Source organism: Paraburkholderia sediminicola, assembly GCF_046026895.1.
Lineage (GTDB): Bacteria > Pseudomonadota > Gammaproteobacteria > Burkholderiales > Burkholderiaceae > Paraburkholderia > Paraburkholderia sediminicola_C.
Map to the genome: position 1 here is coordinate 1 of NZ_JAQQEU010000002.1, position 115343 is coordinate 115343.

At 62.0% G+C, this 115343-nt stretch carries 91 protein-coding genes, 11 pseudogenes and 1 riboswitch (1 of these 103 running past the window's edge); of the genes and pseudogenes, 63 read left to right on the top strand and 39 right to left on the bottom strand.

Translation table 11 applies throughout. The annotated features are described in order from the left end of the window. The coding region (locus PQR02_RS01980; RefSeq protein ID WP_408224685.1) for a hypothetical protein at positions 1–183 on the top strand (183 nt) is incomplete at its 5' end. Between the two features lie 16 nt (positions 184–199). Then, entirely contained in the window at positions 200–628 is a 429-nt protein-coding gene (locus tag PQR02_RS01985; protein ID WP_408224688.1) for a YybH family protein, read from the top strand. A gap of 124 nt (positions 629–752) precedes the next feature. Here PQR02_RS01985 and arsH read toward each other — a convergent pair whose 3' ends face one another. The 7 genes from arsH to PQR02_RS02020 all read right to left on the bottom strand — a co-directional run bounded on the left by arsH (position 753) and on the right by PQR02_RS02020 (position 6563). After that, positions 753–1517, bottom strand: a complete 765-nt coding sequence (arsH, locus tag PQR02_RS01990) for an arsenical resistance protein ArsH (protein ID WP_408224691.1) — start codon at positions 1515–1517, stop codon at positions 753–755. Further along, complete coding sequence (gene arsC / locus PQR02_RS01995; protein WP_408224694.1) at positions 1514–1939, bottom strand: arsenate reductase (glutaredoxin); 426 nt, start codon at positions 1937–1939, stop codon at positions 1514–1516. Before arsC ends, arsH begins: the two co-directional genes overlap by 4 nt. Beyond that, a complete protein-coding gene (gene arsB / locus PQR02_RS02000; RefSeq protein WP_408224697.1) occupies positions 1936–3021 on the bottom strand; it encodes an ACR3 family arsenite efflux transporter in 1086 nt (361 codons plus the stop codon). Before arsB ends, arsC begins: the two co-directional genes overlap by 4 nt. A 162-nt stretch (positions 3022–3183) precedes the next feature. Beyond that, on the bottom strand, positions 3184–3516 hold the full coding sequence (locus PQR02_RS02005; RefSeq protein WP_408224700.1) for an ArsR/SmtB family transcription factor: 333 nt from the start codon (positions 3514–3516) through the stop codon (positions 3184–3186). Positions 3517–4192: 676 nt separating this feature from the next. Continuing rightward, entirely contained in the window at positions 4193–4867 is a 675-nt protein-coding gene (locus PQR02_RS02010; protein WP_408224703.1) for a hypothetical protein, read from the bottom strand. A 904-nt stretch (positions 4868–5771) separates the two neighbouring features. After that, a complete protein-coding gene (locus PQR02_RS02015) occupies positions 5772–6023 on the bottom strand; it encodes a hypothetical protein (RefSeq protein ID WP_408224706.1) in 252 nt (83 codons plus the stop codon). Positions 6024–6116: 93 nt separating this feature from the next. Next, entirely contained in the window at positions 6117–6563 is a 447-nt protein-coding gene (locus PQR02_RS02020) for a hypothetical protein (protein WP_408224709.1), read from the bottom strand. A gap of 362 nt (positions 6564–6925) precedes the next feature. On the opposite strand from PQR02_RS02020, the gene PQR02_RS02025 reads away from it, so the two are divergent. After that, positions 6926–8428: a methyl-accepting chemotaxis protein gene (locus PQR02_RS02025; protein ID WP_408225190.1), complete on the top strand. Its 1503-nt coding sequence runs from the start codon at positions 6926–6928 to the stop codon at positions 8426–8428. Between the two features lie 58 nt (positions 8429–8486). Here the strand turns inward: PQR02_RS02025 and PQR02_RS02030 are convergent, their stop codons facing one another. Continuing rightward, positions 8487–9620 carry an AraC family transcriptional regulator gene (locus tag PQR02_RS02030; RefSeq protein WP_408224712.1) on the bottom strand — a complete coding sequence of 378 codons (1134 nt, stop codon included), beginning with the start codon at positions 9618–9620 and terminating at the stop codon, positions 8487–8489. A 28-nt stretch (positions 9621–9648) separates the two neighbouring features. Between PQR02_RS02030 and PQR02_RS02035 the strand changes: the two genes are divergently transcribed. From PQR02_RS02035 to PQR02_RS02045, 3 genes are all read left to right on the top strand, one after another. Beyond that, complete coding sequence (locus PQR02_RS02035) at positions 9649–10065, top strand: carboxymuconolactone decarboxylase family protein (RefSeq protein ID WP_408224715.1); 417 nt, start codon at positions 9649–9651, stop codon at positions 10063–10065. 370 nt (positions 10066–10435) lie between these two features. Next, on the top strand, positions 10436–11494 hold the full coding sequence (locus PQR02_RS02040) for a beta-keto acid cleavage family enzyme (RefSeq protein ID WP_408225193.1): 1059 nt from the start codon (positions 10436–10438) through the stop codon (positions 11492–11494). 1133 nt (positions 11495–12627) lie between these two features. Further along, positions 12628–16140: a pyruvate carboxylase gene (locus PQR02_RS02045; protein ID WP_408224718.1), complete on the top strand. Its 3513-nt coding sequence runs from the start codon at positions 12628–12630 to the stop codon at positions 16138–16140. A 213-nt stretch (positions 16141–16353) separates the two neighbouring features. Here the strand turns inward: PQR02_RS02045 and PQR02_RS02050 are convergent, their stop codons facing one another. Both PQR02_RS02050 and bktB read right to left on the bottom strand, forming a co-directional pair. Continuing rightward, entirely contained in the window at positions 16354–17217 is an 864-nt protein-coding gene (locus PQR02_RS02050; RefSeq protein ID WP_494478093.1) for a 3-hydroxybutyryl-CoA dehydrogenase, read from the bottom strand. Positions 17218–17221: 4 nt separating this feature from the next. Further along, complete coding sequence (gene bktB, locus PQR02_RS02055; protein ID WP_408225195.1) at positions 17222–18409, bottom strand: beta-ketothiolase BktB; 1188 nt, start codon at positions 18407–18409, stop codon at positions 17222–17224. A gap of 648 nt (positions 18410–19057) precedes the next feature. Between bktB and PQR02_RS02060 the strand changes: the two genes are divergently transcribed. Continuing rightward, positions 19058–19633 (top strand): H-NS histone family protein, encoded by a 576-nt coding sequence (locus PQR02_RS02060; protein ID WP_408224724.1) that lies wholly within the window; start codon positions 19058–19060, stop codon positions 19631–19633. 65 nt (positions 19634–19698) lie between these two features. Here PQR02_RS02060 and PQR02_RS02065 read toward each other — a convergent pair whose 3' ends face one another. Continuing rightward, positions 19699–20700, bottom strand: coding sequence for an AraC family transcriptional regulator (locus PQR02_RS02065; protein WP_408225198.1), 1002 nt, complete (start codon positions 20698–20700; stop codon positions 19699–19701). A gap of 390 nt (positions 20701–21090) precedes the next feature. Between PQR02_RS02065 and PQR02_RS02070 the strand changes: the two genes are divergently transcribed. The 8 genes from PQR02_RS02070 (at position 21091) to PQR02_RS02105 (ending at position 29443) form a co-directional block, all read left to right on the top strand. Then, positions 21091–22413 (top strand): MFS transporter, encoded by a 1323-nt coding sequence (locus tag PQR02_RS02070; RefSeq protein ID WP_408224727.1) that lies wholly within the window; start codon positions 21091–21093, stop codon positions 22411–22413. A 376-nt stretch (positions 22414–22789) separates the two neighbouring features. Continuing rightward, positions 22790–23770, top strand: coding sequence for a quinone oxidoreductase family protein (locus PQR02_RS02075; RefSeq protein WP_408224730.1), 981 nt, complete (start codon positions 22790–22792; stop codon positions 23768–23770). A gap of 10 nt (positions 23771–23780) precedes the next feature. Continuing rightward, complete coding sequence (locus tag PQR02_RS02080; RefSeq protein ID WP_408224733.1) at positions 23781–24629, top strand: TauD/TfdA dioxygenase family protein; 849 nt, start codon at positions 23781–23783, stop codon at positions 24627–24629. An 18-nt stretch (positions 24630–24647) separates the two neighbouring features. Continuing rightward, positions 24648–25208 (top strand): RBBP9/YdeN family alpha/beta hydrolase, encoded by a 561-nt coding sequence (locus PQR02_RS02085; protein WP_408224736.1) that lies wholly within the window; start codon positions 24648–24650, stop codon positions 25206–25208. Further along, entirely contained in the window at positions 25195–25911 is a 717-nt protein-coding gene (locus tag PQR02_RS02090; RefSeq protein ID WP_408224739.1) for a DsbA family oxidoreductase, read from the top strand. The genes PQR02_RS02085 and PQR02_RS02090 overlap by 14 nt, the downstream gene beginning before the upstream one ends. A gap of 255 nt (positions 25912–26166) precedes the next feature. After that, positions 26167–27795: a 3-(methylthio)propionyl-CoA ligase gene (locus PQR02_RS02095; protein ID WP_408224742.1), complete on the top strand. Its 1629-nt coding sequence runs from the start codon at positions 26167–26169 to the stop codon at positions 27793–27795. An 89-nt stretch (positions 27796–27884) separates the two neighbouring features. Continuing rightward, on the top strand, positions 27885–29030 hold the full coding sequence (locus tag PQR02_RS02100; RefSeq protein WP_408224745.1) for a porin: 1146 nt from the start codon (positions 27885–27887) through the stop codon (positions 29028–29030). 35 nt (positions 29031–29065) lie between these two features. Then, positions 29066–29443, top strand: a complete 378-nt coding sequence (locus PQR02_RS02105; RefSeq protein ID WP_408224748.1) for a BON domain-containing protein — start codon at positions 29066–29068, stop codon at positions 29441–29443. A 288-nt stretch (positions 29444–29731) separates the two neighbouring features. Here PQR02_RS02105 and PQR02_RS02110 read toward each other — a convergent pair whose 3' ends face one another. The 3 genes from PQR02_RS02110 to PQR02_RS02120 form a co-directional block, all read right to left on the bottom strand. Next, positions 29732–30181, bottom strand: a complete 450-nt coding sequence (locus tag PQR02_RS02110; RefSeq protein WP_408224751.1) for a MarR family winged helix-turn-helix transcriptional regulator — start codon at positions 30179–30181, stop codon at positions 29732–29734. Positions 30182–30561: 380 nt separating this feature from the next. After that, positions 30562–31749, bottom strand: coding sequence for a porin (locus PQR02_RS02115; protein ID WP_408224754.1), 1188 nt, complete (start codon positions 31747–31749; stop codon positions 30562–30564). Between the two features lie 413 nt (positions 31750–32162). Then, complete coding sequence (locus PQR02_RS02120) at positions 32163–34859, bottom strand: winged helix-turn-helix domain-containing protein (RefSeq protein WP_408224757.1); 2697 nt, start codon at positions 34857–34859, stop codon at positions 32163–32165. A 197-nt stretch (positions 34860–35056) separates the two neighbouring features. Between PQR02_RS02120 and PQR02_RS02125 the strand changes: the two genes are divergently transcribed. The 3 genes from PQR02_RS02125 (at position 35057) to hmpA (ending at position 38561) form a co-directional block, all read left to right on the top strand. Next, entirely contained in the window at positions 35057–35968 is a 912-nt protein-coding gene (locus PQR02_RS02125; protein ID WP_408224760.1) for a universal stress protein, read from the top strand. A 39-nt stretch (positions 35969–36007) separates the two neighbouring features. After that, a complete protein-coding gene (locus PQR02_RS02130) occupies positions 36008–37192 on the top strand; it encodes a multidrug effflux MFS transporter (RefSeq protein WP_408224763.1) in 1185 nt (394 codons plus the stop codon). Positions 37193–37352: 160 nt separating this feature from the next. Further along, complete coding sequence (gene hmpA, locus PQR02_RS02135) at positions 37353–38561, top strand: NO-inducible flavohemoprotein (RefSeq protein ID WP_408224766.1); 1209 nt, start codon at positions 37353–37355, stop codon at positions 38559–38561. A gap of 486 nt (positions 38562–39047) precedes the next feature. Here hmpA and PQR02_RS02140 read toward each other — a convergent pair whose 3' ends face one another. After that, a complete protein-coding gene (locus PQR02_RS02140; RefSeq protein ID WP_408224769.1) occupies positions 39048–39767 on the bottom strand; it encodes an SDR family oxidoreductase in 720 nt (239 codons plus the stop codon). A gap of 122 nt (positions 39768–39889) precedes the next feature. Between PQR02_RS02140 and PQR02_RS02145 the strand changes: the two genes are divergently transcribed. Then, positions 39890–40837: a LysR family transcriptional regulator gene (locus PQR02_RS02145; RefSeq protein WP_408224772.1), complete on the top strand. Its 948-nt coding sequence runs from the start codon at positions 39890–39892 to the stop codon at positions 40835–40837. 172 nt (positions 40838–41009) lie between these two features. Here the strand turns inward: PQR02_RS02145 and fusA are convergent, their stop codons facing one another. Next, entirely contained in the window at positions 41010–43061 is a 2052-nt protein-coding gene (fusA, locus tag PQR02_RS02150) for an elongation factor G (protein WP_408224775.1), read from the bottom strand. Positions 43062–43260: 199 nt separating this feature from the next. Here fusA and PQR02_RS02155 point away from each other — a divergent pair, with 199 nt between their 5' ends. The 9 genes and pseudogenes from PQR02_RS02155 to PQR02_RS02195 all read left to right on the top strand — a co-directional run bounded on the left by PQR02_RS02155 (position 43261) and on the right by PQR02_RS02195 (position 53321). Further along, the gene (locus tag PQR02_RS02155) at positions 43261–43746 is read left to right on the top strand and encodes an aminoacyl-tRNA deacylase (protein ID WP_408224778.1); all 486 of its coding nucleotides are present in this window, start codon (positions 43261–43263) and stop codon (positions 43744–43746) included. Positions 43747–43828: 82 nt separating this feature from the next. Beyond that, positions 43829–44566 (top strand): BON domain-containing protein, encoded by a 738-nt coding sequence (locus PQR02_RS02160; protein ID WP_408224781.1) that lies wholly within the window; start codon positions 43829–43831, stop codon positions 44564–44566. Between the two features lie 22 nt (positions 44567–44588). Further along, a complete protein-coding gene (locus PQR02_RS02165) occupies positions 44589–46328 on the top strand; it encodes a tetratricopeptide repeat protein (RefSeq protein WP_408224784.1) in 1740 nt (579 codons plus the stop codon). 582 nt (positions 46329–46910) lie between these two features. Beyond that, complete coding sequence (locus PQR02_RS02170; RefSeq protein WP_408224787.1) at positions 46911–47951, top strand: ABC transporter substrate-binding protein; 1041 nt, start codon at positions 46911–46913, stop codon at positions 47949–47951. 25 nt (positions 47952–47976) lie between these two features. Next, a pseudogene (locus PQR02_RS02175) lies at positions 47977–48681 on the top strand (sensor histidine kinase N-terminal domain-containing protein); the annotation flags it as partial. Positions 48682–48867: 186 nt separating this feature from the next. Continuing rightward, positions 48868–48987, top strand: a pseudogene (locus PQR02_RS02180) (porin); the annotation flags it as partial. A 1192-nt stretch (positions 48988–50179) separates the two neighbouring features. Further along, positions 50180–50929 (top strand): annotated as a pseudogene (locus tag PQR02_RS02185) (diguanylate cyclase domain-containing protein); the annotation flags it as partial. A 1-nt stretch (position 50930) separates the two neighbouring features. Beyond that, on the top strand, positions 50931–51794 hold the full coding sequence (locus tag PQR02_RS02190) for a putative bifunctional diguanylate cyclase/phosphodiesterase (protein WP_408224790.1): 864 nt from the start codon (positions 50931–50933) through the stop codon (positions 51792–51794). Positions 51795–52397: 603 nt separating this feature from the next. After that, positions 52398–53321, top strand: coding sequence for a DUF1571 domain-containing protein (locus tag PQR02_RS02195; RefSeq protein ID WP_408224793.1), 924 nt, complete (start codon positions 52398–52400; stop codon positions 53319–53321). 91 nt (positions 53322–53412) lie between these two features. On the opposite strand, the gene PQR02_RS02200 is transcribed toward PQR02_RS02195, so the two are convergent. Further along, positions 53413–53583: a hypothetical protein gene (locus tag PQR02_RS02200; protein WP_408224796.1), complete on the bottom strand. Its 171-nt coding sequence runs from the start codon at positions 53581–53583 to the stop codon at positions 53413–53415. A 141-nt stretch (positions 53584–53724) separates the two neighbouring features. On the opposite strand from PQR02_RS02200, the gene PQR02_RS02205 reads away from it, so the two are divergent. Then, the gene (locus tag PQR02_RS02205) at positions 53725–53964 is read left to right on the top strand and encodes a hypothetical protein (RefSeq protein WP_408225228.1); all 240 of its coding nucleotides are present in this window, start codon (positions 53725–53727) and stop codon (positions 53962–53964) included. Here PQR02_RS02205 and PQR02_RS02210 read toward each other — a convergent pair. Both PQR02_RS02210 and PQR02_RS02215 read right to left on the bottom strand, forming a co-directional pair. Next, positions 53928–54801 (bottom strand): annotated as a pseudogene (locus PQR02_RS02210) (MFS transporter); the annotation flags it as partial. The gene PQR02_RS02205 and the pseudogene PQR02_RS02210 overlap by 37 nt on opposite strands. 189 nt (positions 54802–54990) lie before the next feature. Continuing rightward, a complete protein-coding gene (locus PQR02_RS02215) occupies positions 54991–56319 on the bottom strand; it encodes an MFS transporter (protein ID WP_408224799.1) in 1329 nt (442 codons plus the stop codon). A 154-nt stretch (positions 56320–56473) separates the two neighbouring features. Between PQR02_RS02215 and PQR02_RS02220 the strand changes: the two are divergent. Further along, positions 56474–57176, top strand: a pseudogene (locus PQR02_RS02220) (GntR family transcriptional regulator). Between the two features lie 71 nt (positions 57177–57247). Here PQR02_RS02220 and PQR02_RS02225 read toward each other — a convergent pair. Then, positions 57248–57664 (bottom strand): annotated as a pseudogene (locus tag PQR02_RS02225) (LysR family substrate-binding domain-containing protein); the annotation flags it as partial. Positions 57665–57700: 36 nt separating this feature from the next. On the opposite strand from PQR02_RS02225, the gene PQR02_RS02230 reads away from it, so the two are divergent. After that, positions 57701–57847, top strand: a complete 147-nt coding sequence (locus PQR02_RS02230) for a hypothetical protein (protein ID WP_408225201.1) — start codon at positions 57701–57703, stop codon at positions 57845–57847. Here PQR02_RS02230 and PQR02_RS02235 read toward each other — a convergent pair. Beyond that, positions 57814–57978: pseudogene (locus PQR02_RS02235) on the bottom strand (GDP-mannose pyrophosphatase); the annotation flags it as partial. The gene PQR02_RS02230 and the pseudogene PQR02_RS02235 overlap by 34 nt on opposite strands. Before the next feature lie 80 nt (positions 57979–58058). On the opposite strand from PQR02_RS02235, the pseudogene PQR02_RS02240 reads away from it, so the two are divergent. Beyond that, a pseudogene (locus PQR02_RS02240) lies at positions 58059–58773 on the top strand (DeoR/GlpR family DNA-binding transcription regulator). Between the two features lie 424 nt (positions 58774–59197). Continuing rightward, entirely contained in the window at positions 59198–59575 is a 378-nt protein-coding gene (locus PQR02_RS02245) for a BON domain-containing protein (RefSeq protein ID WP_408224802.1), read from the top strand. Between the two features lie 226 nt (positions 59576–59801). On the opposite strand, the gene PQR02_RS02250 is transcribed toward PQR02_RS02245, so the two are convergent. The 3 genes from PQR02_RS02250 to PQR02_RS02260 form a co-directional block, all read right to left on the bottom strand. Beyond that, positions 59802–60461, bottom strand: a complete 660-nt coding sequence (locus tag PQR02_RS02250) for a trimeric intracellular cation channel family protein (protein ID WP_408224805.1) — start codon at positions 60459–60461, stop codon at positions 59802–59804. Next, a complete protein-coding gene (locus tag PQR02_RS02255; RefSeq protein ID WP_408224808.1) occupies positions 60458–61726 on the bottom strand; it encodes a M20 family metallopeptidase in 1269 nt (422 codons plus the stop codon). Before PQR02_RS02255 ends, PQR02_RS02250 begins: the two co-directional genes overlap by 4 nt. A gap of 329 nt (positions 61727–62055) precedes the next feature. Further along, positions 62056–62865 carry an SDR family oxidoreductase gene (locus PQR02_RS02260; protein ID WP_408224811.1) on the bottom strand — a complete coding sequence of 270 codons (810 nt, stop codon included), beginning with the start codon at positions 62863–62865 and terminating at the stop codon, positions 62056–62058. A gap of 428 nt (positions 62866–63293) precedes the next feature. Here PQR02_RS02260 and PQR02_RS02265 point away from each other — a divergent pair, with 428 nt between their 5' ends. Beyond that, a complete protein-coding gene (locus PQR02_RS02265; protein WP_408224814.1) occupies positions 63294–64331 on the top strand; it encodes a LacI family DNA-binding transcriptional regulator in 1038 nt (345 codons plus the stop codon). A 62-nt stretch (positions 64332–64393) separates the two neighbouring features. On the opposite strand, the gene PQR02_RS02270 is transcribed toward PQR02_RS02265, so the two are convergent. Together PQR02_RS02270 and PQR02_RS02275 are read right to left on the bottom strand one after the other, a co-directional pair. Then, the gene (locus PQR02_RS02270; protein WP_408224817.1) at positions 64394–64738 is read right to left on the bottom strand and encodes a Rieske 2Fe-2S domain-containing protein; all 345 of its coding nucleotides are present in this window, start codon (positions 64736–64738) and stop codon (positions 64394–64396) included. Positions 64739–64763: 25 nt separating this feature from the next. Then, on the bottom strand, positions 64764–65834 hold the full coding sequence (locus PQR02_RS02275; protein WP_408224820.1) for a fatty acid desaturase: 1071 nt from the start codon (positions 65832–65834) through the stop codon (positions 64764–64766). Between the two features lie 524 nt (positions 65835–66358). Here PQR02_RS02275 and PQR02_RS02280 point away from each other — a divergent pair. From PQR02_RS02280 to PQR02_RS02290, 3 genes are all read left to right on the top strand, one after another. Beyond that, positions 66359–66874: a hypothetical protein gene (locus PQR02_RS02280; RefSeq protein WP_408224823.1), complete on the top strand. Its 516-nt coding sequence runs from the start codon at positions 66359–66361 to the stop codon at positions 66872–66874. 520 nt (positions 66875–67394) lie between these two features. Continuing rightward, positions 67395–67553, top strand: a complete 159-nt coding sequence (locus PQR02_RS02285; protein ID WP_408224826.1) for a hypothetical protein — start codon at positions 67395–67397, stop codon at positions 67551–67553. Positions 67554–67630: 77 nt separating this feature from the next. Continuing rightward, entirely contained in the window at positions 67631–68824 is a 1194-nt protein-coding gene (locus tag PQR02_RS02290) for a phytanoyl-CoA dioxygenase family protein (RefSeq protein WP_408224829.1), read from the top strand. A gap of 201 nt (positions 68825–69025) precedes the next feature. Here PQR02_RS02290 and PQR02_RS02295 read toward each other — a convergent pair whose 3' ends face one another. Then, entirely contained in the window at positions 69026–69829 is an 804-nt protein-coding gene (locus PQR02_RS02295; protein ID WP_408224832.1) for a transporter substrate-binding domain-containing protein, read from the bottom strand. A gap of 351 nt (positions 69830–70180) precedes the next feature. Here PQR02_RS02295 and PQR02_RS02300 point away from each other — a divergent pair, with 351 nt between their 5' ends. From PQR02_RS02300 to PQR02_RS02320, 5 genes are all read left to right on the top strand, one after another. After that, complete coding sequence (locus PQR02_RS02300) at positions 70181–70426, top strand: hypothetical protein (protein ID WP_408224835.1); 246 nt, start codon at positions 70181–70183, stop codon at positions 70424–70426. A gap of 127 nt (positions 70427–70553) precedes the next feature. After that, the gene (locus tag PQR02_RS02305) at positions 70554–71309 is read left to right on the top strand and encodes an SDR family NAD(P)-dependent oxidoreductase (RefSeq protein ID WP_408224838.1); all 756 of its coding nucleotides are present in this window, start codon (positions 70554–70556) and stop codon (positions 71307–71309) included. A gap of 18 nt (positions 71310–71327) precedes the next feature. Beyond that, complete coding sequence (locus PQR02_RS02310) at positions 71328–72167, top strand: CmcJ/NvfI family oxidoreductase (protein ID WP_408224841.1); 840 nt, start codon at positions 71328–71330, stop codon at positions 72165–72167. 156 nt (positions 72168–72323) lie between these two features. Beyond that, positions 72324–73307, top strand: a complete 984-nt coding sequence (locus tag PQR02_RS02315; protein WP_408225204.1) for an aliphatic sulfonate ABC transporter substrate-binding protein — start codon at positions 72324–72326, stop codon at positions 73305–73307. Between the two features lie 107 nt (positions 73308–73414). Continuing rightward, on the top strand, positions 73415–73843 hold the full coding sequence (locus PQR02_RS02320) for a low affinity iron permease family protein (RefSeq protein WP_408225210.1): 429 nt from the start codon (positions 73415–73417) through the stop codon (positions 73841–73843). A 184-nt stretch (positions 73844–74027) separates the two neighbouring features. Here the strand turns inward: PQR02_RS02320 and PQR02_RS02325 are convergent, their stop codons facing one another. Together PQR02_RS02325 and PQR02_RS02330 are read right to left on the bottom strand one after the other, a co-directional pair. Beyond that, positions 74028–75734, bottom strand: coding sequence for a ShlB/FhaC/HecB family hemolysin secretion/activation protein (locus PQR02_RS02325; protein WP_408224844.1), 1707 nt, complete (start codon positions 75732–75734; stop codon positions 74028–74030). Positions 75735–75819: 85 nt separating this feature from the next. Then, entirely contained in the window at positions 75820–78072 is a 2253-nt protein-coding gene (locus PQR02_RS02330) for a two-partner secretion domain-containing protein (RefSeq protein ID WP_408224847.1), read from the bottom strand. Positions 78073–78542: 470 nt separating this feature from the next. Between PQR02_RS02330 and PQR02_RS02335 the strand changes: the two genes are divergently transcribed. Further along, positions 78543–80243, top strand: a complete 1701-nt coding sequence (locus PQR02_RS02335) for a 3-(methylthio)propionyl-CoA ligase (protein ID WP_408224850.1) — start codon at positions 78543–78545, stop codon at positions 80241–80243. Between the two features lie 126 nt (positions 80244–80369). On the opposite strand, the pseudogene PQR02_RS02340 reads toward PQR02_RS02335, so the two are convergent. Next, positions 80370–81217, bottom strand: a pseudogene (locus tag PQR02_RS02340) (alpha/beta fold hydrolase). Positions 81218–81251: 34 nt separating this feature from the next. Between PQR02_RS02340 and PQR02_RS02345 the strand changes: the two are divergent. Genes PQR02_RS02345 through PQR02_RS02355 form a run of 3 tightly spaced genes read left to right on the top strand, consistent with a single transcriptional unit; the run spans position 81252 to position 81932 of the window. Continuing rightward, positions 81252–81470 carry a DJ-1/PfpI family protein gene (locus PQR02_RS02345; protein ID WP_408225213.1) on the top strand — a complete coding sequence of 73 codons (219 nt, stop codon included), beginning with the start codon at positions 81252–81254 and terminating at the stop codon, positions 81468–81470. Positions 81471–81492: 22 nt separating this feature from the next. Next, positions 81493–81879: a helix-turn-helix domain-containing protein gene (locus tag PQR02_RS02350; protein ID WP_408225231.1), complete on the top strand. Its 387-nt coding sequence runs from the start codon at positions 81493–81495 to the stop codon at positions 81877–81879. Next, positions 81837–81932 carry a hypothetical protein gene (locus PQR02_RS02355; protein WP_408224853.1) on the top strand — a complete coding sequence of 32 codons (96 nt, stop codon included), beginning with the start codon at positions 81837–81839 and terminating at the stop codon, positions 81930–81932. The genes PQR02_RS02350 and PQR02_RS02355 overlap by 43 nt, the downstream gene beginning before the upstream one ends. A gap of 131 nt (positions 81933–82063) precedes the next feature. Here the strand turns inward: PQR02_RS02355 and PQR02_RS02360 are convergent, their stop codons facing one another. Then, positions 82064–82228, bottom strand: coding sequence for a hypothetical protein (locus PQR02_RS02360; RefSeq protein ID WP_408224856.1), 165 nt, complete (start codon positions 82226–82228; stop codon positions 82064–82066). A 551-nt stretch (positions 82229–82779) separates the two neighbouring features. On the opposite strand from PQR02_RS02360, the gene PQR02_RS02365 reads away from it, so the two are divergent. The 6 genes from PQR02_RS02365 to PQR02_RS02390 all read left to right on the top strand — a co-directional run bounded on the left by PQR02_RS02365 (position 82780) and on the right by PQR02_RS02390 (position 89680). After that, positions 82780–83823: an AraC family transcriptional regulator gene (locus tag PQR02_RS02365; protein WP_408224859.1), complete on the top strand. Its 1044-nt coding sequence runs from the start codon at positions 82780–82782 to the stop codon at positions 83821–83823. A gap of 311 nt (positions 83824–84134) precedes the next feature. Then, a complete protein-coding gene (locus tag PQR02_RS02370) occupies positions 84135–85067 on the top strand; it encodes a hypothetical protein (RefSeq protein ID WP_408224862.1) in 933 nt (310 codons plus the stop codon). A gap of 327 nt (positions 85068–85394) precedes the next feature. Continuing rightward, positions 85395–86114 carry a FadR/GntR family transcriptional regulator gene (locus PQR02_RS02375; protein WP_408224865.1) on the top strand — a complete coding sequence of 240 codons (720 nt, stop codon included), beginning with the start codon at positions 85395–85397 and terminating at the stop codon, positions 86112–86114. 109 nt (positions 86115–86223) lie between these two features. Beyond that, complete coding sequence (locus tag PQR02_RS02380; protein WP_408224868.1) at positions 86224–86991, top strand: SDR family oxidoreductase; 768 nt, start codon at positions 86224–86226, stop codon at positions 86989–86991. Between the two features lie 96 nt (positions 86992–87087). Beyond that, entirely contained in the window at positions 87088–88380 is a 1293-nt protein-coding gene (locus PQR02_RS02385; protein ID WP_408224871.1) for an MFS transporter, read from the top strand. Between the two features lie 52 nt (positions 88381–88432). Beyond that, on the top strand, positions 88433–89680 hold the full coding sequence (locus tag PQR02_RS02390; protein ID WP_408224874.1) for an enolase C-terminal domain-like protein: 1248 nt from the start codon (positions 88433–88435) through the stop codon (positions 89678–89680). 10 nt (positions 89681–89690) lie between these two features. Here the strand turns inward: PQR02_RS02390 and PQR02_RS02395 are convergent. Both PQR02_RS02395 and PQR02_RS02400 read right to left on the bottom strand, forming a co-directional pair. Continuing rightward, positions 89691–90853, bottom strand: a pseudogene (locus PQR02_RS02395) (multidrug effflux MFS transporter). A 250-nt stretch (positions 90854–91103) separates the two neighbouring features. Continuing rightward, positions 91104–91808: pseudogene (locus PQR02_RS02400) on the bottom strand (aldo/keto reductase); the annotation flags it as partial. Positions 91809–91959: 151 nt separating this feature from the next. Between PQR02_RS02400 and PQR02_RS02405 the strand changes: the two are divergent. Together PQR02_RS02405 and PQR02_RS02410 are read left to right on the top strand one after the other, a co-directional pair. Next, positions 91960–92706, top strand: coding sequence for an SDR family oxidoreductase (locus PQR02_RS02405; protein WP_408224880.1), 747 nt, complete (start codon positions 91960–91962; stop codon positions 92704–92706). A 387-nt stretch (positions 92707–93093) separates the two neighbouring features. Then, a complete protein-coding gene (locus PQR02_RS02410; protein ID WP_408224883.1) occupies positions 93094–93927 on the top strand; it encodes a class I SAM-dependent methyltransferase in 834 nt (277 codons plus the stop codon). Positions 93928–94232: 305 nt separating this feature from the next. Here the strand turns inward: PQR02_RS02410 and PQR02_RS02415 are convergent, their stop codons facing one another. Both PQR02_RS02415 and PQR02_RS02420 read right to left on the bottom strand, forming a co-directional pair. Next, positions 94233–95840, bottom strand: coding sequence for a rhodanese homology domain-containing protein (locus PQR02_RS02415; RefSeq protein ID WP_408224886.1), 1608 nt, complete (start codon positions 95838–95840; stop codon positions 94233–94235). 177 nt (positions 95841–96017) lie between these two features. Then, positions 96018–97094 (bottom strand): LLM class flavin-dependent oxidoreductase, encoded by a 1077-nt coding sequence (locus PQR02_RS02420; protein ID WP_408224889.1) that lies wholly within the window; start codon positions 97092–97094, stop codon positions 96018–96020. Positions 97095–97383: 289 nt separating this feature from the next. On the opposite strand from PQR02_RS02420, the gene PQR02_RS02425 reads away from it, so the two are divergent. Further along, complete coding sequence (locus tag PQR02_RS02425; protein ID WP_408224892.1) at positions 97384–97740, top strand: cupin domain-containing protein; 357 nt, start codon at positions 97384–97386, stop codon at positions 97738–97740. A 511-nt stretch (positions 97741–98251) separates the two neighbouring features. Here PQR02_RS02425 and PQR02_RS02430 read toward each other — a convergent pair. Next, positions 98252–99103 (bottom strand): alpha/beta fold hydrolase, encoded by an 852-nt coding sequence (locus PQR02_RS02430; RefSeq protein WP_408224895.1) that lies wholly within the window; start codon positions 99101–99103, stop codon positions 98252–98254. A gap of 124 nt (positions 99104–99227) precedes the next feature. Between PQR02_RS02430 and PQR02_RS02435 the strand changes: the two genes are divergently transcribed. From PQR02_RS02435 to atzF, 8 genes are all read left to right on the top strand, one after another. Then, entirely contained in the window at positions 99228–100049 is an 822-nt protein-coding gene (locus PQR02_RS02435) for a LysR substrate-binding domain-containing protein (RefSeq protein WP_408225216.1), read from the top strand. A gap of 229 nt (positions 100050–100278) precedes the next feature. After that, a riboswitch (guanidine-I (ykkC/yxkD leader) is annotated at positions 100279–100378 on the top strand. Between the two features lie 58 nt (positions 100379–100436). Next, the gene (locus PQR02_RS02440) at positions 100437–101507 is read left to right on the top strand and encodes a putative urea ABC transporter substrate-binding protein (RefSeq protein WP_408224898.1); all 1071 of its coding nucleotides are present in this window, start codon (positions 100437–100439) and stop codon (positions 101505–101507) included. A gap of 36 nt (positions 101508–101543) precedes the next feature. Continuing rightward, positions 101544–102356: an ABC transporter permease gene (locus PQR02_RS02445; protein WP_408224901.1), complete on the top strand. Its 813-nt coding sequence runs from the start codon at positions 101544–101546 to the stop codon at positions 102354–102356. Then, positions 102353–103144: an ABC transporter ATP-binding protein gene (locus PQR02_RS02450; RefSeq protein WP_408224904.1), complete on the top strand. Its 792-nt coding sequence runs from the start codon at positions 102353–102355 to the stop codon at positions 103142–103144. Before PQR02_RS02445 ends, PQR02_RS02450 begins: the two co-directional genes overlap by 4 nt. Positions 103145–103160: 16 nt before the next feature. Next, positions 103161–103865 carry an urea amidolyase associated protein UAAP1 gene (locus PQR02_RS02455; RefSeq protein ID WP_408224907.1) on the top strand — a complete coding sequence of 235 codons (705 nt, stop codon included), beginning with the start codon at positions 103161–103163 and terminating at the stop codon, positions 103863–103865. Positions 103866–103880: 15 nt separating this feature from the next. Further along, positions 103881–104522 carry an urea amidolyase associated protein UAAP2 gene (locus PQR02_RS02460; RefSeq protein ID WP_408224910.1) on the top strand — a complete coding sequence of 214 codons (642 nt, stop codon included), beginning with the start codon at positions 103881–103883 and terminating at the stop codon, positions 104520–104522. A 175-nt stretch (positions 104523–104697) separates the two neighbouring features. Further along, complete coding sequence (gene uca, locus PQR02_RS02465; protein ID WP_408224913.1) at positions 104698–108297, top strand: urea carboxylase; 3600 nt, start codon at positions 104698–104700, stop codon at positions 108295–108297. Positions 108298–108315: 18 nt separating this feature from the next. Next, entirely contained in the window at positions 108316–110121 is a 1806-nt protein-coding gene (gene atzF / locus PQR02_RS02470; RefSeq protein WP_408224916.1) for an allophanate hydrolase, read from the top strand. Between the two features lie 83 nt (positions 110122–110204). Here the strand turns inward: atzF and PQR02_RS02475 are convergent, their stop codons facing one another. The 3 genes from PQR02_RS02475 to PQR02_RS02485 all read right to left on the bottom strand — a co-directional run. Further along, a complete protein-coding gene (locus PQR02_RS02475) occupies positions 110205–111503 on the bottom strand; it encodes a hypothetical protein (protein WP_408224919.1) in 1299 nt (432 codons plus the stop codon). Positions 111504–111916: 413 nt separating this feature from the next. Then, positions 111917–113344: a cytochrome P450 gene (locus tag PQR02_RS02480; protein ID WP_408224922.1), complete on the bottom strand. Its 1428-nt coding sequence runs from the start codon at positions 113342–113344 to the stop codon at positions 111917–111919. 320 nt (positions 113345–113664) lie between these two features. Then, positions 113665–115343 carry the 3' portion of an alpha amylase C-terminal domain-containing protein gene (locus PQR02_RS02485; protein ID WP_408224925.1) on the bottom strand. It continues 292 nt past the right edge of the window, so only the last 1679 of its 1971 coding nucleotides appear in the window; its start codon lies beyond the right edge, outside the window; it ends in the stop codon at positions 113665–113667.

A 115343-nucleotide genomic window follows, 5' to 3' on the forward strand; every position in this document is an offset into this window, starting at 1 on the left:
TTTCGTCAATTCCCACTGACCAGCCGTTTTGACACAGTCTGGGCCGACCTCAATCTCATAGGCAGATTTATTCCTGTTGGATGTCGATGCGGCGGCTTGTCGATCGTCGTTGCTTTGAAATCACCGGTCAAGAGCCTCGGATTTGCTGCTCGCGCCAGGGTTCTAGCCGCCATCGCCATCTGATTCAGGAGAAAACACAGTGGACAAACTCGACAATCCGATCCTGCGAGTCCTGAACGGCTACCAAGCTGCCGTATTCGCAAAAGACGTCGACTCGTTCGTCGCGCTGTACGACGCGGACGTGTTGGTCTTCGACATGTGGCGTGTCTGGTCGTACAACGGCATTGCGTCCTGGCGGGAAATGGCGGTGGGGTGGTTCGGCTCGCTGGGCACGGAACGCGTTATCGTGGATTTCTTCGACCTGCAAACGGCCGTCACCCAGGACCTCGCGGTTGTTCACGCCTTCGTGACATACAAAGCCGTTACTGCGGATGGCGTGGAGCTGCGCTCGATGGACAATCGGCTGACTGCGACGCTCAGGCAAAACCGCGACGGGTGGAAGATTGTCCACCAACATACATCCTCTCCGATCGACCTCGCTACAGCGACGGTCATCTTCAAGCGTTGATAGGGATACCGAAACCGAAAGCGATCAACGCCTGTAGCACAAGCAGCATCGCGACAGAGTGCCCGGAGAAGAGATGTCCGTGGCTGCGAGCCTCTGCCGGGATGCCGCCCCGGACCTGTCGCGGTCACTCCGTCTCGCTGTCATCCGTGTCCGAATTCGCACTCATCGCTTCCTGATGCATGGCGGCGGCCGCCAGGGTGCTGGCGTGTTCCGGATGCGCCTCTTTTCGCTCGCTGTAGCGATCGGTCAGGTAGTCCGAGCGGTCGCGCACCAGTAGCGTGAACTTGTACAACTCCTCCATCACGTCGACGACGCGGTCGTAGTAAGCCGAAGGTTTCATCCGGCCAGCGGCGTCGAATTCCTGATAGGCCTTCGCCACCGACGACTGATTGGGGATGGTCACCATCCGCATCCAGCGGCCGAGCACCCGCAGCGCGTTGACCGCGTTGAACGATTGCGATCCGCCGCACACCTGCATCACCGCGAGCGTGCGGCCTTGTGTCGGACGAACGCCGCCACTTTCGAGCGGCAGCCAGTCGATCTGGTTCTTGAAGACAGCCGTTAGCGTGCCGTGACGCTCCGGGCTGCACCATACGTGTCCTTCCGACCACTCCGACAGTTTGCGCAGTTCGACTACTTTCGGATGATCGGCCGCGACGCTGTCAGCCAGCGGCAGGGCGTGTGGATCGAAGACCCGCGTTTCGGCGCCGAAATGCCGCAGGATGCGTTCGGCCTCCAACGTGAGAAGGCGGCTATACGACGTTGGACGTAACGAGCCGTAGAGCAGCAGGATCCGCGGAGCGTGTTGGGAAACCGCACGCGGTTCGAGTTTGTGCAGATCGGGCGTGTCGAGGTGCGGACCGCTGACGTTGGGTAGATCCTGCGTCATTCGCTGACCTTCCGTCCTTTGCTGTCGACAACCCGTTCGCCATCCTCCTTCGCAAATGCACCCTTCTGCGCGGCGGGCAGAATGTCGAGCACGCTCTCGGAAGGCCGGCAAAGCCGGACGCCCAGTGGCGTGACAACGAACGGGCGATTGATGAGGATCGGGTGTTGCAGCATCGCATCGAGCAACTGTTCATCGCTCAGCGAGGGGTCGGCCAGACCGAGTTCGGCGAAAGGCGTGCCCTTTTCACGCAGCGCGGCGCGCACCGTGAGGCCGGCGCGGGAGATCAGATCCTTTAACGTGTCCCGACGCGGCGGCGTTTTCAGGTATTCGATGACCTCCGGCTCGATGCCGGCATTGCGGATCATGGCCAACGTGTTGCGCGACGTGCCGCAATCCGGGTTGTGATAGATCGTAACGCTCATATCTGTTGTCCTTTGACACTATGCTTTGCTTCGTACCAGTGCTGCGAGCGATTGACGACGCCGACCACGAGCAGCATCACCGGCACTTCGATCAGCACGCCGACCACCGTGGCCAACGCCGCGCCTGAATGGAAGCCGAACAGGCTGATTGCGGTGGCGACTGCAAGCTCGAAGAAATTGCTCGCGCCGATCAGACTCGATGGACCCGCGACGCAATGTGCGACGCCGAGCCGCCGATTCAACAGGTACGCGAGTCCGGAGTTGAAGAACACCTGAAGCAGGATCGGCACCGCGAGCATGCCAATGACGAGCGGCTCCTTGACGATTGCCTGCCCCTGAAACGCAAAGAGCAGCACGAGCGTCGCGAGGAGCGCGCTGATCGAATACGGGGCGAGGCGTGCGATGGTCCGGTGAAAATGCGTCTCGCCCTTCACCATCAGCGAGCGGCGCAGCAGTTGCGCGAGTACGACCGGGATGATGATGTAGAGACCCACTGAGATAATCAGCGTATCCCACGGCACCGTGATGGCCGACAGCCCGAGCAGCAGCGCGACGAGCGGCGCGAAGGCGACGATCATGATGGTGTCGTTCAGCGCAACTTGCGATAGCGTGAAATACGGATCGCCTTTGCAGAGCTGCGACCACACGAACACCATTGCGGTGCACGGGGCAGCGGCCAGCAAGATCAGGCCGGCGATATAGCTGTCGACCTGACCGGCCGGAAGCCACGGCGCGAAAACATGCCGGATGAAGATCCAGCCAAGCATGGCCATCGAAAAAGGTTTGACGAGCCAGTTCACGAACAGCGTGACGCCGATGCCGCGCCACTGGCTTCTGACCTGGGTCATGGCGGCAAAATCCACCTTGACCAGCATAGGGATGATCATCACCCAGATCAGTACGCCGACCGGGAGATTGACCTGCGCCACTTCCATGCGACCGATCGCCTGAAAGAGCGGGGCAAGGACCTGCCCCAGCAGGATGCCGCCGACGATGCAAAGGCCAACCCAGACGGTCAGGTAGCGCTCAAAAAAACCGATCGCCGGGCGCGTGCCGCTGCGGACCGTATCAATGCTGCTCATGGGATCGCTCTGCAGGCTTTTCACCGATGAAGCGCATTTTTGGCCCAGCGGCTATCGAAGCATATTCACGATCGCCCGCCACGCTGCATGCGGCCGACGATCGAGCTCGCAGTGGCCATTGTTCGCCCAGATTTTCAAATGCGAGGCGGATAGCCCTGCGCTTCATGGTGCGTTTCCGCAGCAGTCGGAGAGGTTGCTCGCGGCACAGGTTGCGCCGGCGCAGCAGTTCTCCGTCAAGAAACCAATCAGCCCAGTCATCGCATCGAAATTGGCGGTGTAGATGACGAACCGTCCGTCCTGTCGCGGCTTCACCAAGTCCGCGTGCGACAGATCCTTCAGGTGGAAGGACAGGCTTGAGGGGGAAAGCCCAACCTGCTGCGCGATTTCACCGGCAGCCATACCGTCCGGGCCGGCGACGACCAGGAGCCGAAAAATCGCGAGGCGCGATTCATGGGCGAGCGCGCTCAGTGCGCGTACAACGAGGTTTGAGTCCATGGACGGAAACGATAGCCCATTCGTTTCGATATTTCAAGGAGTATTGAATTGATGGATGCATGCGGGTTGATGGTCTTTCAACTTGAGATATACGTTTCAACTACGAATGCTGCTGCGGTTACGCCTGTTGGTCGACAATCTGTCTGGTGCAACAGCGATCTTTTGTTGCTTATCTACTTCACCGCGTGTGTCAGTCCGGGACACACCCACGGCCCCATACTGGGGCGAATACGGCACAATTATTAGACCCACGGGTGCCTGCATGCAGGTGTGAAGGTGCGCATCACTCGCCAGCGTATGGTCGGAAAAATCGCCCGACACAGTGGTGCGGACATAGCAGCCGGAGTAACGCTCGGTCGCCCGTGGCCTTCGACTCTACGACCGATGGAAACTGAGTGGCCATTTCGCGCGGCGGGCGGTTTCTCGATACGTGCTTAAGGCCCGATTCCAGTCATGCGGCGCCGTCATAGGTGGGAACGGCTCGAACGAAGAAGCGTGCATTGCAAGGCGGTTAGGAGACTGTTTCTCAGCCACGAATTTTTCGCCACTTTGATCGGCATAGCCAATCCACGCGCCCGCTACTGAAAAAAGTGGCGCCGCTCAACGGCAGAACTGGAAAGGCCGTTTCGGATTGCGAGGCGCCTGACAGGTCGGTCTCACCAGTTTCGTCCAGATTTCAGGCGCTTAACGGTTGTTTGAACGGCTGTGCGTCCGCTCGCCGACCCACCGTGGACTCCGTTAGTAGATCGAGAGACGCTTTGCGCTTTTCTTCGGCGGTTTTGATGAAGTCGGACAGTTCGCGCTCCATCGATGAATCTTTGGCACCCGGTTTCCACTTCGCGGCCCCGTGCCGGCGGCGCGTGGCCCGAGCCAGCTCCAAAGCACACTTCGCTGCCTTCGCACATTCGTATTCAACCTGACCGCAAAGGTCTATTGGCTCACCGAACTCCCGAAATGCGTCCACATACTCGCGGGCCGAGTGAACCGTAGCGGGATACTCACGCAGATCGGAGATGACTCTGCGGCTCAGGACGCGCCACTGCAGCTTGTCCGGATAGGCAAAGGCGGGGAGGCACACGCCCTTGCTGGCTTCGCGGCGGATGGGGCCGCCCGGCTCCGCGGCTGCCCAAGCGGCCTTGTGCATCATCGTGCGACAGGTTCGAGCGTAGCTTTCCAGCGATAACGCGAGTTCCAACGCGGTTTCGCGTCGCTGACGCCTGCGCTCCCTGGCATCCCTTGCAGAGATCCACGCGAGCGTAATGACCGAGCCGATTGCCCCTGACGCCAGCGCCAAAGTAATCGGAGTGTTCCAGCTAAGTCGCTGGAGATATTCAAGCCATTCTTGCGGCATACGAAGCGCCTCGAAGAAGAGGTGCGTAGAGTATAAGCAATCGTTTGGGCGGAGTAGTCGGCGCAAAAAATGCAATGTGCGTTTTTGCCACAAGCGCTTCGATCGGGCGAGGCGCATCTTGACAGCGAGGGCCGAACCGTGGCTCTCCTTCCGCCCGGCCCACAGGGAGGGGCGTGACGGTCTAAGTCCGGCTTCGCTTCTTACGCGGATAGGGTGGCGACGTCGCTCCGCGAGGCGCGATGAGTACGCGTGCTGCCGACTATGACAAGCATCGTTCAGTCGCTAGACGATCGCTACAGTCGGTGCCTGGTTTCGTCGGCAAAAAAAAGCCGCAGGCGATCCTGCGGCTAACAAACACACACGCCAATCGTTGGGGACGCTGACGTGTTTCATCATGCTATCCAGGCTCGTTTCGGATGAAAACCCAGGTGTTCCGTATGATGATTTTTCGTTTCCGCGCCAAGGCCTTCAGGATCTGCCTGTTGCCCCTACCTGCCCGGTGGGGCAGTCGCAAAAAAACCACACCGGACCGCTCGCGACGCTAAGGGAAAGGAGTCGAGTCGGCTAGACGATGGTCGGGCGATGCCAAATGGTCCGCCGTCCCGGCTGAAATGAAGCGCTTCTGCAGTCGAGTGGCTGCTGTTCGTCGCGGCCAGCCAAACCCGGTCTCTGTCCCTGCCGCCAAGGATGGAGCGCCCACCGGATACCTGGCGGCGGCGTTGCCTCCTGAAACGATCTGACTTTTCAGTCATGTGACGTGCGGGCTGCTGACGCTACGGCTGCAATCTGATGCGCGCGCTTTCGTCTTTGCGCGTGAAAAGGGCCTCTACATCGAGCGCTGAATCTCACCGCGATTCATGCATAAGTAACGCACTTTGCGCCGACGTTGTCCCGTGCGCCAGCTTCAGCGAATAGCGGTGTGGTCCGTGCTCGCAGGCTCGACGCTCATCATCCCGTGCGCGTATGCGAGACGTGCGTCCTCGTCGTCGCGGAAGCGTTGTTCGAACGTGAGGCGCGCATCCGCGCTGCCCATGCCGACCTCCTGGCCAAGGTAGTAAGCGGCCTGAATCGCTGTATCGCGATTGGGATATGCGACGTACCGGTAACCCGCGATACTGGTTGTCAGCGTTGCGGCAATTAGCAGGATAAAAATCATTTTTCGTTCTCTCAATGCGATCTCAACGCAGTGCACGCGAAACCGTCCGAACGTAGAAAGAAGAATTATCAATCGATGTGGTTGATGTATCAACTAGAACAAACCCGGCTCACGGCTCCGAGCGTCTGGTGAGGGCCGGCCAGCCGGCGTGGCCGTCCACCCAACTGTACGGTGCGAAGCCGGATGGGATGCGGCAAATTCGACGACCGTCTTGCGCCACCGTTTGCCGGATGCGAACACTGCACCGACACTTGCGCCTGTTGGTGACACCACCCTGCGCGTGAGCAGGCGGCCGCTCACAGTAAAGCGCATGGCATCAAACAGGGTCTTGGCGTGCTGGTCCTGTGCAAGCGGGTTAAACCACGACAAGGTACCGGCGCTGTCGGCGAGAAACATGTAGCCCTGAACGTCGACGACTCTCAATCCGGCGCGGTCGCTCGCCCGGCGAATCAGGGTGGCGGCACCGGCGCGGTCACGATCGACACGCATGCCGTCGGTGGTCTGAAGGGTCGATTGGAGGTCAAACAGATGGATAAGCATATTGGGTCTACCAGAGTGCATCACGCCTCTCACGGCGGCGCGCAGCGTCGGCTCATCCGGGCGCGATTGCGTCAACGCGACGCAGCCCAAGGATTGGGTTCCACGAATCGTAAGAGCGGAATCTGGAAGATATCACAAATATCAAGTTGTGAAATCAACAATATCCGATTACTATTTTTCGGGTTGATTCAGTCATGGCCAGGGTTGACCCGGACATGTTTTGGCATGCGTGATTCCGTACGCGGGGCTGCTTGCCGAGCGCTGGTTCTTCTTCGCCCAGGTTCACCATCCGCAAAGTCTGTACTACCAGCGCGCTGCTTGAAATTACATCGAACAGTCAGAACCAAAGGAGTAGATACGTGATGTCCACCAGACTCTTGGGCGGCACTGCCGCAGCGTCGAACAGCCATGCCAGCGCAAAGCGTGGCCAACGGACGCCGCAGCGTACGGCGTCGGTGATTGAATCTCCACTGAGCGCCGCTCGCGTGCGCGCCGACCGCGCGTGCGCGGCGGTCAACTGGATCCTGCTGGCGGCGTCGCTCGGTATCGGCCTGTATTTTGGAAATGGGCTGCGTGTGCTCGTGGGCGGGCTGCCGCTTGCGATTGTGTCGACCCTCATGGCGTTCGCGATGCCGGGGCATCTGACGACCCGGCTTGTCTCGGCGATTACATTCATGGGCGGTGCCGCGCTGATGATCGACCTCGGGCACGGCCAGGACAAGTTTCACTTCGTAGTGTTCATTCTGCTGTCGCTGCTTCTGGCTTACCGTGACGTTCGGGTCATTCTGTTGGCCACTGCAGTCGCGTCGCTCCAGCAACTGGCCTTTAACTATTTCCAGGAGTGGGGCTGGGGCGTCATCGCATTCACCCAGACTGGACTTGACGTGGTGGCACAGCATTGGGCATTTCTGTGGCTGCAGGCGTTGTTCCTCGCGGCAATCTCGATTCGTCAGGAGCGTGACGCCCGCGAGGCGGGCGAGCTGGCTGCAATGGCTCACGGCATCGGTCGGGAGTCCGGGTACATTACATTGAGTGACAAGACAGCACGGCCGGATGGCGAAGTGGCGGGATCTTTCCACGCCGCCCTCGGGGCCGTGCGCAAAACGCTGCTGCAGGTGCGCGACAGCGTGGGAGAAGTCGCCGGGTCCGTCGCCGGCATCAGTGAGCGCAACCTCGTTCTGTCGGATCGCACTGAGCAGCAGCGACGGTCTCTTGAGGGCGTCGTGGCGGCGATGGAGCAACTCAAGCAAAGCGTGCACGAAAACGCAGATCACGCGACGGCGGCCAGTACGCTGGCGGCTTCGGCGAGCGACATTGCCACTCAAGGGCGCGCGGCGATAACTGCTGTGATCGATACGATGGGTGAAATCTACAGTTCGTGCGAGCGCGTTACCGACATCATCGGGGTGATCGACAGCATTGCCTTCCAGACGAACATTCTCGCGCTCAATGCGTCTGTCGAGGCAGCAAGGGCAGGCGACCAGGGGCGTGGGTTCGCGGTGGTGGCCGCGGAAGTGCGCACCCTTGCACAGCGAAGCGCGACGGCGTCGAAGGAGATTCGGGCTCTTATCGGTGAGTCGGTCGATCGCGCTCGCACCGGCAATGGGCTCGTTGAACGCGCAGGCAATACCATGAGCGAAGTGCTGGAGAGCGTCACGCGGCTTTCCGCCATCGTTCATGAAATGGCGACGGCCACGGGAGCCCAGCGCAAGGGCATCGATCAGGTGGGGGACAACATCGCAGGCATCGACGAGGCGATCCGGGAAAATGCGGCCCATGTGGCCGACACCGTGGAACAGGTCGGGCACCAACACGGACAGACCGACCTGCTGGCGCGGGCGGTCGATGTGTTCCGGCTGGATTAGGCGCGAGCGCGCTGCGCACAGGCGCGTCGCCAATGCCGGCGTTTAGCCGATATCGGTGTTACCGCGCTTTGTTTTCACGATATTCGGTAGGGGAGCAACCGAACTTCGACCGAAACCATCGCGTGAAGGCACTCGGCTCGGAAAAGCCAAGCAGGCTCGATATCTCGGAGAGCGGCCGTTCCCGGCGCTCCAGATATCGCGGCACGAGTTCACCCCGTACCGCGTCGAGAATCGACATATAGCTCATCCCTTCCTTGGCCAGATGGCGGTGCATCGTTCGACGGCTCATCGCGAGCTGTCCCGCGACAGTGTCGTTCGAGCTGCGGCCGGATGGCAGCAGCAGGAACACCAGTTTGCGCACCTCGTCCGACAATGGGGCATCAGCCGCGGTATCGACACTGCCAAGAAGTCGCCGGACGTATCGGCCCATCACCGGGTCGGCCGCGGGAAAGGGCAGGTCGAGATCGTGGACGTCACACACGATGCCCGAAAACGATTGGCCAAACTTGAGGCTACTGCGTAGAACGCGGACATGGGCGGCGCGATCGCGTGGTGCGTCGTGCGTAAAGCAGATAGCCCTCGGTTTCCAGTCATCGCCGAGAAAGAACCGCAGCAGGCGGACCATTACGGCCACGGCCACTTCTGTCACCTGCCTGACCGGCACGACGCTGCCGCCTAGCAACTCCTCGCGGATGATTGCGACGTCACCTTCTTCCTCAAGCGCGAGAAACAACGCCTCGTTATGAAGATGGCGAAAACGCGCGGCAGCGTTGAGTGCGCGGCGCAGCGTGGGCTCGTCGCGTACGTAGAGCGCAAGCAGGCCCAGATTGGACGCGCGCCGCGACTCGGCCATGGTCAGCCCGAACGCCTCAACGCCGCTTCGCTGAGCCGACATTTCGAGCAGCAGCGCGACCTTGTCGGCTGGAATCTTCAGATCGGACTCGGCAAGGCTGGCAGCAGGCAATCCCACTTCGGCAATCAGGCGATACGGATCAAGGCCCGCCGCCCGAGCGGTTTCAGCGTAGTGAGTCAGGCTGGCACTGCGAACGAGTCTCGGCATCAGGGTCTTTCCGGGTGTGGCCAATAAGGATAAGCAACTGTCCCAGTATGTCAAGCGGAGAGGCGGGCGGCTTTCTAGACTGAGGCCATAGCGCTGCACGACGCCCGCGCGAAATCCGGCGGCATGCGACACATGTTGATCCCCTACTGGAGGCATGCAAATGACAATCAAGGACGCAATTGCCACACCTGTTTGTGACGCGCTACGCGTAAGCGGCAACTGGAACGCGCAGTGGCAGCCCTTTGCGGAACTTGATCCTGCCTGGACTGAAAAATTCATGGCTATGGCGATGGCGCCGATGACTTCGGGGGTGCTGGACCCGAAGACGGTCGAATTCCTCGCCATTGCCGTCGACGCCTCCTGTACGCACATGTATGGACCAGGCGTGCGACGTCATATACGGAAGGCGCTCGAATTGGGGGCGACCCGGGAAGAGATCACAGCGGTACTGCAGTGCGTTTCCGTGCTTGGCATTCATGCGATGAGTCTTGCGGCTCCCATCCTGCTCGAAGAGGCGGCCGTACACGAGCGAAGCCTGGTGGAGAAATCAACAATTCCGGTTGGCGTGACTACCTGAATTTCGTGCAACGCATGCGCGAGACACTGAGGGTTGCATTCGACCTTCTTTTTTCCGGTTCGCAACCCATGCGCGGAGCCAGTGTTAACGCTTAGTGGCGCCAATTCATAAAACAATGTCACCAAAAACGTAAACCGCATTGGTGGATTGCCGTATTGTCGCTGCAGTGTTTCATCGCCCGTTGCGTCTACGTCTGTCTGACACGCAGCGGGCGGGACGCGTAGATCGCCAAACAACCTGGAAAACGAATCGTGATGCAGCGACGCTCTTGTCGCGTCCGAATTTTCGACGACATGCGCTGAGCGCCGGGTTCATCAGACACAGCCCGCGATTTCCTTCGTTCCCCCTAACCTGCCTCTGGAGACATACAATGAACTTTCTCGACGGCTCTCTCTATACCGAGAACCAGCAGCCCCTCATCATCACGGCCGCGCCCTATGCGCCGTCGTGGGTGCCGTCCGACTTTCCCGAAGACATCCCTGTCACGATGGAGCAGCAGATCCAGAAGGCGGTGGATTGCTACAACGCCGGCGCTACCGTGCTGCACCTGCATGTGCGCGAACTCGACGGCAAGGGCAGCAAGCGCTTGTCGAAGTTCAACGAACTGATCGCGGGCGTGCGCAATGCGGTGCCCGAGATGATCATCCAGGTGGGCGGCTCGATCAGCTTCGCGCCGGAGAACGAAGGTGCCGCGGCCAAATGGCTGAGCGACGATACGCGCCACATGCTGGCCGAGCTCGATCCCAAGCCCGACCAGGTCACGGTGACGATCAACACCTCGCAGATGAACGTGGTTGAACACTGGGAGGATGACGACGTCAAGGGAACTTCGATGGCGGACCCTGAGGTCTACAACGCCTACAAAGAGATGACGGTGCCGGCGCAGCCCGGTTGGGCCGAGGAGCACATCCGCCGCCTGAACGAGGCCGGCATCCAGAGCGCCTTCCAGTGCTACAACATCAACAGTTTCGAATCGGTTGAGCGCCTGATCCGGCGCGGCGTCTACAAGGGCCCGCTGGTCATGAACTGGGTGGCCATCGGCGGCGGCATGGACGCACCGAACATCTACAGCCTGGCCAACTTCGTACGTGCCACGCCTGATGGCGCGGTGCTGACGGTGGAGAGCTCGATGCGCAACGTGTTGCCAGTCAACATGATGGGCATTGCGATGGGCCTGCACGTGCGCTGCGGCATCGAGGACAACATCTGGAACCAGTCGCGCACGAATAAGATGAGCACGGTTGAGCAGATCGAGCAACTGGTGCGCATCTCGCGCGAGTTCGGCCGCAAGGTCGCCACCGCCCAGGAGGCACGCGAGATCAGCAAGATCGGCGTGTTCTACGACACAGTGGAAGAGACGCTGCTGGCCAACGGCTTCGCGCCCAACCGCAAGGGCGCTACGCAGGGCTTCCTGCGCAAGGCCGTCTAAACGAGAGCGGAAGCGATCGCGGCAACGGCTCTATTTCTGTGCCGGCCGTTCCTCGAGGGAATCTCCGGCGAGGCACTTTCAGTATGCCGACCCGGCTGATGCGGTGCTGATCTCGACGAGTCGGTGGTTATTGGTCGCAGCTATGTCGAAGGGGGCTTGATCGGACAGGAAGACCCGATCAGCTCTCCTATGCCGTCGTATATCCAGAGCGGCGCCGCTCGCGATAGTTGCTAATACCGCGCCATTTGCAATGCGCGCGGCTTTGCCTTTGGGCGGGATAGTTCGCGCTGGGCAATAGGCGCCATGCGACCGAAAACGGGGTTCCGCCGCCACGTATCGCACAGCGCCCGGTAGATTCCGGGTAGCGATGATGCGCAAGCTGAAATTGATTGACCTTGGTCGGCGGGCACCGTGCGGTGCGTTCGTTGGATGCCGACGCGCATCGGCCTTTCAACCCTGTGCAACCTCGACGGTGCCAGCACCGATACTCATAGTCTTTCGGCTTTCGAGTAAAACCAAAACTGAACTCCAGAATTCAGTTCTGAAACGCAGCGTTCGTTGCTGCGTTTGACAAATGTTGAATAATCAACGACATAGCGACCTGAGCCAGACTTGGTCCATTCCTTGCCCATGTGAAGGATTCTCGCCGCATAGTGGCGTGCGTTTGACTTTTGTGCCACAGCCCGTTTATGGAGATGACCGGGCGGGCAGTGCATCATCTTAAACAGGACAGACCAGAATGACTGCTGAAACGAACGGTAGATCAACCGCAACACGCCCCTCACGAGATGAAGAGCGTTTGAAAGAAGACCCCTCGTGCGTCGAGAGTCGCAAAGAGGCGACACATGCCGTGTCCCAATGGGCTTGGGCGAGTGCGCGTGGTCACTACGACTGGATGGATTCGCACGCGCCGTTTTCTCATCTTGACTAGTAACTGATCCCGGCAACGAATCGTTGCTGAAAACCGCCCTCTGCGTCGGAGTTCACATCAATCGCTCGCAAGCCGCGGTTCCGGCTCTCAGTGAGTACCGTCAAGCGGATTACGTCTGCGCGTCTGAACTTACGAGCTTCTGTCGATTTGCGATGCGCCGGTTAGCCGGCGCGTCGCGCCCATGTACGAGTCCCTGCCTGTCATGAACTACGCCCCGATCAGATCGCTGCTGATTGCTAACCGCTCCGAGATCGCGATTCGCGTGATGCGCGCCGCCGCCGAGATGGACATACGCACGGTGGCCATCTATTCAAACGAAGACCGGCTCGCGTTGCATCGCTTCAAGGCTGACGAGAGCTACTTGGTGGGCGAGGGAAAGAAGCCTCTCGCCGCCTACCTCGATATCGACGACATCCTCCGGATCGCCCGGCAGGCGAAGGTCGACGCGATCCATCCCGGTTACGGTTTTCTCTCCGAGAACCCCGACTTCGCTCAGGCTGTCATCGACGCTGGCATACGCTGGGTCGGCCCGTCGCCGGAAGTCATGCGCATGCTCGGCAACAAGGTCGCGGCGCGCAACGCGGCAATCGCCGCCGGTGTGCCGGTGATGCCTGCCACAGATCCATTGCCGCGCGAGATCGACGAATGCAAACGTGCAGCGGCGGGAGTCGGCTATCCGCTGATGCTCAAGGCAAGCTGGGGCGGTGGCGGCCGAGGCATGCGGGTGCTCGAAAGCGAGCAGGATCTGGAAAGCGCGCTCGCCGCGGCCCGGCGGGAAGCGCTTGCTGCGTTTGGCAACGACGAAGTCTATGTTGAGAAACTGGTGCGTAACGCGCGCCATGTCGAAGTACAGGTGCTCGGTGACGCACACGGCAACCTCGTGCATCTCTACGAACGCGACTGCACGGTGCAGCGTCGCAACCAGAAGGTCGTGGAGCGCGCCCCTGCGCCGTATCTCGATCCTGCGGGCCGCGCTGCGCTCTGCGGATCGGCACTTCGGCTGATGCGAGCGGTCGGCTATACGCATGCCGGCACGGTGGAGTTTCTGATGGATGCGGACTCGGGGAAGTTCTACTTCATCGAGGTCAACCCGCGCATCCAGGTAGAGCATACGGTCACCGAGATGATCACCGGGGTCGACATCGTCAAGGCGCAGATCCGCGTCACTGAAGGCGGCAGAATCGGACTCACCGAAGACGCGCTGAATCGGGACGGCGGCCTCAGCAACCGCGCCGCCGGAGTGCCGGCGCAAGCGGAGATTCCGCTGAACGGGCATGCGCTTCAATGCCGGATCACGACCGAGGATCCCGACAATGGCTTCCTGCCCGACTACGGGCGGCTTACCGCTTATCGCAGCGCGGCCGGATTCGGTGTGCGGCTCGACGCCGGAACGGCCTATGGCGGCGCGGTGATCACCCCGTACTACGATTCGCTTCTGGTCAAGGTGACCACCTGGGCGCCGACTGCCGCAGAATCGATCCGGCGGATGGACCGCGCGCTGCGCGAATTCCGCATCCGCGGCGTCGCGTCGAACCTGCAGTTCCTCGAGAACGTCATCAATCATCCCGCCTTTGGATCAGGCGACGTCACCACGCGCTTCATCGATCTGACGCCCGAACTGCTTGCTTTTACGAAACGCCGTGATCGAGCGACGAAGCTGCTGCGCTACCTCGGGGAGGTCAGCGTCAACGGACATCCGGAAATGACGGGCCGCGCGATGCCCGCGTTGCCCCTGTCGAAGCCCGTGATGCCGGCATTAGACACTGTGGACTCGGTGCCTCTGGGCACACGGGATCGTCTGCGTGAGTTGGGCGCCGAAAAATTCGCGCACTGGATGCTGAACCAGAAGCAGGTGTTGTTGACTGACACGACGATGCGCGATGCGCACCAGTCTCTGTTCGCCACGCGCATGCGTACCGCCGACATGCTGCCCATCGCGCCGTTCTATGCCCGCGAGCTCGCGCAGCTTTTTTCGATGGAGTGCTGGGGTGGCGCGACCTTCGATGTGGCTCTGCGCTTTCTCAAGGAAGATCCGTGGGAACGTCTTGTGCAGTTGCGCGAAAGGGTACCTAACATTCTTTTCCAGATGCTCCTGCGCGGCTCGAATGCGGTGGGTTATACGAACTACGCGGACAATGTCGTTCGTTTTTTCGTGCAGCAGGCGGCTGGCAACGGCGTCGACCTGTTTCGCGTGTTTGACTCCCTGAACTGGGTGCGCAACATGCGGGTCGCGATCGACGCGGTACGTGAAAGCGGAGCGCTGTGTGAAGGCGCGATCTGCTACACGGGCGATCTGTTCGACTCTTCGCGCTCCAAGTACGACCTCAAGTATTACGTCGGAATCGCACGCGAACTCCAGCGTGCCGGCGTGCACATTCTGGGCATCAAGGACATGGCGGGCATCTGCCGTCCAAACGCCGCCGCAGCGCTCGTGAAGGCGCTCAAGGAAGAGACGGGCTTGCCCATTCACTTCCATACACACGACACCAGCGGTATTTCGGCCGCTTCGGCACTCGCCGCGATCAATGCCGGCTGCGATGCCGTCGACGGTGCACTCGATGCGATGAGCGGCCTTACGTCGCAGCCGAACCTGTCGAGCATTGCCGCCGCACTGGCGGCCAGCGAGCGCGATCCCGGGCTCAGTCTCGAGCGGCTGCACGAGGCGTCGATGTACTGGGAAGGCGTGCGTCGCCACTATGCACCGTTCGAATCGGAGATCCGGGCAGGCACGGCCGACGTCTACCGTCACGAAATGCCTGGTGGCCAGTACACGAACCTGCGGGAGCAGGCACGCGCGCTCGGAATCGAACATCGTTGGACGGAGGTATCGCGCGCATACGCGGACGTCAACCGGATGTTCGGCGACATCGTCAAGGTAACGCCCACCTCGAAAGTGGTCGGCGACATGGCATTGATGATGGTGGCCAACGATCTGAGCGCGGCCGATGTGTGCAACCCGGCGAGGGATATCGCTTTTCCTGAATCGGTCGTATCGTTGTTCAAAGGCGAACTTGGCTTCCCGCCTGACGGGTTTCCAGCGGAGCTGTCGCGCAAGGTCTTGCGGGGAGAGCCGCCTGCGCCATACCGGCCCGGTGACCAGGTTTCTGCCGTAGATCTGGGCACGGCGCGCGCGCAGGGCGGGGCGGCCTGCGAACACCCGCTCGATGACAGGCAGCTCGCATCGTACCTGATGTATCCAAAGCAGACGGCCGAGTACCACGCGCACTTGCGCACATACAGCGACACGTCGGTGTTGCCCACGTCTGCGTTCCTGTATGGCCTGCAGCCGCAGGAAGAAGTCGCCGTCGATATCGATGCAGGCAAGACGCTTCTCGTGTCGCTGCAGGGGCAGCACGCCGACGTCGACGAGGGGACGATGAAGGTCCAGTTCGAGCTGAATGGGCAGTCGCGCACCGTTGTCATCGAGCGGCGCAGTACCGTGCTGGCGGGGCCCGCACGCAAAGGCCGAGCGGTTGCAGATGCGGAAAATCCGCTGCATATCGCCGCGCCGATGCCGGGCTCGATCGTGACGGTCCAGGTTCAACCCGGGCAGCGCGTGCCGGCAGGCAGCACGCTGGTCGCGCTCGAGGCGATGAAAATGGAGACACACATCGCGGCTGAGCGAGATTGTGAGATCGCTGCGGTGCATGTGCAACCGGGTGACCGCGTGGCAGCGAAGGATCTGCTCATCGAGTTGAAAGCGCTGGCCGATTGAGGCGAATGGCGAGAGACGTCACTGCCTCCTCACGGCCCTCGTGAGGAGGCAGTGCACTTGGGCTACGCAGTCGCTAACGAAGGGATGCGGCGAGAACACGGGGTTGAGCCGCGCTCAACGGAATGGTCGCGCCGGCCCATAACTCGATGTCAGGTTCCGCGCTCCGCCGTCGAGCAGGAGCGGGCGCGGAAACCGGTGATCTGCCGTGATCGCCTATGCGTAGCTGAAGACGCCGTGACCGGTCTTCCGGCCGAGGCGGCCGGCCGCTACCAGCTCGCGCAACAGCGGACAGGGCCGGTACTTCGGGTCACCGAAATCCTTCTGAAACACTTCGAGCACCGACAGGACGACATCGAGTCCAACGAGGTCGGCCAGGGCGAGCGGGCCGATCGGGTGATTGGCCCCAAGCTTCATGCCGGCGTCGATTTCGTCGGGGGTGGCGATGCCTTCGGCCAACACGAAGAAGGCTTCATTGATCATCGGCACGAGAATACGGTTGACCACGAATCCCGGCGAGTTCTTGACGCCGACAGGCGACTTGTCGAAGCGCTTCGTCAACTCGCGGATCGCGTCTTCCGTCTGCGGGCTCGTGCGCACACCGCGGATGATCTCGACGAGCGGCATCATCGGCACCGGATTGAAGAAGTGCATGCCGATAAAGCGTGACGAATCAGCGAGTGCCGCGCCCAACGCCGTGATGGAGATCGACGAGGTATTCGAGGCGATGATGGCGTCGGGGCGTGCCACGGACTCGATCTGTTTGAGAATTCGGACCTTCAGGTCGTTGTTTTCGGTTGCGGCCTCGATCACGATGTCGGCGTCACAAAGCCGCTGGTAGTCGGTCGAAGTCTCGATCCGGGCGAGCGCGTCCGCGCGCGCGTCGGCGTCCAGTTTGCCCTTCGAGATCAAACGTTCGAGGCTGCTACTCAGGGCTGCCACGCCCTTGGACAGGGCAGCCTCCGTAACATCGATCATGACGACCTTCATGCCGGCCACAGCAGCGGTCTGGGCGATACCGTTGCCCATCGTGCCCGCGCCGACAATACCTACAGTTTCAATTTCCATTTGCCTGCAAATCCGCTTACTGGAGATTTTCGAAGATGGCCGCGATTCCCTGGCCGCCGCCGATGCACATCGTGACAAGCGCGTAACGGCCACCCGTGCGCTTCAGCTCATAGAGAGCCTTGACGGTGATCAGTGCGCCCGTCGCACCGATTGGATGTCCGAGGGAGATTCCGGAGCCATTGGGATTGACCTTGGCGGGGTCGAGTTGCAGCTCCTGCGTGACGGCGCACGCCTGCGCGGCAAATGCCTCGTTTGCCTCGATGACCTCAATGTCGCCAATGCGCAAGCCCGCACGCTCGTGCGCGATTCGGGTCGCCGGCACCGGACCGATACCCATGTAGCGCGGATCGACACCAGCGTGCGCGTATGACACGAGCCGAGCCATCGGCTTGATGCCGTGGCGCTCGGCGGCTTGCCGGTCCATCATCAGGACTGCGGCTGCGGCGTCGTTGATACCCGATGAGTTGCCCGCGGTAACCGTTCCGTTTTCCTTTTTGAAAACCGGACGCATGGCGGCGAGCTCAGCGGCATCGACTTCCGTGCGCACGTGCTCGTCGGTATCGAACACCACTTCCTTGCCCTTCACCTTGCGCTTGATCGAGAGGATCTGTTCCTTGAAACGGCCCTCGGCGATCGCTCGCGCCGCCCGGCGATGGGATTCCACTGCCAGTTCGTCTTGCTGCTCGCGTGTGATGCCAAATTTCTGCGCGACGTTTTCGGCAGTGACGCCCATCGGGACCGTTTCGAATGGATCGTTCAGTGCGCCAAGCATCATGTCGATCAGCCGGCTGTCACCCATACGGGAGCCACAGCGTGCGTCCGTTGATAGATAGGGTGCACGGCTCATGTTCTCGGCGCCGCCGCCAATGGCGACTTCAGCATCGCCGAGCAGAATGGTTTGTGCCGCGGAGATGATTGCCTGCAGACCCGACCCGCATAGGCGATTGACATTGAATGCCGGGGCCGATTCGGCAATGCCACTGTTCATGGCTGCGACGCGCGAGAGATAGAGATCCTTGGGCTCGGTCGGGATCACATTGCCAAACACAACGTGGCCGACCTGCTGGCCGGCAACGCCAGCCCGCGCGAGCACCTCGCGCACGACGAGCGCGCCGAGTTCCGTCGTCGGGACGTCTTTCAGGCTGCCGCCAAATTTACCGATGGCGGTGCGCACACCGCTGACAACCACTACTTCTCTTTGCATTGACAAAAAACTCCTTGGCTCGGTGCTCACGGGAACCTTAACGGGATCGGCTGACCGATGAGTCTGCCGTTCACTGTTTGATCCAGATAGACGGGGGTTTTTGGGAATAAAACAACCCGGCGATCGGATCCACGGTCAAGTTGACACCACAACTAGACGAAAGGCTATAAGTGAAATCTATGCTGCTGCGGCGCGCTCATCCGAATTGGGGGGCGGGCTACGCAGCCGGGAAATGTCCCCAACCCAGCGGGCTTGGGGTGATTATGCAACAGCTTGGATGCCGTGTCAGGTCGATGAGTGCCTAAAAGGTAAAGTGCGGTGTCCGACATGAATTTTCGCTGGAATTATTGCTGATAAGTTGATAATGCAACGAATAAGGTTGTGATGGCAGATTGAAAGGAGGAGGCTATCTTGACCCCGGCTGTCGTCCCGATTGTCGGGAAAATCTCCCACTAGGCACGCCATTCCCGCTTGCGGGAGATCCGCTGCTTTTTTGGGTGCGGGTGCTGGCTGGGCTGGTCAGTCAGCCCCTTTTGGAAGCCCACACTTCGCGGAGCTCTCGCACGGTTCTGCGAACCAGGCCTCGCGCGCCCGGCCGGCACCTGAGGCTTATAATTCGGCCACATAAAACCAACGAGGAGTAGCGTGATGGCAAGGTCTTATGATGTGATTCAGGCGGAGATCCTGAAACTGCAGCGGGAAGCAGAAGAAGCCCTCAGTGATGCGCGCAATGAAGCCATCAAAAGGATCCGCGCGGAGATGGCGCAATTTGGCATTGCTGCCGACGAGTTGCGAGAATCCGCGCCAGTTGGGCACGGTGCTGTTCGGGCAAAGAAGCGTGCCGCGGCAACAGCCCCAAAGGGGGCTTCGGCGGTCATGGCCGCGTCCGACGAGTCTCCGGCAGTCAGACTGCTTGAGGATGCCGGCATCGATTTCCGGCGCAAGGCCCCGGCACCCGCGGCGTCGGCAACGCCGGCAAAGCCGGCGCCTAAGTACCGTGATCCCAAGACTGGTGCCACCTGGAGCGGCCATGCGCGTCCTCCGGCCTGGATCAGGGACGCCAAGGACCGCTCGGTATTTCTGATCGAAAGAAGTGCGGCCCCTGCAACCAGGCCTGCGAAGAAGGCCGCGACCAGGACCGATCGCTCGGCCCTCAAAAAGGCGCCGTTGCCGAAAGTGGCGGCCAAGGGCAGCAACAAGGCAAAGGATTCGACTTCCCGCTAGGTCGCCACGCATTCTCGCGCGCCGCTGCTGCCTCAAGCACGCTTAAGCGGTGCAACAGGCACCCTTCATTTCGATTTGCTGTTACGCCAATCACGCGGCGTCATGCCGAACCGCGAGGCAAACCAGTTCGTAAAGGAACCCTGCTGATTGTAGCCGAGCAGTAGCGCGACTCGACCAATCGGATAACGCGGGTTGCTCATATAGCGCACGGCAAGTTCGCGCCGGACTTCTTCGATCAGTGCCGAAAAGCTGGTGTCGGCCGATCCAAGCTGCCGCTGCATGGTGCGTACGCTTAGACGTAAATGACGGGCAACCAGATCGACTGTAGCCTGCTCGACGGGCAGCAACAGGTAGATCGCCTTGCGCACCTCCAGCGCGATCGAATCTGCACCCGTTACGTTAAGTGGGGTGGCGAGGCTTTCGGCATATCGGACCAGTTCTGGATCAGCGGCCGGATTCGGGTAGTCGAGGTCGGCAGCTGCGCAAACGACCCCGTTGAAGTCGCTGCCGAACTCCAGCGGACAGCCGAAGAAGCGGCGATGAAACGTCTGGTCAGCGGGCCCCGGGTGAGCGAAATGGACGGCGCGCGGTTTCCAGTGATTGCCGAGCAGTGCACTGGAGTGGCGCGCGAGAACACCTACTGCAAGCTCGATCGCCTGCCTGGCCGGTGTACCCGGATCGAGGACGAGTTCCTCCCGGATGGTGACCGTTTCTCCAGCGTCCTCGACGTAGACGGCCAAGGCTTCGTTGAGCAGATGCCGGAATTCGGCTGCCGCCAGCAAAACCTCGCGTAGCGTGCGTTTATGCGCGAGCAGGACATTGACCACGCCGGTCCCGAATTTCTGCCGGGTTTCAGCCATCTGCAGCGCGAAAGTCGGACATGACGCCTTCTCAGCCGTGAGCTCCAGTAGCCGGGAGCAGGCGGCGGCCGAAATCCGCTCCTCCGGACTCGCCAGCGCCGCCGGGTCGATTCCGACCTGCTGCGCGAGCTCGACAGGATTCAGTCCCAACCGCCGCGTCACATCGAAATACCCGCTCATCGCAACCGAGCGTAGCATCGTTTCCATCTCAATCTCTCCGCAGGCTCGATACGGGCTGCGCCAACCTTGTAGCAATGAAGTGCCTGCTGGCCTGGATACCCGGTGTTTACGCGCACTGGCATCAATCGCTAAAAGGATGGCGTCTATACATAAAAGTGTAACGCGCGATTGCCCTATTGTGCGAGCACTAGGTCCTATTCCACAGGGTGGCGCGGAACTGTCAGAGCAGGCGTCAGGAACGCGACGCTGCGCTCGGCTTAAGGGGCGCAGCCCGCTCGACGCGTTAATTGATGTCGGGTTTCAAGGATGGGACACCCCGGCGCCCGCCGGGGGGTGTAACGGATATCCATAATCGGCCGTGTTTGTCCTGAATGGCAAATGCTGTCGCTAACGAACTAGACGCGAAGGAGACAAACCATGCTCATGCAGCACGCTGAGCCCAACACGGGCGATGTTTCGACAACACGAACGGACGTGCACGCTTATGCCTGGGTGGTATTTGCCTTGACGGTTGGATTGCTGCTCTCCGACTACATGTCGCGGCAGGTGTTGAACGCGGTGTTTCCGCTGCTTAAGGCCACGTGGAACCTTTCCGACACACGGCTGGGTTCGCTCAGCAGTGTGGTCGCATTGATGGTTGGGGTACTTACCTTTCCGCTGTCGGTACTCGCCGACCGGTGGGGCCGCGTGAAGAGCATCGTCCTGATGGCGGCAATGTGGAGTCTCGCGACACTGGGCTGCGCGATCTCGACAACCTATGGCGAAATGCTGATCGCACGAGCCTTCGTCGGCATCGGCGAGGCCGCCTACGGCAGCGTGGGCATTGCGGTTGTTCTGAGCATCTTTCCGGCGCGACTGCGCGCCACGCTCACCGGCGCGTTCATGGCGGGCGGGGCGTTTGGCTCGGTGCTGGGCATGGCGCTCGGCGGTGCGGTTGCAGCTCATATGGGCTGGCGCATGGCGTTCGGCGCGATGGCGGCGGTGGGCATCGTGCTGGTCATTTTCTACTGGTTCATCGTCACCGAAAAACGTCTCGCGCCGTTGCAGCCGGCAAGCCTGAACCGGCAGGTGCAAGGGCTCGGCGTGCGCATGAGCTTCCGCGCGCTGATGAAGGGTCTCTTCTCGACGAAGTCCGTCGTGTGCGCCTATGTCGGCAGCGGCATTCATCTGATGGTTCCCGCCGCCGTCTGGGCGTGGATGCCGAGCTTCCTGAACCGCTACTACGGGATGGCTACCGGCAAGGCAGCCATGAGCGCGGCGGTGTTCGTGCTGGTGACGGGCCTTGGCATGGTGGTGTGCGGCAATCTGGCCGACCGGCTCAGCAAGAATGCACGCGAAAAGAAGTGGGCCGCCGCGATCGCGTTCTGCCTGACGTCCTTCATTCTGCTCGCGATCGGCTTCCGCATGCCTGCGGGTCAGTTGCAGCTCGTTGTGATCGGCGTCGGGATGTTCTTCTGCGCAGGCGCGAGCGGCCCCTCGGGTGCGATGGTGGCGAACCTCACCCCGCCGTCCATTCATGCATCGGCGTTCGCAACACTGACGCTGGCGAATAATCTGCTGGGGCTGGCCCCCGCCGCGATACTCACAGGTCTCGTCGCCGACCGCATTGGCCTGCTCGGTGCGTTGCAAATCGTTCCGTTCGCGGCACTCATCGGGGCGATCGCATTTTTCATTGGCAAGCGCAACTACGCCGACGATCTGGACCGCCTGGACGCCCTGCGCGAGCATGCTGGCCGCTGAGCGGGATTTCCCCGGCGGTGCCGTCGCCCGGTCACGACGCGACGGGCCGGACCGGGCACGGGCGGGACACTGGCGTGCCGGATTTTTACGGCTTTGCGCAGGCAACTAGAGTAGACGTTCAACATGCGACGATGCGTCGCCATGTGGCGGCCGTCCATTGAGATATGCTTGAATTTGCAACGGATTTAGATTACATAGCAACTGACAAAAAGCGCTTGGATGCTTTTTCATTACTTCCTCGCGGTCTGCGCGAGCCTCGCGGCACTCACCGCCGCAACACAACACCGATCTGACAATAGACGGCCGGGGTAAGACGAGCAGTTCCGCGGCAGGCAGAAATCTATTTGCAGTTTGAGTAACGGATAGGAGATTGAACATGGCGAAAGCAATCCGCTTTCATGAAACAGGTGGTCCCGAAGTCTTGCGCTACGAGGACGTTGAAGTGGGCGAACCGGGCCCCGGGCAGGTCCGCCTGCGCCATGAGGCCGTCGGTCTGAATTTCGCCGACACGTACTTTCGCAGCGGTCTGTACCCGGTCCCGATGCCTGCCGGTATGGGCGTCGAGGCCGCGGGCGTGATCGAGGCCGTCGGCCCGGATGTGACGAACGTCGCGGTCGGCGATCGTGTGACCTACACCGGTTTTATCAACACGCTGGGTGCCTACAGCACCGAACGCCTGATCCCGGCCGCGCCGCTCATCAAGCTGCCGGATGGGATTACCTGCGAAACGGCTGCCGGTATGACCATGCGCGGCCTGACCTCGTCCTACCTGATGCGCCGCATCCACGACTTCAAGGCCGGCGACACCATCCTGCTGCACGCGGCCGCCGGCGGTGTCGGCCTGATCGTATCGCAATGGGCGAAGCTGCTGGGTCTTAACGTCATCGGCACGGTTTCGACGGAAGCCAAGGGCGAAGTGGCCCGCGCACATGGTTGCGACCACATCGTCTACTACAGCCGGGAAGACGTTGCGAAGCGCGTGCGCGAACTGACCAATGGCGTCGGCGTAAACGTGGTCTTTGACAGCGTCGGCAAGGATACCTTCGAGGCCTCGCTTGACTCGCTCAAGCGGCGCGGTCTGATGGTCTGCGTCGGCACGGCATCCGGCCCGATTCCGCCGTTCAATCCGCAGATTCTCGCAATGAAGGGCTCGCTCTACCTGACCCGCCCGGCACTTGCCGACTATATCGGCGACCCCGCCGAGAAGAACGAACTTGCCGGCGAAATCTTCGGGCATATCGCCGCGGGCCGCATCAAGATCGAATTGAACCAGCGTTACGCGCTTGAGGATGCCGCGCAAGCCCACCGGGACCTGGAATCGCGCAAGACGACCGGCTCGTCGGTCTTTGTTATCTGAGGGACAAGCCATGCGAATCGAACAACTTACCAACGCCATTGGGGCCGAAATGGTGGGCATCCAGCTCACCGACGCGATCCACGACGACGGCCTTTTTGCCGAGATCCGGGCGAACCTGCTCAAACACCGGGTGCTGTTCTTGCGTGATCAGGACATCACGTCCTCCGAGCATGTTGCTTTCGCGCGCCGCTTCGGCGAGCTGGAAGACCACCCGGTCGCGGGCAGCGATCCCGAGCATCCGGGCCTTGTGCGGATTTACAAGACGCCGGACCGGCCCAACGACCGCTACGAAAATTCGTGGCATTCGGATGCCACCTGGCGTGAAGCGCCCCCTTTCGGCGCCGTGCTGCGATGCGTGGAATGCCCCCCCGTCGGCGGCGACACGATGTGGGCAAACATGGTGCTCGCCTATGAACATCTGCCCCCTCATGTGAAGGAGCAGATCGCCGACCTGCGCGCCCGCCACAGCATCGAGGCGAGCTTCGGTGCGGCGATGCCGATCGAGAAGCGACATGCTTTGAAAGCCCAATATCCTGACGCGGAGCATCCGGTCGTGCGCACACACCCCGAGACGGGCGAGAAAGTGCTGTTTGTCAATGCGTTCACGACGCACTTCTCGAACTATCACACGCCGGCACGGGTGCGCTTCGGGCAGGACGCCAATCCGGGCGCGGGCGACCTGCTGCGCTATCTCATCAGCCAGGCCTACATCCCGGAGTATCAGGTGCGCTGGCGCTGGACGCCGAACAGCATCGCGATCTGGGACAACCGTAGCACGCAGCACTATGCGGTGATGGACTACGCGCCGTGCCATCGGAAGATGGAGCGCGCCGGGATTATCGGCGACAGGCCGTACTAACCTGAAGGAATCAGCATAGTGACTCTCGATACAGCACCTACGATACTTTTCGTACCCGGCCTGCGTGACCATGTGGCCGAGCACTGGCAGACGCTGCTGCAGGCTCGCCTCCCCAAAGCGGCTTCGGTGCCGCCGCTGGAGCACGACAAGCTCAGCTGTGCGGCGCGCGTCGCGGCACTGGACGAGGCCATCGCCAGAATCGATGGCCCGATCGTACTGGTGGCTCACAGCGCCGGCGTCATGATTACCGTGCACTGGGCGCAGCGCCACCATCGGCCTATCCAGGGCGCGCTGCTCGCCACGCCGGCGGATCTGGAGACACCCATGCCCGCCGGTTATCCAATGCTCGATGCGCTCGAGAAAAATGGCTGGCTGCCGTGCCCGCGTACGCCGTTACCGTTCCCGAGCATTCTCGGCGCCAGCCGCAACGATCCGCTGGCAGCGTTTGATCGCGCTGCGGCGATGGCTGCGGACTGGGGCAGCCGTCTCGTCGATCTCGGCGAAGTTGGGCACCTGAACCCCGCAGCCGGCTATGGCGAGTGGCCGCAGGCGGAGACTCTGATCCGTGAGCTTCTCTGACATGGTCGGCGTAACGAAGCAGGGTAGCGCAGTAGAAAAGGCGTCCGTGACGGTCGATGTCCATTTCGACTTCGTCTGCCCGTGGTGTCTGATCGGCAAGCGCAATCTCGATACCGCCATCAATCGCGTTGCCAGCTTGCGTCCGGACGTCAGCGTCAAGGCACGGTGGCACTCGCACCAGTTGTTGCCCGATATTCCCGTTGGTGGCGTCCCGTATCAGGCGTTCTATGTGGCTCGTTTGGGCAGTGCGAACGCGGTCGCGGCACGGCGCGCACAGGTTCAGGAGGCCGCTCGCGCAGCCGGCGTCCAGCTGGCGTTCGACAGGATCGAGGTGATGCCGAATACGCGGGCGGCGCACAGCCTCGTGTCGTGGGCCGTAACCACAAGCGCGGGATTCCAGCCTGCTTCGCTGATCGACCGGCTGTTCACCGCCTATTTCATGGACGGCGAAGACATTGGCGACCCGGATGTGCTCCAGCGCATTGGGCTCGCGTGCGGTCTTGACGCAGCGGCCCTCGCTGAACATCTGGCGGCGTCGCGGCGCGATCACAACATGGCTATCCCGCGTTCGCTTCAGGCCGAGGGCGTCACAGGCGTGCCGCATTTCGTGATCAATTCGTCCCTGTCGCTGTCCGGGGCGTACTCGCCCGGCGCCATTGTCGATGCCGTGCTGCGCTCGGCTGGCGATCAGGAAAACCGATGACATCACGCCAGAAACCGGTTGGCACGGTCGATGAACTCGCAACTGCCGGCCGCAGGGCGTGCACTTCGACCCGCGTACCGGGCGCACGCCGCGAACAGGCGGCCCGGGTCTGACGACTTTCCCGGTCCAGACCGTAGACGGGAAGCTGTTCGTCGGTCTTGATGGACCCGGTTCGACTGCCTTGTATGCGTCAGCGGGTAGTGCGACGACGTGATTCAGGGCGCGAGACTCTACAAACAATCAGGAGAAGCAAGAATGCAAGGTTTGATGATGCAGCAACCGCTGCTGGTGGCTTCGCTGCTCATGCACGCCGAACGCCATCATGGCGCGCAGGAGATCGTGTCGCGACGGGTCGAAGGGGACATTCACCGTTATACGTATCGGGATCTCGCACAGCGTGCGCGGCGCATGGCAAACGCCCTGGCAGGCCTCGGCATCCAACCGGGGGAGCGGGTAGGAACGCTTGCGTGGAACGGCTACCGGCATATGGAGTTGTACTTCGCAGCGTCGGGGGCCGGGTCCGTGTTGCATACGCTCAACCCGCGGCTTCACGTCGACCAACTGGCGTACATCATCGAGCACGCGCAGGATCGCGTCGTGTTCTTCGACCTGACGTTTCTGCCCCTGATCGAGAGCGTCGCGCCGCGCGTAAAAAGCCCGAAGGTCTTCGTGGCGATGACCGACCGCGCGCACATGCCGCAAGCGCATGGCCTGTCCAGCATGCTGATGTGCTACGAGGACCTCATCGACCTTCACAACGATGCGTACGAGTGGCCGCTGCTGGACGAAAACAGTGCATCGTCGCTGTGTTACACGTCCGGCACCACGGGCAATCCGAAGGGCGTGCTGTACAGCCATCGCTCGACCCTGCTGCACACCTACGCGGCGGCGCTGCCGGATTCGCTGAACTGCTCGGCGCGCGATGCGATCCTGCCCGTCGTGCCGATGTTCCATGTCAACGCGTGGGGATTGCCGTACATCGCCTGCATGGTCGGTGCGAAGCTGGTGTTTCCGGGTCCGGCACTCGACGGCAAGTCGCTCTACGAGCTGATTGAAACAGAACAGGTCACGCTGTCGGCCGGAGTGCCGACTGTCTGGCAGGGACTGCTGTCACATGCCGACGCGATCAACGGTTCGTTCTCGGCGATGAGGCGCACGATTATCGGCGGCGCTCCCTGTCCGACGGCCATGACGGCCACGTTCCAGGAGCGCCATCGCGTCGACGTACTGCACGCCTGGGGCATGACGGAACTGAGTCCGGTCGGCACGGTGTGCAGTTTCAAAACGCATCAGCTTTCTCTGCCGGTGAACGAGCGTTATACGGTGCAGGCGAAGCAGGGGCGGTCCGTATTTGGCATCGACATGAAGATCGTTGGCCCCGATGGCGCAGAGTTGCCGTGGGACGGCAACGCGGCCGGCGACCTGCTTGTGCGGGGGCCGTGGGTCACGCGGCAATACTTTGGCAATGACGACGCATCGCCGCTGCGCGACGGCTGGTTCCCGACCGGCGACGTGGCCAAGATCGATCCCGACGGCTTCATGCAGATTACCGATCGCAGCAAGGACGTCATCAAGTCCGGCGGCGAATGGATCAGTTCGGCCGACATCGAGAACGTCGCGTACCTGCACGCCGACGTTGCCAGTGCGGTCTGCATTGCCGCGCGGCATCCGAAGTGGGACGAACGGCCGCTGCTGTTGATCGTCAAAAAGCCGGACAGCGCACTCACCGAGGACGAACTGCTGGCCTTCTTCGACGGCCGGGTTGCGAAGTGGTGGAAGCCCGACGCCGTGGTCTTCGTCGAATCGGTTCCACTCGGCGCGACCGGCAAGGTGCTCAAGCACCAGTTGCGGGAACAGTACGGAGACTACTATTTGTCGGCCTGATACGCCGAAGCGGCTGCATTGCCGTTTTATTCGATCAACAACAAAATAGCGCCGGGGCCCACCCGGCGCCCCCAAATGGAGGAGACACAATGAAATTAAAGCTGAGCAGCGCCGCGGCGCTGGTGATGTTCGCCACCGCCGCCCATGCGCAATCGTCGGTCACGCTCTACGGTGTACTCGACACTGGACTGCTGTATCAAAGCACCTCGGCGGCAACGTTCCAGCCGCACGCGCCTAACCTCGGGCACCTCTATCAACTCAAGGACGGCGGCATCTATGCCAGCTACTGGGGACTGAAGGGAAGCGAAGACATCGGCGGCGGCTACAAGATCAACTTCAAGCTGCAGGGTACATTCAATACCGCGAACGGCAAGTTTGGCCTCGCCGACACACCGGGCACGACCGCAATCTTCAACCAGTTCGCGACGATCGGCGCATCCGGCCCGTTCGGTACGATCGACGCCGGCCGGCAGATCATCCCGATGATCTACGCGATGGCCGAAACCGACGTCCGCGGCGCGCAGTATTTCGGCAGTATCCTGACGGCGTGGCTGGGCGTGAATCAGGCGGCCGGCTGGCCCGGCACCAGCACGAACGCCCCGATTGGCGCCCTGTATGACAGTAACGCGCTGGTCTACAATTCGCCGAAATTCTATGGCGCGTCACTCGCGCTCGAATACGCGCCGGGCGGTGTTGCCGGCCATTTCCAGGGCGGCACGCGCGAGTCGGCAGTGCTCAAGTATTCGAACTACGGGCTGAATCTGTCCGCCGTGTACTACAACGGACACGACACCAATCCGTTCCCGCTGACCTATCCGGCAGCGCCGGCTGTGCCGGCGACGGGGCTGGCGAACAACCGCTTCTACTATTTCGGTGCGATGTATACGATCGCCGGATTTTCGATATCCGGCTCGTATGGCATCGGTAAGAACCCGGCAAACAGCAACACCGCGGACTTCGAGATGGCATCAGGTGGGCTCGGCTATCAGTTCAACTCGCGCTTCAAGATCACGTCGGGCTACTACTACCTGAAGGACCGGAACCATTCGGCGAACCACTCGAGCGAATTCGCCGTGGGTGCTGAATACAACCTGTCCCAGAGGACCAAGGCGTACGCGCAAGTCGGGTATGTCGACAACAAGGGGACCATGAACCAGACGATCATCTACGGGGCCCCGGTTGCGCCGGGGGTGTCCACCACGGCGGCAATGATCGGCATCCGTCATACGTTCTGATTTCTCAACTGCTTAACTGGCAACCGGAGTATTCAATGAAGAACATCGGGACATTCAGGCTGGCTGTCGCAGCCGTAATCGTTGCAACGTCCATGACCGCATGGTCGCAGACCCGCGAAGCGGCCAGTGTGCCGGGCGCATCCGCCATGGCGGCATCGGGTTCGGCGGCACCGGCCACGGGAAGAAAGGCGAATCGTGCGCTGCGCCGGCAAGTTTATAACGCCATCGTGAAGCACAAGGAGATCAGTGCCGGAAATATCAGCGTTATCGCAAAAGACGGCGCGGTGACGCTCAATGGCACGGTCACGGACGCTTCCCAGGTGGGCAAGGTCGCGGAAATTGCCCAGAGCGTTCCCGGAGTGACTTCGGTCACCAACAAGCTGACCGTGCAAAAACCATTTGGCGGCATGTAAGGCGCCGTACCCGGTACGGTAGTGCGGCGGGGCCGACCAATGTATCGGTCCCGTTAGCGTCCGCCGGCAGTATCGGCTTGCCTGGGGCAACAGGTCATCGGTGACCCGCTCCTTGAATTTGCGCTTCTGTTTGCGCCCCGCGTTTGAATCCTTGCCGGTCCTCGAATTCCTGCACGCGTAACCGGCTGAACGGGGCGCCCGGCCCTGCCAGGATCGCTGGGTCGGTAATTTGTTGATTAGTAAAGTACACGGGGAGCGGGCGCGCACAAGCGGTGCGCCGTTCAAAGCTCAGATGGCCTCCCAACCGTGGGACGCGAGAATCTTGTCCAGCAGGTAGCGAAGCGCTTCGCTTTCCGGCTCACTAAGACACTGGTAAAGCTCCCTGTCTCGCAGGTTCATCGTTGGGCCAACCTTCCTGAAAATCTTGCGTCCTTCGGCTGACAGCGAAATGATCACGCTGCGTCCGTCCTGCTCATTGCCCATGCGCCCAAGGATCCCTTTGGCCAGCAAAGCATCCACAGTGCGACTCGCCTGACTCTTGTCGAGATTGGCGCGGCGGGAAATGTCCATGATGGTCTGCGGTCCGAACGTGCCAATTACTCCAATAATGCTTGCTTCCGGAAAAGGCAGCCCAAGTTTCTCCCGGGATAGTTCGGCGCTCATGCGGTCGGCGATTTTGGCCAACGCTTTCAGCCGATAGGTCAGCGATTCGTCAGGTCTGGACTCGATGGTCGACATAGGGTCACTCGGAAAATGCAGTTCAAAATTACAGGTATAGCCCGCATATGTTGCCCGGCCAGAGTGGGGCGGTCAACTTTTCCGAATAAGGATACGCAACTTGACTGCACAAACAAACCGTGAATTGTTCGCGATTGCGGGCAGTGGGCGCGAGGTTGGTCGTTTTTACGCGCAGTACTTCGCAGGCCAGTGCAGTTGTGTTTTCAATCAGCGACACGTCGATTCACATGCGTCGGCATTGCGTTTCGACAGGCGAGGGAAGATTCAGACGCGGACGGTCCAGAAAGAAGAAAGCCGCCTCGAACCAAACGGGCGGCTTCCGGTTGACGCGAGAAACTGCACCGGGTTAGCCAGCTGCGCTGGCTAACCCGGTTCCGATATCAGAACGAGTGGCGGATGCCCACCATGCCTGCGGCGGTATTCTTGCCCACCGCGACCGGCTGGCCGTACACGAGTGTCTGGTTCATCGTGCCACGGTTCGAGACATACCCGCCCTGAGCATACAGCGTCGTGGCCTTGGACAGGTTGTAATCGGCACCCAGCACATAGGAGGTCGACTGGTTCTGATTGTGCTTCTCGTCCTTCACGTAGTAGACGCCCGACGTGACTTCGAACGCCGGCGTGAAGCGATAGCCGAGGCCACCCGTCCACATGTCGAAATCACCCGAGGCGATGCCGGCGGCGAGGTTCCCGTTCGGATTCGCCGGATTGCGCCCGTTGCTGAACGAACCGGATACGGAGAGGCCGCGCCACGTGTACTTGCCGCCGAAGTAGACGAAACGGTTGTTGTTCAGACCGGTCGCCGGGATGGGCGTCGCAGTCGGGTTCGCCGCGGTAGGGTACGGGTACGGGCTGGCGTCATGTCCGTTGTAGTAGACGGCTGCGAGATTCAGGCCGTAGTTCGAATACTTGAGCACCGCCGACTCGCGCGTACCGCCCTGGAAATGGCCCGCCACGCCGCCCGGCGCAAACTCCAGCGCGACCGATACGCCATAGAAGGACGGCGAGTTGTAGACCAGCGCATTGCTGTCATAGAGTGCGCCGATGCTGCCGTTCGTGCTGCTGCCCGTCCAGCCCGATTGCTGGTTCATCGTGAGCCATGCGGTCAGTACACTGCCGAAGAACCACGCGTTGCGCACGTCCGTGTCTGCAAGTGCGTAGGCCATCGGCGCAAGCTGGCGACCGGCGTCGAACTTGCCGAACGCTCCCGACACGCCGACCGTCGCGATCTGGTTGAACATGGCCGGTGTATTCGGCGTGTCGCTCAGCGCGAACTTGCCCGTGCCGCTGTCGAACGAGCCCTGGAGCCGGAAGTTGATCTTGTAGCCGCCGCCGATGTCCTCGGAGCCTTTCATCCCGAAGATGCTCGAGTAGATGCCGCCGTCCTTGAAGCGGAAGACGTGTCCGAGATTGGGGTTTCTCGATGCGATCGGCAGGAAATTCGCGGCTGCGGTGTTTTGCCACAGCAGGCCCGAATCCACCGCGCCATAAAGGGTTACCGACGACTGCGCGTGTGCGGATACTGCGAATGCGAGAAGCGCTGCGGCTCCTATGGTCCTCAACTTCATGTGGTCTCCAGCGTTACGGTTGTTTGACACTTGGTACAGAGTCCTCGTACGCCGCAGAAGCTCTATATCCTTGCTGGAGAATACTTATAGTTGACGCCATCCACTCCCCCCCAATCACGGGGGGAGGGTTATCCGTAATATCAGGCCGCGGCGAATGCCATCCAGCCTTATGCGACAAGGCTTTCAAGCGAAGATCAAGGCAACTTCACACTCCACGGAGGCCCGGCAATGCCTACTCCTGTTGCAAAGTGATAACAAATTGTCGCGAAGTGTCTAATGCGATAGTTGCTCAGTAACCTATATATAGTTGATTTCGCACCGACACGAATCATGTGATTGCCGACACCCCACGGGCAACCTCCGGCCGACGCCGTAACTACCGTACGAGGAGCAGGCCAGCTTGCCGCCCACATTCAGACCGGTTCCTGCAGCAGGCCCATCAGCTGCGCGCGGCGCACGATCTGCCGGCGCGAAGACGCGTCAAGTTTGGTGAACAGGTTTTTCATATGCCACTTCACCGTCTCCTGGCCAACCCCCATCGCGAGCGCGATCTCCTTGTTGGTGAGATTCCGACTGGCTAACTCCAGTACGAAGCGCTCCTTCGGGGTCAGCACCGCACTGGAGATCACACGCGGGCCAGCATTCGGGGCGGACTCCGGTGAACCAGCGCCGGTCGCCGGCGGCTGTTTAACGCTAGCGGCGACGCCCGGCGCGCCGTCCGCCCCCCGTTCGTGCAACCATTCCGCGAACGCAGGATGAAGGTCGGGCGCCGTGAGACTCATCCCGTATGCCGCGCCCAGATCCATCGCCTCCCGAAGCAGGGCGGTGCTGTTTTCGCCGAGGCGGTCTTGCACGAACGCGCGCAATGCCATCAGATCGACGCCCACGGCGCCGAGCTTCATCACCTCGGTGCCTTCCTGGGCGAACGCCAGCGCATGGTTGGCCGCGCGCCAGTCCTGCTCGGCAATTGCCGCGAACGCCCGGGCAATGTGCTGATGCAGGAGCAGCGCTCGACGCTTGAGGGGAGAATCCGGCGTCGCGTGCTCAGCGACAATCTGATCCAGTCGGCGGGCGAGCGAGCGGCAGGACGCCGCGCGGAAGCGGCCACTGTGAAGTCTGATCTGCTCGGTCAGGCTTGCCACGCACAACCTTGGCATGCGGCGCGCGGCGCCGATTGCATGGAGATTCTCAAGCAGGTCGAAAGCCCGGTGCTCCGCGCCGGAGGCGGCTGCGACTCGCGCGGCCGTACGATGGGCGAAAATCACCGCGTCGGGTGTTCCGGTGCGCTCTAGCACATCCAGCCGGTTTGCCAGCAAAGCGGCCGCTTCGTCGAAATCGCCGCGTTTGAACCGGGTCGTAGCAAGCAGCGCGGCGAGCATGCAGGAAAACGGGTGCCGGCGGCCCAGACTGTCATCCGCCTGCACCACCGCCGGGCGCAGCGTGCGCTCGGCCAGCAACATTTGTCCCTGAAGCAGGTAGCTGAGGCCGACCATGTAGGCGCGCCAGCGAACCACATAGGTATAGGCGGCGCTGTCGACCCCGCGCGGCGTGTGCCGCCCGAACTGGCGGGCCGTCGCGTACTCGCCGTCCATGATTGCGCGCGCGGCGAGCCGATTGGCATGCACCTGCTGAAGCCACGATTCACTGACAGGCGACGTATCGCCCCACCGATCGAGCAATCGCGCGGCACGATCAGGCTCATCCGCGAAATAGGCTGCGGCGCTCATGATCAGATCGATCTCATAGCGCATGGCCTCGTCGGGCTCGGCAGCGCGCAAAATCGCGTCGGCCTGCACCTCGGCCAGCTGCTGGCGCTCGCTCAACGCAAGCGCCCACGCCATGGCGAGCCGCAAGCGCGGATGGCGGTCCAGCACGGCTTCCGGTAGCCATTCGAGCCATTCCAGCACAGCGACGAGGTGGCCTTGCGTCACCGCTTCGTGCAAAGACTTCTGCGCGAGCGTGTAGGCGGTTTCCTCCTGTCCGCAGGCCAGCGCGTGGCGCGCCGCGAGCTCGGTCATGCCATGGTCGGCCAGCCAGTGCATGGCGCGATTGTGCAGTTCCCCCTGCGCAGATGCCGGTATGAGCGCCAGACGCTTCCGAAGTGCGTCGCGTGCCATCGAGTGCATGCGAAACCACTTTCCCCGTCCCTGGGCACCGAAAAAGAGGGGTGTTTCGCGCACGAGGCGCATGAGCCGTTGTTTCGCATCGTGGGCGCCGGTGAGCGCTTCGCACAGATCTTCGTTCAGCACGTCGACAATCGAAATACGGGTAAGGTACTGAGTGTCTTCGCTGCTTAGCCGTTCAAGCAGCGCCGTAACGAACTGTTCACGAACGCCGGCGGTGCTGCTGGCGAAGGCGTCGATGCTCGCGACCGGATCATCGCTGTCCGCAACCGCAGCCAGGGCAACCTGCAAGCCGAGCGGCCAGCCTTCCGTGATGTCGTGCAATCGGGCGCTCGCATCAGCATCGACCCGGGCGTCCAAACGGCTGGCAATCAAACCGACTGTCTCGTCCAGACGAAAGCGAAGCGCTGCGGCATCCACCGTTGCGCACTGGCCGTAGGAGCCCAGGCGCGCAATAACCTTGTCGAATCCGGCGCGCGAGGCGATCACGATGCGCAGATTGGACGGAGGGTTCTCAAGCAGATAGATGAGCGCATCCAGACTTGCCTGTGGCAACAGCTCCGCCTCGTCGAGTATCACCACGACATCGAGCGCTGCGCGAGCGACTTCGGCAAGCCATGCCGTAACCCCGTCGAGTGGTGAGTCTGGGAAGGCTCCCCCCTCCAGCAGGCGCTTGCCGAAGGTTGCCCGCCCGGACCCGGCACGGACCGCGAGCGTCAGGCCCGTGAGCAGGCGCCGCGGGTCGTCGTGTCCGTCAAGGCTAAGCCATGCGACCGCGCTCCCGCGCATCAGATATTCCTGGCGCCACTGGATCAAAAGAGATGTCTTGCCGAACCCCGACGGCGCCTGCACTATGGTCACGACACGATCGCGGAAACGCTCGCAATCCGAACTCAGGCGCGTGCGGGCAAGCATATGCCGCGGCGCGCGGGGCGGGCTGATCTTCAGCGTAGTTTCCGGCTGCCAGACAGATTGTTGATTTGTCATCGGATTGGGGCCGAATGGCTGTGTCGCGACTGCTGTGCATAGGGCAGCGCTGGAAGGAATCTTCAAAGTATAACGGACCCGGTTCCGCATTTATCGACACTTTGACCAGCAACCGCGTTGCGCCCCCCTAAAGATGGGGGGAGCTTTGACAGGCGTTTCTTCCTACCATGGTGGCCTCCCGGCAACCACCAATCTCCATGTTTCGTCATCTCGGTGTATCCATTGATTCGAGCGACCACTGCTCGGATGCGGCCGTACGGGCACTTGAATTTGCCGTGGAAAAGGGCGCGCGCGTCAGCCTCTGGTATGGACAACCCGTGCCGGATGATCCGCTCGTCAAGGCGTATTGCGATCAAAGGGCGAGCGAAGCGCTAACCCGGATCGAGGCTGCCGCGCAGGCAATGGGGATACCGTGCGGGGCGGCGGCGCTCTTTGCCGAGCGGCCTGCGCGGGGAATCCTGGATGCAGCAAAGATCGCCGGGTGCGACGTCGTTGTGATGGCTCATGACCCAGGCGAGCTTGCTATACGAGGATCTGTGGCAAGCAATCTGCTCTCGCTCGCACACGTTCCGGTATTGACTCCCGGACGGCCGGCAGGCATCGCCGCTCTGGAGCTGCTGCGCGCCGAATATCGGCGATTCGCGGGGCTGTTACAACAGGGGCTGTCCCTGGGCAGTTCGCGTGCGCGAGGAGAATCAAACCTGAGCGCACATCGGCTGAGCATGCTGGCGGCAGTCCAACATATCCGCCGCACTGTACATCCGCTGCAACGCTGCAAGGAAGTCTCGCTGTGCGGCCCGCTGCGCCGTCGCGTAGACAGTTTGCGCGCTGAAATCGATGAACTGCTCCTTCTGGCTCAACGCGAACGCGAACTACTGGTCGAGATCGAGTTGAAGTTGGCCCAGCCGCTGGAAAACGAATCCGCTTTGGCCGATCTCTCTGCTGCGCTAAAGCGCTACACGCACCTTGTCTGGACCGCCCGTGGACGGGAAGAAGGGATCGTCCTGCCAGCGGCGCGTCGCCATCTGACGACGCTCGACTGGGACCGGCTGCATGCCAGATTCATCATTGCGCTGCACTCTGGCGACGGCGCGACGCGAGGAATGTAAATGTCAACGAGCAACCCGATAGCAGAATCGGCAGACCAGGTGTTCAACACGCGGACGATCGTCATACTCGTGGCTGGGCTATCCATGCTTGGACAGTTCGCGATCGCCACGTACCTGCCCGCATTTACCGCCATGACGCAGGCGCTGCATGCCAGCCCAACGCAAGTCCAGCAGTCCTTATCAGCCTACCTGTTGCCATTCGCATTGATGATTCCGTGGCATGGCGCGATCTCCGACGCAATCGGTCGCCGTCGGATGATTCTGGTCGGTAATGCGCTGTTCACGGTCGGATCGCTGATGTGCGCGGTGGCGCCCAGCATGACGCTGCTCTACGCCGGACGGGCAATACAAGGCATAAGCGCCGGGGCTGGCGTCATCATTGGTCGGGCGATGGTGCGCGACGTTTTTCATGGCTCGGACGCACAGAAAATCATGGCGCTGGTAGCGATGATCTTTGCGCTGTCGCCCGCACTTGCGCCCGTCTGTGGCGGCTGGCTGCTTCTGTGGGCCGGATGGCGCAGCATCTTCATCTTCCTGGCGGTCCTTTCGGCTTCGCTGGTGGTGATTACCTGGATTTTCGTGCCGGAGACCCTGGCGCCGGCCAGCCGGCATCCGCTGCATCCGGTTGCGCTCGCGCGGGCCTATGTCGCCCTGTTCACGAAGCCGCGTTTCCTGGCGCTCGCGCTCGCCAACGCGGCCGTCAATCTGGGCATCTACCTCTATGTTCTGGCCGCGCCAACCTTCGTCGTGAAGCATCTTGGCCTCGGCGAGCAGTCATTCGGCTACCTTTTTGTGCCGATCGTGGTGGGCCTGATCGCCGGCGCGGCAGTCGCTCATCGCGCGGCCGGTCGAGGCAGTCCAGCGAGCAGTGTGATCCTCGGGCATCTGGTCATGATCGTGGCCGGCGTGATCAATATCGGCGTGAACGCCATGCACGCCACGCCGATGCCATGGGATCTGGTGGCGCTGCCCATCTTCGCGCTCGGCATGATGATGACGCAGCCCAGTCTGCAAGTGATGGCTCTCGACTGTTTTCCGGAGCGGCGCGGGCTGGCGTCCAGTTGTTATGTCACCGTCCAGCAATTCGGTAACTTCCTGTCCTCCGCATTGCTGGTGCCACTCCTGTTAGGCAACACGCTCAACATGGCTTTCGGTATGGCAATCCTGCAATGCCTCGGGCTGCTGGTGTTCTGCATCGCAATGCGCGGTGGGGCAGCGGATTAGGCGCGCGGAAGTCGGCCGCCCACGCCCTACATCGGCTTTGCGGCGTCGACCGCAAGCCTCAAATTCGTCGAATCCGGATTTATCGCGCCGCGACAATTTGCCCGAGTCAATGGCTGATCTTTAAGATGTATTGTGTTTGCATGTTTAACGGAGAACAAATATGTCGCAGATCAACGCCGAACAAATGGCCCGCGTGAAGGCCACGGCCCCCGTCCTGGCCGAGCATGGCCCAACGATCACGAGGCATTTCTACAGGCGCATGTTCGCGCGCCACCCCGAACTGAAGAACCTGTTCAATCAGACCCACCAGACGACCGGCAGCCAGCCCGAGACGCTTGCGCGCGCCGTCTACGCCTACGCAGCAAACATCGACAATCTCGGCGCGCTCGGCGGCGCGGTGTCGCGGATCGCGCACAAGCATGCGAGCCTGAACATTCGCCCCGAACATTACCCGATCGTCGGCGAGAACCTGCTCGCGTCGATCGTCGAGGTACTCGGCGACGCGGTCGATACAGACACGCTCGAAGCGTGGCGCGCCGCCTACGGCCAGCTTGCGCAGATCCTGATTGGTGTCGAGGCGAACCTGTACATGGGCGCGGCGTGGACCGGCTTCCGTCCGTTCAAGGTCGCGCGGAAGGTGAGTGAGAGCGACGAAATCACGTCGTTCTATCTGACGCCTGCGGACGGGGGCGCCGCGCCGTCGTTCGAGCCGGGCCAGTACGTGACGGTGAAGCGCTTCGTCGGCGATCTCGGCGTCGATCAGCCACGCCAGTACAGCCTGTCGGACGCTCCTCACGGCAAGTGGCTGCGCATTTCGGTCAAGCGCGAGGCGGGCAAGCCCGAGGCGATCCCGGCCGGCAAAGTCTCAACGCTGATGCATGACGGCGTCGAGGAGGGCGCGATCGTCGAGGTGGCGGCACCGATGGGCGACTTCTCACTGAAGCGCGGCGGCGAGACGCCGGTCGTGTTGCTATCCGGCGGCGTTGGCCTTACGCCGATGGTGTCGATGGCGTCGACGCTGATTGCCGACGGCAGCATGCGCGAAGTGCGCTTCGTGCACGCATGCCGGGAGCGCGCGGTGCATGCGTTTCGCGACTGGCTCAACGACGTCGCGCATCACAATGCGAACGTGACGCGCACGGTGCTGTACGAACGGGTTGGTTCGAACGACCGCCAGGGTATCGACCACGATCTCGAAGGGCGGCTGACTCCGGCACGCATCGAGCGCTATGTCCTCGTGCCGGATGCCGATTACTACATCTGCGGCCCGATCGCGTTCATGAAAGCGCAGCGCGATTCGCTTGTTGCTCTCGGCGTAGCGCCGGAGCGTGTGCATACGGAAATCTTCGGTTCCGGCGCGCTCGAATGAAGCGCTACGGTTGCCGATCGGCTTGTACATGAAGACGGCGTTTGCGCCAGGCTGCGAATGCCACTGACCTTGATGCCGTCCGATGAGAACTGGTCGCGGGTCGGCTGAACTCGCCCGCGACTAGCCCTCACTTGGGAAAGCGCCGGCTCACTAAGCCGCAACCAGTCCAAAGTAAAGCTTGTATAACACGCCCCGGCGAATCAACGCCGCAGTGTGACTCTCGCCGGCGTCGACGTCCAGGTTATCTGCGTGCGCACGGTGTGCTCATACCCGGAGTAGGTTCGCCATGAGCAGTCACGTTTTGCGAACGCCAATCGCGGTGGTTTGTTACCGCTGGAAGGCGATCCGAAGCGCTGTGACTCGCCAATGCTTACAGTCATCAAACAAGTTCGATACTCCCAATTGGGAGGGAGACGGCGATGTCGCGCACCGCGATGGGTTATTCGTTGTCATCGCGGCGGGGTACACGGCGCCAAACGCGTTTCTTCACAGCAGCCTCAACCCCCCGTCGCACTCGATCACTGCGCCCGTCATGAAAGCGTTCTCCATCAAAAACTGGAGCGCCTGCGCAACATCCGTTGCTTGACCCACACGCTGCACCGGCAAGGTTTCAGCCTGCTGTTGGAACAGCTCCGCCTTCACGCTGGCGGGGAACCTGTCCCACCACGGCGTATCGACCACGCCGGGCGAGACGGCGTTGACGCGAAGCGGCGCCAGTTCGCGCGCGAGCGTGCCGATCATGCTTTCGAGCGCGCCATTGATCGCGCCCAAACCCGCTGTACCGGGATTGGCGATGCGCGCGGATATCGCGGTGAGGAACGTCAAGCTGCCGTCGCGGCGCAGCTGAGGCAGCGCGGCTTGCGCCGCTTCGAGTTGCGGCCAGAACTTGGCCTCGAAGCCGCGACGCAGCGCGGCCAGATCGAGCTCGGCGAATTTGCCGCCGCCTTCGCCGCCAGAGAGCGTCAGCACCAGATGGTCGATGCCGCCCACGCGAGCAAAGAAGTGTTCGAGCGCGGCACGGTCGGAGCAGTCGAGCGCTTCGCCCGCGACGCGTCCGTCGAGGCCGGCGAGCGCCAACTCCAGTTTGCCCTGGTCGCGGCCGACCGCCACGACGTTCGCGCCGGCTGACGCCAGTCGCGTCACCGTCGCGAGCCCGATACCTGACGAGCCACCCAGCACCACGACTTTCTGATTTTGCCAGTTCATGTGATTGCTCCTGTGGACGCACGGAAGAGAGCGCTCGCCAACGTGCTGTTTGTCACGCTTCGCATCGCACCCATGGCGGTAGAATGCGCGTTCGGTTCATATCACTCAAATCGTTTGATGCCATGAGCAACATCATTGAGAATGATTTTCGGCATTTCGACCTGAACCTGCTTTTAACCTTCCGCGCGCTGTTCGAGGAGCGCAGTGTCACGCGAGCCGCACAGCGGCTTTTTCTCGGCCAGCCGGCGGTGAGCGGGGCGCTCAAGCGGTTGCGGGAGACTTTCGCCGACGAACTTTTCGTGCGTACTCCGCATGGCATGATGCCGACGCCACGCGCGCTCGAACTGGCGCGGCAAATCGAACCGTTCCTCCAGTCACTGCATCAGGCGCTCACGCAGCCTTCCGTATTCGATCCGGCAAGCGCGCAGAGGGTGTTTCGCATTGGTTTGAGCGACTCTCTGGAGGTTGTGTTGACGCCAGAAATCATGGGCCGTCTGGCCGCCAAAGCACCGGGCGTCAAGCTGATCTCGCTTCCCACCGACTCGACGCGCGCGGCGGCGATGCTCGACGAAGGCGCCATCGAGCTTGCGGTCGGTGTATTTCGCGAATGCGGGGCGTGGCAGCGGCGTACGCCGCTATTTCAGTGGCGCTTCGTGAGCGTCTACAATCCGCGCCTCATCAAGACGCGCCGCAAGCGTCTGTCGATGGAAGAGTTCTTGCGCAACCGCCACATACTGACCTCGTTCAGTGGGGGCCTGCACGGCTTTATCGACGAGCGACTGGAAATGCAGGGGCTCAAGCGCGACGTCGTGTTCTCCAGTGCGAATTTCGCCACCAGTCCGTTTATCGTGCAGCGCACCCCGGCGATTGCAACGATTCCCGACTTCATCGGCCGTATGTGGCGCGACACGCTGGATCTGGCATTGAGTCCTCTGCCGTTCGACGCGCCGGGTTATGAAGTTTCGCTGATGTGGGCTGCGGCCCACGACCAGGATGCGGGGCTCGGATGGTTGATGGCTGAAATCGTGGACGCGTTCGGTGCGGCCGCAGGCGGGCACGCGAAGCACTGAGGCTCGTGGTCTTCAGCGTCGCGTGGCTCAGATTGCCGCGCACGAGCCGCAGGTTCACCTGCCGATGCCAATTCCGGACCAACTGCATGAATCGTGACGGCGTCGGATGTTCAGGGCGAAAAAGGCGCAAGAGCGGATAAACAGCAGTCCTGACGAAGCGCCGCCATGCCACTCACGGCGCCGTGCCGTCGCCCTGTTTCTTGTGCTGCGACGCCATCCGCTCCTGCTGAGCGGGGGGCGCCGGATCATAGTGACTGAGCTGGATGCTGTAATTACCGTGCCCGCCAGCAATGGCGTTCAGACGCAACTGATAGTCGTTGAGTTCGGACAATGGCACCTGCCCCGCAATGACCACCGCGTTGCCGGCGGCCACGCGTGTGCCGTGAACCTGCCCGCGCTTGGCGGACAGGTCGCCGATGATGTCACCCATCGCGACTTCCGGCGTCATCACCTCGATGTTCACAATGGGTTCGAGCAGGATGGGCCGGGCCTTCAGCACCGCATCGATGAAGGCCTTGCGCCCGGCGGATACGAATGCCACTTCCTTGGAGTCGACCGAATGGCTCTTGCCGTCGTAGACGGTGACTCGGACGTCCTGCATCGGGAAACCGGCAAGCGGCCCGCTGTCGATGACCTGGAGGATGCCCTTTTCCACCGCGGGCATGAACTGGCCGGGAATGGCGCCGCCCTTCACGGCGTCGACGAACTCGAAACCCGTGCCTCGCGGCAGGGGCTCCACGCGCAGCATGACTTCGCCGAATTGCCCGGCGCCCCCGGTCTGCTTCTTGTGGCGATGATGGCCCTCGGCCGTGGCGCCGATGGTTTCCCGGTACGCGATCTTCGGTGGCCGCGTCACGACTTCGAGCTTGTACTGCTCGGATAGCCGTTCCAGCATGAGGCGCAGGTGCAACTCGCCCAGACCTCGTACCACCGTCTCGTTGGTGCCGACCGGGTGTTCGATGCGCAGGCACGGGTCTTCCGCACTCAGCTTTTGCAGCATCTCCCAGAGGCGCTGCTCGTTGCCCGGCCGCGCGGGCTCGATTGCCAAGCCATAGATGGGCGTGGGAAAGTCGAGCGGCTTGAGGTGGATGTTGCCGTCCTCGGGGGCGTCATGCAGCACGGCATCGAAGCCGATCTCGTCGACTTTGGCCGTGGCGCAGATATCGCCTGGCCCGGCTTGCGGGACATCCACGTGCTCCTTGCCCTTCAGCATCATCAGATGGGCGATCCTGACTGGCTGGCGCCCGTCACCGATATACAGTTGGCTGTCCCGCCTGATCGTGCCCTGATGGATGCGAAACACGGCCATCTTGCCGATGTAAGGGTCCATGACGATCTTGAAGACGTGGGCCAGTACGTGCTTGTCGGGAACCGGTTCGGCGCGCACGACTTCCTGGCGGCCTCCGGCATCGCGGTAGAAGAGCGGCGGGTTGCCTTCCATGGGATTGGGCAGGAGCCGGACGAACACGTCGAGCAATTCCGCGATGCCGACGCCGTTGGCCGCCGACGTGAAGCAGATCGGCACCAGATGACCTTCGCGCAGCGCTCGCTCGAAGGGTTCGTGCAGCTGCTCCGGGCTGATGGCCTGGCCTTGCTCCAGGTAACGCTCCATCAGGGCGGGATCGAGCTCGACCACCTGATCGACCAGCGCATCGTGCGCCGCCGCAACTGACCGGAAATCGGCGTCGCCGGCAGGCTCGAAAAAGCAATCCACCACCGCGTGGCCGCCCTTAGCCGGCAGGTTGATGGGCAGGCATTTCGTGCCGAAGCTCTCCTGAATTTGCGTCAGAAGCCCCTCGAGGTCGACCTTTTCCCCATCGATACCGTTCACGATGATCATTCTGCAGAGCTTGCGTTCTTCCGCCCACGCCATCATGCGCCGGGTGGTCATTTCGATGCCGGTCTGCGCATTGATGACGATGGCAGCCGTCTCGACAGCGGGCAACGCGCTGATCGCCTGCCCCGAAAAGTCCGGGTAGCCGGGCGTATCCAGCAGATAGATGCGCGTATCCTGGTAGTGCAGGTGGGCGACGGCAGAGCTCAGCGAGTGATGATATTTGCGCTCGAGCGGGTCGAAATCACAGACCGTGGTGCCGCGCTCGACGCTGCCGGGCGCGTGTAACGCGCCACCCTGATGCAGCAGTGCTTCGACGAGAGAAGTCTTGCCGCACCCGGCATGTCCGACCAGGCCGATAGTACGTATGGAACCGGGGCCGTAACGCATGGCTGCCCTCCTCCAGCAGTGGGTCTGGGGGCCATTATTGGCGAAAACGGATTCGTGTGCCATACGGGGTCCTCGTCCCGTTCGTTGTCGCGCCCCAGTCACGGCGCCGTCCGCATGTTTTTCACACGCGAGCGAAAGCGAACTATTCTTAAAGGATCTCGCGAAGTAATCTCCTGTTTCCTTCTAGCGGAGGTGCGTCATGTCAATGTCAGCCACACTCCAGGACTGCTTGCGCAGCAAGGGCTTGCAGTACGAAATCGTGCATCACCCGTATAGCCATTCCAGCGTCGAAACCGCGGCGGCGGCGCATATTCCCGGCGATCGCCTCGCCAAGACCGTGCTTTTTGAAGACGAGCACGGCTATGTGGCGACGGTGCTGCCGTCGACCTACGCCGTGCGATTGTCCGAGCTTTGGGCAAAGACCGGACGCCGTCTCCTTCTGGCCAAAGAGGCCGATCTGCGCGAGTTGTTCAAGGATTGCGACGCGGGAGCGCTTCCGCCGGTATGTACGGCCTATGGCATGCGAACCTATCTTGACGAGAGCCTCGCCTTGCAGCCAGACGTTTATTTCGAGGCTGGCGATCATCAAGAGCTCATTCACATGGGCACGGATCAATTCCTGGATCTGATGGAGCGAGCCGAGCGGACACGCTTCGCCCGGCGCATGCAGGGTCTGCCAATGTGACCGGCGCACGCCTGGTGCGGCCGGGTTTGCGCAGCGCGGCATAAAGCGCGCTGCTTCGCCCAACCTTTGCGCGAGGCAGATCATGCAACGCAGCGATACGGTCTTGAAGCAGGTGATGGCAGCCTTCGAACGCGAATCACACCTGAAGCTGCACCATCATCCCATTCATATGAATTTCGACGGCGATGCCCTGATCGTGGCAGGCGAGGTGCCGGACGTCGCCTCCAAGAAGCGCCTTCTTCAGTTGACCCAGATGCACAGCGACGGCAAGCGCCTCGTCGACCAGCTACGTGTCACCGCCAACCCGCCGGTCGCTGATGGCGAGTTGCGCACACATCTCTGCGAACGGCTGGCGCAGTCCGTGGATTTCCGCAACTGCGTGATCTGTGCACGGGTCAAGGGCCAGTGCGAAGTGCTGCGTGGCACCATGGACGAGGCGGGCAACGTCGGCAGCGGCGTGATCGAGGTGACGGTCGAGGACGGTGTGGTTACCTTGACGGGGCAAGTGATCAGCCTGTCTCACAGGCGCCTCGCGAGTGTGATTGCCTGGTGGGTCGGCGGCTGCCGCGACGTGGTGAACCTGCTGGAGCTGGTGCCCGCCGAAGCGGACGGCGACGAAGAAATTTCGGATGTCCTGCACCTGGTGCTCGAAACCGATTCGCGCGTTCGCGCCGAGCAGATCACCATCACCGTGGAAAACCACCGGATCACGCTAGCAGGGTGGGTGGCGACCGAAGCCGAAAGACGGCAGGCGGAACAGGACGCGTGGTGTCTGGATGCTGTCGGGGGCGTCGTCAATCGTATCCAGGTGCGCGCCTGATCGCACTCCAGGTCCGCGGGCGATGAGTGCGCGCAAGCTGCTGTCGGGCGTGGCGATGGCCGTATTGTTCGTGGGATGCAGCGCTGCGAACGCTAGCTCGTGTTCTCCGGCGTTGTCCGACGCCGATGTCAAAGACGGCTTCAAGGTGCAGGCCGATTGTGGTTTCCCCGACCGGACCCTCGACCGCATGACCACCAGGTTGAGCCGCGCGGCGCAAGCCGCCGGGCTCTCCAATGCCCAGATGGTCTCGCTCGCGAGGGCGGCCAACGTGATGCTGAGTAGCGTATATGGGCGGTCGGGCCACATAGACCGCAAGACGGATACCGCGGTCACCCACATCGAACCGCTAATCGAGCACCTGGCCGAGCAACTCAGGGCGCAGCCCGACGCAGATGTGGTAGCTGAAGCCCAACAATGGGCTGCACGTTACGAGGATCTGCTGCGCCGAGCGTCGATCGCACGGAGTTCCGATCCCCTCGAAGTACAAGTCAACGAAGCGCTTGAGCGCGTCGATCTGGACGGGGCATCAAAACGGCTTGGCACGCTGCATGCCAAAAAACAGGAGACTCCGCAGATGTTCGCGGCACGTTGTTATGAAGCTGGCGAAATCGAGTTGCTGCGCTTTTCGCCGCTGAATGCATTGCCGTCTCTGGAAAAGGCCTACGCATTGCAACCGGAAGACGCCGACATTGCGACGGCGTTTGCCGACACTTTGCGAGAGCAACGCGAGTTTGAACGCGCGGAACCGATTTACCACACGCTGCTGTCGCGTTACCAGGCGCTTGCGCAGGAGAAGCCTGCCGCCTACCAACCCCGGATTGCACGTACGCAGGAGAAGCTCGGCAATCTCTACGTTGGGATGCAACGGCCAAAGGAGGCGGAGGCCGCTTATCTGCGGGCGCTGGAGATCTATTGGGCACTGGCGCGCCAGGACCCTGTGGCCTACGGAACCGCTGTGGCAGAAACTTTCGACAGCCTCGGCGTCCTGTATCGCGATACACAGCGCCTGCAGGAGGCTGCGGATGCCTACCACGAAGCGCTGAGCATCGATCGCGCATTGGCTGATCGCGACCCCAAGACCTACAAGCCTGATATCGCGACGACGCTTAACGACCTCGCCATCCTAGACGACGCCGCACATCGAACGAGCGATGCTGAGAAGGCGTATCGCGAGGCGCTGAACATCCAGCGGGCGCTCGTGCGCGGTAACCCCGCGGCCTATCGCCCCGCACTCGCGCGTACGCTCAACAATCTCGGGAACCTCTATAGCGCGATGCAGCGACACCAGGAAGCAGAGCATGCGTACAAGGAAGCGCTAACGATCCGGCAGCAGCTTGCCCGTGAGAGTCCAGCACTCTATCGGCCCGACGTGGCACGCACGCTCACTAACCTTGGCGCGCTCTATCGTGCCACGCAACGGCCGGCTGCGGCAAAGCAGGCGTACCAGGATGCGTTGCAAATCTATCGTGCGCTCGCGCGAGACAACCCTACTGCCTACCAGCCGGACGAAGCGCGGGCGCTGAACAATCTAGGTGTCCTTTTCAGTCACACGGGGCGCCCACGCGAGGCGGAAGACGCCTACCGGAACGCGTTGGACCTTTACCGGACGCTGTCGCGCGACGATCCCGTGGCCTACCGCCAGGATGAAGCGCGGACACTCGGCAACCTGGGTGCACTCTTCAGCCAGATCCAACGACCTCGCGAGGCCGAGCAGGCGAGGCGTGAAGCCGCCCGTCTTCTCGACCCGACGCAAGCGCCGTAGGTCGCTCGGCCAACCGCCTTTGCGCTACGCGATCATGCAATCGGTCAGCTCGGCTATCTTCCCGGCAGAAAGCGATTGGGGCAGGCGGTCCCAACGGCAGTGAAATTCTTCGGACTGGTTTTCTGTTCTACGCGTCGCCGAGCCACGAGGAACTGGCGGCGACGATCGCACGCGGCTTCAAAGCGGCGTGGCGCGATGGATCGTATCTGAAACTGTTCAACTCGCATCCATCTATCCAGAACGGGTTGAAGCGCGCGAACCTGAGCAGCAGAAAGGTAATCTGGATCGACAATCCGTTTCTATCCGATGAAGACCGGGCCATTCCTGAGATGTACTGGATGCGGCTGGCGGGCGTGTGAGCACACGTTCCCGGGCCGAAAGTACGCCTCCCCATACAGCGGAGAGCGCGGCGGCACAGGATGGCCTGACGCTGCCGCGTCGGACTCACTCGGGATAAACCCGCAATCCAGATAGAATCCGCATCTGCGAAAGCTTCGAGAAGGATTTGCGTCCATACAATTTCCGGTGGCCGGCCTATCACGCGCCCATTGCCGACAGGGCATATAACGGAGACACCCACCAATGAATCGTCGTTTGGCGCGGCTCTCGCGCGTCGCCCCTGCTGCCGCCGCGGCGTCGCTTACATTCTGTCTACTGGTCAAGCCGGCCGCGTTTGCACAGGCGGGCGCGCCAGAAAAAATCGTGATCATGGTGGGCGGCATCACCAAGCTCATTTATCTGCCGGTACGTTTGACCGAGCAGCTAGGCTACTTCAAGGCTGAAGGGCTGGATGTCGAACTGCTGTCGCAACCGGCGGGTGTCGATGCAGAGACCGAACTGCTCACGGGCGCCGTGCAAGGTGTGGTGGGCTTCTACGATCACACGATCTATCTGCAAGCCAAGGGCATGGAAGTGAAGACCATCGTTGTGTTCGGTCAGGTGCCGGGGGAAGTCGCAGTGGTGGCGAGCAGTGCCGCCGGCTCAATCAAAAGCATGGCTGACGTGAAGGGTAAAACGCTCGGCGTCACCGGGCTCGGTTCCTCGACCCACTTCCTGACGCAGTATCTGGCGTATCTGAATGGCGTGCCGGCTTCGCAGTACACCGTGCTGCCGGTCGGCGCGGACAGCAGCTTCATTGCCGCAATCCGGCAAGGTCGCATCGACGTCGGCATGACGACTGAGCCGACCGTGTCGCAGTTGCTGAAAAGTGGCGAGGCCAGGGTACTCGTGGACATGCGCAACGTCGAAGGCACGCGCGCGGCACTCGGCGGCACCTATCCAGCATCGAGCCTGTACATGCAAACCGCGTGGCTCGATGCGAATCCCAAGGAAGCCGCCGGCCTCGCGCGCGCTTTCGTGAAGACGCTCCAATACCTGCATACGCACAGCGCCGAAGAGATCGCTGCGCGGATGCCGAAAGACTATGCCGGTAGCGACAAGGCGCTGTACGTGAGCGCGTTGAAGGCCTCGCTGCCGATGTACACCGCGGACGGCAAGATGCCGGCCGACGGGCCGCCAACGGTGCTCAAGGTGCTGTCGGGATTCAGCCCGTCGGTAAAGGGTCGTCATATCGATCTGTCGCGCACCTTTACCAATCGGTTCGTCGACGGCGTGAAGCCATGACGCTGTCTTGAAGGGGCGACACATCGTGTTTGCAGGCAGATTGCGCGGACGCTTGCTGTGGTGGCTCTTGCTGCCTCTGGCCGCGTTCGTTTCCATTTCCGGCGTGATCTCGTACCGCTTTGCCCAGACCACGGCCGACCTGGTGCAGGACAACGCATTGCTTTCGTCGATGCGTATCATTGGCGAGGATATCGATTGGGATAACGGCACGGTCTCGATCCAGATTCCGCCGGCCGCGCTTGAACTCTTCGAGTCGCCCGAGCAGGACAGTGTCTTCTATCGTGTCGAGGCGAGCGGCGGCCGCCTGCTGGCAGGGACTCTTGAGTTGCCGCTTCCGCCGCACGCGGGGGACCGCCCGACGCGTTACTCCACACGTCTCGACGATGGCCGCGTGGTGCGCGCGGTCGCCTATGTGCGCCAGTTGTACGATTGCGGGCGCACCGAGGAAGTCGTCGTGGCGGTCGCGAAGACCGAAGGCTCGCGGGATGCCATGGTGTGGCGCCTGTTGCGTCCACAGTTGTTCGGCGAATTGCTGACATTGTTGCTCGCGATGGTTTTTGTCTACCTCGGGCTGACCTTCGAATTGCTGCCTCTGATGAAGGTGAAAGGTGACGTCGCCAATCGCAACCCATCGCAACTCCAACCGATTCGCGCCGCGCGCCTGCACGTCGAACTGAGGCCCATCGTCGAGGCCATCAATCAGTGCATCGCACGCATGGCCGATCGTACGGGAGATTGCGCACCGGCAAGGCGGCACCGTCACGCTCGAATCGAATGAGGACGGTGTCGGCCTGGTTGCCACCGTCGAGATGCGCTTATGGGCTGGCGCGGCGTGATGCGCGTCGGGACGTGCTCGCGCGTCTACGCCGCAAACGCGATCACGTGCCGGTTCTCATGCTCACCGCGAACGGTTCGACTGATGACACGCACTGAGGTCTACGTGGCCGGCGACTACATGAAGCTGCACGATGGTTATGTGGTAGCCACGACATTCGGCGCGAAGGATCAGTTGGAGTTGACGACGGGTTTCATCACTTTCACCACTTCGATCACTTCCATCAGATGGATCACGGCCATTCGGCGGCCCAAACGGAGCGGGATTTCATCGTGGCCCGTTCCCCCCATTCCTGCATGCACCCCCGTGCACTCTCCAGATTTGCCAGAGCGTGCCGTAAACATGCGGTGGACCGACAAAGCAGGGCCCGGGACCAGAATCGTCCCTGGTTTCCGCGGTTCGGAGATCAGCTCGATCGATAGATCGCGCTAAAGGCTCCGACTCGGGGCGCGCGCATCGTCGGCCACACGACTGAAGCATCAGATGAAGATCCGTCCGATCCGCTCGAACGGATCAAACCGTCGACGTGCCGTTTCACATCGGAGCAACCGTGACAGGACAGAAAAATACGGAAAGGCGTGGTCACTTGTGGCGAGGCGGAGCAACAGCAAACCCGCTCGAGCAGTCGTCGCTAAGTGTTCCCCCCGCACGGCGCACGGCTGTATTGGGACTCGTGCTCGTTCTGTTGAGCGTGCCGCTTCTGGCTTTTTGGGGAGCGTATGAAAGCCTGAGCGCGGGGTTCGCCGCGCAAGCTGCCAATGAGGCGGATAAGGCCTTCGAGGAAGCCCGCTACAGCGTTGCATGGGAGGAGTCGGCCGAACGCAAGTACTTCCTGGACCCGCGTCCGGAGGTTTTACGCGAACATGGCGAGGCCGGCGAAGCACTGGACGCTTCGCTGAAGAAAGCGATGGCACTCGAACCTGGCAGCAGCGCAATGCTGACCGGGTTGCTGGAGAAGCACGCCAAGTATCGGGCGTTCGCGAAGCCGATGTTCAAGGCCGTCGATGACCACGACATACCGAGAGCCAACGAGATCGACGAGAATTCGGCTGATCCGCTCTTCGAGGTTATCGAACAGCAGGTCTTCGCAGCGGCGGCGCGGCACCGTGACGATGCGACGACGCAACTCAACCGCCTCGTTGCCGTGCAACGGATCGTCCTGATATCCACCCCCGTGGTTCTGGCGATCGGCGTCGGGCTTGCACTCCTGTTTCTGCAGATGCTGCGGCGTATTCGCAAGAATATCGATGCGGCGGCCCAAGGTGCGCTGCGCACGAGCGAGCAGAGGCTGCAGGCGCTCGTGGCGAACACGTCGGATGCCATCCTCGTTTCCGACGTCGACGGAAATGTCATTTACGAAGCACCCACTCGAAGACCGGACCCGTTGAAGAACATGGGTCAGCTGGTCGGCACCAGTCTGCTCGATCCCATTCATCCCGCTGACCGTCCCACGCTCCAAGGCCTGTTGCAGACCGTGTCGTCGGCGGGTGGATCCACGAAATCCATCGAGATTCGCACGCGGGGTGAGGACGATGCGTGGCGCTACATTCAGCTCACGCTGACGAACCTGCTCGACGAACCGGCTGTCGGTGCGATCGTCGCGACAGCGAGCGACACGACCGAAAGAAAGAACTTCGAGGTGCAACTGGCCCGAAAGGCGTTCTACGATACCTTGACCTCGTTGCCAAACCGCGCACTCCTGCTCGATCGTATCAGCCAGGCCGAAGCTCGCGCGCGTCGGCGCAATGCGGTAATCGGAGTGGTTTTCATCGACCTGGACAACTTCAAACGGGTCAACGACAGTCTTGGACATCATGTGGGAGACCGACTGCTGATCGCAGCGGCCAAACGCCTCGAAGCGTGCGTGCGCCCCGCCGACACTGTCGCGCGACTAGGCGGAGATGAATTTGTCATCTTGCTGGAACATCTGGGGAGTGAAGCGACGAGTGAAGGGATGCTGGTCGCGGAGAATATCCTTGGGCATTTCAGTCAACCGTTCGATCTCGACGGCAAGCAGTACATCGTTAGCGCAAGCGTAGGGTTGGCATTCGCGCACGCAGGCAGCGGCCGCGGAGATGCCGACACGTTGTTGCGCGACGCCGATGTTGCGATGTACCGCGCCAAGAATGACGGAAAGGGCCGTTATGTGGTTTTCGAAGAGAACATGCACGCGGAGGCGGTCAAAAAGCTGGAGATTGAAACCGATCTGCGCTCTGCGATCGAGCGTCGCGAACTCCGCGTGTATTTCCAGCCCATCATGCAGCTTCAGGGGGAGGGGTTCCGTGAGATGGAGTCTCGTGAGGTGGCAGCACCCCACGAGAGGTCTATTGCCGCCGTCCGAGTTCATTGCGATTGCAGAAGAAAGCGGCCTGATCATTCCGCTCGGACGATACGTATTGGAAGAAGCCTGCCAGCAAGTCGCCCGCTGGCAGCGGGAGTTCCCAACCAAGCCGCCACTGCAGGTCATTGTCAATCTCTCTCCGAGGCAGTTCGATGATCCCAACCTCGTTGCCGACGTGGCCGCGGCGCTGTCCGGTGCCCAGATCGGCGCGGCCCTGCTGAAACTGGAGGTCACGGAAGGCCTGATCATGCGGGATACAGCGAAGAGTATCGAGACCCTCAAAAGCCTGAAAGATTTTGGAGTAACCATCGCAATCGATGACTTTGGCACGGGTTACTCATCGCTGAGTTATCTTCGCAAGCTGCCGCTGGATGTCCTGAAGATCGACCGGTCATTCGTTCAGGGCATTGGAACGAGTGCCGAGGACGATGCAATCGTTCGAGCCGTCATTTCAGTAGCGCAGTCACTGGGCTTGACCGTTACAGCCGAAGGGATTGAAACCGATGAGCAGGCAAGACTCCTTCGCGACTGGTCTTGTCAGGCTGGCCAGGGTTATCTTTTTTCACGGCCTCTGCCTGCGGAAGAGTTCACCGCACTGTTTTGCGCGCACGCTCCCGGGTTGCACCGCAGCCATTCGCCGGGAGATTTCGCCACAGAGCGCCTTTAATCCCGGGCATGATGTGCGTTGTCGTTTCACATCATGCCGACGGGCCCGCCAGTACTGCCCGTCCCGGCGCCACCGGTCCCATCTGTGCTGGTGCCCGGCGATGTCGTCGCGTTCGCAAATGCTTGGCCGGTTGCCGCCGTCGTGACTGCAAGCAAGACGTAGGGTTGGTGTCAGAAATATTCGCGGCCTCGCGAGTGCAACCCTTTAGTTCGAGCGATTGGAATATGAGGCTTACGCCATTCGTTTATTCACGGGTTGACCTTTGAAGTTCCGAGCCCATTGCGTGCCGGAATGCCGTTGCCCGACGCAAAAGAAGGCCGCGTTGACAGTACCCGCGTTGACAGTACTATAGTGAGCCCGCGAGCGACGCTCGTCGTGCGGTCGCGCGCGGGCTGCTTGCCGGGGTGACGGCAGGTACGCCTCGCAGCCTCCCGCATGACTATGGCGTGCTTGGTCGTTCGCATGCAGCACGCTCGGGCGGCCATTCAGACGCCAGAGAGCAAGCGCCGGTTTGAACCTATGATTACTTGTCGATATCGCAATTCCGGTCGTCGAGCACGCCGGTGCGTGCCGCCTGATGCGCAACGGTGGCCAACCTGGCGGATGTTGCTAGCCGTGCTCGCGTTGACGTGCCTGATTGCTCCCGTGGGCGCCGTCGGTCAATCGACCAACCCGGCGGAGCCGGCTTCATCCGCGATATCCGCGGGATGCGCGGAGCCCGGCACGTCGGATGCCGTGAGCGCGGACGTCGAGCAGTTCCGGTGTCTCACGGCCCACGAACAGGCGGCGTCGTTGCGAACGCGGTTCGAAGACCGCTCACTGCTGGCCGTGACCGACGCTCAGATCCTTTCTCTGATGGAAGCGATGAAACCGGATGCCTTCGTCGAGTACGCGAAGTCCGACATGGTGCCGGACGACGCGTACGAATACAGGATGCTCCGGCAGGAGCGCATATCCGGACGATGGCCGGACCGGCCCGATCACATTGATATTCGGTATCAGGACGCGCCTCGACGTGTCTACGCAAAATGGCTGCCTGATGGCGCACATGCGGGACAGGAGATTCTTTACGACGAAACCCGGGACCCGGTTAGCATCTTCGGCCATCTGGGCGGTCGACTGCGTATCGTGTCAGGCAAGGTCGCGATCGACGGCACGTTCGCGCACGCTCAGTCCCACCATAGCGTTCGGGATTTCGGCCTGCAATTCATCACGCGCACCATTGAGCACGATGCGCACAGCTTTCATGAAGAGGGCCTGACCGAAAAGCCTACCCGCATCGAGCTCGTGAACGTGCAAGGCGTTCGGTTGCTTGCGTGGACCTGGATCGCACCGGCGGGGCCACCTGCGCACTACGCGCGCCGTGTGACGCTGCTGTTTGATCTTGAGCATACGTGGCCCTGGGGCGAAGACTCGTGGGACGAACGCGGCGACATACTGGAGATGATCCGTTTCGAAGACGTCGTGCCTCACCGCTGGAGCGAGGCTGCTTTCGACCGGCATAACCCCGACTACGGTTTTCACTGACGCAGTGGACTGTAAACGGTTCATGGGACGATCTATCAACTCGAAACATACGAATGCTTCGTAAGCCCGCTCGCGTCTTTGCCGACTGGGCTTACAGCCGCGACAGATAACGCCGGCCGTTGCTTGCAGCCGGACTCCCGACCTCGAATGCCGGGCGTGGTGAATCGCATGGCAGCGGGCTTGGCATGGTGCGCTCGGCGGCCGAGCGCACCCACGTGTTCCGCCGCACCCACACCGGTTTGAGCGTCGTGCTGACATTCATGAAGGGCTCTTCAAATTCGGCCGTTGTCTCATCTGCTGGCGAATTTCTCAACGATCCGCGGAGCCTTTTCGAAATGCGATTTTTCCTCTCTACATTCGCCCCAAGAGTTCCCTCAAGGACAGCGCAACGCCTGCCGAACGCATGCAGCCGGTAATCGACAAGTTCTGCTGGCTGTTAAGGGCTGCCGTTCTGCTTCTCAACGCTGTCGATGCGACCACTCGTGCGTTCTATCAAAAGGGCATTCCCGGTCTGACGCGCGACGAGTACAGTTTTCCCGGCGGTCATTGGAGATTTACCGAACTGGATATCTATTCGCTCACGTTTGGCGTGGCCGCGATTTTTGCGCCTCCAGCCACACTGCCGACGGACGCCATCGTGTAGATGACAATCAGCGGCAGACCCAGATTGCCGATGTCGATGTGCCTCGACTCATTGAGCCATTTGGGCAGCCAGAACAGATAGAACCACCACACTGGACGGTCAGCAGTTTGCCAATAATGAACGCCCACGTTTCGCGGTACTTCAGCACTGAAAGCCAGCTCACGGATTGCTCGACGCTTTCGTCCCGGTCCGAATTGATGTGATCCAGCTCGCGCTTCGGTACCGACGCGTGCTCCGTGGGAGGACGGTACACCAGCAGCCACACCGCCAGCCACACGAAACCGGCTGCCCCTCCGACAAGGAACGTCGCACGCCAGCCCCACATGACAGCGGCGATCGATACGAATGCGGGCGCGACGATCCCGCCAACGGTTGCGCCCATGTTCCACAGGCCCGTCGCCAACGCGCGCTCCTTCTTCGGAAACCATGTGGCCGTGGTGCGGATAGCGACAGGGAAATTGGCCGCTTCGCCGAAGCCGAGCAAACCGCGCACGGCCGCGAAGCCGGGGAGGGTGGCCGCCAGCGCGTGCAGCATGGCGGCCAGGCTCCACATCGCCATGGCACTGCCGTAGACCACTTTGGTGCTGATCCGATCCGCGATTCGACCGAATATCGCGAGACCCACTGCATAGGCGACCGTGAACACCATCACGGTCTGCGCATACTGAACCTGATTCCAGCCAATGTCTTTTTGCAGCAGCGGCGCGAGCAGCCCAAGCATCTGACGATCCATGTAGTTGATCGTCGTTGCAAAAAAAAGATGAGCGCGCAGATGGTCCATCTGTATCGTCCGACGGCCGTTTGATCGGCGGCGGAACGGATATCTATCATTTTCATTGTGTCTCCGCAAAGTTTGTAATTAATGGTACCGCTAACATTTCAGATCGATGAATCAGGGAATTCAGTGCGCAGTGCGCCCCCGAGCGAAAGATTTCGTCGGTCGGCGCACGCGATCAATCGCCGCTCATCAGCACGATCGACTGTCAGCGGACCGGCTCAACGACTCGTCAACCGGTCCGCTCAGCCCTATACCGCAAGCGCAGCCCGCCCAGCCCGAGGCGTCATCCGCGCAAAGAAAACAACGCCGGCGGCCACCACCGACATCACCGCCAACCCCGTCAGCCCGCCTTCAATCGACCCCGTCTTCTGCTCCAGGAAGCCAAATGTCGCCGGCGCAACGAAGCCGCCGAGATTGCCGATCGAATTGATCAGCGCCAGCACCGCCGCGGTAATCCGCGCGTCCAGGTAGCCCTGCGGAAGCGGCCAGAACAATGCCGACGCTGCTTTGAAACCGATCGCCGCAAAGCAGATCGCGACGAATGAGAACATCGGGCTGCCCTGGCCGGCCGCATACATGCCGAGCGCGGCGATCAGCAGCACGCACGCAACCCATGCCTGCTGGAACTTGAAGCGCGCCGCGAGCATCGCGAAGAAGTACATCGCCACGATCGAGATCAGCCACGGGATCGAATTGAAGAGCCCGACCTGGAAATCGTTGAAATGGCCCATCTTGCGAATGATGCTGGGCAGCCAGAAGGTCGCGCCGTAGATCGTCAGCGAAACCGAGAAATAGATCAGGCAGAAGATCAGGATCTGCGGGTCGCGCAACAGAGTCCAGACCGACGGCTTCACCGCATGCACCGCATCGCGCTGGCGCTGCTCTTCCTCCACCTCGGCCACTATCGCATCCTGTTCTGCGCGGCTCAGCCATCGTGCGTCGCGTGGCATCGAGTCGAGCCAGAACCAGATGAAGCCGGCCAGCACCACCGAGGCCATGCCTTCGATCACGAACATCCACTGCCAGCCGTGCAGGCCCCAGCCACTGATCAGCATCAGCGCGCCCGAGATCGGCCCGGAGAGTATCGAGGCGAGCGCCGAGCCGCTGAGAAAGATTGCCATTGCCTTGCCACGCTCGTCGCGCGGCAGCCATTGCGTGAAATAGAAGATGACGCCCGGAAAGAAGCCAGCCTCGGCCGCGCCGAGCAGCAGCCGCATCGCGTAGAACGACGTTTCGCCGCGAACGAACGCCATGCCGACCGCGGCCAGACCCCATGTGAACATGATGCGCGTGAGCCACGCCTTGGCGCCGAAGCGTTGCAGCAGCATGTTCGACGGCACCTCGAAGATCGCGTAACTGACGAAGAAGAGCCCCGCGCCGAGTCCGTACGCCGCCGCGCCGATGCCCAGATCGGCGCTCAGATGCTGGCGGACGAAGCCGATGTTCACACGGTCGATGTAGTTGACGATGAACATCACGACGAAGAGCGGCAGCACATGCCACTTGATCTTGCGCACGGCGCTCGCCAGCGCGTCGGCCCGGTCCGGCCCGGCGGCGGCGGGGATGGAACTGCTCATGGGGGTGTCTCCTCGATTGGCAATGCGTGGGGTAATTACTCAGGGTCCGTTTCGGCTGCGCAAGCGCCGGGCGCGGGCCGGCGTCGGCTATAGTATTAGTATCTCAGTGGGCCGGAACAGCAGATTCCGCCTGCGCTTACGCTTCGTTCTTGCCATGAAAACCAACGCTTTCCCGTCGACACCGACCCGGCTCGACCGCTCCCGTCATGCCGCGCCGCAAGTATTCGAACGGCTGCGTGAAATGATCCTGTCCCTCGAACTGGCGCCCGGCACGGTGCTCTCTCGCGCCGATCTGGCGACGCAGTACGGTCTGAGCCAGACGCCGGTGCGCGACGCGCTGATGAAGCTCGGCGAGGAAGGTCTCGTCGACATCTTTCCGCAGCACGCCACGGTGGTCAGCCAGATCAACGTGACGTCCGCGCTGCAGGCGCACTTCCTGCGCCGTGCTATCGAACTGGAAGTCGTGCGCACGCTCGCGCAGCAGCGCGATGCACCGCGGATCGTTCAGTTGCGCGCCACGATCGCCGGGCAGATGGAACTGCGCGACCTGAAGAACTACGAGCAGTTCTCGGTGCTCGATCAGGCCTTTCATCGGCAGATGTACGATGCGGCGGGCGTGCCGCAACTCTGGGACCTGGTGCGCAGACGGGGCGGCCACATCGACCGGCTGCGCCGCCTGCACCTGCCGGTGGAAGGCAAGACGATGGCGGTGGTGCGCGATCACACCGAGATCGTCGACGCGCTCGAAAAGGGCGACGCCGAGGCCGCGCAGGCGGCGCTGCGCAAGCATCTGTCGGGCACGCTGAACCAGGTCGATCAGATCCGCGAGTCATCCGAACTTCCTGACGGATGACTGAAGACGCCCGCCGGGGTGGGGCTCGATTTCAATGTCGAGTGGGCAAAAGGACGTTGCGCCGCGAACCGGCGCCTACGTGACCCAGCCGTCGCGGGCGCACGACTCCATCACGCCGAGCAGCGCGCCTTTGGCGGCGCTATCCAGGTGCGCATACGCGAGGCCGATGCCGGCCCGATGGTCCGCCAGTTCAAGCGGACGCGCGACCACTTTCGGCGGCAACGCGAGGGCCGCTTCGGCCGGAATCACCCCGATGCCGAGCCCAGCCGACACCAGCGCGAGCATGGTCGAAAATTCACCGAGTTCCTGGGCGATCTCCAGATCCGCGCCCTGGCGTTTCAACGCGACGAGCATTTCGTCATGGAAGCCGGGTGCGTAGCGCCGCGCGAGCACGAACGCAGGACAGCCGCGCAGATCAGCCGGACGAATCACCGGTTGCGCGGCGAGCGGGTGGTCATCGGGTAGTGCGACCACGAACGACTCTTCGAGCGCTTCGGCGTCGAGGATGCCGCCGGCGCAATCGCCGCGATGCGCACGCTCGGCATTCGCGGGCTGAACGTGACGATGCCGCACAAGCAGGCCGTCATTGCGCACCTCGACGCGCTCGACGACACCGCGCGTGAAATCGGCGCGGTGACGAACAACACGATCGTCGCACCGTTGCCGCGATCATAAGTTTCCCGGCTCTCTCGTTGCCAGGTGCCGTCGCGCCGCAGGAAGTCGAAGGTCGTCTTCTTCGACACGTACCAGTCGTCGGACAACACGGTCGTCTCGACGATGCGTACACGGTCTTGCGTTGCAGTCATGAATTCCTCCAGCTCGCGAAAGGGACGGATACATGAAATCGTGCAATTTCGTCCAATATCGAGAATAAACGTGCAATGCCATGTTGACGACACAACGCAGGAAGGCGATTCTCGACTTGCTGTCCCGGGAAGGACAGGTGCTGGCGGGGCCGCTCGCCGTCACCTTCGGTGTCTCGGAGGACACGATACGGCGAGACCTGCGCGAACTCGCTGCGGAAGGATTGCTGCAGCGGGTTCACGGTGGTGCATTGCCGGCCTCGTCGGCGGTGGCTCCGTTTGAGCACAGACGTGCGCTCGAGTCGTCGGGCAAGCGCGCGATCGGCATCGCGGCCGCGGCGATGATCGAACCGGGCAGCATCGTCATCATCGACGGCGGGACGACGTCGGCCGAGCTGGTCACGCATATCCCTCGCCGTTGCGCTGGTGGACCATCCGTCAATCGACGTGATCATGATCGGCGGCAAGCTGTACAAGCATTCGATCGTCAACGTTGGCGCTGCGGCCATCGAGGCGATGTCGCATATCCATGCCGACATTTATTTCATGGGTGTGACGGGCGTTCATCCAACGGCAGGGCTCAGTACGGGTGATCTCGAAGAGGCCTATGTGGAGCGAGCGCTTGCCGCGCGGTCCGCCGAGACTGTCGTCCTTGCGTCGATGGAAAAATTGAATGCCGCGTCGGCCTATTCGATTGGCGACGTGACGCTTGCACAGACGATAGTCGTCGAGAAGTTGGCGGACATTGCGTTCACAGATGCGCTGCAAGCTGCAGGCGTGAGGATTGTTCGCGCGTGACGCTCAGATGCTAGAGGGCATCGTCAGCATCTACGCCGCAAACGCTTCGTTAGTCGGGTTCTTGCGCGCGATCATTTCATGAAGCAAGAGGTAGTGGTCATTTCAGCAATGCGCATTTCAAGCCCTACCACATGTCATTCCACTGCAAAAGCGGCACAACAAGCAAGCCTGCGTGCGAGACGTTGCGTCAAAGCCTCATTTTTCTGATCCGCACGCTGTCATCCTGGCAAGATTGGAGTATTGTCACTATCCGACGCATCCAGATTTTAACTAGTATTTTATGGTTGCTTGCGTCTGCATTATCGCCTGACCCAACGCATTATCCGCAATATCGTTCTATTCAATTCACCCAGAAAGATTTTGGTGGCGTAGTGCAGCGTTGCTATTTGGGACGCTAGACAATTGTGACAACAGGAGAAAATGCATGAAGGCAATTCACGCAATCAAACTGGCAGGTACTGCACTTCTTATCTGCGGTTCGATCCACGCCTACGCGCAGGCGAGCGACGCTGCCCCTGCCACTCCGGCCACGCCGGCAAGCACAACGGCTAGCGCGCGGGCGCATTACAAGTCGATGAAAGCAGCGAACCGCGCGCTGCAACGTCAGGTTCGCTCGGCGTTGGTGAAGGATAGAGGCATCGTCATGTCCAATGTCACCATCCGTGCCCGCGATGGCGCCGTCACGTTGCAAGGCAGCGTGCCGCTGCAGGCCCAAAGCGACCGGGCAACCGAGGTGGCTAAGGGCGTACCGGGAGTCGTCTCCGTCAGGAATGCGCTGTCGATCCGTCCTGTCGGGACCTGAGCCATTCAGGCCGAATGCCACGCTTTGCAACCGTCGACGTGCTACTTCTGTCCTCTGACGGCATCAGGCCTGCCAGCATCAAGCGCCGCTGCGCCGGCGCGTTTCGAGCGCGGCTTAAGAGCCGCGCTCGTCCCTGCCTGCCCTTGAACACCTTTGCTTCACGCCCGCAATCACGTTGCTGGATATGAAGCAGGGGGCGCTCAGTCGCGTAGGCTGTCCTTCATAGCTACAAGGCATTTGTCCGGGTGCGCGCGTCTGCGCGCCTGGCTTTCGTCCCTCGATACACGGGCAATCGCCAGCCGTAATAGAGCGCGAGCAGGCGAACGCCTACGCAAACGGCCGTCGCAACCCAAGGCGTCCACGCGGACATCGCACCCACCTGCGCAGAGACAACGAAGACGAGCGCGCCAAGCAACGCTGCGGACGCATAGATTTCCCGCTCGAGTATCGACGGCACGCGCGACAGCAGCATGTCTCGAATGACGCCGCCACCCACTGCGCTGACCGTTCCCAGCAGGATGGCCAGTTCGGCATTGTGCCCATACGTCAACGACTTCTGCGCGCCCGATACTGCGAATAGACCCAGCCCGACGGCGTCGAAAAACAGTACGGGAAACCGGAGTCGCCTGACTTTCGCGTAGGCTGCGATGGTGACCGCCGACGCAAGCATCGATGTCGCCAGATACCGCCAGTCGGAGAGCGCGGCCGGGGGCGTCGCGCCGATGCAAACGTCGCGCACGATGCCGCCGCCGCACGCGACCACGAAAGCGACCGACAGGATACCGAACAGATCGAGTCTTCGCTGTCTTGCGGCCACCGCGCCACTGATTGCGAATACGAATGTGCCGACAAGGTCGAGCACCTGATAGACGATATGCGAGCTCACTTTTTCTCGCCTTGCTCGTCGAGCCACACCGCAGCCGCGCAGATCATCGCTTCGAGTCCGGTTCTCAGTGTTGGGTTGAGGGTCGGCGCGTACATCGGCGAATGATTGCTCGGAATCTGATTGATCTTCTTTTGCGCTTTGGCTTGCGCATAGATCTGCGCGTCGGTCCCGCCGACGATCCAGAAAACGTACGGCACGCCCCAGGTACGGCCGAAAACGCTGAAGTCCTCGCTGGCGGCGGCCGGTTGCGTCTCGAAAGCGCGCTCACCGAACCATTTTTTGAAGGCCTCGCCGATCCGGGCCGATGCATTTTCGTCGTTGACGGTTAGCGGATAACTGCTCAACGTCGTGAACTCCGGATCACGCGGCGCACCGGATGCCGTACATTCAGCGCAGCAGATCCTGCGAATGGCACCCAGCATGTATTCGCGCACGTCTTCATCGTAGGTGCGCACGTTGAGTTTGAGCGTGGCGTCGTCGGGGATGATGTTTTCTTTTGTCCCCGCCTGTAACGCGCCAATTGTCAGCACGGCGCTGTCGAGCGGCGCGATTTCACGCGACACGATGGTCTGCAGCCGCATGGTTGTCGACGCGGCCATGATGACTGGATCGATGGACGTTTGCGGCTGCGACCCATGCGATCCGCGCCCGAATAGCTTGACCTTGAGGCTGTCGCCCGCCGACAGGATGGTGCCGCTGCGGTAGCCCACGGTGCCCGCAGCCCCCACCATCACGTGTTGTCCGAGGATGATGTCCGGCTTCGGAAAACGCTCCGCCATGCCGTCGTCCATCATGCTGCGCGCGCCCAGTCCGACTTCTTCGCCAGGCTGAAACACCACCAGTACGGTCCCCTTCCACGCGTCACGATGGTCGGCCAGCAGTTGTGCCGCACCGATCAACCATGTCACGTGAAGGTCATGGCCGCATGCATGCGCGACGCCGACCTCGATACCGTCCTCGTCTTTTGCCTTCACGCGGCTGGCGTAGGGAAGGCCCGTCGCCTCGACGACAGGCAACGCGTCCATGTCGGCGCGAAGCATGACGGTCGCACCTTCGCCGTTGCGTAGCACGCCGACCACGCCGGTCTCGCCGACGTTCCGGCTGACCTCGTAGCCCAGCTTCTCGATACGGTCAGCCGCAATCGCAGCCGTGCGGAACTCGGCCATCGAAAGCTCTGGATGCCCGTGAAGGTCCCGATAGATTGCTTCGAGCTCCGGTGACAGCGCTCCGATATCGGCAGCGGCGGCTTCGACTAGTAACGACATGTTCAGCTCCCATCTTCAATGAATACATAGCAGTGCAAAGTTAATCCTCTTTCTGCTGACAAGGCCCGCTGCCAGCAGGCTGCGCGAACCAATCGCAACACGCGAGGGGGTGAGCGTCCGGAATCCATTGATCGCTTGAGCCAAACTGCCTTGGTCGGCGTGCAATGAACTGGTCGGATCGAGCCTGAAGGTGAAGTGGTCAGCGCGCAGGAAAACTGGCAAAGGCGCTCTGTGTCCAGGCAAGTATAGAATAATTGTTGAAATATTCAACTAATTCGGTGGGCGCCACGACGTGGTCGGGTTGCACGGCCCCGCGCATCCGATCCGCCTTACATCGGCCCAACCGGATGCGGCGGCGAGTCGAAACCGCCCCAGACGGACTGATCGAAATTGACCATCGACCCCGTCATCAAGCCGGATTCGTCGCTCGCGAGAAACGCCACGGCGCGGGCGGCTTCCGCTGGATCGATCAAACGGCCGAAAGGCTGTGCGGCGCCGGCCTGTGCGAGCCAATCGTCGGACGCGCCGTGATACATGCGTTGGATCCGGTCTTCGCCGGGGGACGACATCCAGCCCAGATTCAACCCATTCACGCGAACGCGATTGCGCAACAGCGCGTAGGCGGTGTTTTGTGTCAGCGTTGCGAGCGCGCCTTTAGAGGCGCAGTACGCCGAGATGAATGGCTGCCCGGCAAGCGCCGACATCGAGCACACGTTGACGATGGTGCCTTCGGTTCGCCCGCGGCGCATGACTTCGACCGCACTCTGCATGAGAAAGAACGGCGCACGCACGTTCGTCGCGAAGACAAGATCGAAAAGCTCAGGGGTCGTGTCGAGAATCGTGCCGCGATCGGTTGTCGCTGCCGCGTTGACGAGCGTGTCGATACGCCCGAATTGTTGGTCCGCCGCGGCGATCACGGCGCGACAGTCGTCGACTCGCGCCAGGTCCGCTTGCACGAAGCGCACGTCGGGGCGGCCCATTTCATTCAATTCGGCTGCCTTCGCGACGCCTTTGTCTTTTGAACGCCCGCAGATGATCACGCCATGCGCACCGCGCTCAATGAACAACGCGGCGATTGCGGCGCCGAGCCCCTGCGTGCCGCCCGTGATGACGGCCACCTTCCCATCGAACTGTCCCATCGACGATTCCTCCGTTGGCATTGGTTCAAAGCAGATCGTTGACCTTCAGGCCGCGCCGTCCGGCGCATCCCTGCGTTGGCGACCACGGCGAAGATGAACGGTGCGTCAGCACGAACGAGGTCGTCGTCGATCGAACGCAACGCCGCGCCCAGACGCCGCCAACGGCCGCGGGCCAACCTGATCATTGTCCGCTTCATTTCGTGTCTCCTGTGACGTCTGTTGCGCGGCAGCTTCCGAGTTGCGGGCACTTTGCGTTGCTTTGGGCGTGCTGCTGTCCTGTTCACGGCCAGAAATCTATCGTGGTTGCCGAAGTGGCCGGGCAATTGTCGGCGGCGGCGCTGCGCGTAGGCGACGTAGCTTGATACAGGGCGGCCGCGATGCGATGATCGTGTGAATCATCGCTTTCCCTTCCTGTCAGGCTGATGCGCATGCCCCGTTCCACGCGCCGCAAAACGAACATGGCCGACATCGCGAGAGCCGCCGGTGTCAGCGAAGCGACCGTCGATCGCGTGCTGAACGGCCGGGGTGGCGTCTCGCGCGCGAAAGAAACGAGCGTGCTCGAATGGGCGCGCAAGCTGAAGATCGACCGCGCGCTCGAATCGGTTTCGGTGCGCTGGCTGCGTATTGCGATCCTGTTGCAGCAGCCGGTCGCGCCGTACTATAGATCGTTGAAGCAAGGCTTCGAGGCCGCGCAAAAGACCTTCGAAGCACAGCGCGTGATCTGCGCGGTCACCTACTTCGAGAGCCTCGAACCGGCGCGCGTGGTCGACACCATTCGCCGCGTTACGCAGAAGGCCGACGCGCTCGTCATCGTCGCGTACGAGCATCCGGACATCACCGCTGCGCTGCACCAGGTCAGCCGCACCGTTCCGGTTGTGACGCTCGCCAGCGATCTGCCGGGCACCGGGCGGCTCGCTTATGTCGGCATCGACAACCGTTGCGCGGGACGCGTCGCGGGCGAACTGATCGGGCGCTTTCTCGGCGATGCGGGCGGTAAGGTGCTGGTGCTGACGGGCATGCATGACTTCCTCGGCCATGAAGAGCGCGAAAGCGGCTTTCGTTCCGTGCTGCGGCGGCGCTTTCCGAGCTGCGACATCGTGGAGACCGTAGAGAGCCGCGAGCAGTCGGCGATAACCGAACAACTCATTCGCGATGTCTTCCGGCGCTATCCCGACTTGCGCGGGATCTACAACATTTCGGTCGGCAACGAGGGCGTCGGCGCTGCGCTCGTTGCACTCGGCCGTGTGCGCTCAACGGTTTTCGTCGGCCATGAACTCAGCGAGAGTTCGCGGCGACTGCTGATAGAAGGTACGCTCGACGCCGTGCTCGATCAGAATCCGGCCGGCGAAGCGATGCGTTCCATCGAAATCGTGCTGCGGCACTACCATCGCGACCCGGGTGTCGCGTTGCCTCACCAGATTCCTGTCACCGTGCTGCTGCGCGAGAATCTGCCGCCTGTCGACTAGCGTCGTTCACGAGACATTCATTGTCTGTCCGGCGCCGACGATCACCATCGCGGGTTGATTCGTCATGACGGGTCCTTTGCCGGAACGCCAAGCAGCACTTCGCCGTTCTCGACGCGCACCGGATAGGTTTTCAGATGCACGCATACGGGCGGGCTTTTCGGCGTGCCGGTAGGAATGTCGAAGCGCCCCTGATGCAGCGGACATTCGATCTCGCGATTCACGACGAAGCCATCGGCGAGATGCGCGCGTTCGTGCGTGCACCAGCCGTCGGACGCGAAGAAGCCTTCATCGATCCGGTACACCGCGTAACTCACACCGGCGTGATCGAAGCGGATCACGTCTTCTACATCGATATCGCCGGTGGCGCAGGCCACGACCCACTTGAGGTTGTTCGTTTCGACGGTCATGGGAGTCTCCGTTATTCGAGGTCGTTCAGGCGTTCGATTGCGCGGGGAATGCGTCTTGCGGCAGGTCCTTGACCGGGATCTTCCGTTCGATCACGTGGGAAGCATCGGACCGCTGTTTCCACAGCGCCGGCAGCATCTCCCGATACGCCGCGTAGAGGCTCGGATACGCAGGTGGCAATTGATCCTTGATCGCTTCGTGCAGACGCGGCAGCGCATGGAATGGCACCATCGGCAGCAGATGGTGTTCGAGGTGGTAGTTCATGTTGAGATAGAGAAAGCGAAACACGGCATTGATATGCACCGTGCGCGTGTTCAGACGGTGATCCTTCACGTTGACGGCTAGTCCCGCATGCTGGGTGAGGCCGAGCAGTTGATGCAGCCAGCCGCCGTAGAAGCGCGGAGTCCAGACGAACATGAGCGGCAGGAAGCTGTGCGTGGCGATTGCGAGCGCGAGTGTGCCGAGCACCACTGCGAGGTAGATACGGCACGACCAGATCATCTTGGGTTTTTCGCACGCGGGCAGAAACGCGTCGGTCGCGGCGTCGACGCGGCCGAACGCGTGCCGCACGACCTTGCCGATTTCGATCGAGCAACCCATCAGGCCGAGAAAATCGATGACGATCGGCCAGACTTTCGTCGGCCGTGCGACCTGGATCTCGGGATCGCGCGCCTGGAAGTAGGTGTGCGTGTGGTGCCGCGCGTGACTCCAGCGCCACCAGTAGGCTTCGCGAATCGTCATGAACGACGACAGGTGATAGAAGAAATCGTTGGCACGACGGCTCCTGAATGGCGTGCCGTGCGCGAGTTCATGCCAGCGCGCGTCGCTTGACGAGTAGATCGTGCCGTAGACAAAGAATGTCGGCACCGCCCACCAGCTTCCCCATGACACGGCCGCCACAACGCCCGAAGCAATCAGCAACGCGAGCCATAGTCCGAAGTTGCGCCAGCCTTCGGCGTCGCTGCGCTTCATTAGTTCCTTGAGCGCTGCACGCGAAATTGCGGGCTGGTACCACGGCTGACCGATGCCGTCTTCAAAGGCTGTGTCGGTGACGCGAGGTGCGGCGCCTCCGCCTTCGACGCCGGAAGTCGAGGACATGGGTGTCTCCTGCTGTGTGCGACTTTGCTGGATTTGGTGGCTTCCCGTCAATGCGGCGGTCGCCGGTGCGCTTTTCGTTGGGTCTACGATAGATGACGCGGCGCGCGGGTTCACGAGGGAAAATGATGGATTTCCATCAAGCCGTCTTGCGTGCCACGCTGGGAAAGGCAAACCGGATGGAAAACTAATTCCATGTAACCGTAGGGAAGCAATGAAACTTGCCGACGAGTTCAGAGCGTGATTCGATAAGCACTCTCAGCTGCGGTTGGCGGCCGGTTTCTCCTCAACGGCGTGGGCATGAGCGACGCTTGATTTCAGTCTCGCTGTACTGTCAGAAGCAATTGCGGCCGACGATGTCGCCGCCGGGCTGCTGCGGCAGTGCAGACCAAAAGGAAGCCGGGATGATGAAGGCCTCGCAGCGCAACTTTCGGGGCTAGTTCCCAAGATGCCGGCGGCGAATCGGAGCTGAGTTATGCACGACGAAGTCCAGTACAGTCACTCAACCGCCGCACGGAGAACGACGCATGACCTCACCCGCTTCCGCCCTCGCGGATGCTGCGCAGCGACTCGTGCTCAGCCTCTACGAAGGTGGCGTACTGTCGCCCGCGGTGCTCGAACGGGTGATTGCATCGGTCGGCCGGGCGCCGCTGGACTGGCAAGCCATCTCCACCGTTCGCGCAACAGACCGGCGTTCGATACGCGAGATCGTGGTCGCGGTCATGATGCCCGGCAATCCGCTCGACAATGTGGAGCGGGACTTTGTTTCCATCATCGAACACGTCACGGGTCTTGCCGACGCTGCCGCGCAACGTGACGGCCGGACTGGCCAGGCTGCGTCGACAAAGAAGAAGCGGCCAGCAAATGCGGCTGCTTCGCCGGAAGCGAGCGAAGCCGAGGACGACGATGCGCTCCTCGCGCAACTCGCAGGCGCGAATCGATCACGGCGAAAGCGTGCGAGTTCGTCAGCTTCCGCGGGCAGGAAGCTGGGTTTTGATCTGTCGAATAACGCCGTGCCGCCGAAGCGGAGCAAAGGGCGTTGAGGCGGGCGCAAAGCACTTGCTGGTTGCGGCGATTGAAGGCGGGGTGGGGACTTTCGGCGCGGTCAGTTGCTGCGCAGCATGGCTCGGTGTGTGACGCTGTCGAACGGGTCACTCATGCGTCCGACCGCTTGCGCGACGGCCAAGCTCAACCGGCGACGCAGGCGCGCACGGCGGTGCATACGCAACCGCCGCCCGCCAGGTGCCTGACGTTAGAACAGTCCGCGGCGCGACTCAGCGATCAATTCGCAGGTACGCAGATGGATTGCCCATGCATGCGCGCAGTGGGCGCGAAAACGCGCGAACCAGTTGGGGTTGGTGCGTACTGCGGCAGCGGCGGTATTCATGGCAGGTCTCTCGGGTAATTGCGTAGGTAAAAACCCTATTATAGCTGTGCCCCGCTGCGACCCAACAGGTCAAAATTATCCGCACGCCGATTTGACCGGCCATCTTGGGGCGGGTTGACTGGCGTCACGACGACCGCCGGCGACGAGAGACCGAGGGCCGAAGCAGGCAGCAGCTTATGGAAATTCATGATGTAGTGGCGGCGGTCCGCATGTCTTTGCCGGAGGTCGTGATGCAGGACCGTACTGCTCTCTGCCTCGCGCAGCCAAAGACCCGCCTGGACAACGATTTCCTTCATCAGAAATCGATCAGCCACGCTTTGTGCATCCCTGATTGATGTGTTTTTGAGGTGTTTATGGCAACGCAAGCGGCCGCTGGAGGACTATTCTCGATACCAGATAAGGAGGAGGCGCCATGAACAGCACCGACCTGCGCAACCATGCGCCGGCACGCCGTGGGTATCGTGAGCAGGATTGTTCGCTGCCGGACTTTGTCGCCGTGCTGAAGGCCCGGCCGGAAGATCACGATCTGAAGTTCGCCGCCGATCTATGCGAGCACATTCCGATCTACGACTGCCGCGAGCTTGGCAATGACCTGGAAGACCCGTTGCGCCGCGCTGACCTGCAAGCCGAGTGGGCCAATGTATTGAATCGTGGGGCGGGCGTGCTGGTGTTGAAGCGGGTTTATGCCGACACCACGCCCGTTGATGACGCTACAAAAGTCTTCGAATCGATCATCCGCGAAGAGCGCGAGGCGGGTGCCGCGGCCGCTGACCACTTTGCGAAAGCGGGCGCAAATGACCGGATCTGGAATGCTCAGGAGAAGCTGTGTCTGCGTGCTCCGTCGGTCTTTGCCCGCTACTATTCGAACACGGCGATTCTCGCCGTTGCCGAGGCGTGGCTTGGTCCTCGCTTTCAGATCACGGCGCAGGTCAATGTCGTGCGTCCCGGCGGCGAGGCGCAGCAGGCGCATCGGGACTACCATCTCGGCTTTCAGACCGCAGCGGAAGCCGAACGTTACCCAGCCCATGTGCACGCGATGTCGGCCTTTCTCACCCTGCAAGGCGCGATCGCCCACAGCGACATGCCGGTGGAAAGCGGCCCAACCAAGCTTCTGCCGTTCTCGCAACGCTATGCCGAAGGCTATCTTGCGTGGCGTCGCCAGGACTTCCGCGATTACTTCGAGACGCACTTCGTGCAATTGCCGCTCGCGAAAGGCGATGCGCTTTTCTTCAATCCGGCGCTCTTTCACGCAGCCGGTTCAAACCGGACGGCGTCAGTGCAGCGCATGGCGAACCTGTTGCAGATCTCATCGGCCTATGGCCGCGCAATGGAGTCGTTGAACCGCGCGAGGATGTGCGAGGCACTCTACCCGGTCCTGCTGGAGTGCCTCGGCGGATCGAGCATGACAAGAGCTGAAGCCGACGCCGTGGTTGCCTCGTGCGCAGAGGGCTACGCCTTTCCGACGAACCTCGACCGGGACCCGCCGCTCGGCGGCCTTGCGCCGGAGAGCCAACAGGGCTTGTTCTGTCGCGCACTCGATGAATCGTGGACCGTTGACCGATTTCGCGCGGCAATCCGCGAACAGGTCTCGCGCCGCGAAGCCTAGACGGCGCGAACAGGCCGTCGTGTCGCGCGTGAACGCCGCGGCCGCACGCTGGCCGGGCACTGCGCTGCACGACCTGAACTCCGGAAGCGACCGATCGTGAACGATGTGCTGGTAATAGGCAGCGGCAATGCGATGTCCACGATGCGCGCCCACGCCGCCAGTCCAACTGCCCGGCGTGGGCGCACACGAACGCGTGGGCAGTTACTGCGTGACCGGTTGGGTCACGTCGGTGCCGAACCAATGAACGGATATCTTTTTCAGCGTGCCGTCCTGCTTCAGCTCGGTCAGCGCATCATTGAGCGCTTTCGCAAACTTGGGATTGTTCTGGCGGAACGGGATGCCCATCTCCTGATCCGCTCCCTTGAGCACTGCGCCCGGACGAAGCGGCAGTTGTGAGGTCTTGATCATGTACGGCAACATCAGGCGGTCGTCGATCGTCGCATCAATCCGTTTGCTTGAGAGATCACGCAGTTTTTCCGGCGCGCCGGGGTAGGTCTGCACGTTGATGCCCGGAACGGCCCGTGCCATCTGGTCATAGTTGGTGCCGAGCGTCACGCCCAGCTTCTTGTCGCCCTTGAATTCATCTAGCGACTTGAACTCGCGCTTGTCGTCTGCCCGCTGGATCAATTGCGCAGCCGAGTACGTGTACGGCTGGCTGAAGTCGAGAGACTGCTTGCGTTGCGGTGTGATGGTGACCTGGTTGACGATCACGTCGAATTTGCCGGCCTGAAGCGCCGCGATGATGCCGCTCCACTCAGTGGGAATGAATTGCGGCTTGACGCCGAGTTTGGCCGCCACAGCCTTCGCGACGTCGACGTCGAAACCTTCGAGTTCACCTGCGGTGTTGCGGGAATCGAATGGAGGATAGGTGCCCTCCAGACCAATCCTGAGTACGCCGGCCTGCTTGACGCTGTCCAGCAGATCTTCAGCATGCGCGGCAACAGAAGTCAAGCCAATGGCCGATAGGGCAAACACGTTCGCGAGCAGGAGCTTCGACAATTTCATTAGATGTCTCCTCTTTGATTGAGTGTCGGGCTGCGCAACTATTCCACTACCAGGGAAGTGATTCGGGTCTTCCCGCAGGCTGCTTGTTCCGGCAAGAAGTCTCCCATGATGAGCAGCAACCCGGGCGGTGCTTTGCGAAAAAGACTACGCTTCGCAGGCGTCATCCTAGCACTCGCGGTGTCGTCTGAAGACGGTTTCAAAAATCGTAGTCACCGGCGCTGGACGCGGCACCGGCGCCAGTCAGCTCACGCTTTGACCGGTTCCGTGAAAACCATTCCATAAACGCTTCTTTGCCCTTCGCCGCGTCGACGGCTAGATTCAATAACGATGAAGCGAATAGATGGAGGCCGCATGATGGCAAATTCAGCGCTGGCTATCTGGGACGGACTTCGGCACACCCGTACTTTTCTCGTGGACCGGATAACGCGAGGACGCGAGGCGTCTGCGCGCTCGCCGCAAGGCGGGCCGCCGCCACACTGCGCATGCAATTCGCCGGACAGGCTTGAACGCATTGCGGCCTACGCGCAATCCGGCTACTTTCATATGGAATACACCGCCGGCATGTTCGTGGTGCCGTTCGATATTCCGTCCGACTGACGCTCGGGTGATGGGGGAGTCGGCCACGCAAGCACGCGGTCGTTCTGACGCGCGCACTCTATGCCCGAGCGAACCACCCGACGCCGCCACGCGTCGCGTGCCGCGGCTGTGTGCAATGGAGATCCCGATGAGCGAACCCCATGAGCAGAAACACGAGCCCGCGCGTGTTGCGTGGATAGCCGGTGTCGGCGCGAGCGCCGGACTGGGCGCCGCGCTCGCGCGCCGCTTCGCGCGCGAAGGTCTGACCGTTGCCGTGACCGGCCGCTCGCGCGAGCGGCTCGACGCGCTGGCCAGCGAAATTCGCGGCGCTGGCGGCAACGTGATCGCATTGCCCGGCGATGTCACCAGTGAAAGCGAGCTCGCCGCGATCACGCGGCAATTGGCCAGCCTGGGCACGCTCGAAGTCGCCGTTTTCAACGCCGCCGCCGCGACTCGCGCGGCGACGCTCGAACTGACCGCCGAACAGTTTGAAGCGGCGTGGCGTGTCACGACGCTCGGCGGCTTCCTGTTCGCCCGGGCGGCTTTGCAGCCGCTGCTCGCGAGCGGGCGCGGCTCGTTGTTTTTCACCGGCGCCACGGCGTCGCTGCGGGGGCGTCCGCCTTTTGCGGCATTCGCGTCGGCGAAAGCCGGCTTGCGTTCGCTCACGCAGAGCCTCGCGCGCGAATTCGGGCCGCGCAATATCCACGTTGCGCATGTCGTGGTCGACGGCGGGATCGACGGGGAGCGTCTGCGCACGTCCGCGCCGCAACGTGTTGCCGAGCGTGGACCAGACGGCCTGCTGAATCCCGACGATATCGCCGACGCTTATTGGTTTCTGCATCGGCAGGGCCGTAGTGCCTGGTCGCAGGAAATCGATCTGCGCCCCTTCAATGAATCGTTTTGACGTGGTGAGGACTTGACCATGAGCGATGTCGTCATCGATACACCTGCATCGGCCACGGCGGTCGAAGCCGAACTGAATTACCTGGAATTTACCGGCGAGAGGCCCGTGTCTTACCAGTACGAGCCGCCGCCGGGTGTGCCGAAACGCAGCGGGGTGTACCGACCGCATCGCGTGAAGATTTCGAATGCGCGCGTCGCGCCGCCGCCCGGCCGCTTGTCGCTCGATCGCAACGGCTTTGAACTGCATCGGCATGCGAGTGCGCTCAGCGATTTCTCGGACCCGGCGCAGATCGAAGCCGTCTACTACCCGGAAGCGGAAGCACTGCTCAAGCGGGCTACCGGAGCGAAGAGGGTGGTCGTGTTCGATCACACGCTGCGTGACGGCAAGCCTGAGCGCGGCGAAGGCGTGAGGGAGCCGGTCAAGTACATCCATAACGACCAGACGTTCGTGTCGGGGCCGCGCCGGGTGCGGGATCATCTGCCTGCGGGAGAAGCCGAGCGGTTGTTGCAAGGCCGCGTGGCGATCGTCAACCTGTGGCGGCCCATTGGCGAGACGGTGCAATCGTCGCCACTGGCGCTATGCGACTCGCGCAGCATCGCGCTCAACGATCTGGTCGCCTCGGACCTCGTCTATCCGGACAAGGTTGGTGAGACCTACGCGCTCGTGTTCAACCCGCGGCACCACTGGTATTACTTTCCGCACATGACGCCGGACGAATTCCTGCTCCTGAAAATCTACGATTCGGCGGGCGATCCGATTGCGCGGCTGACGGCCCACTCGGCGTTCGACGATCCCACTTCCGCGCCGGATGCGCCAGCCCGCCGAAGCATCGAATTACGGTCACTGTTGTTTTTTTAAGGTCCGCCTCCTCGTTATGCGTCCGACTGCTAAGCATAGCTAAAACGCTCGCTTATCCGCGCGATCCTGCATTGCTACGATGGCATATCCATCGAAGTTCACAGACCGGAATATCAAGCCGTGACACTTTCTATTTTTCGCTTGTTCGCGCGCGCGATGCTGACTTCACTGCTCGTCGTCGGCGTTGCTCACGCGCAAACAGGGGCCCGTGCTTCGGCGCCGGTGAAACTGCGGATCGGCTATCAAAAGTCGTCGACGCTCATTACGATTCTGAAAGCGCGTGGCTCGCTCGAGCAGGCGCTGGCGCCGCTGGGCGTGAGCATTACGTGGAACGAGTTTGCTAGCGGCTTACCGCTAACCGAAGCGCTCAATGCCGACGCGGTCGATTTCAGTGCCGATGTCGCCGATACGGTTCCGGTTTTCGCGCAGGCCGCTCACGCACGCTTCGTGTATGTCGCACAAGAAGCACCGTCGCCTGGCGCGCAGGCCGTCATCGTGAAACGCGACGGGCCGCTGCATACACTCGCTGACCTGAAAGGCCAGCGCGTCGCCGTGACCAGGGCCGCGGGCAGTCACTATCTGCTGCTCGCCGCGCTCGCCAAAGCGGGGCTGACGCCGGCCGACGTGCGCATCAGCTATCTGACGCCTGCCGATGGACGAGCCGCGTTCGAGCGCGGCAGCGTGGATGCGTGGATCACATGGGACCCGTATGTCGTGGCGGTGGACAAGGCACCGGACGTGCGCATTCTGGCCAATGGCGAAGGGCTCGCTTCCTATCAACGGTACTACCTGGCGTCCAGCAACTTTGCCAAGGCCCACGCTGACGTGATCAATACCGTGTTTGCGCAGTTGACGGCGGCAGGCATGTGGGTCCGCGCCCATCCCAACGATGCGGCGAAGCTGCTCGCGCCCATCTGGGGCTTGGACGCGGCGACGATCGAGCGCGCAAATGGACGCCGCAGTTATGTCGTGCGCGCGGTGGATGCGCAGAATTTCGGTGAGCAGCAAAAGATTGCCGACACGTTCTATCGCGCAGGTCTTTTGCCCGCGCCGGTCGATACGGGCTCGGCGCAACGCTGGAACTTCAGCACGAAGCGGGCTGAAGCCGCGCTTACGTCGACCACCGCTTCGGGTGGATAGGAAGGCGGCAGCAGGCAAGTCATCGGGCGCGGCCCGATCTTTAAAATGTCGGCAGGTGGCAAGTGCGTGCGATCATTCCGGACATCGTGTTGAGCCCGGAGATCATCATGACCAGCAAATGGTTTTCGCAGTTTTCCAGCTACCTGTCCACGATGACCGGCAGGCCGGCCGCGTTCGTTCTGGCGGCCGCTCTCGTGCTGATCTGGGCGATTACCGGCCCGTTTTTCCATTACAGCGACACGTGGCAACTCGTCATCAATACGTCGACCACGATCGTGACGTTTCTGATGGTCTTCCTGATTCAGAATACGCAAAACCGCGACTCGGCGGCGATGCAGATCAAGCTCGATGAACTGATTCGCGCGATCGAGGGTGCACACAACGCGCTGCTCGATCTTGAAGAACTCGAAGAAAAAGACCTCAACCGCTTCCGCAAACACTACCAAAAGTTAGCGGATGAGGCGCGGGCGGCGCTGCGCGCTGGCGGCAGCGATACCGATTCGCCGTTTGTCGATAGTCGCAATGAAGGTGGCTAAAGCCTGCCGGTTTTGCCGGCATCGTTCAGCGGAGTGGCCGTCGTGTCCGCCGCGATACATCGGTGCCACGAAACTGAATGGTTGGCGCCTTTATGCTGAACATTTGCGACTTTGCCGCGAGTCGACGAAAGCATTAGCGCGCATGCCGGGGCACTGCCACGCAACACGCGCCGCCGCCCGGCAATCAACTGCCGATCGAAACATACAGCAACACCATCGGCGCTTTGGATCCACCCGGGGTCGGCGCGCGCAGCGGCACCCCATAAGTGCAGTGAAAGTCGACGAATCGCGACCACTGGAAGCGCACGCCCGCGCCGGCGCTGGCAAGTGAACCGCTGCTGGTTTCCGCGGGCTGATCGATGCGATTCCACACATGCCCGGCATCGAAAAACACAAAAGCTTGAATGATCGCGCTGCTTGCGCCGAACGGCAGTCCGGGCGCGCGCAATTCGGTCTGCACGCTCCAGCCGCGATCGCCGAGCGCGACGTACGGCGTGTACCCTCGCACGCTGGACTCTCCGCCGAGTCCCATTTCTTCGCTGGGCAACAACGTGTTCGGTGTCCACTGGAATGCGCCGCTTGCGCTCAGCGTGAAGCCCGCGCCGAGCGCGAACGTGCGCAGCGCGGCCAGTTGCAGATACATGTAACGAGGGGTCGCGCCTTGTCGCGCGGCGTTGAACGCCGCGTCGTCGTTCGCGCTATCCAGTGCCCCCGGACTGCCGACGAGCGTCGCCGATGCGTGCGCGGTGCCCGCGTCGGTTGGCTTGCTGATGTCGTAGGTCAACAGGAATTGATGCACGTGGGTGTTCGAGTTGAACACCTGAAAGCCGCCGAATTCCAGATCGTTGTTGCTGCGCTTGAAGTCGTAGCCGAACTGGATCTGCTGCGCCGTATCGGTCGTGCCAGGCAGACGCCAGTCGTAGCGCACACTCATCTGCGCGGAGATACCTGTCTGCCCATAACTTTCGGGCAGCCGTGGCGTGCTTTGCGCATAGACCCCGAACAGTTCGATGCTGTCGCCCCACGGCAATGGCGCGACGTAATTCAGCGCATGCGCGGTGAAGCGCGCGCGATCGGGCCGCCCTTCGATGTCCGGATTGCCGCTGAAGAAGTCGTTGCTCGCGGTGAATTGATACGCGATCTGCTGGTCGAGTCCGAACAGGTTGCCGTAGCCGATGCCCGCGAAGAAGCGATCGCGGCCGAGCTCGGGCACGCCGGCGTTGTCGTAACCCGCGTTCACGCGCAGCGGCAGGCGATCTTCCGTTTGCAGGATCACGTCGGTCGAGTTCGCCGCATCGCCGGGTGCAAAAACCGCGTCCACCCGCCGATACGGGTTCGCGTTGAGCACGGCCAGTCCCGCCGACACCTCAGATTGCAGGATCGCGCCGCCGGGTTCGAGCGGCATTTCGCGTTCGAGCAACGCGTCGGAAAAGTAGCGGTTGCCGCGTGTGCGAACCTGGCCCAGCCGGAATTCGGCGACGGCGATATGCACCACGCCCGAGCTTACGTCCTGCTCGGGCACGTAGACATCCACCAGCGGTTTGCCCGCCGCGCGATAACGCTCGACGACCTCGCGGCGGATCTCGGCAAGACGCGCGAAGCTCAGCGGCTTGCCGAGATCCGCCTCGAAGGCGTTTAGAAATTGGGCGTCCAGTACCGGCAGATCGGTGGCGGCGATGTGTTGCGACGGCGCCAGCGCTGCCGGCGCATTCGTACCTGCGGGTTCAAAGATCAACCCTTCGAGCCTGCTAACGGCGATCTGCGCGGCTTCCGTATCGGCTTCGGGAGACTGCTGGGGCGGCGCGCCGCGCGGCGTCGGCGGGGCAGGCTGCGGCGCGAGGTCGCGCCACGCCTGCGCCGATGCCGGAGAACACTGAACGGCGGCTGCCATGCCTAGCGCGATCAGCGCACCATGCAAAGGCCCGAACACGCGTCGCGTCAGGCGCGCCGGTTCGGCGCCGGACGACCCGACCCGGCTAGTGCGCAAGCTGCCAGCGCAGCACGGGGTGGGTGGCGCCGGCCGGCATCGCCCATACGCCATTCGGACCCAGGTCGTAGCCGGCAAAGCTGGCAGGGTTGCTCATCTGCGCGGTGGTGAGCCCGTTCGACAGCGGCAGCGTCCCGCCGCTCGAAAGCTGCCCCGTCGTTTGCCTGTTCCAGTAGACATCCGGCGCGAGGGTGCCGGAACCAAAGGCGATCACGCCGTGGGTCGGCATCAGGCGGGTCTGAACCGCGCCCGTGTCGAACGACTGGCTGATCTTCCCATTGTTGATGCCGGCCAGCCCGCCGCCGAAGCCCGTCGAATAGGTCGGACTGACGCTCCCCGTCGCATACGACTGCGTGATCGAACCCAGGTTGTAGCCCACGAGCCCGCCGTTCGCGTCGGAACCCGAGACTGCGGCGCTGCTCCACGAGCGCTCGACGGTGCCCTCGTTGCGACCCACCAGGCCGCCGAACGTGGTGCCTTCCTGGGTCGGTTCCGCGGCCACGCCCGTGGTGTGCGCGGACGTGATCAAGCCCTGGTTGACGCCGGCCAGAATGCCGCTGCCTAGAAAGCTCGTGTTGACCGACCCATTCTCGACGCCCACATCACGCAGCACGCCCGCCTGTCCAACCACACCGAACAGCCCGGCCGAGTAGTCGTGACTGAAATCGGCGATCTGCACCGTGGCGTTAAGCACGTTATGCCACATGCCGTCGAACTGGCCCGTGAAGGGCGTCGCGTGATTGCCGATCGGCGTGAGCGCCACCCCCGCCGCGTCGACATCCTTGCCGAGCGCGTAGTTGCCCGCCAGGTTCTGCGAAATGTTTTCCAGGTCGGCGACATTGTTGATCAGCTTGTAAGCGGTGATCTGCGTGATCTGACCACTGCCCGGCGCGCTGGTCCACGCCGAATTGGCCAACACCGTGCCCGCGCTGTAGGTCCCGTTCATGTCGTACAGCGCATCGACGATCCCGGTGCTGCGCGACCAGTCGACCACGCCGTGGTTGACGACGCCGCCGCCGTTGTCCAGGCTCGCGGCATCCGCGCGCAACGTCAGATTGCCGCTGCCCCGATTGCCGATGGTTGCTCCTCGCCTGACCGTCAGCGTGTGATAGGCCGCGAGTGTCAACGACGCGCTTCCTCGCCAGGTGAGCCCCGAATTCACGTCGAGGTCGCCGCTGTTGCCGCTCGCGCCCGTCGTTTGCACATCGACTGACGTGCCGTTGCCGAGGCTCGCCGAAAGCGCGCGTGCCGCGTTGCCGCCGACCGTGAAGCCCGCTGTCGAGATGTTCCATTGAGCGGCCTTAACCGACGTGCCGCGGGCGGGGAAGGTCACGGTGTCCGCGCTCATGTCGACGGTGCCCCCGGTCGCCTCGATCGAACCGCCGGGCCGTACCAGACCATGGCCGGCCACCAGCCAGACGTGGCCGTCGCGCGTGGCCGTGCCGGTTGCGCGGATGGCTTCGTGATTGCCGGCGAGCGCGTAGATGTTGCCGTCCATCGCTTGCAGGTTGACCTGCGCGGCCTTAATTACGCCTTTATTCGACAGCAAACCGCCCGTGCCCGCCTGGACGAACACCTGCTTGCCCGACGAGGAATCCTGCAGCAGCACCTGCTGCGCAACGGCCAGTTCCGCCGTGCCGTTGGGCGCGCTGATGGTGCCCGCGTTGGTCACGCCGCTGCGCGCGATGAGGAAGACGTCGCCCCGGCTCGACGCGATCGTGCCGAGATTGACGATGCCCGCGTTGGAGTTACCGGATAGTGTCAGCGGTCCGCCGTTGAAGGCGGTGGGGCTGTCCACGTCGAGGGTCGATGCGACGAAGCGTCCGTGGGTGGAAATCACGCCCTTCGGTCCGACAAGGATGCCTTGCGGGTTGATCAGGTAGACGCTGCCGCTGGCGGTGAGGGTGCCGAGAATCGCTGACGGCGAGCCGCCCGTCACGCGATTGAGCGTGGCGCCGTTGGCGTTCGCGAAGACGACGTGATTCTTGCCGCCGATCGAGAAACTGTCCCAGTCGACCACGCCGCGGCCGGAGGTCTGGTTGATCGTCAAGGTGGCGCCGCTACCGCCGATCGACCCGGTTCCGCCGACGAAGCGACCGCCCGCCGGCAACGGTCCGGCCGCGCGCGCAGGCAGTGGCGTGACGCAGCAAAGGACGGCGGCGGCAACGGGGAGCAGCGCGACGAGCGCGTTGCGGCGACGTACATCAGGTCCAGCATCTGATACCGGCGGAACATGGTTCATCACGTCTCCTTGTCGCCTGTCGATCGCATCGCTTGCCGCGCTGGACGTGCAAAGCGCGGCGCGTTTTGTTTCCCGCTCACATTGATCCAACCGGCTGCACGTTCACCGGATTATCTACGACGGATCCCAACATCGCAGGGTGTGATGCGGATCCAATGTCAACGATTTCGGCCTAAACATCTGCGGAATAGGACAGGCGCCGGCATCGTTGCCGGACTTGGGGAAAGCCCGCAGACTCACGGGCAGCCATTTGCAACTGGTCTGTCGCTAACCTATCTTGAATCACTGACGGAAATTTGCCTGGCGGTTCATCTCGAAGGACATTCGGCGCTTGACCCTTCGAGTGCCCACGGCGAGCACTGAGAACCACGACGCCCGCATCGCCATCGGAAGCCAAGGCTGGCTATACCATTGTGGCCGGCCCTCTTGAGCATTTTCCGGGTTCGCAACAACAGCACGGAGGCGCGGCTATGACGACACCGCTGCATGGACAGATGATGGACGTGCCGCTGACGGTTTCTTCGTTGCTGGCTCATGCGTCACGCTACTTCGGCACGACGGAGATCGTGTCGAAGCGCGTCGAGGGCGACGTGCATCGCTACACATATCGCGACTGCGAGAAGCGCGCGAAGCAACTCGCGCAGGCGTTGATCGGGCTGGGCGTCGAGCCGGGCGACCGGATCGGTACGCTCGCATGGAATGGCTACCGGCACCTGGAGACCTACTACGGCACGACCGGCTTCGGTGCCGTCTGTCACACGATCAACCCGCGTCTCTTTCCCGATCAGATCGCCTATATCGTCGATCACGCCGACGACCGCTATGTGCTGTTCGACATCACGTTCGCGCCGCTCGTCGACGTGCTCGCGCCGCAATGTCCGAACGTGCGCGGCTGGATTGCGATGACGGATGACGCGCGCATGCCGCCTATGTCGACGGCGGCATCGAGCTACGAAGCGCTGCTCGCGCAGCACGACGGCAACTTCGACTGGCCGCTGCTCGACGAGCGCAGCGCGGCGAATCTTTGCTACACGTCGGGCACAACGGGCAATCCGAAGGGCGTGCTGTACTCGCATCGTTCCACAGTGCTGCATGCACTCGGCGCATCGCTTCCTGGCGCGATGGGTCTGTCCGCGCGCGATTCCGTGCTGCCCGTCGTGCCGATGTTCCATGTGAACGCGTGGGGCATTCCGCACTCCGCGCCATTGACCGGCGCGAGGCTGGTGTTCCCGGGCAAGGACCTCGACGGCAAGTCGCTCTACGCGCTGATGGAAGCCGAGCGCGTCACGTGTTTGGCCGGTGTGCCGACGGTGTGGCTCGGGCTGCTCAGCTACGTGCGCGAAGCGGGTGTGCGGTTTTCGTCGCTGGAGCGCACGATGATCGGCGGCTCCGCGTGCCCGCCTGCAATGCTCAGGATGTTCAAGGAGGACTATGGCGTCGAGGCTATCCACGGCTGGGGCATGACTGAGATGTCGCCGCTCGGCACACTGGCAAAACTCAACTGGGAGCAGACGCAGCGCTCGCCGGACGAACAGCGCAGCCTGCTGGAGAAGCAGGGACATGTGGTCTACGGCGTCGACATGAAGATCGTCGGCGCGGACGGGCAGGAACTGCCGTGGGACGGCGTCGCGTTCGGCGAACTGCACGTGCGCGGGCCGTGGGTGATCGACCGGTATTTCCGCACGGACGATTCGCCGCTGGCGGACGGCTGGTTTCCAACCGGCGACGTGGCGACGATCGACCGCGACGGCTTCATGCGCATCACCGATCGCTGCAAAGACCTGGTCAAGTCCGGCTGCGAATGGATCAGCTCAATCGACATCGAGAACATCGCGATCGCCCATCCTGCGGTGGCGGAAGCGGCGTGCATTGCGTGCGCGCATCCGTTGTGGGTCGAGCGGCCGCTGCTGGTGGTCGTCAGGCGTGCGGGCTTCGATGTCACGGGCGAGGCGTTGCTCGCGGTCTACGAAGGCAAGGTCGCCAAATGGTGGATTCCCGACGATGTCGTTTTCGTCGACGAGTTGCCGCACACCGCGACCGGGAAACTGCACAAGCTGAAGCTGCGCGAGCAGTTCCGCGATCACGTTTTGCCTTCAGCGCGCGATGTCGAGAACTGTCCGCTTACCGATCGAATGACGGTGGGATCCGGGCCGACGCGTGCGCCAGAATGATTGGAAGAGCGACGCATCGAGGAAGCACTCAAACTGTATGACACGGAGCCGCACATATTGGGGCGCACCGGGTGTATAAAAGCCGCCACCGTACCGCCTGGGCACGGCCCAGGCGCAGCACGCCAATCAGGCCTTGATGAACGCCAGCAGATCGGCATTGATCTGCTCTGCGTGCGTGGTCGGCATCCCGTGCGGTAAGCCGGGGTAGGACTTAAGCGTCCCGTGCTTCAAAAGTTTGACGGACTGGGCTCCGGTCGTCGGGAAAGGGCAGATCTGGTCGTCTTCGCCATGCATCACCAGAACTGGAACGTCGATTATCGCCAGATCGTCGTAGAACTCGGTTTCGGACAGGACCTTGATGCAGTCGTATTGAGCCTTGATGCCGCCCATCATGCGTTGCCGCCACCAGTTCTCGCGAATGCCCTCGGAGAGCGTCGCGCCAGGCCGGTTGAAGCCATAAAACGGAATCGTGATGTCCTTGTAAAACTGGGAGCGATGGTTCGCGGTGCCGTTGTGGATCTCGTCGACAACTTCCCTTGAGACGCCTTCGGGGTTCTTTTCCGACTTCATGAAGAGCGGCGGAATCGCGCTGATCAATACCGCTTTCGCCACGCGTCCGTTGCCAGTGCCGTGCCGGGCGACATAGCGCGTCACCTCGCCGCCGCCCGTGGAGTGACCGATGTGCACGGCGTCCCTGAGATCGAGCGCGCCTTGACGAGTTCGGCGACGTCGGCGGCGTAGGTGTCCATGTCATGGCCGCTCACAGTCTGGGTCGAGCGTCCGTGGCCACGGCGATCATGCGCGATCACCCGGTATCCGTGCGCGAGGAAAAACATTAGTTGGGCATCCCAATCGTCGGCGGACAGAGGCCAGCCGTGATGAAAGACCAAGGGTTGGCCCGTGCCCCAGTCCTTGAAAAAAATCTCGGTTCCGTCCGCGGTGGTGATGTATGAACTTCCAGTATTCGTTTTCATTTCGTATCCTTTGGAGGGCGGTTTTGACGAAGGCATGAACGTTCTACGAGCGCAGACGCCAATTAGGAAGCCGGTCAAGACCGGAAAGGATAATCCTCTGGTGCCGTGGCTTCGTCAAAGGCACGCCGAAGGAGTCGTCCTCGCGGCCGTATGCGGCGGCGTCTTTATCCTGGCAAGAACGGGTCTGCTTGCCGGCCGGCAGGCTACGACGCATTGGTCCTTTAGCGATCATTTTCGTCCAGCAATTTCCTGACGTGCTTACAGAAACCGATCGTATGGTGATCGACTACGGGGACGTCGTCACGGCCGGGGGCGTGCTCGCCTGGGCGGACCTTGGTCTGAGGCTCACCGAGAAATTTCCAGGCACGGCAGTCATGCTGGAGACAGCACGCTACATGCTCGTCGACCCGCCCGGACGCGAACAACGCTTTTACAGCGAATTCGATCCGCGCACGAAACATGGCGATAGAGCGATATTGAAAGCGCAGCATTGGCTTATCACTCAGCGAGAGCGTCCGGTCAGTGTCGTGGACATTGCTCAGCATGCGGATCTTGAGCCGAGGACGTTTCTGCGCCGCTTTGTATTGAAGAGATTTCGTGGAGTCTCGGCTATGGCGACGTGGGAGGATTTCGTCGAGTGTTCCGCAAGGTCGTGGGCCTGACGCCTTCTGATTACCGGCGACGTTTCTGTCAGCCGACTCAGCAACGAGCCTGATCTGTGTTCTCACGCAAACCGGCAAAGGAGATATCGCAATCCGGAGCGGTATTTCGATCTTCCCGGAAGGAGCCACTTATCGCAGCTTTCTACTTGAGCTGCTGATCGCTGCTCGGAACTTCCGTACGACACTAGCCTTTGTTGAACAGGGTCAAGACACGGGACATAGATTTCGCTGCCAGAACGAACAGAGCGCCGGAGACGTTGTAGTCGACGTTGTACATCAGGTCCGTCAAATAGAACATAGATAGCGCAATGAGCGGGTGGTACATCGCACGGCTTATCAGGCGTTTCATAGACATCTCACGCAATGTCGTTTGCCCGAATCGGTAGGTCACTGCACGCGAACCGATCTGTGCAAATCAGGTGGCGCAGCGGGCTTGCGAAAACCATCAAAGATCTCGCCGCGAAGGACGGTTGACGTTGATCCGTCACGTCCCGTCCTGTGACGAACTTTGCCTCTCGCGCCCGGTTGTCGTCCTGCCCGCGCGTCGACGTTTATTGCCCGATCGTCCAGGTCTTGCCGATGGTTCGCCTGGCCATTGCCGGGCGTCCAGAAACATTGCCCGGTACTCCTGCAAAAGCGCGCGACGTACTTGCACGCAGCTGCATCGTGCAGCGGCGCGTACGCACTCAAATGCCTGACGCATGAAACCATGCGGGCAAGACACGTTCGCTAACGAGTGTCAGTAGAACGCCTCGCGCATCAGGTAGCGGAGTGAAAGCATCAGTAATGGATTTGTCATAGACTGCCGCAGCGGGTATAACATGTACCGCGCGGCCATGTGACGAATGACCGTCACCGCGGTTCCTTGTCGGGGAAAGTCGCATTTCACGCGAGTTGGTCATGGATGCAGTTTCTGACGTACTGCGCGCCGTGCGCTTAAGCGGCGCGGTGTTTCTGAATGGGACCTTCGCGGCACCGTGGTGCTTGATCGGCCGCACGGATGCTACGCTGTGCGGGGCCTATTTGCCCCGTTCGGAACGCGTAGTCTCATATCATCTGATCATAGAAGGGAGTTGCTGGGCGAAGTTGGCAGACGACCCCCGTTCGGCTATTCATCTCAATGCCGGCGAACTGCTGGTGGTGCCGCAAGGTGAAACGCATGTGATGGGCAGTGCCTTGGATCTTCCGCCCACGCCGTCGGAGTCGGTATTAGCCGGTCCGATGGCGGCAGCACCTGGTGAGGTGATGACGCTGTCCTACGGAGGCGGTGGCGCGGCGACTCGCATCGTATGTGGCTTTCTCGCCTGTGACGATACTCTGAGCAACCCGCTGCTCTCATCGCTGCCGCGACTCTTCAAGATCGATATGCGTCAGGATCCGCGTGCGGCATGGCTTGAGTCCTCTCTAAAGTTTGCGGCTGCCGAGGCGGCGGATTCGCGTGCGGGCGGGACGATCGTGCTCGCCAGACTGTCCGAACTCCTGTTCGTCGAGGCGGTGCGTAGCTGTATTGAAGCGTTACCTGCGGACCAGACAGGATGGCTCGCCGGCGTGCGCGATCGCTATGTGGGGCGTGCGCTTTCTTTGCTGCATGCTCAATCGGTCCACCCCTGGACCGTCGATGAGCTTGCGCGCAAGGTGGGGTTGTCGCGCTCAGCGTTGGCTCAGCGCTTCACCGATATTCTCGGTCAACCGCCAATGCAGTATCTGGCGCGTTGGCGCATGCAGATTGCGGCGCGCGAACTGCGGGTCGGCAGTAAATCACTGGCGGCCGTAGCGGAGCAGGTCGGTTACGAGTCGGAGGCGGCATTCAGTCGAGCCTTCAGACGGGAATTTGGAATGCCGCCGGCAAGCTGGCGCAGGAGCGAGGGAAAGATGGACGGCGCTCCCGCTTCTGAGCAGGTTTCGCGCAGCGCGAGCGGCATCACGTCACCACTGGTTCTGTGACATCGGCTCCCATGCCCGACGGTGCCATGAATAACATGGGGCGAGCGCCTGAACCGATCGTTGGTTCATTGCGCCAATTGGCCGAATCAAATCGCTAGCGCGCGTCGCGGCATGCTCGACGCAGCGCTCATTCACACGCGTCAAAACTAACCCGGCGTTCCGGTCATATCGTCCGGCGGCCCGATCATAGAACCTCTCGCCTCCCAATCGTACATTGAGCGTACCGGAATGCCAGATCAGCCATCTGGTTCTGACCGGGAGATGAACACGCACAGCTCGACCGCGCAGCGGTCCATATTGGGAGAATGGCTATGAACGCAGTATTGCGACTTTCCAACCGCGATCGTTACGCCCGGTGCATTCGGGCTTCAAAGATGGTCAGTTGGGATATCGACCGTGACGTGATTGGAGGCCGCACTTTCGACACGTCACAGAAGTATCTGCCCGACGGCCTCTCACTGGCGCCGAATTTCTTCACCCTCTCCGGGAGCGAGAAGCGGTTTATCAGTCAGATTCAGGGACGCACATATGCCAATGTGTTCGGACTGGTCGAACGTTTCATCAACGCAAAGGTGCTTGAAGTCAGCCGCGATTACTGGCTCGGCGATCAGGTGGCACTTGAGGCACTGGTCCGATTCAGCGACGAGGAGCTCAAGCATCAGGCACTGTTTCGCCGCATCGACGCAATGATCGGTGAAACGCTGCCCGCTGGATATTGCTTCGATGTCGACCCTGACGCCATTGCCGCTGTGGTTCTCGGAAAGAGCACCTGGGCCGTACTGGCGATGACGCTGCATATCGAACTCTTCACGCAGCTCCACTATCGTCAGAGCATCAATCCAGACGATCAGTTATCCGAACTGTTCAGGAACGTATTCCTCTACCACTGGAAGGAGGAGAGCCAGCACGCCATCCTCGACGAGCTCGAATGGGAGCGTCACGACGCCACTTTGACGCCCGGCGAACGCGACAAGGCTGTCGACGAGTTCATCGATCTGGTCGCCGCAATCGACGGCATTTTGCAGGCGCAAGCCACAGCCGATGCGCACTATTTCGTGGCGAACTGTGGCCGGGCAGTCGACGAGGTGGAACTTCAGTCGGTCGAAGCGAATTTCCTGGAGGCTTACCGGTGGCAATACATCCATTCGGGTGTACGTCATCCCCATTTCGGGGAAGTGCTTCATAGGCTCATCTCCGAAGACCAAGGCATGCGCATCCGGGCTGCGCTCGCCACGCTGCAATGAGCTTGACCGAAACAGGACAACCCACCAGGTTGTCGAGGCCGCACTGATCTCAATCGAATCAGGCACGATTCCACTCGTCGACATGTTGCACATGCGGCATGCTCGCGTCGCCGAGCGCGAACCGTGTTACAGGCTCACGGGTGCCCATGCAAACATATCGAGCTGGATGATAGAAGCTCGTCGCATTCACTGGGATTGAGCCCCGGGGAATGCGCCGCCCCTGTGCTTTCTCCGTCCTCACAGCCTTCCCCGAGGGTCAACCCTGGTTGCGCAAGCTCCTCTTCGCGCATAGGCTCTACATCATACGTATGACCTAGAGAGCAAATCGTGGCAACGCTACACAGGCAGGTCCTGAATCAGCTGGGTGAGCAGATCTGTTCAGGCAAATTCATGCCCGGTGACATCCTGCCGGCCGAGCCAATCCTCGCCGAGCAGATGCAGGTGAGCCGCATCACTATCCGCGAGACGATGAAGTCGCTCTCGGCCAAGGGCATGCTGCAGGTGCGTCGCCGTTACGGCACGATCGTGCTGCCACGCGCGCAATGGCAACTGTTCGATCCCGACGTGATCACCTGGCGCGCGCGCGCCGGTTCGGTCGAACCGGGTCTCATCGAAGATCTGATGGAGTTGCGCCTGATCATCGAGCCGAACGCAGCCAGGCTCGCCGCGAAACGCGCGACGCCGGAAGATCGCGTCGCCGTGCGGCGAGCGTTCAAGGCGATGGAGCGTGCGGTGGCCGGCCACGGCGAATATGTCCCCGCTGACCTCGCCTTTCACGGCGCCATCCTTGCCGCCTGTCACAACCAGTTCGTCCAGCAGATGCAGAACGCGCTGTCGGCGATCCTGCGCACGAGCTTCGAACTCAGTTCCGAAATCGCGGGCGGCCCGGCCCGTTCGCTGCCGATGCACGAGGCGTTGTGCGTTGCCATCGAGCAGGGCGACCCGGAAGCCGCCGAACAGGCCGTGCTGACGCTGATCAAGCGCGCGGAGCAGGATTTCGAGGACCGCGCCGCGTTGAACAGCACCGTCAACGATCAGCCGGCCTGACACAGTCCGGTTTCGCCAGCAGCGGATCCAAGCCACTTGAAACGCGACGCGCGGAGCCGTCGCGATGGGCGCACTCGCGCCGTTTCCCTGATCACACAGAGGACCCGTCATGACCCATCTATTCGATCTGAGCGGCCGCACGGCGCTTGTCACCGGCTCGGCACGCGGTATCGGCTACGCGTTGGCCGAGGGATTGGCGGCGGCGGGCGCCAGCGTCGTGCTCAACGGTACCCGCGCGGATACGGTCGCCGAATCGGTCAGCAAGCTGGCCAGCCTGGGCTACCAGGCGCAGGGCCGCGCCTTCGACGTTACCGACGAAGCGGCTGTCGCCGAGGCCTTCGCGCAGTGGGACAAAGACGGCGTGCAAATCGACATCGTCGTGAATAACGCCGGCATCCAGTTCCGCAAGCCGCTCGTCGATCTCGAACTGAGCGACTGGCAGCGCGTGATCGACACCAACCTGACCAGCGCGTTCATCGTCGCGAAGCAGGCCGCGCGCCGCATGATCGCGCGCGGCACGGGCGGCAAGATCATCAACATCGGCTCGCTCACGAGCGAAGCGGGGCGGGCGACAGTCGGCGCGTACACGGCGGCCAAGGGCGGCATCAAGATGCTGACCCGCGCAATGAGCGCCGAATGGGCGGTCTCGAACATCCAGGCGAATGCGATTGGTCCGGGCTACATCCTGACCGACATGAACAAGCCGCTGATCGAGAACGCGTCGTTCGATGCGTGGGTGAAAAGCAGCAACCCATCGCAGCGCTGGGGCACACCGGATGAACTCGTCGGCACGGCGGTGTATCTCGCGTCGCCCGCCTCGAGTTATGTGAACGGTCAGATCATTTACGTGGACGGCGGCTGGCTCGCCGTACTTTGAAGCCGTTCTAGATGCAGGTCCACGCGGGTACAACAGAACAATCAAACGACTCGCGCTGGTCAATCGTTGTATGAGCCGTACCGATCCGGAGACATCATGGAAAGCGTCAAGCCCGTAGCACCCCAAAGATGGTGGTATCTGATGCCTATCATCTTCATCACATACAGCCTCGCCTATCTCGACCGCGCGAACTACGGGTTTGCCGCTGCGGCCGGGATCGACAGGGACCTCGGCATCACGCACGGCACGTCGTCGCTGATCGGTTCGCTGTTCTTTCTCGGCTACTGCCTGTTTCAGGTGCCCGGGGCGATCTACGCGCAGCGCAACAGCGTCAAGAAACTGATCTTCTTCAGCCTGATTCTGTGGGGTGTGTGCGCCGCGGCTACCGGCATGGTCAGCAACATTCCGATGCTGATGGCGCTGCGATTCATCCTTGGCGTCGTGGAGGCCGCCGTGATGCCGTCGATGCTCATGTACATCAGCCGGTGGTTCACGCGCAGCGAGCGTTCGCGCGCCAACACGTTCCTGATTCTCGGCAACCCGGTGACGGTGCTGTGGATGTCGGTGGTGTCGGGTTATCTGGTGCGCAGCTTTGGCTGGCGCGAGATGTTCGTCTTCGAAGGGGCACCCGCGCTGGTCTGGGCAGTGGTGTGGTGGTTCACGGTGAAAGATCGTCCGTCCGACGCCCCCTGGATGAGTGACGCGGAAAAGGTCGAACTCGACGGACGTCTGAAGGCCGAGCAGGCTCATATTGCCCCTGTGCGCGACTACAAGTCGGCGTTCCGTTCGTCGATCGTGATGAAGTTCTGCGCGATTCACGCGCTGTGGAGCATCGGCGTGTACGGCTTCATCATGTGGCTGCCGTCGATTCTCAAGGCGGCGTCGACGATCGATATCGTCTCGGTCGGCTGGCTCGCGGCAGTGCCCTATCTCGCCGCAATCATTCTGATGGTGCTCGCGTCGTGGCTCTCGGACAAGACGCGCAACCGCAAACTGTTCGTGTGGCCATTGCTGCTTGCCGGGACCATCGCGTTCGTCGCCTCGTACCTGATCGGCGGCTCGCATTTCTGGATCTCGTTCGCGCTGCTGGTCGTGGCAGGCGCAAGCATGTATGCGCCGTATGGCCCGTTCTTCGCGTTGGTGCCCGAGCTGATTCCGAGCAACGTGCTGGGCGGCGCGATCGGCCTGATCAATGCATGCGGTGCGTTGGGTGCGTTCGCGGGTTCGTGGGTGGTGGGCTATCTGAACGGCGTGACCGGCAGTCCGGCGGCCTCGTACATCTTTATGGCGGGCGGCTTGCTGCTCTCCGTGATCCTGATGATAACCGTGCCAGCGCATTCCGATCAGCGCGCGAAGCGTGAAGCGCCGCTGTCGCTGCATCGCACGTGAAGCTCTACTTGAGCGGCTTAGTTTTTCTCGTTTTGATTTTGGCAGGCTGAAAATGGCAACCCTGATTACCGATGTAAAGGTCATCCTGACCGCGCCGGAAGGCATCAATCTGATCGTCGTGAAGGTGGAGACGGATCAGCCGGGTCTGGTCGGCCTCGGATGCGCAACGTTTGCCTACCGGCACCTCGCCGTGACGTGCCTCATCGAGGAGTATCTGCGGCCGCTGCTACTCGGCCGTGACGCCGAGGCAATCGAGGAGCTATGGCAACTCATGCATCAGAACGCGTACTGGCGTAACGGGCCGATCGAGAACAACGCGATCTCCGGCGTCGACATGGCGCTGTGGGATATCAAGGGCAAGCTGGCGAATATGCCGTTGTATCAGTTGTTCGGCGGCAAGTGCCGTGAAGGTGTGCCGATTTACCGGCATGCCGATGGGCGCGATCTCAACGAGCTTTGCGAGAACATCCAGAAGTATCGCGAGCAGGGTATCACGCATATTCGCTGTCAGAGCGGGGGCTATGGCGGGGGCGGCTATGGCAAGGCGCCTTCGAATGCGCCGTCAGGTTCGGCGGATGGCGTGTATCTCGACAGCAGGAAGTACATGCGCGAGACGCTCAAACTGTTCGACGGCATTCGCAGCAAGATCGGCTTCGACGTCGCCTTGTGTCACGACGTGCATGAACGTCTGAAACCGGTCGAAGCGATTCGCTTCGCGTGCGAATTGGAGCAGTACGATCTGTTCTTTCTCGAAGACGCAATCCCGCTGGAGGAGGGCGAATGGATGCGGCAGCTGCGCGCGAAGACGACCACGCCGTTGGCTCAAGGCGAGCTGTTCAACAATCCGTATGAATGGCGCTTTCTGCTCACCGAACGACTGGTCGATTACATCCGCGTGCACCTGAGCCAGATCGGCGGCATCACGGCGGGGCGAAAGCTGCAGATATTCGCCGAGCAGTTCGGTGTGAGGACGGCGTGGCACGGTCCGGGCGACATGTCGCCGCTGGCCCACGCGGCGAACATCCACATTGATCTGGCCTCGCGCAATTTCGGTGTGCAGGAATGGTCCGGCACCGAGCCGCCCAACTTCGTGATTCAGGATCTCAAAGGGCCGAGGGCCGCATTGCTCGACGTATTCCCGGGACTTCCCGAGTTCCGGGACGGCTACGTCTATGCCAATGACAAGCCCGGGCTCGGCGTGGACATCAACGAAGCGGAGGCGGCGAAGTATCCGTGCGAGAACAGCGTCACGACCTGGACACAGACGAGATTGAAAGACGGGACGCTGCAAACGCCGTGATTCTCTCTTATCATTCGATCGCCACGGCGTCGTTGGAAATCGCAGCGGAAGAGGGTTTGAGAAGGGTGGCGCATAGCAAGCTGCCGATACTCATCAGCGCGATGACGGCGCCCATCGGCCGGGGCGTGCCATCAGCGAAGAAGCCGACGAGGGCTGATCCGAGGATACCGGTCCGTACTGGCTCGCACCGATGAGCGCCGACATGGCGCCCGCGCGCGCGGGAAAAGCGCCGAGCGCGCCAGCAATCGCATTGGCGACGATAAAGCCTGTCGCTGAGACGAACCCGAAGAGCGGGACCACGAGGCCGAGCAGGCCGCCCCAATCGGTCCATGCAGCGATGGCCAGCAACACGCCGGCGATCGCCGCGCCGAATGCGCCGGCACGCATCAGCCGATCGCTGCCAAAGCGGCGCACCATTCGCGCATTGAGTTGATTCGTGACCATGATGCCGACGATGCCCGCCGCGAACAGCACGCCATAGAACTGCGGCGACACGTGGTGATAGGTGATGTACGCGAACGGCGTGCCCGCGATATACGCATAGATCGCGCCGTAGAAAAAGCCTCCGACGCCCGCATAGCCAAGCACCCCGCGATGCCGCAGCAACTCGGCGTAGGTGGCCAGTGCGCGCCCGAGCGGTTGTGGGTTGCGGCGCGCCGCGGGTAGTGTTTCGGGCAACGCGCGCAGCGCGGCCAGCGTCGCGATGCCGACACCGACAAGTACCCAGAAAATCGCGCGCCACGACGCGACGTGGAGGATCAGTCCGCCCACGCTCGGTCCGAGTAGCGGCGCGATCGCCATGACCGTCATCAACGTGGACATCATCCGCGCCGCGCGGTGGCCGGTGTAGAGATCGCGCACCATCGCGCGGGCAAGGACGACGCTGGCGCACGCGCCCACGGCTTGCACGATGCGCCAGCCGACCAGCATCGCTGCACTGGTCGACATGGCGCAGCCGGCTGAGCCGATCACGAACAGCACTAGCCCGATCGCAATCGGCAGGCGGCGGCCGTCGCGGTCCCCAACCGGACCCCACCACAGTTGACCCAGACTGAAGCCGATCAGGTAGCCGGAAATCGTCAGCTCGACTGCACCGGCGTCGGCATGCAGTGCGAGCGCCATCGCGGGAAGCGCGGGCAGGTACAGGTCCGTGGAAATCGACGCAAAAGCCATTAGCAGGCTCAGAATTGCGAGGATGCGCGGACCGTGCTCCCCGGCGGCGTCGCGCACGTCGGCACTGGCGCGAGCGTTCGTCGTGCTCGCGGGCGCAGCACCGGAATATGTTCCCGCCGGGCTGGAAGATGGATCGCTCAACGACATGGTCCTGGGTTTCGGTTCGGTCATTCTTGTCGGGCCAATAGCGGTCCGCCGATGCCGCAGCGTGGCTGTACGGGCGGAACCGCAATGGTCTGCACTCAATGCGTTAGCGGTCGACGCGCTGCTGCAGGTGAGCCGGATAGCGATCGCCAACGACCTTGATCTGCTTCAGTGCCGCCTCGATCGCAGATAGATCGTCAGCCGACAATTCGAGCGCGGCCGCACCGACGTTTTCTTCCAGCCGATGCAGCTTGGTGGTGCCCGGAATCGGCACGATCCACGGGTTTTGCGCGAGCAGCCAGGCCAGCGCGATCTGCGCGCGCGTGGCGCCTTTGGCATCAGCAATTTTGCCGAGCACGTCGACCAGACCTGCAGTGGCCTTGCGGTTTTCCTCGGAAAAGCGCGGGACGACGTTGCGGAAATCGGTCTTGTCGAACGACGTGTTCGCGTCGATTGCGCCGGTCAGAAAGCCTTTACCCAGCGGGCTAAACGGAACGAAGCCGATGCCGAGTTCTTTCAGCGTTGGCAGCACGCTCTCTTCCGGCTCGCGCCACCATAGCGAATACTCGCTTTGCAATGCGGCCACGGGCTGGACGGCGTGCGCGCGGCGGATCGACTGCGCCCCGGCTTCGGACATGCCGAAGTGCTTGACCTTGCCTTGCGCGATCAGATCCTTGACGGCGCCGGCCACGTCTTCGAGCGGCACGTCCGGATCGACCCGATGCTGATAGAACAGGTCGATGCGATCGGTTTTCAGACGTTTGAGCGACGCCTCGGCCACCGCACGAATGCGCTCGGGTGCGGAATTTGTGAATCGCCCACATAAGGCCATGCACTTTATCGGACTTATCGAGCGCGCGTGCCGCGCTTAGAATTGAAGTCTCTCGACGGAGTCACGCGGGTTAATTGCCAATGTCTCGACGCGACTCAGCTTTATTCCACAGAAAGAAGGTGACTGGATCATGACGCAAAACATCAAGGACAAGGTTGTCGTCATCACTGGCGCGAGCAGTGGTTTGGGTGAAGCCACGGCGCGCCTGCTTGCTTCGCAGGGTGCAGTGGTCGTGTTGGGCGCGCGGCGCGTCGAACGGATCGACGAACTGGCCGCGAGCATCATCGCGAATGGCGGGGCCGCGCTGGCAGTGGCCACCGATGTCACCGATGCCGCTCAGGTCAAACATCTTGTCGACACGGCGGTCAGGACCTACGGCCGGGTCGACGTCATGCTCAACAATGCGGGACTGATGCCCCATTCCTTGCTCGAGCGCGGCAAGATCGAAGACTGGGATCGCATGATCGATGTGAACCTGAAGGGCGTTCTCTACGGTATTGCCGCAGCGCTGCCGCATATGAAAGCACAGAAGAGCGGACACATCATCAACGTGTCGTCGGTAGCCGGTCACAAGGTGCGTCCGGGCAGCGCGGTCTACGCCGCGACCAAGGCCGCGGTGCGCATGCTGTCCGAGGGACTGCGACAGGAAGTGAAGCCCTACAACATCCGTACTACGATCGTCTCGCCCGGAGCCGTCGCCACTGAATTGCCCAATAGCATCACTGAACCCGACGTTGCAAAAGGTATCCACGAGTTCTATGAGCAATTTGCGATTCCGGCGGAGTCCTTCGCGCGCGTGGTCGCGTTCGCCATGAGCCAGCCGGATGATGTCGATATGAATGAAATCCTGTTCAGGCCGACCAGCCAGGAACTGTGAGCGGCGGCCGAAGGAATATCGACTTTCGCGAATCGGGAGATTGGAGAAGTCGTTCGACGAAACAACGGGGCGCAGTGAAGTCGGCGTTTAGATAAACCGCCCCGCCCAAGCGCACGAGGCGAAGGACGTCCGAAAGAGCATCCTTGAAATCGCCCATCAATTTCGGCGTCCTGCGCAAAAAATATGGACGCCTGGTCATTCATCAATACGGCTTGCGCCCCGATACTAGGACCCATGCCAGTCCACGACAACGCGCTGTGGAACGGGCCGATAGTTGCCCGATCGTCGCGCGGGCAGGCTTGCGGTGCGATTTAGCGGCGTCCCCAGAACGGGCAGCCAATCCGTGCGTTCCTGCATCGGTGCCCGTTTGCCTCCCAGGAGTTCTTTATGTCCGCTGTCGATTCCTCTTTCTCGCCTGTTGCAGACTTGGCTGCCGTCAAGATTCGTCAACAGGCTGCCTGGTCGACGGGCAACTATGCCGTCGTCGGCACCACGCTGCAGATTGTGGGAGAGAACCTTTGCGAAGCGCTCGACTTGCGTGCCGGCAGTCGCGTGCTCGACGTTGCCGCGGGCAACGGCAACGCGACGCTTGCCGCCGCGCGCCGCTGGTGCGACGTCACCTCCACCGACTACGTCGCCTCACTGCTTGAGTCCGGTCGTGCCCGTGCGCAGGCAGAAGGGCTTGCGGTGCTGTTCCAGGAAGCGGACGCTGAAGCGCTGCCCTATGCGGATGCTTCGTTCGACGTCGTGATGTCGACATTCGGCGTCATGTTCACTTCGAATCAGGAGAAGGCGGCGGCCGAGCTTGCACGTGTTTGCAAGCCAGGCGGCCGGATCGGTCTCGCAAACTGGACGCCGGAGAGCTTCATCGGGCAGTTATTCAAGACGATCGGCAAGTACGTCACGCCGCCCGCGGGCGTGATGTCACCAGCGCTCTGGGGAACGAAGGAGCGGCTGCAAGCACTCTTCGACGGCAACGCCCAACAGATCGTCGCGACTGGCCGTCATTTCACGTTTCGCTATCGATCGCCGGCGCACTTCATGGAAGTGTTCCGAACCTACTATGGGCCGATGAACAAGGCGTTTGCCGCACTCGACGGCGAGCGGCAGGCGGCGCTCTTCAGCGATCTGATGGCACTGATCGGGAGCCGCAACCGGTCGGGCGACGCGACGCTCGTTCTGCCGAGTGAATACCTCGAAGTCGTGGTGGAACGATCATGAACGAAGTCAGGCGGGGAGTCGCCGCCGTTCTCAGCTCCGGCTTGCGCCTCTGGTCTGTGGCCTGCATGATTGGCCCACGGCATGGCTCCGTATCTGTTGCCTTGCCGGTGTGCTCGTCAGTGTGCTTCTTCGGTCTCCGGTTCGTCTTGCCGGCGCTGGGTCTTTATAGTTAGATCCTGTTTCACGCGCCAGATGGTTTTCGCTGCGCCCACGTGCGCAGCGAAGCTCGCGCTGCCTGACACCGCTCGCGGGTGCGGCACGCAGCCGGTCCACGCTGTTTGACACGTGGACCGACACCGCCCGGATCAGATCACGAAGAAGCCATGCATCCCGTCGCGTTCGAGCTGCGCGACCAGCCCGTATTCCCATTCCAGATAGGCATTCATCGCTTCATACGCGTTGTCGGTGCCTTCATAGGGCCGGCGATAGCGATCGATACGCGGCGATGCCAGAGATGCTTCGCCCGTTTCGATTGGCAATCCTGCGCGAATCCATGCGGACGTGCCGCCTTCGAGTACCTGCACGGACTTGCCGGTCAGCGCCGCGACCTCGGGGGCGGCGAACGGTGCAAGCGCATTGGTCGCGCACGTGACGACATAGCGCTTTGCATCGGGCAATACGCGCAGATCGCCGAAGTCGTTCGTCAGACGCGAGCGGAGCACCCAGCGCGCGCCGGGAATATGGCCTTTGACATGATTCGCGCTGGACGTGAAATCGAGCACTACCGTTTGGCTCGCCTTGTCCGCCAGTAGTGCCGCGAGCTGCTGCGGCGAGATCGACGGCGTCGCGGAGGGCTGCGGCATCGGCGCCTGCCATGCGCCGCTCTGGGTCAAGTGGTCCGGCGACGCGCCTTCGATCACATAGACGTCGATGTTCATCTGCGCAAGCCACGACGCCGTCATGTTGGCACGCACGCCATCGTCGTCGAACAGCACGACACGCGCGCCGCGCACTGGCGCAAACATCTCCGTTTCCTGCACGAGCTGGCCGCCAGGCGCACCCTGGAATCCGGGTGCGTGAGCCTGTTCGTACTCGGCGGGCGTGCGGACGTCGAAGCGGTACGTGGTGCGTGATGCGTCGGCAGCCCAGCGCGCGGCTTCTTCGAGCGACGTGCGCCCCACACCCGCGCGCTCGGCGAGCGCATGCGCCGCCGTGCGCGCGGCGGCGTGGTTCGCGGGATCGCGCCCAGTGCCAATATCGAACGTGCGGTTGCTGCCGTGCTGCAAGGTCTGCCCGGCGAGCGTCCAGCCGATCGTGCCGTTGCGCAACGCGGCGACGGGATTCGGCAAGCCCGCGTTGACGAGCGATTGCGCGCCGATGATGCTGCGCGTGCGTCCCGCGCAATTGACGATGACGCGAGTCTTCGCGTCCGGCGCGAGGGCCCGCGCGCGCAAGACCAGTTCCGCGCCGGGCACGCTGATGCTGCCAGGAATGTTCATCGTCTGATATTCGTCGAAACGGCGCGCATCGAGCACGACGACATCCTCGCCGTTCTGCAACAGCGCATCGACTGCCTGCGCCGATAACGACGGCGTGTGCCGCTGCGCCTCGACGAATTCGCCGAACGCCTTGCTCGGCACGTTGACGTCGCGGAACACTTCGCCGCCCGCCGCGGTCCAGCCCTTCAGGCCGTCTTTGAGCAAGCTCACGTCGGTATAGCCGAGCGCGGTGAGCCGCTCGGCCGCGCGCCCGGCAAATCCTTCGTCCGCATCGAGCAGCACGATGGGAATGCCCGGGCGCGGCAGACGTGTGTACGCTTCCAGCTCGATCTTCGACAGCGGGAAGTTTGCGGCGAACAGCGGATGACTCTGCGCGTGCGGATCTTCCTCGCGCACGTCGAGCAACGCGATCTCGCGTCCGGTGAGCAGCGCTTCCCGCACATCCTGGTAGGTTCGTTCGCGATATGACTTCATGAAAGACGGCGTTCCTTGCTGAGGTCCCAGAGATCGGAGACGGTGTCGTTCGAATAGCCTGAAATAAACGGTTCTCGCGGGGCCGGTCTCGTCGAACCAGAACTTGCGGATCGGCGGGTCGCGAACCGGCAATGTGGAAGATTCGCCCAGTAGGGTGCTCATGATCTCGCGTTGCGGTCAGGCCGCATGGCGCGCGCGCGACGTCAGTTCGCGCGTTGCGGGAATCAGTTCTCCGCCATAGTCGATCGCATCTTCGAGCGGATCGAAGCCGCGGATCAGGAACGTCGTCACCCCAAGCTCGTGATACTCGGACAGCGTTTGCGCGACCTGTGCGGGCGTGCCGACCAGCGCGGTCGAATTCGACCGGCCGCCGATTTCTCTCGCGACCGCGGTCCACAAGCGCTCGTCGGCGCGGACCCCGTCACCCGCTGCCGCGAGCAGACGCCGCGCACCTTCGCTCTGTTGCGGGCCGCCGAGCGAAAAGCCTTGCCGGACGCGCAGCCGGCGCGTCTCTTCGAGGATGTGTTCCGCCCGTTCCCACGCCGCCTTTTCGGTGGGCGCGAGAATCGGGCGGAACGACACCGAGAAACGCACGGTCCGCCCGTGCTTCGCGGCCTCGGCGCGCACTCGCGTGATCTGTTCGAGTACCTGCTGCTTCGATTCGCCCCATAGCGCGTAGACGTCGGCATGTTTGCCGGCGACTTCGAGCGCGGGAGCCGACGCTCCGCCGAAATAGATCGGTACGTGCGGTGACTGCTTCGGTTTCATCTCGGAGAACGCCTGAGCGAAGCGATAAAAACGGCCTTCGTGGTCGAACGGCTTGTCCTCCGTCCACACGCGCCGAAGGATGTGAAGGTATTCTTCGGTGCGGGCATAGCGCTCGTCGTGGCCCAGATAATCGCCATCGCGGCGTTGGTCCTCATCGCTACCGCCCGAGATGAAGTGCACCGCGAGACGGCCACCCGAGAAATGGTCGAGCGTCGCGATTTGCCGCGCTGCAAGCGTCGGCGCCACGAAGCCGGGGCAATGCGCAAGCATGAAGTGCACGCGTGACGTGACGCTGGCCGCGTAGGAAATCGTCATTGCGGCGTCGGGGGTCGTCGAGCTATGCGGGACCAGAATGCGGTCGAATCCCGCGTTTTCGTGCGCCTGAGCGAAAGCGCGCACGTAATCGACGTCGATGGCGGGACCGCTGGGCGCATGCGTTTCAGACGACTTTCGCTGCTGGATCATGCCAATGAATTCGACGCTCATGCTCGCTCCTGTTGATCTCTCAACCCCGCCAGGCGGGAGGGCCGCGGAGCAGGCGAGCGCATGGGCCACGCCTGCGGGACCCATGCAGGCTAACACCGGGTTATGCGTCGGTTAAATAGTAAATTCAGATAAACATATCGAACACGCATGATAGCCACGCGACGCGCCTTTCCCTGAGGTGTTTCCTTTGGCTTCCGGCCAACGTTTAGTATTCTCGAAGTCCTGATGGACTGACGCGCGCTGCCTTTCATTAGCCCAAACCGTCATTTACAACTTCAGCGGAGACGACATGATCCAACCGGTAGATGTTCGTGCAGTCGCCGGCTGCACGCGTGAAGGCTATTCAAATCAGGTGCTGACCAGCGTGAATGACCATGACGTCCACTTGAGCGTTATGAACGGGCCGTATTTCTGGCATCTGCATCCGAACTCGGACGAAACATTTTTTGTCGTTGAAGGCGTGCTTACCGTCGACTTCGAGGATGGATCAGTCAACCTCCGGGCGGGCCAGTTGCTGACCGTGCCCGCAGGCATTCGCCATCGCACGCGGCCGGACGGCGCACGTTCTGTCAACCTCACGGTTGAAAAGTCTGATGCGACTACCGTGCAGTGCGAAGCACCGCCGCATTGGATGAGGTCACCCTAAGACAGAGCAAACCGTCGGGCAACCCGGTCGTGATCGACCGTGACAGCAATCGCAAAGCATGAGATTGGGCAGCCGTGCGCGACTCCCGATGATCGGGGCAGGCTGTATCATGAGCATCGGCTCGCGACGTGAGCGCCGCTTTGGCCTTGCGATCCGCGTAGTTTTAGAAGCCGGCGACTATGACCGTCGCAACTGTTGGCAGCCTACGAATGGACCTTTGGATTCAACCTTGCGCGTTGTGCGCCGACCTCTACGGGCAGCCGTCAACGGCGAGCCCGCACCGCCATCTCACGCTCAATGGCGTTGGGGCGGTGAAGGATGCGCGGGCAGAGGAGCACTACACGTGTATTCGCTGCCGCGGTGCGTTTGCGCGAATTCTTGCCGGACCGCCGGCGCGGCAAATCTGGATATTACTTAACGCCGGGCAGCATTAGCGCGGGTTATCGCAGACCCGCGCCCTGCCGCTCGCGCGTCCTGCGTGACTCCGGCTTGCGCGCCAGGCGAGCAATGTTCAGAAGCGAGCGAACGCGCTCACCAGCCTGTTAAAGGCACCCGCATTCGAGACATTCATCCCGTGCGACGCGCCGGCGACCGTCTGCCGCTCCGCATAGTCGATCCATTCGGCGAGCTTCTCGACGTTGTTGCGAAACATGCGTGGACTTTTCTGGCCGTCGATCAGCAAGGTCCTGCACTTCACGTCGCGCGCCGCTTCACGGGAATAGGCGGGCAGCGGATCGCGCAGCTGTTTGGGCAGCGTGCCCGCGTTGTCGATCGCCATGGTGCGAAACGCAAGCGGGCTCCTGCGCCATGATCCGGGCGCGCTCACCGAGTCGACGAACAGTTCCAGTCCCGCGTCGATCTGCTGATTTTCGATAAGTTCGGCGACGCGCGCACGCAACACATTGGTCGATGCAGGCAGCGACGCATCCGGCCTCCCCTCGATCTGCAGCGGACCGCCCGGGTCCGCGAGCGTCAATGATTTCACGAGCCGCGGATGCTCGCGTGCGACATGAAACGCGATGCAGCCGCCACGCGAATGCCCGACCAGATGGACGGGCGCAAGGCCGATCGCCTCGATGAACTCGGCCAGCTCGGCCACGTGTGTCTGCCAGCCGAACTCGCCCTGGATGCACGCCTCGCTCGCCGGCCAGTAGTGGCTCAGGCTCACCGTGATGCAGCGGAAATGCTGCGACAGCGCCGCGGTCTGCGCATCCCAGTAGCGGTAGTCGCACAGCGACCCATGTACGAATAGCAGCGGTTCGCCTTCCCCGCACTCCACATACGGCACGCAGATGCCGGATGCGATCGTCGCAAACGACAGTTCTGGTACGGCAAGCACTGAGAAATCGGTACGGGCGTTCATTGACTGGCTCCTTTTGTGGCCACTATGCCCGATGTCGATTTCCTGGAAAATCGCGTAATATTGATCGAATCTATCTATTTTTCTGATACCAGCATTGAAAGCTCTCGACCTGGACGTCATGACGATGATCGTCGCGGTGGCCGACACCGGCAACATCAGCCGGGCGGCTGAAGTGGTGCATCGCTCGCAATCGGCGGTCAGCATGCAGATCAAGACGCTCGAAACCGCGTTGGGCAAGCCGCTTTTCGTCCGCAAACCGAGGAATGTCGTCCCGACCCAGGACGGCGAGGTCCTGCTGACTTACGCTCGCCGCATGCTGGCGTTGCGTGACGAGGCGTGGGCCGCGGTGGTTCGGCCAGACGTGACCGGACGCGTGAGCATCGGCGTGCCCGACGATTACGCTTCCTCGCTGCTGCCGCCGATTCTCAAGAAATTCTCCGCGACCTATCCGAAGGTGGAAATTCAGGTCGTGGGTTTGCCGAGCGTTGCACTTGCGCCGATGGTGAAAGACGGTTCGGTCGATCTGGTATGCGCAACGCGAGTCAAGGGTTTGTCGGGCGAGTTCATCCGCTTCGAGCCGATGGAGTGGGCAGCGGCGCCGAGCGCCGATGAAATCTGGCGCGAGAGACCGCTGCCGATCGCGGTGTTCCTGCCGGGCAGCGTCGCGCGGGAAAATGCCATTCGCAGCCTCGAGCGCGCGAAGATCCCTTACCGGACTTCGTATGAAAGCCCCAGTCTGCTCGGTCTGCTTTCTATGGCCGAGGCTGGGCTCGCGGTTGTGTCGCTGGCTCGCTGTGCCGTGCCGCCGCACTTCGTGCTGCTCGGGCAAGCCCACGGTTTGCCAAAGATCGATGCCCTTGAAATGGTGCTCGCCCGTAGCACCGGATCCAGGCGGCCGCCTTGCGAATTTCTCGCGGAGAAAATTCTCGCGGAATTGAGGCGGTAGTTGTCGATGCTCGCGCGGCCGCAATGAGCGAACTGATGGGCTGAGTTCAACGCCCGCGGCAAATGCACGAATCAGGTGCCGGATCGGCGTGCGCAGGTGCGCACCTTCACCTGAACAGGGCGGAACGCCACTGAAATGGCCCGGAATGTGCTGATTCGCGCATGGCACGCTTCTCGCTCAAGAGGGCGGGCAAGGAGCCGGCGCATCATCCGGTTCAGTACACAATCTGGAAATGGACGGCTAGGGTTCCGGCCTGCTTCACGCAGGCGCTGGTCCGAGAGCCGTCGACCTCAGGCGAGGTTACACGGCGGGACAAAAGCCCGGGAGAGAACGCGATGTTCGCGCTGCTCCCTGCCGTCGCTAACCGTCCCTTCCGAGGTCAACCTCATGCGCAAGCTCGTTCGTTTTCTCGGCATCGCCGCTGTCTCTCTCGCCACCTTCGCCTCCACTTCCGCATTTGCCGCAGGCCGCACGGACTTCAAGGTTTGCTGGACCATCTACGCCGGCTGGATGCCGTGGGGTCAGGCAAAGACCCAGGGCATCGTATCGAAGTGGGCCAAAAAATATGGCATCAACGTCGATGTCGTGCAACTGAACGACTACGTCGAGTCCATCAATCAGTACACCGCCGGCAAATTCGACGGCTGCGCGATGACCAATATGGATGCGCTCACCATTCCGGCCTCGGGCGGCGTGGATTCGACGGCGCTGATCGTCAGCGACTATTCCAACGGCAACGATGGCGTGCTCATCAAGGGCAAGGGCAAGCAGATTGCCGACCTGAAGGGCAAGCAGATCAATCTGGTCCAGTTCTCGGTGTCGCACTACCTGCTGGCGCGCGCCCTGGAGAGTGCGCATATGAGCGAGCGCGACCTCAAGGTGGTGAACACGTCCGATGCCGACATCTCCGGTGCGTTCGCGACGCCCGCCGTCCAGAACACGGTGACGTGGAACCCGATGCTCGCTGACCTGAAGGCGCAACCGAACGTCACTGAAGTCTTCGACTCCAGCCAGATCCCCGGCGAAATCATGGACATGATGGTGGTCAACACCAGAACGCTGCACGACAACCCCGCACTCGGCAAGGCGCTGACCGGCGCATGGTTCGAGATGGTCGCGCTGATGCACGCCAACAACGCCGACAGCAACACCGCACTCAGTGCGATGGCCAAAGCGTCGGGGACCGATCTCGCGGGCTTCAAGGGACAACTGTCGACCACCGCGCTGTTCTATACGCCGAAAGCCGCGCTCGACTTCGTCACCAGCCCTGACATGCCGAAGATCATGACGCGCGTTGCCCGGTTCTCGTTCGATCATGGTCTGCTCGGACAGGATGCCAAAAACGCGGATGTGGTCGGCATGGCGTTCGACAAGGGCGTCGTGATCGGCAACAAGAGCAACGTCAAGCTGCGTTTCGATCCCACCTACGTCGAAATGGCGGCGGCCGGCAAGCTCTGAGCCAGACATCCCACGCATTCGACAAGGCGGGCATCCATGCGACTCATCAATCGACATCCCAGCCGAAGCGGCGGCTTGATGCTGCTGTTGCTGCCGTTCATCGTGCTGATGGCGGTGTATTTCACCGGGTCGTCGATGCGGCTGAAGGCCAATCCCGATGACAAGCTGCTGCCGGGCGCGACGCAGATGAGCGAGGCGATCAAGGAAGTCGCGTTCACGGAGGACAAGCGCACGGGCGAGTATCTGCTGTGGGCCGACTCGGTGTCGAGCTTGCGGCGGCTCGGCATCGGTCTCGTCGTGAGCGCCGTGATCGCGCTGGTGGCGGCCATCGCGACGGGATCGTTTCCGTTGGTGAGCGCCACCTTTTCACCGTTCATCACGGTGATCTCGATGATCCCGCCGCTCGCGGTGCTGCCGATTCTGTTCATCGTGTTCGGGCTCGACGAATTGTCGAAGGTGGTGCTGATCGTGGTCGGCATTACCCCGATGATCATCCGTGACCTCCATTCGCGGGCCCGCGAAATCCCGACCGAGTTGTGGGTCAAGGCGCAGACGCTCGGCGCAACGAGTTGGACGCTGATTCTGCGTCTCGTGCTGCCGCAACTGCTGCCGCGTCTGCTGGTGGCGATGCGTCTGTCGCTCGGCGCGGCGTGGCTCTTTCTGATCGCCGCGGAAGCGATTGCTGCGACGGACGGTCTCGGCTACCGCATCTTTCTGGTGCGCCGCTATCTCGCGATGGACGTGATCCTGCCTTACGTCGCGTGGATCACGCTGCTCGCGTGGCTCATCGACGAACTGCTGCGCCGCCTGACGCAATGGTTGTTCCCCTGGTATGGAGGCGCACGATGATCGAAGTCCGCAACGTCTGGAAGGAATACGGCGATCAGGTCGTGCTCGAACGATTGAACCTGCGCATCGAGGAGGGCGAGTTCTGTTCGATGGTCGGCGCATCGGGCTGCGGCAAGTCCACCTTCCTGCGGTTATTGCTCGGCCAGGAGCGCGCGACGCGCGGCGAGATTCTGCTGGATGGCGAACCGTTGCCCGGCGAACCCGATGAGCATCGCGGCGTGGTGTTTCAGCGCTATTCGGTGTTCGACCATCTCACCGTGATCCGCAACGTGATGCTGGGACTCGAATTGCCGCGAGCGAAGTTCACGGGCCGGCTGTTCGGTGCGCGACGGCGCGCGGCGCGTGACGAGGCTGCCGCGATGCTGGAACACGTGGGCCTCGGCGCGGCGTTGGACAAATATCCGCAGCAGCTGTCGGGCGGCATGCAACAGCGCCTGGCAATTGCCCAGGCGCTGATGATGAAGCCGCGCGTGCTGCTGCTCGATGAGCCGTTCGGCGCGCTCGATCCCGGCATCCGCAAGGACATGCACGAATTGCTGCTGAGCCTGTGGCGCGAATCGAAGCTGACGATCTTCATGGTCACACACGACCTGAAGGAAGGCTTCACGCTGGGCAGCCGCATGCTGGTGTTCGACAAGGTTCGTGTCGATCCTCAAGCGCCCGGCGCCTACGGCGCACGCATCACCTACAACATTCCGCTCGACCACAGCCGCGGCTGCGCGACGTCGCTCCACATGGCCCAGGCCGTGGTGGAAGGCGCATCCCGTGTCGAAGCGGTCTCGGTCTGACAGGAGTCTTAACAACATGGATCTGCTACTAGAAGAAACCGTCCCCGGCGGAGGACATGCATCGCTGATCGTCAAGCGCGGCCAGTCGTTGCGCATTACCGACCTGCGCGGCGGCGCGAACGTCAGCGTCATGCTGGTCAATGCAAACGAGAAGAGCGAACGGCTCAACCTGCCCGACACGCTGAAGTGCCAGCACACGGCGAAACTCACGGCCGGCCATTGCCTGTACTCCGACATGGGCCGCGTGCTTGCGGCGATCGTGGCGGACACCTGTGGATGGCACGACAGCATCGGCGGCGTATCGAATGCGGAAGAAGTCCACGAACGCTACGGCGTGGGCCGATATCAGGAACTGCGCAACGCGTTCTATCGCAATGGCACCGACAATCTGCTAGTCGAGATGGGCAAGTGGGGGCTCGGCATCCGGGATCTGCTGATGACGCTCAATCTCTTTAGCCGTGTCGATGTCACGGATGCAGGCGCGCTGAATTTCGTGCCCGGCAATTCGAAGGCCGGCGACTACGTCGACCTGTATGCGCCGATGAACACGCTCGTCGTGCTCACCGCGATCCAGCATCCGCTCGATCCGCATCCGGAATACGCGCCCAAGCCGGTCAAGCTTGCGTTGAGTCAGGCGGCGCGCGACGTCGCCGAGCTTTGCCGGACCGCATGTGAAGAAAACGTGCGCGGATTCATCAATACCGATCGCTTCTTTCTTTGAGCGGAGCCCGACACCATGACAACGACGCTTACAGCCAGCGACAAACGCCCCGAACAGGCGGTGTTTCGCGAAACACTCGCGGCCGGTGAACCGTGGCTTCACGAACTGAAGGCGGGGCAGACGCTGCGTATTCTCGATCTGGAAGGCAATCAGGCCGTCGATACGCTGTTCTACAGTCTCGCCGATCCGCGCGAGCGCTTCGATCCGCAACGCACGCTGCGCCGGCAGAAAAGCCTGTACCTCACGACAGGCACCGTGCTGTATTCGAACCTCGGCAGGCCGATGCTGAGCATCGTCGCCGATACCTGCGGGCGTCACGATACGCTCGGCGGCGCGTGCGCGCAGGAGAGCAACACGGTGCGCTACGCGCTGGAAAAGCGCTACATGCACAGCTGCCGCGACAACTACCTGCGCGCCTGTGCGCACGACGGACGTTTGTCGAAGCAGGATATCGGCGCGAACATCAACTTCTTCATGAACGTGCCGGTAACGTCCGAAGGAGGCTTGACCTTCGAAGACGGCATCTCGGCGCCGGGCAAGTACGTCGAATTGCGCGCGGAAATGGATGTGATCGTGCTGATCTCCAACTGTCCGCAATTGAACAATCCGTGCAATGCGTATAACCCGACGCCTGCGGAGCTGCTGATATGGAACTGAAGCGTATCCGCAACTGGCTTTACTTCGTCATGCTGGTTCGCTCGGGACGATGCTGCACCCGCACGCGCGAACAACTGACCCGCGCAGATCGCTGACACGGACCTCTGCCGCGGACGACCGTGGCATGCATTCCCACGTGGCGGGACGGCCCGCCCATGAATCAAGACCCCCTCTCATGTTCGAGAAAATCCTGATCGCCAATCGCGGCGCGATTGCGTGCCGCATCCTCAGAACGCTGCGCGAACTCGAAGCCACCGGTGTCGCCATCTACGCGGAAGCGGATCGCGCGAGTCTTCATGTGAGCGAGGCGCCCATCGCGCACGGTCTCGGCGATGGTCCAGCGTCGGCCACCTACCTCGATACGGAAAAGATTCTCGCGATCGCTCGCCGCGAGAACGTCCAGGCGATCCATCCGGGTTATGGGTTCCTGTCGGAGAACGCCAGCTTTGGCGAAGCGTGCGAAGCGGCAGGCATCGCGTTCATCGGACCGACGCCCGCGCAGTTGCGCGCGTTTGGCCTGAAGCACACGGCGCGGGCCATCGCGGCGGAAGAGGGCGTGCCGATGCTCGAAGGCACCGGCTTGCTCGACGATCTGCCCGCGGCGCTCGGCGCGGCGGCGATGATCGGCTATCCGGTGATGCTGAAAAGCACGGCGGGCGGCGGCGGCATCGGCATGCGGGTGTGCTGGAGCGCCGAGGAACTGAGCGCACATTTCGAAGTGGTCAAGCGACTTGGCCAGAACAACTTCAGCGATGCCGGCGTGTTCCTCGAAAAGTACATCGAGCGTGCCCGACATCTCGAAGTGCAAACCTTCGGCGACGGTCGTGGCGACGCGATCGCGTTGGGCGTGCGCGATTGCTCGGTGCAGCGGCGCAACCAGAAGGTGCTCGAGGAAACCCCCGCGCCCCGCTTGCCGGACGGCATGTCGGCCGCATTGTGCGACGCCGCCGTGAGGCTCGCGAAGGCGGTGAATTACCGCTCGGCCGGCACTGTCGAGTTCGTCTACGACAGCGCCGCGCAACGGTTCTACTTCCTCGAAGTGAATACGCGTCTGCAGGTCGAGCACGGCGTGACCGAGCAGGTCTGGGGTGTGGATCTCGTGCGTTGGATGATCGAACTGGCCGCGGGCACGCTCGCACCGTTGCGAGACCTCGCGGCGGGGTTAAAGCCGCAGGGACACGCGCTTCAGGCGCGGCTCTATGCCGAAGACCCTGGTCGCGATTTCAAGCCGAGCCCCGGCTTGCTGACCGATATCGCGTTTCCGCGTGCCGATGGCCGCGCGTTGCGCATCGATACGTGGGTGGAGGCGGGCTGCGAAGTGCCGCCTTACTTCGACCCGATGCTGGCGAAGGTGATCGCATGGTCGCCGACGCGCGACGCGGCACGCCTTGCGCTCAACGACGCATTGCAGAAGACGCGCATCTACGGCGTGGAGACGAACCGCGACTATCTGCGGCAGATTCTCGACGATCAGCCGTTTGCGTCGGGCGAACCGTGGACGCGCTGTCTCGAAGGACTCAGGTATCGGGCGAGCACGATCGAGGTGGTCAGCGGCGGCACGCAGACGACCGTGCAGGATCATCCGGGCCGTCTCGGCTATTGGGCCGTTGGGATTCCGCCTTCGGGTCCGATGGATGACCGCGCGCTGCGCCTCGGCAACCAGCTGCTCGGCAATGCCGCAGACGCTGCCGCGCTCGAAGTCACCATGAGCGGGCCGACCTTGCGCTTCAACACGGATGCGGTCGTTGCCGTGACGGGTGCGCATCTGTCCGTGCTGCTCGACGATATCGAACAGCCGTTGAACACGACGCTGTTTGTCGCCGCCGGTTCGACGCTCGCGCTCGGCACGATCCGTGGCGCGGGCGCGCGTGCTTACCTCTGCGTGCGCGGCGGCCTGGATGTCGCGGTCTATCTCGGCAGCCGCAGCACCTTCACGCTCGGCCAGTTCGGCGGACATGGCGGGCGCGCGCTGCGTGCGGGCGATGTGCTGCATCTTCACCCGCTGCAGGACGAACGCGCGGGCGCGATGCTTGCCAACGCCCCCGGATTGGAAACCGTGCGTACGCTGCGTGTGATTTACGGTCCGCACGGCGCGCCGGAGTACTTCAGCCCGCGTTATATCGGGCAGTTTTTCGACACCGAATGGGAGATCCATTTCAACTCGAGCCGCACCGGCGTGCGTCTGATCGGCCCGAAGCCGGAGTGGGCGCGCGAGGACGGCGGCGAGGCCGGGCTGCATCCGTCGAACATTCACGATAATCCGTATGCGATCGGCGCCGTCGATTTTACCGGCGACATGCCAGTGATTCTCGGACCCGATGGCCCGAGCCTTGGCGGCTTCGTTTGTCCCGTGACGATCATCGAGGCCGATCTTTGGCAAATCGGCCAGTTGAAAGCCGGTGACAAGGTGCGCTTCGTGCCGGTGCGGATCGATGAAGCGCGCGAGGCCGCACGTCAACGTCTGCGTGAATTGCAGACGCTCGAATTCGACGCGAAACCCGTATTCACGAAGGCGGCAGTGCTGACATCGCCCATCGTGCTCGATACCGGTACGGATCGCGAACGGCTCGTCGCGCGTGTTTCCGGCGACACGCATCTGCTGCTCGAAATCGGCCCGGCGGAACTGGATCTCGTATTGCGCTTTCGCGGCCATGCGCTGATGCAGTCACTCGAAGCGATGGCGCTGCCCGGCGTGATCGATCTGACACCCGGCATCCGCTCATTGCAGATTCACTATCAGCCTGAAACCCTGCCTCTGTCGCAGTTGCTCGCGATCGTCGAACGCGCATGGCAGCACGTCCTGTTGCAGAAAGATTTGCGCGCGCCGTCGCGGATCGTCCATCTGCCGCTGTCGTGGGACGATCCCGCGTGCCGGCTGGCGATCGATAAATACACGACCACGGTGCGCAAGGACGCGCCCTGGTGTCCGAGCAATCTCGAGTTTATCCGCCGCATCAACGACCTCGACTCCATTGATGCCGTTAAACAGATCGTCTTCGACGCCAGCTATCTCGTGATGGGGCTCGGCGACGTGTATCTCGGCGCGCCGGTCGCGACGCCGCTCGATCCGCGCCACCGGCTGGTGACGACCAAATACAACCCGGCGCGCACGTGGACGGCGGAGAACTCGGTCGGCATCGGCGGCGCGTATCTGTGCGTGTATGGGATGGAGGGGCCAGGCGGTTATCAGTTCGTCGGCCGCACGCTGCAGATGTGGAACCGCTACCGCGAAGTCGCGGATTTTGCGGGGCGGCCTTACCTGCTGCGCTTCTTCGACCAGATCCGCTTCTACGAAGTGCCTGCCGACGAACTGCTGCGCATTCGCGCAGATTTTCCGCTGGGACGATATCCGCTGAAGATCGAGGAAACCGAATTGTCGCTGGCGGACTATCAAACGTTTCTCACGCGCGAATCCGCTGGCATCGAGCAGTTCCGCGCGCGGCAGCAAGCCGCGTTTCAGGCCGAACGCGAGCGCTGGCGCGAAGCGGGAACGGCGCAGGAGAGTTTCGATGCACCAGTTGCCGAGGGCGCGGAACTGGCGCCGCTGAAAGATGGGGAAATAGCGGTGGACAGCGAAATTGCGGGCAGCCTCTGGCAGGTGCGCGTGAGCTCCGGCGATACCGTCGAGGCAGGCGACGTGCTGCTCGTCATCGAGTCGATGAAGATGGAAATCTCCGTGTGCGCTCCGTGTGCGGGGACCGTCGGCGAGATTCACGTGGCGCCGGGCTCAGCGGTACGCGCGGGGCAACGTGTTGCCGTCATCGAACGTCTTTGATTTTCGGGGAAAACATCCATGTCTTCATTCGATCTGCGTCTGGCTACGCTGCGCGCCGCTTATCGCGCCGGGACGCGCACGCCGCGCAAACTGATCGGCGAGCTGCTGGCGAAAGCCGCTGCGCTGAATCCCGAGTTCAATCTGTTCATCCACCTTCTAAGCGAAGCGGAAGTCGCGCCTTATCTGGACTGGCTGGACACTCAGGATATCGAAGCATTGCCGCTTTACGGCATTCCGTTCGCGATCAAGGACAACATCGACCTGGCCGGGATTCCGACCACGGCAGCCTGTCCCGCGTTCGCCTATACGCCGGCCGAGTCGGCGACGCTCGTCGCGCAGCTGATCGCACTGGGCGCCGTGCCGCTCGGCAAGACCAATCTCGATCAGTTCGCCACCGGGCTGAACGGCACCCGTTCACCGTACGGCAAGTGCCGCAATAGCGTGCATCCCGACTATCCGTCGGGCGGTTCGAGCGCGGGGTCGTCGCTAGCGGTCGCGCTGGGCGTCGCGAGCTTTGCGCTCGGCACCGACACAGCGGGCTCGGGGCGCGTGCCGGCAGGGCTGAACAATCTCGTCGGAATCAAGGCGAGCAAGGGTCTGCTGTCCACCGCCGGGGTCGTGCCGGCCTGCCGCACGCTCGATTGCGTGACCTATTTCACGGCGACAGCGCGCGAAGCCAGCGAATTGCTGGCGCTCACCGCGCAAGCCGATCCGCGTGATGCATACAGTCGCAAGAACCCGCAATGGAACAACGCACGCGCGTTCGGCAAGCTCGCCACATTCCGCTTCGGCGTGCCGTCGCGACTCGAATTCGCGGGTTGTGCCGAAAGTCCGGGGTTGTTTGCGAAGGCGCGCGCGCTGCTCGAAGCCGCAGGCGGCGAGGCCGTCGAAATCGACTTCGGACCGTTTGTCGAAGCGGCGAATCTGCTCTATCAAGGCCCGTGGGTCGCAGAGCGCTACGACGTCGCGGGCGAGTTGATCGAAGCGAACGGGGAGGCCGTGTTGCCGGTCATCCGCGACGTGCTGGCGAAAGCGCCGGGCGCCACCGCCGTCGAACTGTTTCGCGCGCAATACCGCCTGCAAGCTTTGAAGGGCCGCTGCGACGCCGCGCTCGATTCACTGGACTTCGTTCTCACACCGACTTATCCGCGTCCCGTCACGCTGGCGGAGTTGGAGCGCGACCCCATCGGGCCGAACTCGTTGCTCGGCTACTACACCAACTTCATGAATCTGCTCGACTACGCGGCCGTTGCGACGCCGAGCGCGTTCATGAAGAATGGCTTGCCGTGGGGTGTGACCGTGTTCGGGCGCGCGTTCACGGATCAATATCTGTTGAGCGTGGCCGACATGCTGCAGCGGATCAGCGGCGTCGAATGCGTCGGGGGCGGCAGGCCCGATGCGAGCGAGGGGCCGACTGCGGCCAACGACCGGGTACGCATCGCGGTGTGCGGTGCCCACATGGCGGGTCTGCCGCTCAATCGCGATCTGGTTTGCCGCGGCGCACGGCTGGTGGAGGCGACGCAAACCGCGCCGTACTATCGGTTGTCCGCGCTGACAGCTACGCCGGACGGCGCAAGGCGGCCCGGCATGTGGCGAGTAGCGCACGGCGGCGCGGCGATCGCAATCGAGGTCTGGGAGATGCCCAGTCTGGAATTGGGCTCGTTCATCACGACCATTCCCTCTCCGCTGGCGCTTGGGAAGGTCGAACTGGCGAATGGCGCGTGGGTGACCGGCTTCGTGTGCGAAGGGTATGGGATCGAGTCCGGGGGCGACATCACGGAGTTTGGCGGCTGGCGAGCATGGCTCGCCAGCGAGCGCGAGTGATATACACGTCGTATGGTCCGCGCACCACTTGGCACGTTGGCAGCGACAGGCGGACGATCACGCGTCCGCCACGTCACGAACAATCACCGCGGCTCGTACCACGAATAGGTGGACAGCGTGCTAATTGGCGTGCCGATCTGCAATGTGATGTCGCGCAGCGAGGTCAACTCGATGTCGCGCAAATCACCCATATAGCGGCGCGAGTCGCCATTATCGTTGATGTAGGCGACCACGTTCCCGGTCACACCGGCCACGTTCGTGCTGCTAAGCGGTTGGCCCCAGATATCGAAGAACTGGCCAAGCGTGAACCTTTTGAAGGTCGGCGTTTCAATGTGGATGATGCCGGTCTGGTCGTGCGTGTGCATTTCATAGTCGCACTGCGGCAGAATGCCGACATTGGCGGGCATCGCGAGCCACTGGCCGTCCTTGAAAACAGCGAGGTGTGCATGGACGTGATACAGCGCACTCATGTTGGGTGCGCAGATCAGACCGTCCACTGGCGAACCGGTGCCACCCGTCGAAGTATTGCCCGCCGGCCAGAAGTTGTTCCCCACCACACCGAGGAACACGAGCGTGACCGGGTTCGGATCGAAGGGTGGCGGATCGGTCCATGTATACGTTGGGATCTGCGTCAAAGGCGTGCCGATTTCAATCGTCACCTCGCCATGCGCGGGTAGCACAAGACTTGCAGGATCGCCCGTGTATTTCGTGAGAGCGCCGCCATCGTTCAAGTAGATTGTGATCGGCGAGCCGGTCACGCCGGCGACGCTAGACGCGTCGAGCGTTTCGCCCCAGATCGCGAAGAACTGACCGAGCGTGTATGACGCGTTAGTGGTCGCGTCCATGTGAATTTTCCCGCTCGAATCCACCGTGTGCAGTGGGTACGCGCAGCCTGTCTGAGCGGCCATGGTCGGCTCGACCATGCCGACATTGCCCGGCAACGCAAGCAGGCGGCCGTTCTCATAGATGGACAGATGCGTGTAGGTGTAGGCAGTGCTACGCAGGCCGCAGTTGAGTCCGCTCACCGGTTGACCTTGCCCACCCGACGACGTCGAGCCCGCAGGCCAGAGGGCATCACCGAGCGTCGTCCCGTCGATCACCGGGGTCGCGGCGGCCATTGTCGGGGTAGTAGTGCTGGGGGCTGATGCGCCTGATGCAGGGCTCGCCGCGCCCGCTGGCCCGCTTGAGTCCGAACCAGTAGAGCCGGTGGTGCCGGTGGTACCCGTAGCGCCGGAGGCACCCGTAGCGCTCGAGGCACCCGTAGCGCTCGAGGCACCCGTAGAACCCGTAGTGCCCGGGCTGCCGCCTCCGCCTCCGCCGCAAGCGGTCAGTATCAGGACAACCCCTATGACGAGTAATCGCGAACTCAATCCTGTGGACATGTCGTCCTCCGCCCTGGAAGTCAAAAGAGGAATTGGGTACATCGGATTACTTCCGGGGCAAGCGCCGCGCTAGAAACGTATCGCTTTACCGGGACGACCCACGCGAGTCCCGCGAAAGCATCGACTGTGCAGATCGCGCGAAGGCGGATGCCGATACGGGATTAAAAAATTGCTTCAAATTGTCTGACACATGTAATTTAGCGTAACAGATGCAATGAGAAAGCGAATCAAATGAACCACGTCATTTTGCGCCTTTCGATGTCGCATTTAGGCGAGTCGGACCGTCCGTGGCGAAGGAGTGAAGAACGGTTGGGAGGACTGAAAATCGGCCACATTTCTCGTGGGTGGAATCGAGACTGATCTTTTAAACGATGGCTTGATTAATAAAGCCTCGCCGCAGGCAGCCCGGAAAATCACGCACGGGGCTCGAGTCTCACAGGCATTCTGTTCGGCACCATCGTGAAGGCGGAAACCTCTTCAATCTCGGCCGGATCGATCGTCAGTTCGATCTTGAAGTTCCTCATCAACATCGATATAACCAGTCTCATCTCGACTGCTGCGAGATATCGACCCGGACACACTCTCGGCCCTGCTCCGAATGTCAGATATGCCTTCTGTTTATGGGCACCCTCCGACGGGTCTCGCGGATGTTTCCAACGATCAGGGTCAAATGTTTCGGGGTGCACGAAATTCCTTGGGTCCAGCATGCTTGGACGCGTGAGAAATAGCATGCGTGTTCCTGCCGGTATGGCGACACCTCCGAGGCACACGTCGGCCAGTGGCTCGAACGTTTGTATCGCGGCAACCGGCCGCAATCGGAGTGCCTCGCTGCATACCGCCTCGCATAGATCGAGATGCTTTAACGCGTCGTAATCCGGACAGATCCTTGACTCACTGAGTGCCTCGCCCGACTGTTCGAATAGCCTGTTCTGTAGACGCAAATCTGCGGCAATGTACATAAGCGCCCACGCAATCGCATTAGCCGTCGTATCTTCTCCCGCGACCAGAAGCGTCAGGACGTTCGCCGATACCTGTTCGTCGGTGACCGTTGAACCGGGCTCGTCGTGCGCGGCAAGCATGGCTTCGAGCAGGTTGTGCGGTGGCGCATCAGGCGACTGGCACATGCGCTCGCGCGCCCGTTCGATCATTTTCTGAATGTAGCGGTGTACCTCCACCATCGACCGCGCGAGTCGCCGGTCTTGCGGCAGCGTGATGTAATGCCAGTATGGAAAGAGGGCGGTGACGCGCCTCATCAGCGCCGGAGGGATGAGGGCAAGCTGCTCCTGGATTACCCCTTGTTCCCGTTCGAGTGTATGCGGGTCTTCGCCGAATGCGAGTGTACTCGTCACGTCGACGGTGTAGCGCTTGAGTTCTTCCGCCATGTCGAGCGTTCTATGCTCCCTTGCCGCCTGTTGCAGGCGAGCGAGAAAACGCGCGGTAATAGCTGCGAGAGTCGGATAGAAAGCCTTAATGTTGGAAAAAGACAGTGCGCGCATGACGAGCCGACGCTGCGGTTCCCACGCCGGGCCTTCGGCGGAGAAGAGTCCGTTGCCACCAAGCTCCGTCATCACGGATTCCATTGGCGCAAAGCGTCGATACAGGTGCGGACGCTCGCGCATGACGGTCTGGAACAGTTCCGCCTGCGTCCACACTGTGACCGGAATCGTGCCGAGTTGAACTCTGAATGGGGACCCAAATCGCCTCGCCCATCGCTCCAGAATCAGATGAAGTTTCGCCGGTGGCATCTGCAACAGATTTCCCAGAAGGGGCAAACCGTGCGGGCATGGTAGATCTGCGACACTGCGCAAGGTCCCCTTGGGGTCGAGTTGAAGCTCCACCATAGTCTCCTTCGCTTCGCATGCCACAGTGCGAAGACAATGGGCGTGTAGAACGCTCTTGTAGAGAATAGGCCATGGCTTGCAAATCGAAGCCGTTTAATCGCCAATGCAGCGCGGAATAATTCGTCTTTGGCCGCGTGACACTAAGTTTGGGCGCCCAAATCGGGTCGAGGCCTGCACAGATCTTGCTGCCGACCTTGGCCAACCGCTTTGACTCGGAAGGACTGCCGCTCCGCCAAACGAAGCGGCGGTGCATGAACTAGCCGTTTTGCGAACGGTAGACCGCCCGAAGCGAACGACAATCAGACAGCCGCCGGTCGGGATCAGCCCCTCACGAATATGAGTGCGCCGTTCGCCGGCACCGCGAGCCATGCGGACGCCGCGAAACCATCCAGCGGCGGCCCCGCTGCGTCGACATTGCCGCCATTGCCAACCGGTGAGGGATTCGGATAGCTGTCGTAGACATCGCTATTAAATACCTCGCGCCATGCGCCGGCCGACGGCAGGCCGATCTGATACGCCCGCTTCGCGATTTCGTCGAAGCTCACGACAACGATCACGTCGCCGCCGACGCCGACGCCTTCGATCCAGCGATGCATCACCAGCACGCGCTCGAAATCCTGTACACGGGACACCCGAACGCTGGTCGAGCATAGTGCGGGTAACGCGCCGCGCAAATGTATGAGATCCGTCGTGCAACGCAGAAGATCGCGCATCGACGAGTCCGCCGCCGTCAGGCCAGCCCAGTAAATGAGGCCGTTTGCGCTTCGATCGTCGCTCCAGTTCTTGTCTTCCAGGCACTCCTGGCCCATGAACAGCGATGGAATGCCCGGCGCGCACAGCAATAGTGTCGCGGTTGCGCGTACGCGGCTGCGTGCATACCACGAGCGCCGGTCGGCGGAATCCGCGAGAAACGGCAGTCGCGCGGCGCCGTCATGGCCCGCGTAGGTCAGATCGTGATTTTCGAGGCACGTGTTGAACTGCCATGCTTCGACGGGCGTCGATGTCAGCGCGCCTGCTACTGCGGCCAGATGGAGTGCCGCCGATAGGCCGTAGCTAGTTTGCTTGAGCAGTGTCCGCACGCTATCGCGCAAGCCGTCCGCGAGTTCGGCGTCGAAGCCCAGGCCCCCGGGAGGCGGCTCGATCGCGCGGGGGCGATCGCCGTTCCAGTACTCCGCAATCTGCACCACCGAGCGGCGCGTCGCGCGCACGGTTTCGCTCAGGTGTTCCGCGAACGTTTCACCGCCATGATTCACGATTGCGCTGACCTCGTCATAGCGCAGGCCGTCGACGTGATATTCGTCGAGATAGAACCGCGCATTGTCGATCAAAAACTGACAGACCCAGTCTTGCCAATAGGCGAATACCGGTCCTATCCATGTCTGATCGGTGAAGTAAAGACTTCGGTTGGGATCGGGGCGCTGCTGGAAGTCATAGAACCAGAGACTTCTCGAGTCGAACGTGCCCTGGCTATCATGGCCGAACGCGTGGTTGTACACCTGGTCGAGAATCACTGCGAGGCCCTTCAAATGGCACAGATCGATAAGACATTTGAGCTGGTTGATTCCCGGTGTCAGGTCCGTTTCTGTCAGCGCCGGGTGGCCGCTATCGGCGAGCACCGCGTTGATGCCGGCAAGCCGCCAGCGCAGGTCGTCGGGCGCAACGCAGTAGGGAATTTCCGGCGAATAAAGGTCCGTGCCGTTATAGCCGAGGCTGTAGCTGGTTTCGAACTCCTGGATCGGCAGCAGCTGTATCGCGGTGATGCCGAGTTCGATCAGGTAATCGAGCTTGGCCACGACATCGAGGAACGTCCCGCTGCGCAGGGTGCGCACGTCATTGCCTTGGTCGTCTTGCGCCCACCATGTGCCAACATGCAACTGATAGACGATCAGTTCGCTGAAGGCGGGAGGTTGCCACGCGCTGTCATGCCATGGATAAGTCGCTGGATCGCGGACGAGGCACCAGGAAGCCGGGTAGGTCGGAGCAAAGCTGAGTTCGCGCG

Bases quoted from the DNA above. Each gene is read 5' to 3' on its own strand.
- arsC (WP_408224694.1), bottom strand. From the start codon at position 1,939: ATGAGCGTTACGATCTATCACAACCCGGATTGCGGCACGTCGCGCAAC.
- PQR02_RS02105 (WP_408224748.1), top strand. From the start codon at position 29,066: ATGAAGAACATCGGGACATTCAGGCTGGCTGTCGCAGCCGTAATCGTT.
- PQR02_RS02110 (WP_408224751.1), bottom strand. From the start codon at position 30,181: ATGTCGACCATCGAGTCCAGACCTGACGAATCGCTGACCTATCGGCTG.
- PQR02_RS02165 (WP_408224784.1), top strand. From the start codon at position 44,589: ATGAGTGCGCGCAAGCTGCTGTCGGGCGTGGCGATGGCCGTATTGTTC.
- PQR02_RS02060 (WP_408224724.1), top strand. From the start codon at position 19,058: ATGGCAAGGTCTTATGATGTGATTCAGGCGGAGATCCTGAAACTGCAG.
- PQR02_RS02170 (WP_408224787.1), top strand. From the start codon at position 46,911: ATGAATCGTCGTTTGGCGCGGCTCTCGCGCGTCGCCCCTGCTGCCGCC.
- PQR02_RS02115 (WP_408224754.1), bottom strand. From the start codon at position 31,749: ATGAAGTTGAGGACCATAGGAGCCGCAGCGCTTCTCGCATTCGCAGTA.
- PQR02_RS02005 (WP_408224700.1), bottom strand. From the start codon at position 3,516: ATGGACTCAAACCTCGTTGTACGCGCACTGAGCGCGCTCGCCCATGAA.
- PQR02_RS02360 (WP_408224856.1), bottom strand. From the start codon at position 82,228: ATGAAACGCCTGATAAGCCGTGCGATGTACCACCCGCTCATTGCGCTA.
- PQR02_RS02020 (WP_408224709.1), bottom strand. From the start codon at position 6,563: ATGCTTATCCATCTGTTTGACCTCCAATCGACCCTTCAGACCACCGAC.
- PQR02_RS02420 (WP_408224889.1), bottom strand. From the start codon at position 97,094: ATGAGCGTCGAATTCATTGGCATGATCCAGCAGCGAAAGTCGTCTGAA.
- PQR02_RS02320 (WP_408225210.1), top strand. From the start codon at position 73,415: ATGACCAGCAAATGGTTTTCGCAGTTTTCCAGCTACCTGTCCACGATG.
- PQR02_RS02200 (WP_408224796.1), bottom strand. From the start codon at position 53,583: ATGAATGTCAGCACGACGCTCAAACCGGTGTGGGTGCGGCGGAACACG.
- PQR02_RS02065 (WP_408225198.1), bottom strand. From the start codon at position 20,700: ATGGAAACGATGCTACGCTCGGTTGCGATGAGCGGGTATTTCGATGTG.
- PQR02_RS02145 (WP_408224772.1), top strand. From the start codon at position 39,890: ATGAGCAACATCATTGAGAATGATTTTCGGCATTTCGACCTGAACCTG.
- PQR02_RS02405 (WP_408224880.1), top strand. From the start codon at position 91,960: ATGACGCAAAACATCAAGGACAAGGTTGTCGTCATCACTGGCGCGAGC.
- PQR02_RS02045 (WP_408224718.1), top strand. From the start codon at position 12,628: ATGAACTACGCCCCGATCAGATCGCTGCTGATTGCTAACCGCTCCGAG.
- PQR02_RS02385 (WP_408224871.1), top strand. From the start codon at position 87,088: ATGGAAAGCGTCAAGCCCGTAGCACCCCAAAGATGGTGGTATCTGATG.
- PQR02_RS02330 (WP_408224847.1), bottom strand. From the start codon at position 78,072: ATGAACCATGTTCCGCCGGTATCAGATGCTGGACCTGATGTACGTCGC.
- PQR02_RS02295 (WP_408224832.1), bottom strand. From the start codon at position 69,829: ATGAAATTGTCGAAGCTCCTGCTCGCGAACGTGTTTGCCCTATCGGCC.
- PQR02_RS02260 (WP_408224811.1), bottom strand. From the start codon at position 62,865: ATGGGACAGTTCGATGGGAAGGTGGCCGTCATCACGGGCGGCACGCAG.
- PQR02_RS02345 (WP_408225213.1), top strand. From the start codon at position 81,252: ATGAACGTTCTACGAGCGCAGACGCCAATTAGGAAGCCGGTCAAGACC.
- PQR02_RS02265 (WP_408224814.1), top strand. From the start codon at position 63,294: ATGCCCCGTTCCACGCGCCGCAAAACGAACATGGCCGACATCGCGAGA.
- PQR02_RS02140 (WP_408224769.1), bottom strand. From the start codon at position 39,767: ATGAACTGGCAAAATCAGAAAGTCGTGGTGCTGGGTGGCTCGTCAGGT.
- PQR02_RS02460 (WP_408224910.1), top strand. From the start codon at position 103,881: ATGACAACGACGCTTACAGCCAGCGACAAACGCCCCGAACAGGCGGTG.
- PQR02_RS02285 (WP_408224826.1), top strand. From the start codon at position 67,395: ATGGAAATTCATGATGTAGTGGCGGCGGTCCGCATGTCTTTGCCGGAG.
- PQR02_RS02310 (WP_408224841.1), top strand. From the start codon at position 71,328: ATGAGCGATGTCGTCATCGATACACCTGCATCGGCCACGGCGGTCGAA.
- PQR02_RS02455 (WP_408224907.1), top strand. From the start codon at position 103,161: ATGGATCTGCTACTAGAAGAAACCGTCCCCGGCGGAGGACATGCATCG.
- PQR02_RS02290 (WP_408224829.1), top strand. From the start codon at position 67,631: ATGAACAGCACCGACCTGCGCAACCATGCGCCGGCACGCCGTGGGTAT.
- PQR02_RS02035 (WP_408224715.1), top strand. From the start codon at position 9,649: ATGACAATCAAGGACGCAATTGCCACACCTGTTTGTGACGCGCTACGC.
- PQR02_RS02315 (WP_408225204.1), top strand. From the start codon at position 72,324: ATGCTGACTTCACTGCTCGTCGTCGGCGTTGCTCACGCGCAAACAGGG.
- PQR02_RS02095 (WP_408224742.1), top strand. From the start codon at position 26,167: ATGCAAGGTTTGATGATGCAGCAACCGCTGCTGGTGGCTTCGCTGCTC.
- PQR02_RS02435 (WP_408225216.1), top strand. From the start codon at position 99,228: ATGATCGTCGCGGTGGCCGACACCGGCAACATCAGCCGGGCGGCTGAA.
- arsB (WP_408224697.1), bottom strand. From the start codon at position 3,021: ATGAGCAGCATTGATACGGTCCGCAGCGGCACGCGCCCGGCGATCGGT.
- PQR02_RS02410 (WP_408224883.1), top strand. From the start codon at position 93,094: ATGTCCGCTGTCGATTCCTCTTTCTCGCCTGTTGCAGACTTGGCTGCC.
- PQR02_RS02025 (WP_408225190.1), top strand. From the start codon at position 6,926: ATGTCCACCAGACTCTTGGGCGGCACTGCCGCAGCGTCGAACAGCCAT.
- PQR02_RS02350 (WP_408225231.1), top strand. From the start codon at position 81,493: ATGGTGATCGACTACGGGGACGTCGTCACGGCCGGGGGCGTGCTCGCC.
- PQR02_RS02080 (WP_408224733.1), top strand. From the start codon at position 23,781: ATGCGAATCGAACAACTTACCAACGCCATTGGGGCCGAAATGGTGGGC.
- PQR02_RS02300 (WP_408224835.1), top strand. From the start codon at position 70,181: ATGATGGCAAATTCAGCGCTGGCTATCTGGGACGGACTTCGGCACACC.
- PQR02_RS02380 (WP_408224868.1), top strand. From the start codon at position 86,224: ATGACCCATCTATTCGATCTGAGCGGCCGCACGGCGCTTGTCACCGGC.
- PQR02_RS02100 (WP_408224745.1), top strand. From the start codon at position 27,885: ATGAAATTAAAGCTGAGCAGCGCCGCGGCGCTGGTGATGTTCGCCACC.
- PQR02_RS02305 (WP_408224838.1), top strand. From the start codon at position 70,554: ATGAGCGAACCCCATGAGCAGAAACACGAGCCCGCGCGTGTTGCGTGG.
- PQR02_RS02255 (WP_408224808.1), bottom strand. From the start codon at position 61,726: ATGTCGTTACTAGTCGAAGCCGCCGCTGCCGATATCGGAGCGCTGTCA.
- PQR02_RS02040 (WP_408225193.1), top strand. From the start codon at position 10,436: ATGAACTTTCTCGACGGCTCTCTCTATACCGAGAACCAGCAGCCCCTC.
- PQR02_RS02480 (WP_408224922.1), bottom strand. From the start codon at position 113,344: ATGGTGGAGCTTCAACTCGACCCCAAGGGGACCTTGCGCAGTGTCGCA.
- PQR02_RS02070 (WP_408224727.1), top strand. From the start codon at position 21,091: ATGCTCATGCAGCACGCTGAGCCCAACACGGGCGATGTTTCGACAACA.
- PQR02_RS02155 (WP_408224778.1), top strand. From the start codon at position 43,261: ATGTCAATGTCAGCCACACTCCAGGACTGCTTGCGCAGCAAGGGCTTG.
- fusA (WP_408224775.1), bottom strand. From the start codon at position 43,061: ATGCGTTACGGCCCCGGTTCCATACGTACTATCGGCCTGGTCGGACAT.
- PQR02_RS02075 (WP_408224730.1), top strand. From the start codon at position 22,790: ATGGCGAAAGCAATCCGCTTTCATGAAACAGGTGGTCCCGAAGTCTTG.
- PQR02_RS02245 (WP_408224802.1), top strand. From the start codon at position 59,198: ATGAAGGCAATTCACGCAATCAAACTGGCAGGTACTGCACTTCTTATC.
- PQR02_RS02215 (WP_408224799.1), bottom strand. From the start codon at position 56,319: ATGAGCAGTTCCATCCCCGCCGCCGCCGGGCCGGACCGGGCCGACGCG.
- PQR02_RS02425 (WP_408224892.1), top strand. From the start codon at position 97,384: ATGATCCAACCGGTAGATGTTCGTGCAGTCGCCGGCTGCACGCGTGAA.
- PQR02_RS02450 (WP_408224904.1), top strand. From the start codon at position 102,353: ATGATCGAAGTCCGCAACGTCTGGAAGGAATACGGCGATCAGGTCGTG.
- PQR02_RS02325 (WP_408224844.1), bottom strand. From the start codon at position 75,734: ATGGCAGCCGCCGTTCAGTGTTCTCCGGCATCGGCGCAGGCGTGGCGC.
- bktB (WP_408225195.1), bottom strand. From the start codon at position 18,409: ATGCAAAGAGAAGTAGTGGTTGTCAGCGGTGTGCGCACCGCCATCGGT.
- PQR02_RS02275 (WP_408224820.1), bottom strand. From the start codon at position 65,834: ATGTCCTCGACTTCCGGCGTCGAAGGCGGAGGCGCCGCACCTCGCGTC.
- PQR02_RS02440 (WP_408224898.1), top strand. From the start codon at position 100,437: ATGCGCAAGCTCGTTCGTTTTCTCGGCATCGCCGCTGTCTCTCTCGCC.
- uca (WP_408224913.1), top strand. From the start codon at position 104,698: ATGTTCGAGAAAATCCTGATCGCCAATCGCGGCGCGATTGCGTGCCGC.
- PQR02_RS02010 (WP_408224703.1), bottom strand. From the start codon at position 4,867: ATGCCGCAAGAATGGCTTGAATATCTCCAGCGACTTAGCTGGAACACT.
- PQR02_RS02335 (WP_408224850.1), top strand. From the start codon at position 78,543: ATGACGACACCGCTGCATGGACAGATGATGGACGTGCCGCTGACGGTT.
- arsH (WP_408224691.1), bottom strand. From the start codon at position 1,517: ATGACGCAGGATCTACCCAACGTCAGCGGTCCGCACCTCGACACGCCC.
- PQR02_RS02270 (WP_408224817.1), bottom strand. From the start codon at position 64,738: ATGACCGTCGAAACGAACAACCTCAAGTGGGTCGTGGCCTGCGCCACC.
- PQR02_RS02120 (WP_408224757.1), bottom strand. From the start codon at position 34,859: ATGACAAATCAACAATCTGTCTGGCAGCCGGAAACTACGCTGAAGATC.
- PQR02_RS02365 (WP_408224859.1), top strand. From the start codon at position 82,780: ATGGATGCAGTTTCTGACGTACTGCGCGCCGTGCGCTTAAGCGGCGCG.
- PQR02_RS02190 (WP_408224790.1), top strand. From the start codon at position 50,931: ATGTGGTTTTCGAAGAGAACATGCACGCGGAGGCGGTCAAAAAGCTGG.
- hmpA (WP_408224766.1), top strand. From the start codon at position 37,353: ATGTCGCAGATCAACGCCGAACAAATGGCCCGCGTGAAGGCCACGGCC.
- PQR02_RS02205 (WP_408225228.1), top strand. From the start codon at position 53,725: ATGCAGCCGGTAATCGACAAGTTCTGCTGGCTGTTAAGGGCTGCCGTT.
- PQR02_RS02370 (WP_408224862.1), top strand. From the start codon at position 84,135: ATGAACGCAGTATTGCGACTTTCCAACCGCGATCGTTACGCCCGGTGC.
- PQR02_RS02445 (WP_408224901.1), top strand. From the start codon at position 101,544: ATGCGACTCATCAATCGACATCCCAGCCGAAGCGGCGGCTTGATGCTG.
- atzF (WP_408224916.1), top strand. From the start codon at position 108,316: ATGTCTTCATTCGATCTGCGTCTGGCTACGCTGCGCGCCGCTTATCGC.
- PQR02_RS02015 (WP_408224706.1), bottom strand. From the start codon at position 6,023: ATGATTTTTATCCTGCTAATTGCCGCAACGCTGACAACCAGTATCGCG.
- PQR02_RS02160 (WP_408224781.1), top strand. From the start codon at position 43,829: ATGCAACGCAGCGATACGGTCTTGAAGCAGGTGATGGCAGCCTTCGAA.
- PQR02_RS02195 (WP_408224793.1), top strand. From the start codon at position 52,398: ATGTTGCTAGCCGTGCTCGCGTTGACGTGCCTGATTGCTCCCGTGGGC.
- PQR02_RS02280 (WP_408224823.1), top strand. From the start codon at position 66,359: ATGACCTCACCCGCTTCCGCCCTCGCGGATGCTGCGCAGCGACTCGTG.
- PQR02_RS02125 (WP_408224760.1), top strand. From the start codon at position 35,057: ATGTTTCGTCATCTCGGTGTATCCATTGATTCGAGCGACCACTGCTCG.
- PQR02_RS02430 (WP_408224895.1), bottom strand. From the start codon at position 99,103: ATGAACGCCCGTACCGATTTCTCAGTGCTTGCCGTACCAGAACTGTCG.
- PQR02_RS02475 (WP_408224919.1), bottom strand. From the start codon at position 111,503: ATGTCCACAGGATTGAGTTCGCGATTACTCGTCATAGGGGTTGTCCTG.
- PQR02_RS02415 (WP_408224886.1), bottom strand. From the start codon at position 95,840: ATGAAGTCATATCGCGAACGAACCTACCAGGATGTGCGGGAAGCGCTG.
- PQR02_RS02390 (WP_408224874.1), top strand. From the start codon at position 88,433: ATGGCAACCCTGATTACCGATGTAAAGGTCATCCTGACCGCGCCGGAA.
- PQR02_RS02230 (WP_408225201.1), top strand. From the start codon at position 57,701: ATGCGCACGCTCGGCATTCGCGGGCTGAACGTGACGATGCCGCACAAG.